This window comes from Clostridium pacaense (assembly GCF_020709765.2).
Taxonomy (GTDB): Bacteria; Bacillota; Clostridia; order Lachnospirales; family Lachnospiraceae; genus Enterocloster; species Enterocloster hominis.
In genome coordinates this window covers 115343-230685 of the sequence record NZ_JAJFEB020000006.1, presented here as the reverse complement: position 1 = coordinate 230685, position 115343 = coordinate 115343, and the positions used below count along the sequence as shown (strand labels likewise).

The 115343-nt window shown below is 51.5% G+C and carries 112 protein-coding genes (1 of these 112 cut by a window edge); 17 read left to right on the top strand and 95 right to left on the bottom strand.

Features of this window, described 5'->3' with window-relative positions; translation table 11 throughout:
* The 4 genes in view from LK536_RS42515 to LK536_RS42500 are tightly spaced (at most 25 nt apart) and all read right to left on the bottom strand, a layout consistent with a single transcriptional unit that may run on beyond the window.
* Positions 1-250, bottom strand: partial view of an ABC transporter ATP-binding protein gene (locus LK536_RS42515; protein ID WP_025484004.1) — the 5' portion only. The gene continues 566 nt to the left of window position 1, outside the view; only the first 250 of its 816 coding nucleotides appear in the window; it begins with the start codon at positions 248-250; its stop codon lies beyond the left edge, outside the window.
* Complete coding sequence (locus LK536_RS42510) at positions 243-1211, bottom strand: branched-chain amino acid ABC transporter permease (protein WP_008724663.1); 969 nt, start codon at positions 1209-1211, stop codon at positions 243-245. The genes LK536_RS42515 and LK536_RS42510 overlap by 8 nt, the downstream gene beginning before the upstream one ends.
* Before the next feature lie 11 nt (positions 1212-1222).
* Positions 1223-2089 (bottom strand): branched-chain amino acid ABC transporter permease, encoded by an 867-nt coding sequence (locus tag LK536_RS42505; protein WP_008724661.1) that lies wholly within the window; start codon positions 2087-2089, stop codon positions 1223-1225.
* Between the two features lie 25 nt (positions 2090-2114).
* Entirely contained in the window at positions 2115-3344 is a 1230-nt protein-coding gene (locus tag LK536_RS42500; protein WP_025484006.1) for an ABC transporter substrate-binding protein, read from the bottom strand.
* A 383-nt stretch (positions 3345-3727) separates the two neighbouring features.
* Here LK536_RS42500 and LK536_RS42495 point away from each other — a divergent pair, with 383 nt between their 5' ends.
* On the top strand, positions 3728-4411 hold the full coding sequence (locus LK536_RS42495) for a GntR family transcriptional regulator (protein ID WP_025484007.1): 684 nt from the start codon (positions 3728-3730) through the stop codon (positions 4409-4411).
* A gap of 225 nt (positions 4412-4636) precedes the next feature.
* Here LK536_RS42495 and LK536_RS42490 read toward each other — a convergent pair whose 3' ends face one another.
* The 8 genes from LK536_RS42490 to LK536_RS42455 all read right to left on the bottom strand — a co-directional run bounded on the left by LK536_RS42490 (position 4637) and on the right by LK536_RS42455 (position 14009).
* Positions 4637-5023 carry a DUF1667 domain-containing protein gene (locus LK536_RS42490; protein WP_227794429.1) on the bottom strand — a complete coding sequence of 129 codons (387 nt, stop codon included), beginning with the start codon at positions 5021-5023 and terminating at the stop codon, positions 4637-4639.
* Complete coding sequence (locus tag LK536_RS42485; protein WP_227794760.1) at positions 5020-6267, bottom strand: NAD(P)/FAD-dependent oxidoreductase; 1248 nt, start codon at positions 6265-6267, stop codon at positions 5020-5022. Before LK536_RS42485 ends, LK536_RS42490 begins: the two co-directional genes overlap by 4 nt.
* A 63-nt stretch (positions 6268-6330) precedes the next feature.
* Positions 6331-7791, bottom strand: coding sequence for an NAD(P)/FAD-dependent oxidoreductase (locus LK536_RS42480; RefSeq protein ID WP_227794430.1), 1461 nt, complete (start codon positions 7789-7791; stop codon positions 6331-6333).
* A gap of 292 nt (positions 7792-8083) precedes the next feature.
* Positions 8084-9490: an aminopeptidase P family N-terminal domain-containing protein gene (locus LK536_RS42475; protein WP_506092144.1), complete on the bottom strand. Its 1407-nt coding sequence runs from the start codon at positions 9488-9490 to the stop codon at positions 8084-8086.
* Positions 9491-9498: 8 nt separating this feature from the next.
* Entirely contained in the window at positions 9499-10836 is a 1338-nt protein-coding gene (locus LK536_RS42470) for an amidohydrolase family protein (protein ID WP_227794432.1), read from the bottom strand.
* A gap of 11 nt (positions 10837-10847) precedes the next feature.
* Positions 10848-11678: a carbohydrate ABC transporter permease gene (locus LK536_RS42465; RefSeq protein WP_040382175.1), complete on the bottom strand. Its 831-nt coding sequence runs from the start codon at positions 11676-11678 to the stop codon at positions 10848-10850.
* Between the two features lie 14 nt (positions 11679-11692).
* The gene (locus LK536_RS42460; RefSeq protein WP_227794433.1) at positions 11693-12574 is read right to left on the bottom strand and encodes a carbohydrate ABC transporter permease; all 882 of its coding nucleotides are present in this window, start codon (positions 12572-12574) and stop codon (positions 11693-11695) included.
* Between the two features lie 37 nt (positions 12575-12611).
* Positions 12612-14009 carry an ABC transporter substrate-binding protein gene (locus LK536_RS42455; protein ID WP_227794434.1) on the bottom strand — a complete coding sequence of 466 codons (1398 nt, stop codon included), beginning with the start codon at positions 14007-14009 and terminating at the stop codon, positions 12612-12614.
* A 314-nt stretch (positions 14010-14323) separates the two neighbouring features.
* On the opposite strand from LK536_RS42455, the gene LK536_RS42450 reads away from it, so the two are divergent.
* The 4 genes from LK536_RS42450 (at position 14324) to LK536_RS42435 (ending at position 19555) form a co-directional block, all read left to right on the top strand.
* A complete protein-coding gene (locus tag LK536_RS42450) occupies positions 14324-16027 on the top strand; it encodes a histidine kinase (RefSeq protein ID WP_506092143.1) in 1704 nt (567 codons plus the stop codon).
* The gene (locus LK536_RS42445; protein ID WP_227794435.1) at positions 16002-17621 is read left to right on the top strand and encodes a response regulator; all 1620 of its coding nucleotides are present in this window, start codon (positions 16002-16004) and stop codon (positions 17619-17621) included. Before LK536_RS42450 ends, LK536_RS42445 begins: the two co-directional genes overlap by 26 nt.
* A 46-nt stretch (positions 17622-17667) precedes the next feature.
* The gene (locus LK536_RS42440) at positions 17668-18621 is read left to right on the top strand and encodes a nucleoside hydrolase (protein WP_227794436.1); all 954 of its coding nucleotides are present in this window, start codon (positions 17668-17670) and stop codon (positions 18619-18621) included.
* Between the two features lie 88 nt (positions 18622-18709).
* Positions 18710-19555 carry an AraC family transcriptional regulator gene (locus LK536_RS42435; protein ID WP_227794437.1) on the top strand — a complete coding sequence of 282 codons (846 nt, stop codon included), beginning with the start codon at positions 18710-18712 and terminating at the stop codon, positions 19553-19555.
* A gap of 20 nt (positions 19556-19575) precedes the next feature.
* Here the strand turns inward: LK536_RS42435 and LK536_RS42430 are convergent, their stop codons facing one another.
* The 6 genes from LK536_RS42430 to LK536_RS42405 all read right to left on the bottom strand — a co-directional run bounded on the left by LK536_RS42430 (position 19576) and on the right by LK536_RS42405 (position 26510).
* Positions 19576-20028 (bottom strand): DUF3237 family protein, encoded by a 453-nt coding sequence (locus LK536_RS42430; RefSeq protein ID WP_008724631.1) that lies wholly within the window; start codon positions 20026-20028, stop codon positions 19576-19578.
* Positions 20025-21080 carry an alpha/beta hydrolase gene (locus LK536_RS42425; RefSeq protein WP_227794438.1) on the bottom strand — a complete coding sequence of 352 codons (1056 nt, stop codon included), beginning with the start codon at positions 21078-21080 and terminating at the stop codon, positions 20025-20027. The genes LK536_RS42430 and LK536_RS42425 overlap by 4 nt, the downstream gene beginning before the upstream one ends.
* A gap of 67 nt (positions 21081-21147) precedes the next feature.
* A complete protein-coding gene (locus LK536_RS42420) occupies positions 21148-22449 on the bottom strand; it encodes a TRAP transporter large permease (RefSeq protein WP_008724626.1) in 1302 nt (433 codons plus the stop codon).
* A gap of 2 nt (positions 22450-22451) precedes the next feature.
* On the bottom strand, positions 22452-22952 hold the full coding sequence (locus LK536_RS42415; protein WP_227794439.1) for a TRAP transporter small permease: 501 nt from the start codon (positions 22950-22952) through the stop codon (positions 22452-22454).
* A 10-nt stretch (positions 22953-22962) separates the two neighbouring features.
* Positions 22963-23985: a TRAP transporter substrate-binding protein gene (locus LK536_RS42410; RefSeq protein ID WP_227794440.1), complete on the bottom strand. Its 1023-nt coding sequence runs from the start codon at positions 23983-23985 to the stop codon at positions 22963-22965.
* Between the two features lie 23 nt (positions 23986-24008).
* The gene (locus tag LK536_RS42405) at positions 24009-26510 is read right to left on the bottom strand and encodes a glycoside hydrolase family 31 protein (RefSeq protein ID WP_227794441.1); all 2502 of its coding nucleotides are present in this window, start codon (positions 26508-26510) and stop codon (positions 24009-24011) included.
* Between the two features lie 325 nt (positions 26511-26835).
* On the opposite strand from LK536_RS42405, the gene LK536_RS42400 reads away from it, so the two are divergent.
* From LK536_RS42400 to LK536_RS42385, 4 genes are all read left to right on the top strand, one after another.
* A complete protein-coding gene (locus LK536_RS42400; protein ID WP_227794442.1) occupies positions 26836-27636 on the top strand; it encodes an alpha/beta hydrolase in 801 nt (266 codons plus the stop codon).
* 94 nt (positions 27637-27730) lie between these two features.
* Entirely contained in the window at positions 27731-28720 is a 990-nt protein-coding gene (locus tag LK536_RS42395; RefSeq protein ID WP_008724616.1) for a LacI family DNA-binding transcriptional regulator, read from the top strand.
* Between the two features lie 140 nt (positions 28721-28860).
* Entirely contained in the window at positions 28861-30270 is a 1410-nt protein-coding gene (locus tag LK536_RS42390; protein ID WP_227794443.1) for a PTS transporter subunit EIIC, read from the top strand.
* 29 nt (positions 30271-30299) lie between these two features.
* A complete protein-coding gene (locus tag LK536_RS42385; RefSeq protein ID WP_008724611.1) occupies positions 30300-31739 on the top strand; it encodes a glycoside hydrolase family 32 protein in 1440 nt (479 codons plus the stop codon).
* Between the two features lie 65 nt (positions 31740-31804).
* On the opposite strand, the gene LK536_RS42380 is transcribed toward LK536_RS42385, so the two are convergent.
* From LK536_RS42380 to LK536_RS42350, 7 genes are all read right to left on the bottom strand, one after another.
* Complete coding sequence (locus tag LK536_RS42380) at positions 31805-32479, bottom strand: FadR/GntR family transcriptional regulator (protein ID WP_008724610.1); 675 nt, start codon at positions 32477-32479, stop codon at positions 31805-31807.
* Positions 32480-32574: 95 nt separating this feature from the next.
* A complete protein-coding gene (locus LK536_RS42375) occupies positions 32575-33636 on the bottom strand; it encodes an L-threonylcarbamoyladenylate synthase (protein ID WP_227794444.1) in 1062 nt (353 codons plus the stop codon).
* Positions 33637-33761: 125 nt separating this feature from the next.
* Positions 33762-34376: a bifunctional 4-hydroxy-2-oxoglutarate aldolase/2-dehydro-3-deoxy-phosphogluconate aldolase gene (locus tag LK536_RS42370; protein ID WP_008724606.1), complete on the bottom strand. Its 615-nt coding sequence runs from the start codon at positions 34374-34376 to the stop codon at positions 33762-33764.
* A 29-nt stretch (positions 34377-34405) separates the two neighbouring features.
* Entirely contained in the window at positions 34406-35356 is a 951-nt protein-coding gene (locus tag LK536_RS42365; RefSeq protein ID WP_120056610.1) for a sugar kinase, read from the bottom strand.
* Between the two features lie 12 nt (positions 35357-35368).
* A complete protein-coding gene (locus tag LK536_RS42360; protein ID WP_008724602.1) occupies positions 35369-36979 on the bottom strand; it encodes an N-acyl-D-amino-acid deacylase family protein in 1611 nt (536 codons plus the stop codon).
* Positions 36979-37638: a helix-turn-helix transcriptional regulator gene (locus LK536_RS42355; protein WP_008724601.1), complete on the bottom strand. Its 660-nt coding sequence runs from the start codon at positions 37636-37638 to the stop codon at positions 36979-36981. Before LK536_RS42355 ends, LK536_RS42360 begins: the two co-directional genes overlap by 1 nt.
* 60 nt (positions 37639-37698) lie before the next feature.
* Positions 37699-39204: a sodium:solute symporter family protein gene (locus LK536_RS42350; protein ID WP_008724600.1), complete on the bottom strand. Its 1506-nt coding sequence runs from the start codon at positions 39202-39204 to the stop codon at positions 37699-37701.
* Positions 39205-39503: 299 nt separating this feature from the next.
* Here LK536_RS42350 and LK536_RS42345 point away from each other — a divergent pair, with 299 nt between their 5' ends.
* Together LK536_RS42345 and LK536_RS42340 are read left to right on the top strand one after the other, a co-directional pair.
* A complete protein-coding gene (locus LK536_RS42345) occupies positions 39504-40628 on the top strand; it encodes a D-TA family PLP-dependent enzyme (RefSeq protein ID WP_227794445.1) in 1125 nt (374 codons plus the stop codon).
* Between the two features lie 18 nt (positions 40629-40646).
* Positions 40647-41114, top strand: coding sequence for a RidA family protein (locus tag LK536_RS42340; protein ID WP_008724598.1), 468 nt, complete (start codon positions 40647-40649; stop codon positions 41112-41114).
* Between the two features lie 145 nt (positions 41115-41259).
* Here LK536_RS42340 and LK536_RS42335 read toward each other — a convergent pair whose 3' ends face one another.
* The 28 genes from LK536_RS42335 to LK536_RS42200 form a co-directional block, all read right to left on the bottom strand.
* Positions 41260-42081 carry a 4Fe-4S binding protein gene (locus tag LK536_RS42335; RefSeq protein ID WP_025484040.1) on the bottom strand — a complete coding sequence of 274 codons (822 nt, stop codon included), beginning with the start codon at positions 42079-42081 and terminating at the stop codon, positions 41260-41262.
* Between the two features lie 13 nt (positions 42082-42094).
* Complete coding sequence (locus tag LK536_RS42330; protein WP_008724594.1) at positions 42095-42244, bottom strand: CD1871A family CXXC motif-containing protein; 150 nt, start codon at positions 42242-42244, stop codon at positions 42095-42097.
* Positions 42245-42285: 41 nt separating this feature from the next.
* The gene (locus LK536_RS42325; RefSeq protein ID WP_227794446.1) at positions 42286-43173 is read right to left on the bottom strand and encodes a TlpA family protein disulfide reductase; all 888 of its coding nucleotides are present in this window, start codon (positions 43171-43173) and stop codon (positions 42286-42288) included.
* Positions 43174-43465: 292 nt separating this feature from the next.
* A complete protein-coding gene (locus LK536_RS42320; RefSeq protein ID WP_007861605.1) occupies positions 43466-44149 on the bottom strand; it encodes a V-type ATP synthase subunit D in 684 nt (227 codons plus the stop codon).
* Between the two features lie 29 nt (positions 44150-44178).
* Complete coding sequence (locus tag LK536_RS42315) at positions 44179-45552, bottom strand: V-type ATP synthase subunit B (RefSeq protein WP_227794447.1); 1374 nt, start codon at positions 45550-45552, stop codon at positions 44179-44181.
* Positions 45552-47327, bottom strand: coding sequence for a V-type ATP synthase subunit A (locus LK536_RS42310; protein WP_008724587.1), 1776 nt, complete (start codon positions 47325-47327; stop codon positions 45552-45554). The genes LK536_RS42315 and LK536_RS42310 overlap by 1 nt, the downstream gene beginning before the upstream one ends.
* 24 nt (positions 47328-47351) lie before the next feature.
* Positions 47352-47672, bottom strand: coding sequence for a V-type ATP synthase subunit F (locus tag LK536_RS42305; protein WP_008724585.1), 321 nt, complete (start codon positions 47670-47672; stop codon positions 47352-47354).
* Complete coding sequence (locus LK536_RS42300; protein WP_008724584.1) at positions 47665-48645, bottom strand: V-type ATPase subunit; 981 nt, start codon at positions 48643-48645, stop codon at positions 47665-47667. Before LK536_RS42300 ends, LK536_RS42305 begins: the two co-directional genes overlap by 8 nt.
* Before the next feature lie 17 nt (positions 48646-48662).
* The gene (locus LK536_RS42295; RefSeq protein ID WP_008724581.1) at positions 48663-49256 is read right to left on the bottom strand and encodes a V-type ATP synthase subunit E; all 594 of its coding nucleotides are present in this window, start codon (positions 49254-49256) and stop codon (positions 48663-48665) included.
* Between the two features lie 45 nt (positions 49257-49301).
* Complete coding sequence (locus LK536_RS42290; RefSeq protein ID WP_008724579.1) at positions 49302-49784, bottom strand: V-type ATP synthase subunit K; 483 nt, start codon at positions 49782-49784, stop codon at positions 49302-49304.
* Between the two features lie 2 nt (positions 49785-49786).
* Entirely contained in the window at positions 49787-51793 is a 2007-nt protein-coding gene (locus LK536_RS42285; protein WP_227794761.1) for a V-type ATP synthase subunit I, read from the bottom strand.
* 11 nt (positions 51794-51804) lie between these two features.
* Positions 51805-51969, bottom strand: coding sequence for a hypothetical protein (locus LK536_RS42280; protein ID WP_506092142.1), 165 nt, complete (start codon positions 51967-51969; stop codon positions 51805-51807).
* The gene (locus LK536_RS42275; RefSeq protein ID WP_025484045.1) at positions 51966-52274 is read right to left on the bottom strand and encodes a hypothetical protein; all 309 of its coding nucleotides are present in this window, start codon (positions 52272-52274) and stop codon (positions 51966-51968) included. The genes LK536_RS42280 and LK536_RS42275 overlap by 4 nt, the downstream gene beginning before the upstream one ends.
* Before the next feature lie 461 nt (positions 52275-52735).
* Positions 52736-55783, bottom strand: a complete 3048-nt coding sequence (locus LK536_RS42270) for an efflux RND transporter permease subunit (protein ID WP_227794448.1) — start codon at positions 55781-55783, stop codon at positions 52736-52738.
* A gap of 14 nt (positions 55784-55797) precedes the next feature.
* The gene (locus LK536_RS42265; protein ID WP_008724546.1) at positions 55798-56925 is read right to left on the bottom strand and encodes an efflux RND transporter periplasmic adaptor subunit; all 1128 of its coding nucleotides are present in this window, start codon (positions 56923-56925) and stop codon (positions 55798-55800) included.
* Between the two features lie 201 nt (positions 56926-57126).
* Positions 57127-58020: a LysR family transcriptional regulator gene (locus LK536_RS42260; protein WP_227794449.1), complete on the bottom strand. Its 894-nt coding sequence runs from the start codon at positions 58018-58020 to the stop codon at positions 57127-57129.
* Positions 58017-58958: an acetamidase/formamidase family protein gene (locus LK536_RS42255; RefSeq protein WP_227794450.1), complete on the bottom strand. Its 942-nt coding sequence runs from the start codon at positions 58956-58958 to the stop codon at positions 58017-58019. Before LK536_RS42255 ends, LK536_RS42260 begins: the two co-directional genes overlap by 4 nt.
* A complete protein-coding gene (locus LK536_RS42250; RefSeq protein WP_008724542.1) occupies positions 58955-59926 on the bottom strand; it encodes an ABC transporter permease in 972 nt (323 codons plus the stop codon). Before LK536_RS42250 ends, LK536_RS42255 begins: the two co-directional genes overlap by 4 nt.
* Positions 59927-59999: 73 nt before the next feature.
* Entirely contained in the window at positions 60000-60947 is a 948-nt protein-coding gene (locus LK536_RS42245; protein WP_008724540.1) for an ABC transporter permease, read from the bottom strand.
* Between the two features lies 1 nt (position 60948).
* A complete protein-coding gene (locus tag LK536_RS42240; protein WP_227794451.1) occupies positions 60949-61965 on the bottom strand; it encodes an ABC transporter ATP-binding protein in 1017 nt (338 codons plus the stop codon).
* Complete coding sequence (locus LK536_RS42235) at positions 61952-62938, bottom strand: ABC transporter ATP-binding protein (protein WP_008724537.1); 987 nt, start codon at positions 62936-62938, stop codon at positions 61952-61954. The genes LK536_RS42240 and LK536_RS42235 overlap by 14 nt, the downstream gene beginning before the upstream one ends.
* Positions 62939-63066: 128 nt before the next feature.
* On the bottom strand, positions 63067-64740 hold the full coding sequence (locus tag LK536_RS42230) for an ABC transporter substrate-binding protein (protein WP_120056602.1): 1674 nt from the start codon (positions 64738-64740) through the stop codon (positions 63067-63069).
* Positions 64741-65017: 277 nt separating this feature from the next.
* Positions 65018-65665, bottom strand: coding sequence for an HAD family hydrolase (locus LK536_RS42225; RefSeq protein WP_227794452.1), 648 nt, complete (start codon positions 65663-65665; stop codon positions 65018-65020).
* A complete protein-coding gene (locus tag LK536_RS42220) occupies positions 65662-66795 on the bottom strand; it encodes an SIS domain-containing protein (RefSeq protein WP_008724531.1) in 1134 nt (377 codons plus the stop codon). The genes LK536_RS42225 and LK536_RS42220 overlap by 4 nt, the downstream gene beginning before the upstream one ends.
* A gap of 11 nt (positions 66796-66806) precedes the next feature.
* Positions 66807-67640, bottom strand: a complete 834-nt coding sequence (locus LK536_RS42215) for a PTS system mannose/fructose/sorbose family transporter subunit IID (protein WP_034576905.1) — start codon at positions 67638-67640, stop codon at positions 66807-66809.
* A complete protein-coding gene (locus LK536_RS42210; RefSeq protein ID WP_025484055.1) occupies positions 67640-68428 on the bottom strand; it encodes a PTS mannose/fructose/sorbose/N-acetylgalactosamine transporter subunit IIC in 789 nt (262 codons plus the stop codon). The genes LK536_RS42215 and LK536_RS42210 overlap by 1 nt, the downstream gene beginning before the upstream one ends.
* An 18-nt stretch (positions 68429-68446) precedes the next feature.
* Complete coding sequence (locus LK536_RS42205; RefSeq protein WP_025484056.1) at positions 68447-68932, bottom strand: PTS sugar transporter subunit IIB; 486 nt, start codon at positions 68930-68932, stop codon at positions 68447-68449.
* Between the two features lie 53 nt (positions 68933-68985).
* Positions 68986-69435: a PTS sugar transporter subunit IIA gene (locus LK536_RS42200; RefSeq protein WP_008724525.1), complete on the bottom strand. Its 450-nt coding sequence runs from the start codon at positions 69433-69435 to the stop codon at positions 68986-68988.
* A 256-nt stretch (positions 69436-69691) separates the two neighbouring features.
* On the opposite strand from LK536_RS42200, the gene LK536_RS42195 reads away from it, so the two are divergent.
* Complete coding sequence (locus LK536_RS42195; RefSeq protein ID WP_008724523.1) at positions 69692-70402, top strand: GntR family transcriptional regulator; 711 nt, start codon at positions 69692-69694, stop codon at positions 70400-70402.
* Between the two features lie 93 nt (positions 70403-70495).
* Here the strand turns inward: LK536_RS42195 and LK536_RS42190 are convergent, their stop codons facing one another.
* Positions 70496-71509, bottom strand: a complete 1014-nt coding sequence (locus LK536_RS42190; RefSeq protein ID WP_008724522.1) for an SIS domain-containing protein — start codon at positions 71507-71509, stop codon at positions 70496-70498.
* Positions 71510-71728: 219 nt separating this feature from the next.
* Between LK536_RS42190 and LK536_RS42185 the strand changes: the two genes are divergently transcribed.
* The gene (locus LK536_RS42185; protein WP_008724520.1) at positions 71729-72454 is read left to right on the top strand and encodes a GntR family transcriptional regulator; all 726 of its coding nucleotides are present in this window, start codon (positions 71729-71731) and stop codon (positions 72452-72454) included.
* On the opposite strand, the gene LK536_RS42180 is transcribed toward LK536_RS42185, so the two are convergent.
* From LK536_RS42180 to LK536_RS42080, 21 genes are all read right to left on the bottom strand, one after another.
* Positions 72449-73285, bottom strand: coding sequence for a TIM barrel protein (locus tag LK536_RS42180; RefSeq protein WP_227794453.1), 837 nt, complete (start codon positions 73283-73285; stop codon positions 72449-72451). The genes LK536_RS42185 and LK536_RS42180 overlap by 6 nt on opposite strands.
* Positions 73286-73345: 60 nt before the next feature.
* Complete coding sequence (locus LK536_RS42175) at positions 73346-74368, bottom strand: sugar ABC transporter substrate-binding protein (protein WP_227794454.1); 1023 nt, start codon at positions 74366-74368, stop codon at positions 73346-73348.
* Between the two features lie 45 nt (positions 74369-74413).
* Positions 74414-75376, bottom strand: coding sequence for an ABC transporter permease (locus tag LK536_RS42170; RefSeq protein ID WP_008724514.1), 963 nt, complete (start codon positions 75374-75376; stop codon positions 74414-74416).
* Between the two features lie 2 nt (positions 75377-75378).
* Entirely contained in the window at positions 75379-76863 is a 1485-nt protein-coding gene (locus LK536_RS42165) for a sugar ABC transporter ATP-binding protein (RefSeq protein ID WP_040382164.1), read from the bottom strand.
* 56 nt (positions 76864-76919) lie between these two features.
* On the bottom strand, positions 76920-77822 hold the full coding sequence (locus LK536_RS42160) for a PfkB family carbohydrate kinase (protein ID WP_227794455.1): 903 nt from the start codon (positions 77820-77822) through the stop codon (positions 76920-76922).
* Positions 77823-78146: 324 nt separating this feature from the next.
* Positions 78147-78788 carry an HAD family hydrolase gene (locus LK536_RS42155; RefSeq protein ID WP_040382162.1) on the bottom strand — a complete coding sequence of 214 codons (642 nt, stop codon included), beginning with the start codon at positions 78786-78788 and terminating at the stop codon, positions 78147-78149.
* A 5-nt stretch (positions 78789-78793) separates the two neighbouring features.
* Positions 78794-79651: a PfkB family carbohydrate kinase gene (locus LK536_RS42150; protein ID WP_227794456.1), complete on the bottom strand. Its 858-nt coding sequence runs from the start codon at positions 79649-79651 to the stop codon at positions 78794-78796.
* A 27-nt stretch (positions 79652-79678) separates the two neighbouring features.
* Positions 79679-80677, bottom strand: coding sequence for an SIS domain-containing protein (locus LK536_RS42145; RefSeq protein WP_227794457.1), 999 nt, complete (start codon positions 80675-80677; stop codon positions 79679-79681).
* A gap of 43 nt (positions 80678-80720) precedes the next feature.
* A complete protein-coding gene (locus LK536_RS42140; protein WP_227794458.1) occupies positions 80721-81539 on the bottom strand; it encodes a PTS system mannose/fructose/sorbose family transporter subunit IID in 819 nt (272 codons plus the stop codon).
* A complete protein-coding gene (locus LK536_RS42135) occupies positions 81526-82296 on the bottom strand; it encodes a PTS mannose/fructose/sorbose/N-acetylgalactosamine transporter subunit IIC (protein WP_008724498.1) in 771 nt (256 codons plus the stop codon). Before LK536_RS42135 ends, LK536_RS42140 begins: the two co-directional genes overlap by 14 nt.
* 10 nt (positions 82297-82306) lie before the next feature.
* The gene (locus LK536_RS42130) at positions 82307-82780 is read right to left on the bottom strand and encodes a PTS sugar transporter subunit IIB (RefSeq protein ID WP_227794459.1); all 474 of its coding nucleotides are present in this window, start codon (positions 82778-82780) and stop codon (positions 82307-82309) included.
* Positions 82781-82791: 11 nt separating this feature from the next.
* A complete protein-coding gene (locus LK536_RS42125) occupies positions 82792-83211 on the bottom strand; it encodes a PTS sugar transporter subunit IIA (RefSeq protein ID WP_227794460.1) in 420 nt (139 codons plus the stop codon).
* Positions 83212-83396: 185 nt separating this feature from the next.
* Positions 83397-84116: a GntR family transcriptional regulator gene (locus LK536_RS42120; RefSeq protein WP_025484072.1), complete on the bottom strand. Its 720-nt coding sequence runs from the start codon at positions 84114-84116 to the stop codon at positions 83397-83399.
* Between the two features lie 100 nt (positions 84117-84216).
* Positions 84217-84981, bottom strand: coding sequence for a GntR family transcriptional regulator (locus LK536_RS42115; RefSeq protein ID WP_025484074.1), 765 nt, complete (start codon positions 84979-84981; stop codon positions 84217-84219).
* A gap of 197 nt (positions 84982-85178) precedes the next feature.
* The gene (locus tag LK536_RS42110; RefSeq protein WP_008724488.1) at positions 85179-85853 is read right to left on the bottom strand and encodes a GntR family transcriptional regulator; all 675 of its coding nucleotides are present in this window, start codon (positions 85851-85853) and stop codon (positions 85179-85181) included.
* Between the two features lie 60 nt (positions 85854-85913).
* Positions 85914-87332, bottom strand: a complete 1419-nt coding sequence (locus LK536_RS42105) for a Sapep family Mn(2+)-dependent dipeptidase (RefSeq protein WP_227794461.1) — start codon at positions 87330-87332, stop codon at positions 85914-85916.
* Entirely contained in the window at positions 87325-88317 is a 993-nt protein-coding gene (locus tag LK536_RS42100) for an ABC transporter ATP-binding protein (RefSeq protein WP_008724484.1), read from the bottom strand. Before LK536_RS42100 ends, LK536_RS42105 begins: the two co-directional genes overlap by 8 nt.
* On the bottom strand, positions 88307-89305 hold the full coding sequence (locus LK536_RS42095; protein WP_025484078.1) for an ABC transporter ATP-binding protein: 999 nt from the start codon (positions 89303-89305) through the stop codon (positions 88307-88309). Before LK536_RS42095 ends, LK536_RS42100 begins: the two co-directional genes overlap by 11 nt.
* Positions 89306-89345: 40 nt before the next feature.
* Positions 89346-91010: an ABC transporter substrate-binding protein gene (locus LK536_RS42090; protein WP_008724480.1), complete on the bottom strand. Its 1665-nt coding sequence runs from the start codon at positions 91008-91010 to the stop codon at positions 89346-89348.
* Positions 91011-91061: 51 nt separating this feature from the next.
* Positions 91062-91943: an ABC transporter permease gene (locus tag LK536_RS42085; protein ID WP_008724478.1), complete on the bottom strand. Its 882-nt coding sequence runs from the start codon at positions 91941-91943 to the stop codon at positions 91062-91064.
* 11 nt (positions 91944-91954) lie between these two features.
* Positions 91955-92908 (bottom strand): ABC transporter permease, encoded by a 954-nt coding sequence (locus LK536_RS42080; RefSeq protein ID WP_008724476.1) that lies wholly within the window; start codon positions 92906-92908, stop codon positions 91955-91957.
* A gap of 314 nt (positions 92909-93222) precedes the next feature.
* Here LK536_RS42080 and LK536_RS42075 point away from each other — a divergent pair, with 314 nt between their 5' ends.
* On the top strand, positions 93223-93720 hold the full coding sequence (locus LK536_RS42075; protein WP_227794462.1) for an L-2-amino-thiazoline-4-carboxylic acid hydrolase: 498 nt from the start codon (positions 93223-93225) through the stop codon (positions 93718-93720).
* Between the two features lie 181 nt (positions 93721-93901).
* Complete coding sequence (pepT, locus tag LK536_RS42070; protein ID WP_227794463.1) at positions 93902-95125, top strand: peptidase T; 1224 nt, start codon at positions 93902-93904, stop codon at positions 95123-95125.
* A 183-nt stretch (positions 95126-95308) separates the two neighbouring features.
* On the opposite strand, the gene LK536_RS42065 is transcribed toward pepT, so the two are convergent.
* From LK536_RS42065 to LK536_RS42015, 11 genes are all read right to left on the bottom strand, one after another.
* A complete protein-coding gene (locus tag LK536_RS42065; protein ID WP_025484084.1) occupies positions 95309-96274 on the bottom strand; it encodes a uroporphyrinogen decarboxylase family protein in 966 nt (321 codons plus the stop codon).
* Between the two features lie 309 nt (positions 96275-96583).
* Positions 96584-97393 carry a Cof-type HAD-IIB family hydrolase gene (locus LK536_RS42060; protein ID WP_227794464.1) on the bottom strand — a complete coding sequence of 270 codons (810 nt, stop codon included), beginning with the start codon at positions 97391-97393 and terminating at the stop codon, positions 96584-96586.
* A 106-nt stretch (positions 97394-97499) separates the two neighbouring features.
* Positions 97500-98513: an SIS domain-containing protein gene (locus LK536_RS42055; RefSeq protein ID WP_227794465.1), complete on the bottom strand. Its 1014-nt coding sequence runs from the start codon at positions 98511-98513 to the stop codon at positions 97500-97502.
* Positions 98514-98614: 101 nt separating this feature from the next.
* Positions 98615-98851 carry a hypothetical protein gene (locus LK536_RS42050; RefSeq protein WP_008724463.1) on the bottom strand — a complete coding sequence of 79 codons (237 nt, stop codon included), beginning with the start codon at positions 98849-98851 and terminating at the stop codon, positions 98615-98617.
* Between the two features lie 14 nt (positions 98852-98865).
* On the bottom strand, positions 98866-99696 hold the full coding sequence (locus tag LK536_RS42045; protein WP_227794466.1) for a sugar phosphate isomerase/epimerase family protein: 831 nt from the start codon (positions 99694-99696) through the stop codon (positions 98866-98868).
* Positions 99697-99711: 15 nt separating this feature from the next.
* The gene (locus tag LK536_RS42040; RefSeq protein ID WP_008724459.1) at positions 99712-100785 is read right to left on the bottom strand and encodes a substrate-binding domain-containing protein; all 1074 of its coding nucleotides are present in this window, start codon (positions 100783-100785) and stop codon (positions 99712-99714) included.
* 12 nt (positions 100786-100797) lie between these two features.
* Positions 100798-101964, bottom strand: coding sequence for a multiple monosaccharide ABC transporter permease (mmsB, locus tag LK536_RS42035; RefSeq protein WP_008724457.1), 1167 nt, complete (start codon positions 101962-101964; stop codon positions 100798-100800).
* A gap of 3 nt (positions 101965-101967) precedes the next feature.
* On the bottom strand, positions 101968-103506 hold the full coding sequence (locus LK536_RS42030; protein ID WP_025484090.1) for an ATP-binding cassette domain-containing protein: 1539 nt from the start codon (positions 103504-103506) through the stop codon (positions 101968-101970).
* A gap of 18 nt (positions 103507-103524) precedes the next feature.
* Positions 103525-103956: a secondary thiamine-phosphate synthase enzyme YjbQ gene (locus LK536_RS42025; RefSeq protein ID WP_025484091.1), complete on the bottom strand. Its 432-nt coding sequence runs from the start codon at positions 103954-103956 to the stop codon at positions 103525-103527.
* Positions 103944-104807: an amidohydrolase family protein gene (locus tag LK536_RS42020; RefSeq protein ID WP_008724451.1), complete on the bottom strand. Its 864-nt coding sequence runs from the start codon at positions 104805-104807 to the stop codon at positions 103944-103946. The genes LK536_RS42025 and LK536_RS42020 overlap by 13 nt, the downstream gene beginning before the upstream one ends.
* Positions 104808-104817: 10 nt before the next feature.
* A complete protein-coding gene (locus tag LK536_RS42015; RefSeq protein WP_227794467.1) occupies positions 104818-105762 on the bottom strand; it encodes a carbohydrate kinase family protein in 945 nt (314 codons plus the stop codon).
* 259 nt (positions 105763-106021) lie between these two features.
* On the opposite strand from LK536_RS42015, the gene LK536_RS42010 reads away from it, so the two are divergent.
* Positions 106022-106765: a UTRA domain-containing protein gene (locus LK536_RS42010; RefSeq protein ID WP_506092140.1), complete on the top strand. Its 744-nt coding sequence runs from the start codon at positions 106022-106024 to the stop codon at positions 106763-106765.
* A gap of 97 nt (positions 106766-106862) precedes the next feature.
* Here LK536_RS42010 and rpsR read toward each other — a convergent pair whose 3' ends face one another.
* The 8 genes from rpsR to LK536_RS41970 all read right to left on the bottom strand — a co-directional run bounded on the left by rpsR (position 106863) and on the right by LK536_RS41970 (position 112411).
* A complete protein-coding gene (gene rpsR, locus LK536_RS42005) occupies positions 106863-107132 on the bottom strand; it encodes a 30S ribosomal protein S18 (RefSeq protein WP_002568382.1) in 270 nt (89 codons plus the stop codon).
* Positions 107133-107170: 38 nt separating this feature from the next.
* Positions 107171-107632 (bottom strand): single-stranded DNA-binding protein, encoded by a 462-nt coding sequence (locus LK536_RS42000; protein WP_008724437.1) that lies wholly within the window; start codon positions 107630-107632, stop codon positions 107171-107173.
* 48 nt (positions 107633-107680) lie between these two features.
* The gene (gene rpsF, locus LK536_RS41995) at positions 107681-107968 is read right to left on the bottom strand and encodes a 30S ribosomal protein S6 (protein WP_008724436.1); all 288 of its coding nucleotides are present in this window, start codon (positions 107966-107968) and stop codon (positions 107681-107683) included.
* 197 nt (positions 107969-108165) lie between these two features.
* Entirely contained in the window at positions 108166-108360 is a 195-nt protein-coding gene (locus LK536_RS41990) for a DUF951 domain-containing protein (protein ID WP_120056588.1), read from the bottom strand.
* A gap of 28 nt (positions 108361-108388) precedes the next feature.
* Positions 108389-109393: an aldo/keto reductase gene (locus LK536_RS41985; RefSeq protein WP_008724432.1), complete on the bottom strand. Its 1005-nt coding sequence runs from the start codon at positions 109391-109393 to the stop codon at positions 108389-108391.
* An 86-nt stretch (positions 109394-109479) separates the two neighbouring features.
* Positions 109480-110211 (bottom strand): NAD-dependent protein deacylase, encoded by a 732-nt coding sequence (locus LK536_RS41980; RefSeq protein WP_120056587.1) that lies wholly within the window; start codon positions 110209-110211, stop codon positions 109480-109482.
* A 74-nt stretch (positions 110212-110285) separates the two neighbouring features.
* Positions 110286-111491 (bottom strand): GNAT family N-acetyltransferase, encoded by a 1206-nt coding sequence (locus LK536_RS41975; RefSeq protein WP_235712027.1) that lies wholly within the window; start codon positions 111489-111491, stop codon positions 110286-110288.
* A gap of 8 nt (positions 111492-111499) precedes the next feature.
* Complete coding sequence (locus LK536_RS41970; protein WP_008724426.1) at positions 111500-112411, bottom strand: DUF2156 domain-containing protein; 912 nt, start codon at positions 112409-112411, stop codon at positions 111500-111502.
* Positions 112412-112700: 289 nt separating this feature from the next.
* Between LK536_RS41970 and LK536_RS41965 the strand changes: the two genes are divergently transcribed.
* Positions 112701-113276: a flavin reductase family protein gene (locus tag LK536_RS41965; protein WP_227794469.1), complete on the top strand. Its 576-nt coding sequence runs from the start codon at positions 112701-112703 to the stop codon at positions 113274-113276.
* Positions 113277-113637: 361 nt separating this feature from the next.
* Here LK536_RS41965 and LK536_RS41960 read toward each other — a convergent pair whose 3' ends face one another.
* A complete protein-coding gene (locus LK536_RS41960; protein ID WP_025484109.1) occupies positions 113638-115248 on the bottom strand; it encodes a DUF3794 and LysM peptidoglycan-binding domain-containing protein in 1611 nt (536 codons plus the stop codon).
* Positions 115249-115343 lie beyond the last annotated feature (95 nt).

Sequence of the window (115343 nt, the reverse complement as noted above, 5' to 3'; positions counted from 1 at the left end):
GGGCAATCTGGTGTGCGCTCATGCCGCTGATTTTGGTGCCCTCATGGTAAATCTCACCTTCGGTCAATGGAAGGAGTCCTGTAATCATATTGATGGCCGTGGACTTGCCGGCGCCGTTAGGCCCGATCAGGGCGTGGATGGTACGCTCCTTCATGTCAAGGGACAGGTCATTGACCGCAACCAGTCCTGAGAAACGTTTTGTGACATTTTTTAGGGTCAGTACGGATTTTCCTTCTCTGTTATCAGACATTTGCCTGTCCTCCTTTCACTGCTTTATCCGCTGACTTCTTAATCCTGAACAGGGAGACAATCCCGTTTGGCAGGAAAATGACGAACAGCAGGGTAATGATGGAGAATACCAGCCAGTAATAATTCTCCATGAACCGTAAGAACTCGGGTACCAGGGTCACCAGGATTGCGCCCAGTACATTGCCGGGCACGGAACCGATGCCGCCGATAACCAGCATGACTACATAGTTAATTGAAAATTCCAGGTTGTAGGCGCTTGGGTTGATGAAGCCTACATAGTGTGAATACAGGCTGCCTGCGATGGTTGCATAGATGGCTGCCAGGGTAAATGCCATGATCTTGATGTTGGCAATGTTGACGCCGCCCGCCTCAACCGCATCCGGATTATCCTTGACAGCAAGGAAGGAACGCCCCCACTTGGAATTGACAATCCGGTACGCATTGAATATGAGCAGTACCGCAATGACCAGGTAAAGGTAATAAATCTCCTTGTTGCTCTGGAACTTGAAGCCGAAGATGGAGAAGGTGGGAATGCCTGTGACGCCCAGCGCCCCTCCTGTAAGTCCGGTCAGGTTGGTCATCAGGATCCTTACAATCTCGGAAAACCCGATGGTGGTCAGCGCCAGGTATACGCCGGATACGCGCAGGGAAGGATATCCAAGGCCCATGCCGATGAGGCATCCCATGCCCACAGCCGCAACCAGGCAGATCCAGGGATTCAGCCCCAGTTTGGTAGCCAGCAGAGAGGATGTGTAAGCGCCCATGGAGAAAATTCCCGCGGTTCCAAGGTTCATCTGGCCGGTAAGGCCTGTGATGAAATTCAGGCCCACCACGATGATGATGTTGATAAGCACCTGTATCATCAGGTTCAGATGGTAGTTATTAGTTATGAACATAGGGAGAACCGCTGCCAGAGCAATCGCCGCCAATGCAATTATCATTGCTGATTTATTCTTTTTCATCGCTCTCCTCCTTATCTCCTGTTTCCTAAGATTCCTGAAGGTTTAATCAGCAGGAAGATAATCAGCAGCACAAAGGACAGGCAGTCCTTATAGACAGAAGGGATGATCATGCTTCCGAAGATTTCCACAACCCCCAGGAGTATGCCTCCCACAATCGCGCCCGGAAGATATCCGAACCCGCCGATTACACCGGATGCAAAGCCTTTCAGGCCAATCATGGATGACATCTGCAGCTCTACGTTGAAAATCGGTATGACCAGGACACCGATGGTTGCGCAGATAAGGGCTGACAGGCCAACCGTAAACGCAATGTTCATGGGAACGTTGATGCCCATCAGGGATGCGGCTGTCTTGTTCTCAGACACACAGCGCATGGCCTTCCCCATCTTGGTGGTCTTAAAGAAGATCTGAAGGCCTGCCGTTATGATGGAACATACAACGATGATTACAATATGTGCCTTGGACACTACGATGGGGCCCAGATGAAAAGAGCCCCTAAGGAAGTTGTCCAGGGTAAATGGCAGCGGTCCCCAGATTAAACGTACGCATTCCGTGATGATCCTGCCAAGTATGACGGTTCCGATTACAGCAAATAAATTCGTTGATAGTTTGCTCAGGGGGTTGAATATGGCAAATGCGCTTACCATACCAAGCAGGAACATGGTAAGGACCGTGCACAGGATTGCCAGTACCGGCGGGAGCCCTAAGCTCAAAACATAGGAGCCTGCGAACATATAGGCGCCAAACAGAATAAATTTATCATGGCTGAAATTAAGGAGCCCGGTTGAATTCCATATAAGTGTGTACTCAATACCTACCAGGGCATAGATGAAGCCCATGGCAACACCGGTAATAAGCAGCTGTACAAATACCTGCATATGTAAACCTCCTTGTGATTACCCATTAATCAAGGGATATCTGCTGTGTTACGTTCATATTCTTATCGCCGTCAAATTCCAGGATGTACAGGTTGGTGTTCATCTCGCCCTGTGCATTGCAGTTCAGCTTACCGAATACGGCGTCAAAATCTTTTGTCTCAGACAATGCCTTCCTGATATCCTCAGGCTTGTCGGAACCAGCCCTGTCAATGGCGTCTGCTGCAAGATAGGCTGCCGTATAGTACATGGCTGCATACCTCTCCACATCCTCGCCCCAACGTGCATGGAAAGCATCCAGGAACTTCTTCATGGCTGCGTTGGATTCGTCTGCATAGAAGTCAGTGGATGCATAGGTGCCTTCCAGCTGCTTTGCATCACACAGGTCATAGGTCTGGGACTGTGCAAGTGCGTTTGGTCCAACGTGAGGGATATCGCCCATGCCAAGCTCGTCTAACTGGCGTACAATCAGGGCAGCCTCTGCGTCATGTGAGAAATCGAATACAACATCCGGTCCCCATCCCTTAATCTTGGAAAGCTGGGAGGTCAGGTCCTTGTCGCCGGAGGTAAAGCCTTCTGAATAATACTCAATGCCGTTGTCAGCACAGTACTGCTTGGTTGCCCCGTCAGCGGCCACGCCATAGTCGTCCGTATCATACAGGGCGCCAATCTTCTTTGCCCCGAACTTGTCCTTTGCAAACTCTACCATAGCCGGTCCGACTGCTCCGTCGGATACGGAAATACGGAAGAAGTATGGGTTCTCAGCTTCCAGAAGCTTAGGTGATGTGGCTGCTGTGATGAAAGGAACACCAGCCTTCCTGTAAAGCTCCTGGGTTGCGGATGCCATTGGGGAAGTGTGCGGTCCAATGGAAACAGATACGTTCTCGCCCAGGATCTTGTTAACCGCGTTAACGGCGCCGGTGGGGGTTCCTGTATCATCTACCAATACCATCTCAAGGGGTCTTCCGCCCAGCACCCCGCCATTTGCGTTAATCTCTTCAAACGCCATTGTAATGGCCTGTTTCATACGGATGCCGCCGGCTGCCATGGGGCCTGTTACCATGTTGGAGACGCCTACCTTAATCGGCTCTCCGGTTGCAGTGGACTGCGCTGCCTGTCCTGCCTCTGTCCCGGACTCCCCTGCGGCCGGAGCTGCCGTTGTCTGCTTGCCCGGGGAACCGCTGCATCCTGCCAGTGATGTTGCCACCATACATGCCGCCAGTGTCACGCCTAAGATTTTTTTCATGTTTTTCTTCATGTTTTAATCCTCCTCTTCTTATCTTTATACCTTCTTAATGCTATTATTAAGAATCTTAACGATATATTAACATGGGTGTAATATATCTTAATGCAGTTAATATACTACCAAGGAGTTACAATTGCAATAATAAATATTTTTTTAACGATACTTTTGTTACATTTAACATTTATTTTAAATAATTTTTGTGCATTTTAACCGTTAAGGTTTGTTAACACCCTATTGACATGCCGTATTATTGTATATCACAGTCTTCTGTCTCACTTGACAGATTGATGACAAAGACGATATACTAAGATAAGTAAAATTTAACAGATATATAACTTAATATATTACTCAAATCGTGGTATTAATATATATATACTGCCAAAGGAGACCTGAATATGGAAAATTTCACTCAGAAGCCCGGGGAAACTGCCCGGGAATACGCACAGAGGTACCTCTTGTACCAGATTATCAACCTTAATTTTGAACCGGGACAGAAGATTTCAGATGTGGAGATATCAAAAGAACTGAATATCAGCAGGACACCGGTCCGGGAGGCCATCCTCTCCCTTACCAACGGGCAGCTGATTGAAAGCTATCCCCAGCGCGGGATTTTTGTGTCCTTGATTAATTCGGAGATTGTGGAACAGGTATGTACCATGCGTAAGATGATTGAAGGCCCTTTGGCAGAGATGAGCTGCGCCCTTGTTACCCAGAGCAACCTGGACAACCTCTATGACACCATCACCCTCCAGAAAGACTATGCTTCCGGCGGACCCAGGGAAAACTTTGAGAAATTCCTCTCCCTGGACATTGCGTTCCACAAAGAATTTTACGATATATGCGGCATGTCCTTCATCTATGATACCATGCAGAATGTAATGCCCCACTTCGACCGCCAGAGAAAGCTCAGCTACCACATCGCCATCTCCGACCGTGTCATCAACGAACATCTGGCCATCTGCAGGGCGCTGGAGAATAAGGACCCGGCGGCAGCCGGCAGGGCCATGGTGGAACATATATCCACCGCCCTTGTTGACCAGGGGATTTTGAAAAAGAAGTTCCCGGATTATTTCCTGTAGATTAACAGATGTCTTAAATGCGAAGATGCAAAAAAGCTTCCCAGTATATGTGCCGGCGTGGTACCAAGGATGGTGCCACGCCGGCATATATGTTTTGGGAAGCTTTTATGTTGATGGCTTTGAGTATTGGCGGCTTTGGGTATTGTTTACTTTGAGTATTGATTGCTTTGGGTATTGTTTGCTTTGGGTATTGACTGATTAATATATTTATATCAATATAATATATTATATTTCAGTACTTTCCGGTATATCCTTTGTCACAATCACATCCGTATCGTAACCAAGAAGTTTATGGATGACCACGGTTCCTGATGCAACCGGGGCAGTCAGGGTGCATTTCCTGATTTCAGCCATGGCATCGAATATGCGCCCTTTAGGGATTGGCGCTGTCAGGCGCACACTGGCCAGGGGAAGGATTCCTCCTTTTACAAGGACGGAGGTGGCAATATTCCTCTGGGGGTCTTTTAACTCCTGTTCCACATAGGCGTTGCCTTTCTTGCAGGTTGCGCCTTCAATGGAACGTATTTCCACTGCGCCGCCCTCTTTTTCTTCTATTTCAGCCCTGATTTCGCACCCATTCGGGCAGATGATACATGTAAATTCCCTCATCATTCCACACACACCTCCAGATTTCCGGATGTTTTCAGCTGCTCCGGCTTGATTTCCATCTGTATCATCTCTGCCGGTATGGCCTTTTTCATCTTCTTTGCAGCAATCTCCACGCCGTCCTGGCGCACAACAATACGGCAGTCCTTCATGGGACGGTTTACACGCATGGACAGCTTGAATCCCCGTGTGCCGCTGATCCGCTGTGGAACGGTATGGTTTATGTTCCTGTCCGTCTTAATCTCAACCGGACAGTCGGGGAGGCCCCCGTCCTGGATGTATTCCGCCGCCGAATCAGCCAGGTTCTCAGCTTCCATGGATACAAAGTCCACTAAATCGTGGACATGAAGCACATTGCCCGCAGCAAAGATGCCCGGCACATTGGTCTGGAAATATTCATCCACCACAGCACCCTTTGTCCTGCCGTCCAGGGCAACGCCTGCATCCAGGGAAAGTTCATTTTCCGGTATCAGGCCCACTGAGAGGATTAACGTATCACAGCTGTATTCCTTTTCCGTGCCCGGAATGGGTTTAAAATGCTCATCCACCTGGGAAATGGTCACGCCCGTAAGGCGCTTGTCACCATGGATTGCAGTCACCGTATGGCTCAGATACAGCGGGATGCCATAGTCATTAAGGCACTGTTCAATGTTGCGCGGAAGGCCGCTGGGATATGGCTGGATTTCAAATACAGCCTGTACATGGGCGCCTTCCAGGGTCAGCCGCCTGGCCATGATCATCCCGATATCGCCGGATCCCAGGATTACCACTTCCCTGGCGGGCATGATGTTATAGAGATTAATGTATGCCTGGGCAACACCTGCCGTGAACACCCCGGTGGGACGCTCTCCCGGAATCCCCAGCGCCCCCCTTGTCCTCTCCCGGCAGCCCATGGTAAGGATCACCGATTTGGCCTGCCACTGCCTTAAGCCGTCACGGGTGGCGGCTGTTACCAGCTTTGTGTCCGTCACTTCCAGCACGGCAGCGTCCGTGATATATGGAATCTTAAGTTCCTCCACCTCATCGATAAACCGTTTGGCATACTCAGGCCCGCTGAGCGTGGTGCCGAAGCGGGTCAGCCCAAAGCCATCGTGGATACACTGGCGCAGGATTCCGCCCAGCTGTTTTTCGCGCTCCACAATCAGGATATTGCGGATTCCTTTATGATATAATTCCACTGCGGCCGCCAGCCCCGCCGGGCCGCCTCCTACAATAAGTACGTCAACGGCTTCTGTCCTGATTCCGTCCATCTGGCTGCCTGTCTCTGTATCTATCCGGGTGCCTTTCCTTTTGTCCATCTGCCCGTCCATTCCTTACACCTCCTGCCTGACTCTGCCGAAAAACATCTGGGAGCCTTTTCTTGCATATTGTACTTCAGTCTCTTTCCTGCCCAGCTCTTCCTCTATCATCTGGGCAATGCGCATCTGGCAGTACCCGCCCTGACAGCGCCCCATCATGGAACGGGTCCTGTACTTGACGCCCGCCATGGTGTCCACGCCCAGGGGATTGTGGATTGCGGCAAGGATTTCAGCCCTGGTCACCTTTTCACAGCGGCATATGACCTCGCCATAGTCCGGATTTTCCTGTATCAGCTGGTTCTGTTCTTCCTTTGTCAGCTCCTCAAACCTTGGGATTCCCCTGCGCACAGGATTAAAGCCAGGATTTGGCTCCAGCTTCTCCCGCTCTGACATGAGTCCGATTGCATACCGGGCAATGGGCACCGCGGCGGTCAGTCCGGGAGATTCTATCCCCACCAGGTTGATGGCCCTTGGGGCAATATCATCACGGATTTCAATCTTAAAATCCTGGATTGCGCCATTGTCATCCACCCACTTGGGAAGGATGCCGGAATAATTGCGGATATAATCCTGCTTGCGGATGCAGGGCCAGAGGCCGGAGGCGCTCTTAGCAAGGTAATCCATATTTTCCTGGGGCACGCCGTAATATGTAAAATCAGATACCATATCTGCATTAGGCCCGATGATTACATTGCCGTCCGTGGTATTGGTCACATGGATTCCCATGTAGGTATTGCTCGGCACCGGGTACACCGGCATGGGAAGGAGCGGCCCGGTCCTCTTGTCCAGTATGATATAGTCGCCCTTTGAGCCGATGATCTTATAGCCTTTGATTCCCAGCATATCGGAAATCCGTCCGCAGCCCAGCCCCGCGCTGTTAACCACCCAGCGGGTATGGAATACGCCGTGAGGGGTTGTAAGGGCGTAAATTCCGTCCCCATCCCGTTCAATGGCAGTCACTTCATGGTCAAAAAAGTAGTCCGCCCCATTGGCATGTGCGTTCTCAGCCAGCGCGATTGTGTAGTTAAATGGATCCACGATGCCGCTGTTATGTGAAAACATGGCAAACTCACCCACCACTGCAGGCACCAGTTCATGGAGGCGTCTGCTGTCAATCAGCTCCAGCCCGGAAGCGCCGTTGGCCTCCCCCTGCTTAATGGTACGTTTCAGGGTCTCCATATCTTCCTCCGTGTTGCCTACCAGCACCTTCCCGCATCGGATGAATTTAAAATCCAGCTCCTCTGCAAGTTGTCCCATGTTTTTATTACCCTCCACACAGAACTTAGCCTTAAGGGATCCCGTGTCATAGGCAAACCCTCCATGGACCACGCCGGAATTACGTCCGCTGGTCTCATAGCATACGTCCAGATTCTTCTCCAACACACCGATTTTAAGGGTGTATCTGGACATTTCCCTGGCAATGGCGCTGCCTACCACGCCGCCGCCGATAATGAGTACATCATATAGCTGTTTCATGCCGCTGTTTCCTCCTTGTTTTGGCACTTTGCGTCCATCTGACTGATGCGCATTCGATTCATCCCATGAATATATTTTATTTTTATCATATATAATGGATTTAGTCAATACAAAAAATATAATTACATGAAATTCATAGGATGACTTTTCCTTATACAGAGTATGCATCTCCACTGGCACATTTTCCATAGGGCACATTTTCCATAGGACACACCTTCCTATAGAAAAAGCCCTGATACCGCAATACAGCCAATGCCGTCGGTATCAAGGCTTCCGCCTTTCCTATATGATTTTACCTGACAACCGTAAACGCCCGTTCCCTGTCCAGCATGAATGGACGGTAATATCCGGTCAGGCAGGATAAGGGTAGCACTTCCTGATGCAGGATGATTCCCAATTCTTCCTTCATATATTTCCGCCTGTCCCCTACCCGTTTCCACATCTTTGGATAACACTCCTTCAGTTGGTTCCTCATATCCTCATCTGCCAGGGCAATCCCGCTCTCAGCCCCGGCGCCCCCATAGCCAGGCACGCTGGGAATGATATCTGCCTGCAGCAGCATCCCGCTTTTGAGCAGCTGGCCTGAATCCTTCCATATGGGAGATGAAAGCCATTCCTCATCCGCAGTCAGATGCCCGGGATTCAGGCTCCATCCATATTCTTCCTTAGGCAGGACGGTTTCCATCAACTGGTACAGTTCCCCTCCCTTCATACCAATCTTAACCTGCTCCAGCCATGCCGCCATAGCTGCATAATACGGGGCCGCCACACGTTCCAGATAATCCCTGGACGTCTCAGGAAGTTCCTCCTTACAACTTACCGCATACCCGGCCCGGCTGGTAAGACCGCCCTTAAAACCCGTTGTCAGGGATAGTTTGTCCCCTATCCTAACCCTTTTCCTTCCCGGGTAAAGGGATGCGTCCTGAAACCGCTCACCAGCTGCGCTGATTGTCACCACGCTGTTTGGCTGTCCCCAGATTTTCAGGCTGCTCCCAATCTCCATCTCACTTTTTCCCGGCCCTACCTGGTTCATGCCATTAAGGACACAGTTGCCGGAAAGGGCTGAACCAAATTCATAATGGGCTATCTCATTGCAGTTGTTCACCGTGCGGATTCCATGGCCGGGATGGATGAAGATGCCTGTCTTATTTATTATCCGTGTCCCCGCTCCGGCCAGATTTTTCAGCGCGGCAATGATATAATATGGAACATCAAAAAGCTCATCCTGACCAGTGCATCTTTCTTCAAGAAGCTTCCATCCCACAACCCCAATCCGCTTTGCCTCTGCTGCCCGTGCTTTTAAAAGCCCGTCCCTGATTGAAAGTCCCCTGTCCATCGGCTGATTCGGCAATGAAAATGCCGGTACATGGACTGCCCTGGCCGGTATCCTGGAATAGCTGGCCATTTTCAGGTTTTCATTTCCCAACAGCAAAAAGGCAGTATCCCCGCGGTGGATTACCAGCAGCGCCTCCTCAAATCTGGGAAGGAAGCCTGTAAGATATTCAAAATTAGACCCATGCTCCAAATCCCCATAAATAATAAGGCAGTCTATCTGTTCCTCTTCCATTGCACGAAGTAAGTTCTTCCTTCTCTCCTCCATGGTAAAATCCGATAGAGGGATCGGCTCCAGGATTTCTGCCTTTGGCTGCCTTACCCTCTTTAGCACCATGTTTCCCTTGTCATACTGCTCCAAAACCATATCCCCCTCTAAATCCCGGCCCTCTCATAGACCTGTTTCATCCTATGTCCTGCATCTGCCAATATGGCCTCCTCATCCAGGGTCAGTACCTGCCTTTCCTTCATAACCAGTTTTCCGTTGATAATGGAATCACTGACATCACTTCCATAAGCAGTTTCCGCCACGGTGTAGGCCAGGTTGCTGGTAGGCTCCAGATGGGGGGCATGGGTGCGGATGAGTATAAGGTCCGCCTTCGCCCCTGGCTTCACGGCCCCCTTTACCCCCTCCATCTGCATGGCGGCAGCGCCTCCCATGGCTGCCATCCTCAGGATATCCTTGTTGGGCAGCGCCGTGGAGTCAAAGACAGGAAGTCCCCATGCAGCAGACAACCCGGTCCGGATTGTTTTCATTTCCTCAAATATGCTGACATCATCCCTGGCAGCCCCATCACTTCCCAGCCCCACGGTTACCCCCCTGTCTAAAAACTGAGGCGTTTTCGGGAATCCCTGGCAGCAGAAATTAGCCCGCGGGCAGTGGACCACCTTCATACCGCTTGCTGCCATCACCGGTATCTCCCTGTCAGCTACCGCAACGCAATGGGCAGCAACCACATTTTCCCCAAGGACCCCAATCCCGTGGAGATATTCCACCGGCCTTAGATGGTAATGTTCCAGGCAATAAACCACCTCATCCTTATGTTCTGCCAGATGCAAATGGATTCCTGTCTTTAATTCCGCTGCCCGCGCCCCTGTCATACGGATCAGTTCATCCGAGCATGAAATAATCTGCCGCAGCCCAAACCAGATGGCCAGCCTTCCATCTCCTTTTCCATTATAATGCCTGTAAAGTTCTTCCGTTCTTTGGATGCACGCTTTGGCAGGCGCCTTCATGGAAGCAGGTATCATTTCCCCCTTATCCATGGTGGAACGGCTGAGGGAGGCCCTCATACCGGATTCCAGGACCACCTCTGCCACCTGTTCCATGTGCGTGCCTCCTGCATCTGCAAAAGAGGTGGTCCCTGATTTAATCATCTGCAGGCATGCAAGCCTGGCGCTGGCAGCCACATCCTCCTCTGTAAGGCTGCTCTCAAAGGGTACCAGGAATCTGGTCCAGATCATAGGAAACTCATCGGAAATCCGGCCCCGGAGAAGCTGCTGGCATACATGGGTATGTCCATCCGTAAGACCTGGCATGACAAGCTTCCCCCTGCCGTCCAACACCGTGATTCCCTGGTATCTTTCCTCCATCTCCTTTGTTTCCCCCACCTCCAGCACCATGGATTGGTCAACCGCCACCGCCATGTGCCGGGGCGTGGAATAATCTTCAGTCATTACCGTGCAATCCTTAATCAAAATATCACATTTCATGTCCGTTTCCCCTATCCTTTCACCATGCCGCTTGCAATGCTCTTTTCCACCTTTTCCTGCGCCAGAAGATAGATGGTTACCGTGGGCACCAACGATATCATGATGGCTGCAAATATTACGGAATACAGTACCCCAAAATCCCCCTTCAGGCTTAGAAGTGCCACGGATATGGTCCTTAAGCTTTTATCATTAATCAGGACATTGGCAATGGGCAGTTCGTTATATGTAAACAGGAAGGTGATGATGGCGCAGGTTGCCATGGCCGGTTTGGCCACCGGCATGATGACCAGCATGACGATTTTGGTCAAACTGCATCCATCAATCATTGCAGCCTCATCCAGATCCGAGGGTATTCCCTCAATATAATTTTTCATGATAAAAAACACAAGCGCCATATTTAATCCGGCATATATGATTGTTAATGTCCACAGGCGGTTCTTCAGTCCCAGACTGCTTACCATCTGTACGATGGGTACAATGGCGCTCTGTATGGGAATCATGAGGGCCGCGATTAACAGGCCGGAAACAACCGATGCAAACGGTACCCTTTTCCTTGCCGTCACATAGGCTGCCATTGTACAGAATAACAGCATGATTGCGATGGCGCTACCGGATACAAAAAGCGAATTGGCCGTGGCCTTTAAAATCCCGGCCATTTTCTGGGCCATTACATAATTTTCAAAGACCGGATGGAGCGAAGGTACCAGGAAGGCGCTGAATATCTGGCTGTTGTCCTTAAAGGACGATATGAATGTAAAATACAGTGGGAACGCAGCAGCCAAAAACCATATGACCGCTGCCGACCAGTACAGTATGGTCCCCGGGGTTATCCTTTTTTTCATGATTCCATCCTTTCTCAGTCCCTTTGACGAAATATAAGATTGACAATAAATGAAAATGCAAGGCAGATAAGGACTACCACCACCGCAATGGAATCCGCATATCCCAGACGGCTGTATGTAAAGGCATTGTTGTAAAGCAGCGTGTTGGGAACCTCAGTCGCCCCGCCCGGACCGCCAGAGGTCAGGCCCATCACCAAATCGAACATCTTAAATGCCCCGGTAAATACAAATACCAATACAATCTTAAATGTGGACTTCATCATGGGAACCGTAATATAGCGCAGCTTTTGAAAGCTGCTTACCCCGTCAATCTGGGCAGCCTCATAAATCTCATCGGGTATGGCTGCCAGACCTGATGAGAACACAATCATCTGGAAGCCCGCATCACACCACATATAAATCAGGCATACCGCCGGCATGGCCGTTGTATAATTCCCCAGAATATTAATGCCACGGATGCCAAATTCCCGTAAAAGCACAGTGACCGGCCCCATTTTGGGATAAAGGATGAATGTAAACATCAGGCTGATGGCAATCCGGTTAATGACCACTGGCATGAAATAGAAGGTCTTAAACAGGCGTAATCCCCTGAATTTCCGGTTGATGACGGTTGCCAGGAAAAATGCAATGGGGATTGTCAGGAACACGCCGGTGCCTGCCAGCATGAACACATTCTTAAATGCAGTGGCTGTCTGATAATCATGAAAAAAGGTCCTGTAGTTCTCAAGTCCCACAAACCGGTAGGCCTGCTGCTTAATCCCATTCCATTCAAAAAAAGAGGTATAGAATGTACTGCACACCGGAAACACAATGACTGCCCCATATAGAAGAAGGGCCGGAAGGAGGAGCAGTACCCCTTCCGGCGAATATTTCTTGCCATTTACACGAAACTTCATCTGGCAGCTCCTTTCCTCACACAGCGCCCTTTAAAGGCTACCGCCCTTCCTTGGAATACTGCTCTGCCAGGGTCTTACACACTTCCTCAGGACTTCTTCCCACAAACAGGGACTGGAATTCCGATCTGGTTGTATCCACCAGGCTGGCATTATTCAGGTACGCCGTAAACTCATCTGTGGACGCCGTTCTTTTTGAAAATTCTTCCATAAAGCTGCCCACCACATTCTTGGCCTTGGAAAAATCAAAGTCAAAATCCACAGGGAATGCACCGCCGCCGTTCCGTTCTGCATACCCCTTAAATGTGTCTGCCGAAAGCATGAAGGACAGCAGGCTGCAGGCCGCCTCGTATTCCGGGGTACCTGGCTTTGAAGAAATCATGAATCCTTCACTGGCACTGGCAATCCAGATGTCCTTGTTCTCAGGCCGGTCACCGAAGGAAGGAAAATTCACGCACACAATATCGTCTGAAAAGTCCATCTGCTGGAACCGGTCAAAATGATATGCTGCCGTGTACATCATGGCCACCTGCTTCTGTTCAAACAGTGAGATGGTATCCTGTACTTCAAAGGAAACAGCATCCGGGTCAAGCACGCCTTCGTCTATAAGGGTCTTAAACTGTTTTGCAAGAGCCATGCCTTCCCCGCCGTCCCATTTAATCGAAGCATCTGCCAGCTGGTCCCGGAACCGGGTGCCGTACATCATACAGGATAACGCACTGATGAACCTCCCCACCTCTGCCTTGCTCTTGGCAGCCACGCCAAAGGGGACAATCCCCGCCTCATTCAGTGCAGGCGCCATGGCCTCAATTTCCTCCCAGGTTCTTGGAACCTCTGTGATGCCATGCTCTTTTAGCAGGCCGGTATTAACAAATACCTGTCCTGTGTTCAATGCATTGGGGACGCCATAAATCCTGCCTCCAAAGGTAAATGCCTCAAGCATCTCATCTGAAGACGGGCCTGTCCAATCAGGGGCTTTTACCACCTCTGTCAGGTCTGCCACCAGCCCGTTTTCAACCCACTGGTCCAAAGGGAACCCATTATTAGCAATGAACAGGTCCGGCAGGTCCCCTGAAGCAACACCTGCATTGATTTTTGCCTTAAAGGCTTCCGAGTCGTCACCAATGGAGATATCCTCTATTTCTATATTGGGATTTTCCTCGCGGAACTGATTTAACTTTTCAATATAATAGCCGGCCCTTACCAGCTCCGGATTCACAAATCTGGATAAATATGTTATCTTTACTGTTTCGCCGCCTGCTCCTTCTGTCTTTAAATCCGCCGCTTTTGAGTCTTCCTCTTTTGAGTCTTCCTTTTTTGACTCTTCTTTCACAGACTCTGTTCCGGCATTTCCCCCCTGGGCCCCAGATGACCCGCAGCCTGACAGAAGACCAGCCGCCATGGCGGCTGCCATTACCAGTGATACCATCCGTTTCATATGCTTCTCCTCCTTATTTTTTCTATCTGAACTTATTTTATCACCTATATGGTTCATTACCATGGAGACATTTTTTCTTTTATTTGTACTTTTTTGCAGATATGCCTCTATTTATCATTCATTATTCTCCCCCTCCCAAATTATTCTCAATATATTTATACTTTCTTGTCTTTTTTGTATTTTTTTGTCCGCTTAACCCCGGAAAATTGACAATATTATTTTCATTATAGTATGATAAGACTGTATCAGGAAAGGAGATTTTAATGGCCTTGTTCAAAAAAACCTCATTGCGCTTCCGCCTTAACCTATTCTGCATGGCAATCAACCTCATCATCATCATCTGTATTGCAGCAGGCATAGGTTTTATCAGCAACCGGATGCTGAGACAAAAATCCATCGCATCCCTGGAACAGCAGGCCGCCCTGGCATCGGAACGGCTGGATGCCCTGCTGGACCGCGTTGAGAACGCATCCCTTCACTTTGTAGTGAATGAGGCTTATAAGGAGACCTATGAATCCCAGAAAAATTCAGGTTATTATGATTCCTACCTTTACTCCGCCACAATCACAAGCCATCTGCTGGAGTTCTTAAGCGTCCAGAAGGATATCTACTCCATGGCATTCTTTACATATGACGGAAAAAGCTTTTACCGGGCCTTTAATGAAGAAAGCAGCTTAAAAAGCTCTCCGGGCCAGGAAAAATTAATCGAGACCTTTCTTTCCGATGGTTATTCCCATCACTGGTATGTAATTCCCAGGGAAGGGAATCCTCAATGTGCAGAGTTTGTGTTTATCAGGAAAATGTATAACCTCAATGGACATCTGCGCGGCATCCTCTCCCTCACCTTGGATGAAAAAAGCGTCACCGCTTTATTTCCTTCCGAGCTGTCCGGAGATGCCGCTTATGTACTGCTGTTCCCGGAGGACCTTTATTCCCCTACTCCCCTATCAGGTACCCCGGTCATGCTGGATGACTCCCAGCTTATGGTTACCAGGCCCTATGACCGGCTCTCTGCCTCCACCGCCACCCTGGTCTCCAAAGCCTCCGTTTATCATGATTCCTATGTCCTTGTTACAGTCATCATACTCATCGGCATTGCTGCTTTGGTCCTGTCCTTCTTTGTATTCCATCAGGCAACACGGTATTTCCTGGCGCCCCTGGAACTGATTGTGGATAAAGTCAGGCTTCTTTCCCAGGGAGATTACTCCACCAGGATCCATGCCGCATTTCATGACGAACTTGGTTCCCTTGCCAATCAGATTGACCAGATGGCGGCAAATACAGAACACTTGATGGAACAGATCCGCACTTCGGAGGAGCGGAAAAAGGAATATGAGGTAGCCTATCTGCAAATGCAGATGCGTCCCCATTTTCTTTATAATACATTGGAAAATCTGTGCGGTATGGTTGCCATCGGAGAGAACTCCACCGCTGTTTCCATGATCCATGATATCTCCCAATTCTACCGGGCCGTATTAAATCAGGGCAATTCCATTATCTCCCTGAAGGCGGAACTGGAGATTTCAGAAAATTACATGAGTATCATGGACAAACGCTATCCTGCAATGTTTTCCTGGGATATCCGGGCAGATGAGGATGTGTTGGACTGCCGCATTCCAAAGCTTACCCTCCAGCCGCTTTTGGAAAATTCCATCATCCATGCCTTTGCCTCCTGCCCGGACTTTTCCTCTGGTAAAATCCCAGGGAAAATCCTTATCTCATGTGTGCGGGAATCGGATATGATCCGCCTGATTGTTTCTGACAATGGGGCCGGCATGACAAAAGAACAGCTGAACTGCCTCTCAGGGGAATCCGTTTCCCGGCCAGGCATCTCTTTTGGCATCCGCAGCATTGAAGAACGGCTTCGGCTGAACCTTGGGGACTCGGTGTCCATTTCCATTGACTCAGAACCAGGAAAGGGGACCGTTATCTGTCTGTTGTTTCCCGCTGAGCCAGCTGGCAATCACAGGGACGATGAAAGGAATATAAATCATGATGTATCGTTTTTTAATAGTTGATGATGAATATTACATACGCCAGCACATCCGCTGCTGTATTCCATGGGAGGATTATGATTTCCAGTATGCAGGCGAGGCCTCAAACGTACCTCAGGCCATGGAATTCCTGGAGCACAATGCGGTGGAACTGATCCTTCTGGATATTTCCATGCCCGGACAGAGCGGCATGGACCTGCTGAAGCTTCTGGATGAAAAAAAGCGCCCCCATGTAATCATCCTGACTGGTTTTGCCACCTTTGAATATGCCAGGGAGGCGCTGAAATACGGCGTCAGTGATTATCTCCTCAAACCCATCAAACCGGAAACCTTGACAGCGGCCATCACATCCCTGAAGGCAGAGCTGGACCGCGAGGGCAACCGCACAAAGGCTCTTTTACAGCTGGAATGGACCAGTACTGTCATAGAGCAGGAAACGCGGCGGAATTTTTTCCGAAGCCTCTATACCGGGCATATCCCGGACCGGGCGGAAGAACTGCTGGAAGCATACGGCATCCGCCCCTCTTCCCGTTACCTTATCCTGATTCTTGATACCACGTCCAGGAACAGCCGTGACCGGCATAACGGCCAGAAGCAGGCTGACCGGCTGGCTATGAATAACTGTGCGGAGCAGCTTTTAGCCTCCTCCTGCTTTTATCTGATCAATCCGGACGGATACGGGCGTTCCGTCATTCTTTTAGATAATTCCCTGGCCCCCCTGTCAGGCCAGGAGCTTACAACCAGGCTGCAGGCGTCAGTCAGTGAGCGGTTTCATCTGTCTTTGCTGTCAGGCTATTCCATATCCGCCTCCGGTAAAGCAGGGGACATCCTTGCTGCCTATCAGAACAGCCTTCAGTTTTTCTGGCTCCGCACCATTTACGGGGAAACCATTGATATCAGCCAGGTGTCAATGCCCTCCCTTCCGGTCTTAGACAGTCTGTCTGCCTTAAACAACAGGCTCAGGCTTGATCTGTCCGGCAAACAGGAAACCGCTGTGCTCCATGTTCTGGACAGGATTTTCCTATTGCTGAAAAAACATCTGTTTCCCATTCAGGCCCTTGAATCGGAAATTGTATCCCTGATGGGAACCGCCATCCATCATGCCGCCGAAAAACACCTGGATATCCTTTGCAGTGAAAAGGACTGGAATTCCCTGTCCTGCACCGAGTTAATCCAATCCGGACTAAGGCTGGAGGAAATTAAGGAAACATTTACCCGCCTCTTTTCAGCTTTACTGAGCGCACAGGAATCGGGGGACCGCCACTTCATAGAGGAAGTGGTCCTGCAGTCCCAGAAGATAATAGACCGGGATTTTGCCAAGGCCTGTCTCAGCCTTAATACCATTGCGTCGGAGCTGCTTGTCAGTCCTTCCTATCTGAGCCGCAGCTTTACGAAAATACAGGGGATATCCCTTACCGCCTACATCACCAGATGCAGAATGGAGCACGCCAGGGACCTGCTGAAAAACACGGATATGTCCATTGCCCAGATTTCAGAGCAGTCCGGCTACAGCGATTTATTCTATTTTTCCAAACGTTTTAAATCTTTTTGGGGAGTACCTCCCTCCAGATACCGTCTGTCCGGTCCACCGGACGGGACCGGGCAAGGGGAGGAATAAGTGATTACCCTGCATCGGAAGAAGCAGGGGCTGACAGGAGGAAAAAATGAACTATATGATTTTGAGCGTCGATACGGGAATTGATGACGCGCTGGCCATTGCCTATGCCTTGGGCCAGAAAGAATACAGGCTTCTGGGAATTACAGTATCCTATGGCATGGCCCCATTGGAAAAAACCTACCGCAATACCCGCCATCTTTTAAACCTCCTGGGGCATCCGGAGGTTCCTGTTTATCCGGGCAGCACCGCGCCGCTTCAGGGAATCCGCACCTACAACGGGGATTTTCACGGGATGGACGGAGCAGCCAATCTTCTGGGGGAACCGTCATGGGAAGAAAGACCGCCGGAGCATATTAAAAGCAGCGTTACATTCATAAAAGAATCCATTGAACAGTATGGCAGGGATTTAACACTTGTCACCACCGGGCCTCTCACGGACCTGGCCAGACTCCTTAGTATGCATCCACTCCAATGCCGGGCCATGGGCCAGATCATATCCATGGGAGGCGCCCTTACCTGCCCGGGCAATTCCTCCCCTGTGGCTGAGGCCAATATAAAGGCTGATGTAACGGCTTCGAAAGCAGTACTTGAAGCAGGGCTTCCTCTTACCCTTATCGGCCTGGATGTGACCAGAAAAACGCTGCTCACATTGGATGAAATCCAGACATGGAGGGATCTGTGTTCGGAAGCCGGATTCTTTTACTCTAATCTCCTTACTTTTTATCTGAATGAGTATCGGCGCTTCTATCCCTACCTGAAAGGATGCGCCCTTCATGACCCTTTGGCAGTGGCTGCTGCCTGCAATCCGCAGATTTTCACCATGCTGCCCTTCCATCTGACCGTGTGCACCGACGGCCCCCTAACCGGCAGGATAACGGAAAATCTTATGGCGGACCATGAAAGGACCAGGGAAACCATGGTGGCGCTGAAGGTGGATTCCCAGGCATTTAAATCCAGGTTCCTGGACATGATGCGCTGTGTTTTAGAGGGTTTTACATAAATCCCTTGACATCTCCCCCTGAACTTCATTATAGTAAAACCAGATACACCGCCACATAATCCAGCTTAAAACACAGGAGGAAATTCAGATGATCGATCAGGCCGGTCTGCGCATGGACAAGGGATATCAGATTGCCTGCGAACGGATACAGGGAGTAAACGATAACATGGCAAAGTCCCATTACCATGAGTATTTTGAACTGTATTATCTGGAATCCGGCAAACGGTACCATATAGCGGATGATACGCTGTACTGCCTTAACTCAGGGGAATTCATCCTGTTTCCCCCTTATGTGATGCACCATTCCTATGGGGACAGCGATGTCTCCTTTAAACGGCTGGTACTTTATTTTACCAAGGAAATGATAGCGGTCCCCGGCGTAACAGATGTGCTTGACCAACATGCCTGGGTATATAAGTCAGATGAGAAGAATGAGACTCACGCGCTTTTGCGCGCGCTGTTAAAAGAACAGGAATTCAATGACAATTATTCAGAAGAGGCACTGTATTTCATCCTGAACCAGATACTGATCCTGCTGCTGCGCAATTCCACCGAAACCGCAAAACCGGAGAAACAAAGCCGTATAACCAGCATCATCCACTATCTCCATGAGAATTATACATACCCAATCACCCTGAATGAGCTGGCCGAACAGTTTTATCTCAGCCCTTATTACCTGTGCCGGGAATTTAAAAAATACACCAACAGCACCATTGTCCAATACATTAACAGCCTGCGTGTGGGGCATGCCCAAAGACTGTTTATGGAAACGGATAAGAGCGTCACGGAAATCAGCAAGATTGTGGGATTTTCCAATGTGACACATTTTAACCGGGTGTACCGCTCCGTCACCGGGCTGTCCCCTTCCAAAAGCCGTAAGCAGGCAAAGGAGCGCAGCGCTGCAATGGAACGGCACGGTATTCCCGGTTGTTAACCGACAAACCGTCCATGTCCTTACAATAACCGGTACACCACAATCCGCACGCGGATGCCATCTTCCTCCCGGACCGCATGGAGTTCAGCCGCATACACGCCATAGTTCAGATATTCATAGGCCCCGGCAGGGGCAAAGAAGGATGGGGAGGTCCTGATCCGTGCTTCCCCGTCCTGTCCGCAGGGATACATGCCCCTGTTTTCAATGACAATATGGACCCCGTCCTGTGTTTCCAGGATATACTTGGCATAAACCTGTTCTGAGACATATCCCTGCCCATGATATCCGTATTTTATATTCCAGTCCGCACCGCATGGCACCACCCTGCCCCTGATGCCTTCTCCCTGAAAGTCCCCTCCTGTTATCTGGAATACCTTCTGGTATCCGGCCTCGTTGCCTCCCACCTCAATTATGTTCCGGCACTCTGCATTAATTTCCATCACCTCAAGGGCCTTTAATTCCACGGTCTTCATTTTCCTTTACCTGCCTTTTCCAGAATCATCTGCTGCCAGAATCCTGCCGCCTGTTCCGGCCAGCCGTCCACCTTTGTACCAATCCCCAGCCCGAAGCTATGGCCTCCATGCTCCGCTATATTGGCCACAAATGGAATCCCAAGTTCCCTGAGCCGCCCAATCAGACGGTAGCTGCATCCCACCGGAACAATGGGGTCATCTTTGCATGCGGTCACATAAACGGGAGGATAATTCCGGTCCATATGATGATCAACGCTGTATTCCCTCAGGGATTCCCTGGTGAATGACCCACCGCCCAGCCGCTTGAGATAAGACACGTCAGCCTCTTGTCCTTTCCGTCCGGCTTCCTCTGCCGCATCAAAGAACAGGTCCGTGGAAATGCTGGGATATCCCAGCAGCAAAGCAGCCGGCCCATTAAGCCCGTATCTGGCAAAGCCATGGTTAACCGTCCCCCACTCCGCGGCAAGGTGCGCCCCGGCGGAAAATCCGGCCACCGCATAATCTTCTTTCCTGACCCCAAAATCCTCTGCCCTGTGTTCAATCAGCCGGATTGCCGCAGCCAGGTCCTCAATCGGTTTCGGCATCAGCGGAGGGTCAAACGGCGGTTTCTGCGCCGTCCTGTAGTATAAGACAAACGCCGGATATCCCAGCCTGTTCATCCTGGCGCCTAAAGCCAGGCCTTCAATCATGCCCCACTGGCGCGCATAGGCGCCGCCGGGGCATATGAGCACGTAAGGCTTCCCGGAATTCCCAGAAGCATGGCTGGACGTCATGGACAGCACAGGGGACACGGGCGGCATAAAAACAAGCTTCACACTTTCCTTGTCATCCCCCTCCTGATACACCGGGTAAATCAAAGGCATCCCGCTGGCAACCAATGCCTTTATCCGTTCCAATGTTTCCGCAAACCCACATTTTTCAAACCCATAATACTTCAGGGGGCGGTTCCATACATCCTCCGTCATGTTTGTAAAAAAGTAATCCGACAGGGGTTTGAATTCCTCATGGCCGCAAAGCTCCCCTATGGTTGTTTCAGGCGTTACCTGGTTCATTTTCCTATTCCTCCTATCATGGATACAATAATGCCCCGGCAAGCCTGCCGGGGCAATGCGGGAATCATCAGACGAGTCCCATAAGCCTTGGAAGCGCCAGGGAAACCGCCGGCACATAGGTGACTAAAAGAAGCACGATAAGCAGCGCCCCCACATAGGGCAGAAGGGGTTTGAACACCCGTTCAATGGGCACCTTGCTGATACCGCAGGAAACAAACAGCACCGAGCCTACCGGAGGCGTCATGGTACCCATACACATATTGAATGTCAGCACCACGCCGAACTGGACCAGATCCATGCCCAGGCTCTGGACAATGGGAAGGAAAATAGGCGTGAAAATCAGGCAGGCCGGTGTGATATCCAGGAACATGCCCACCACCAGAAGCACCAGGTTCATCAGAAGCAGGATCACGTACTTGTTGGTGGAAATGGACATGATTGCATTGCTGATGGCCGCCGGGATACCTGTATAGGCCATCACCCATGACATTGCCGAGGATGCGGATATCAGGAACAGGATGATGCCGCTGGTTGCCGCGCTGTTGAGCAGGATTTTCATAAAGCTCTTCCTGGTCAGGGAACGGTAAAACAGCGAGAGGATCAGGCAGTACAGCACGCAGATGCCTGCGCCTTCCGTGGCCGTAAAGATACCGCCCACAATACCGCCGATGACAATCACGATCAGAAGCAGGCTGGGTATGGCGTCCAGGGTAATCCTGACTGCTTCTGAGGCCGTAACCTTCTGGCACACAGGATAGTTGTGCTTCTTCGCATAACAATATGCAATGGCCATGGTGCTGAGGCCCATTAATATGCCAGGTATATAGCCCGCCATGAACAGGGCTGAAACAGATACGCCGCCTGCAACCGTGGAGTATACGATAAACGCGCTGGTCGGCGGGATCAAAAGCCCGGTTGGCGCCGATGCAATATTCACGCAGGTGGAAAACGCAGGGTCATATCCTTCCTCCTCTTCCATGGGAGCCATGATGCCTCCGATAGCGGAAGCCGCCGCCACCGCTGAACCGGACAGGGCGCCGAAGAACATGTTGGCCAGCACATTGGTATGTGCCAGGGAGCCTGGAATGCGTCCGGACAGAAGCTGGGCAAACCGGATCAGCCTCCTGGCAATGCCGCCGTTGTTCATGATATTACCTGCCAGTATGAATAACGGGACCGCAAGAAGGGAAAAACTTTCCACGCCGCTGTTCATCTTCTGCATGACGATGAAGCTGGTCTGGTCCCAGGGCAGGTTCACCAGGGTGGTGGCAATGGAGGAAATTGCAATACTGATGGAAATAGGGCAGCCCAGAATCAGTAATACCGCAAAAACCCCGAACAATACAAGAGCAGTAATCGCTATATTCATACTTATCTATCCTCCTCCTTAATGGTAATCCCGGTCACATCTTCCCAGATATTGATAAGCTGTGCAACCATGATGAACACTCCCGAGATTGGGGCCATGCTGTATACCAGGCTTCTGGATATGCCCAGCAGGGCCGAGAACTCTTTTCTTGCGCTGGCTGCAAGCTTGGCGCCGCCCACTGTCAGGATTGCCAGGGCAAAGGCAAATATCAGCACATCGATAAATATCATCAGAAGCCGTCTCTTTTCAGGCGTCATCTTATTATGGAGCAGAAGCAGGGCCATGTGCTGTCTGGTGCAAAATCCATAGGCCGCGCCCATGAAACCGGTCCATATCAGCAGATACCGGACAATCTCCTCCGTAAAATCGCTGGGGCTGTTTAACACATAACGGGTAAATACCTGGTAAATAACAAGAAAACTCATGGCCACCAGAAGGATAGCCGCAATCCATGACAGCAGGAATATCATCCCCCGCTTTAATTTGGTAAAGAACTGTTCCATAATCCCCCTCCTATTCCACTGAATCGATGATATCAAGCACATCCCCTACTTTTGGATACTGCGCCTTATAGCTCTCAATCATATCCGCCGTGGCTGAGCGGAACGCATCCTTGTCCACATCCTCAATGAAGGTTACCCCCATGTCGTTGGTGGCTGTCTCCACTGCCTCTGCCACTGCCTGTTCCCATTTCTCGATATGGTTCCTGGTAGACTCCCCTGCCGCGTCAATCAGGATCTGCCTGTCCTCCTGTGACAGCTTCTCCCAGGTATCCGTGGCAATGACCAGGACATCGGGAATCATGGTATGCTGGTCCACTGAATAAAACTTGCAGATTTCGCCGTGCATACCGGTGGTCAGCGCTGTTTCATTATTCTCCGTCCCATCGATGATCCCGGTCTGAAGGGCGGTATACACATCGCCCATGGCCATTGCAACCGGAGTGCCGCCAAGGGCTTTCATCATATCTGTCTGGGATTTCATGTCCTGTACACGCACCTTTAATCCGTCCAGGTCCTTGGGTGTGCGGATGGGCCGGTCTATGGTGTAAAAGGAACGGGAGCCTGAAGTGTAATAGGTCAGCGTGACAAATCCGTCCGCCTCACTGGAGCGGAAAAATTCCCCCATCTGCCCTGACCCCATTACCTTATAGTAGTTCTCATTGTCATCAAATATGTAGGGAAGCCCAAATGCATGATACCCTTCATTATACGTCGCAAGTCCGGGGGCCGATACGCGGGTCATGTCCACCACACCCGCCATCAGCTGCTCCAGCACCTCTGTTTCGGAGCCAAGGGTCCCGTTGGGAAAGATTTTTATCTGGATACGCCCGCCGCTCTTTTCCTCCACACTATCTGCAAACTCCTGCAGGGCGATTGACGTAATATGGTTCTCCGCCAGGTTGTGGGCCAGATTCAGCACCAATGGATGCTCTGCCGTTGCATCAGCGCTGCCCGATGCCCCCGAACCGGCACATCCGGCCAGGGTCAGGGCGGTCAGGACGGCCGCTGTCAGTAAGCCTGCGAATTTTTTCATAATCATGGATCTCCTTCCTGTCCTCACATTCCAATCATATCAAACTGTTCGAATGAAATGATTAAATCATAGTCTTTTTTAGGGTTCGGATACTTTATCTGTACGGATTTCATCGTCTGGCTGTAATACCATCCAACCCGGGCCGCTTCGTATTTCTTCCGGTGAAGGAAATGGGGCAGCTGCTCCCCATCCACAGTCACTCCAAACGGCGCCTTTTCCCTATGGATCATATCTATCTGCATGTCCTCCACCGCCGTTTCATAATCCCCTTCCTGCCTGAAGGAAAGGATGGTGCGGATGCCTGCGGTCATTGTAATCCCTGTCTTCAGATAACCGCCCTTTTTGTAGTTCTCCGTAATCCCGTCATCCTCATAAAGGGTAAATGAACCGTCACGGTCCGGGGCGCATAAGAGGCAGATGCCTTCAGCCTTCTCCCCCGCCAGGTTATCCATCTGGTTCAGGGCCATGGGAATAATGGCTCCCCCGCGTACAAACAGGGGAATGCTGGATAATGTGACCGGTATCTCAATGGTCTGTCCGCCTTCATATGCCTTACGTGTATAGAAATCATAGAACCGCTCTTCCCGCGGCAGGTAAATCCTACGGGCCGCGGCGCCTTTTTCCACCACATTGGCAACTAAAAGGGAATCGCCCATCATAAAATCCACGCCCTCTTCATAACAGGCCGGATCCTGCTGGAATGCACTGCACATAGGTTCCATGATAGGAAGTCCTGTCTCATGGGCGCGCTCCATCAGGGAATAGAGATAGGGAATCATCCGGTACCTGAACTTGATGGCATCCCGGATATATCCGGTACAGTCCCCATACATCCATGGTTCGGTTACCGTATTGTCCGTGTTCACGGAGTGCACGGAAAACCTGGGCTGGAAAATGCCGTTCTGCACCCATCTTACCATCAGCTCCGCTTCCGGGGACGGTCCGTAAAAGCCTCCGATATCAGCACCCTGGTTGGCAACGCCGGACAGGCTCATGCCCAGGATGGTGGCTATGTTATACTTAAGCGCCTCCCAGCAGGTCAGGTTATCCCCTGCCCAGGTCTGGGCATACCGCTGGATTCCTGCGTGTCCGGAACGGCAGACGATGAATGGCCTGGTATTATCAAAGGTTTCCCTCACGGCCTCCGCCGTTACATGGCACATGATGTTAGCCATGGCAGCCTTCACCTGGCCTATGGTAGTCCCTTTTCCCTCAAAATCACAGCGGCAGTCTTTATCAACCAGGCTGTCATATTCGCAGTTATCGTTCCACACAGAGCTGGTCCCCATCTCCAGGACTGACTTTTTCAGCATGTCCTTCCAAACAGCCCTGGTAGCCGGTTTCGTAAAGTCCACGAATACGCCCTTTCCGCCCCACCAGGTGCCGATGCCCGGTCCGTCCCCCTCACTGTCCTTTACAAAAATATCACGTTCCTTCATCTTCTCAAGATCCGGATGGGCCAGAAGGATTCCGGGCTTTACATTGGGAGACACGGTAATTCCCCGCTTCCTCATTTCTGAAAAGAACTTCTTCGGATCCTTAAAACGCTTCTTATTCCAGGTGAACACGCAGCGTTTCAAGCCTTCCTCCGTTTCCTGGGAGGTGTATCCGGATGAGAGCTGGAACCCGTCCACGGGTATATCCTCTTCCTTCGTGGTATCGATGAATTCCAGGATTGCGTCATCACAGTCCGCTTCCAGTTCCGGGTAATACATGGATGAACCCAGGTACCCCAGCGCCGTGCGCGGAAGCATGGCGGATTTCCCCGTCAGGTCCGTATACCGCTCCACAACCTGGCGGACAGCCGGACCTGCAATAAAGAACAGGTCAATATCGCCCGCATCGGTCCGGTAACGGCTGTGCATGTTCCAATAATTACTTTTCTCACGTCCCATGTCAAAATCACACTCAGCCGTGTTGTGGTAGAAATACCCCACTGCTTTTCTGGTACTGCGGTTCAGTTTAATATAAAAAGGAATATGCTTGTACAAGGAATCCGTCTCCTTGGGGTTATAGCCCATGGCATCCTTTGGGCTCATGCACATGTATTTCTGGGCTTTATTCCACTCCCCGCTCTTTTCCCCAAACCCATAGAAACAATCTTCCGGCGAAATCTCGCTGGTATGGATCCTGCGGTGGTTGGAATCTTCCTGGTAGGCCAGGTCCACAATATCCCCATGGAGCATGGTTCCGTCCTGGTCATAGATGCGGATGGCAAACGGCTCCTTATCCACCACGACCTTCAGCTGTTTACCCTGGATCACTGCCTGTTCCTCTCCATCCGTCAGTCCGGACCATGCCGTCTGGATCCGTTTCCTGTAATCCTTCATCAGATCATCCATGGGATCCTCCCATGCAGTCATGACCAGGCTGTAGGACCCTTCTGCGAAATCCCCGTCAAACCCGGCCCGGATCCTTACGATGGAATCTGTCAGAAACCATATACGGATTTCCACACAATTGGTCTGAATGGAATAATAACCATCCCTGGAGCAGATTCCAATTGCCTTTTTACATACCTTCATACCGTTCCTCCTTGAATCATTCTGGTTCAATCATACGGAAAAGCAGGTTTAAAAGCTAGACGGATTTTGCAGTATTTACACTGAAACTTTGCATATTTTGCTCTTTTGAACGAAATGGGATTTTTCGTATTTTATTTAGGAAATCATAAGAATGCCCCCTATTTATCATGTATTTTCACTAAAATACGATTGCTTACAAAAAATCCCATCCGATTCAAAAGAACAATATACGTTCATTTTCAGGCCAGACAGGGCAATTTCCGTCTAGTATAAGATTTTCGTTTCCTGTATAATGAAAATAATTTTTGATTATGGAGGGATTTTTATGGCAAGTATGACATGTCACTATTATAGTTCTACACTGGGAAATAATATCGCAATCAATGTAATCATCCCAACCCCGCAGGGAAATGAACAGATTGTGGACCAGGACGTACAAAAGCAGTACCAATATGAAACAGGGCTGCCCGTGGTCTACCTTCTGCACGGCGCATATGGGGATTTCAGCTCCTGGATCCGTTACAGCAACATCGAGCGGTATGCCCAGGAACGGCGCTGCGCCGTGGTCATGGCCTCCGCAGGCAATTCCTTCTATCAGGACATGTACCGCGGAAGCGCCTACCGCACCTTTTTTACGGAAGAACTCCCCATGTTCATCACAAGCGTGTTCCCCGTTTCCAAAAAAAGGGAAGATACCTACATCGCCGGGTTCTCCATGGGAGGCTACGGAGCCTGGTACCTGGCCTTGTCAGCGCCTCATCTGTATGCCAAGGCTGCCAGCATGTCCGGGGCGCTGGACATCGCGGTTTTATATAAGCAGGCAACGGGTGGCGCCATAGATAACCCATTCCCATGGCATGATATCTTCCAGAACCCGGAAGCGCTTTCCGGCAGCGACAGGGATCTGTTCGCCCTGTATGGGCAGTGCAGGAATGATAATACGGCCCCCAGGCTGTATCAGGCCTGCGGTACCGGGGATTTCCTATATGAGATTAACCGTTCTGTGAAAAAGCGCATGGAAGACATGCAGGCAGACCTTGTCTACGAAGAAGGGCCAGGCGGGCATAACTGGGATTTCTGGGATGTTTATATCCGCAGGGTCCTGGACTGGATGCTGGAAAGATAAACCGCCCGGTCAAAGATGTACTAGCCATCCAAACGGTATTTTGGTACAATGGTAGACAACACTATGATTTCATAGCATCCAGGAGGTAATACCAATGGTAACCATAAATGATGTGGCCAAGTTGGCCGGAGTATCCAGAGGGACCGTATCCAATGTAATCAATCATGTGAAGGTCCGGCCGGAATATAAAGCAAAGGTAGAGCAGGCCATCAAAGAACTGGGATATGTGCCGAATGCTTATGCCAGAAGCCTGAAATCCAACCGCACCCATACAGTGGCGCTCATACTTCCTACCGTCTGGTTCCCTTTCTTTTCCAAATTGACCAACGATGTGGAGCAGGAACTGCGCCGCCGCGGTTATAAACTTTTGCTGTGCAACTCCCAAAATGATTACCACCTGGAACTGGAATATGTCACCATGGCAAAGGAAAACCAGGTAGACGGAATCCTCTCCATTACTTACAGTGACATTGCTCCCTATGTTGCAGATGCCAACATCCCGATGGTAGCCATTGAACGGTACTTTAATTCCAGGATTCCCTTTGTCAGCACAGATAACTTCCAGGGCGGCGTGATGGCTGCCAAAAAGCTCCGGGAACTGGGCTGCAGGAAACTGGCATTTGTAGGCCGCCTTTCTGATGAGAACGGAGTCACCAAACTGCGCCGGGATGGTTTTGTAAGTTACTGCTGCGAAAATGATATACCTTATGCCGAGCTTTACTCTTCCTCCGGTTCCCAGGAGTTCATCCGGGAAATCGACCATTTTGTAAAGCAGGAATTCCAGGACGGAACCCCATTGGACGGAGTCTTTGCCGCTGCTGACCGCTACGCAGAATATCTGATGGATTCCCTGCAGGCCTATAACTGTCCTGCCATAGCCGGTGATACCTTGCAGATTATTGGATTTGACGGTATAAAAAGCCATGCCAATGACAGAATCCGGATATCCTCCATGGCGCAGCCAGTAGAAGAGATTGCCGCTTATGCTGTGGACACCCTCTGCCGGCAGATTGCCGGTGAGGAGGTTGAACATTATAAGTTATTCCCAGTGACATTCATTCAGGGCAAGACCACCCGGTTATAAGGGTGGCCTTATTTTTTTTATTTTTTTCAAATACATATTGACAACGTGGAACGTTCCATGTATACTGAAGTCAAACATGGAACGTTCCACGTTCTGTCAGTATCATTCACTCTGCTACAAAATCAAGGAGGATTTAAGTTATGGATTACAGGAAAATGGCTTCCGAAGTGCTTCCGCTGATTGGCGGTAAGGAAAATGTATCTAAGGCCACCCATTGCGTCACGCGGCTTCGTCTGATTTTAAATGATAACGCCAAGTATGATAAAGAGGCGTTGGAGAACCTGGATGGCGTAAAGGGGGTTTTCTTTAACAGCGGACAGCTGCAGATTATTTACGGCACCAAGACCGTGGATGCTGTTTATGAGGAATTCATCCAATTGACCGGGCTGGGCGTATCAACAGTGGCTGAAGTCAAAAAGGAAGGAACCGAAGATTTGAAACCCCTTCAGCGGGCATTTAAGATTTTCAGTGATATTTTTGTGCCGATTATCCCCGCATTTGTAGGCGCAGCCATGATTGTAGGTATTAAGTCCCTCCTGACCACTGCCGGGTTATTCGGACTTGACGGCTCACTGGCGGATCAGAGCAAGGCCGTGGCCGACTTTGCCGCCTGCCTGAACATCATCGCAGCCACTTTCACATTTTTACCGGTACTCATTACCTATTCTGCTGTAAAGCGTTTTGGCGGAAATCCAATCCTTGGCATCGTACTTGGCTGCATCATGATCCATCCCGGACTGATGGACGCCAATGCAGCCGCAGCCGGAGCCTTACCTGAATATTGGAACCTGCTTGGCATCCAGACACCAATTGTAGGTTTCCAGGGCGGTGTATTCTCAGCCATCCTCGTTTCCTGGTTTCTTGCCAAGACTGAAAAGACATTGCAAAAACATGTCCCCCAGGTTGTATCTTTCATTGTAGTCCCGTCCCTAACCCTGCTGCTGTCCGGCCTGGCGCTTTTTCTGGTCTTCGGCCCCCTTGGCAATGTAATCGGACACGGCCTTGGTATTGTCACGGACTTCCTCTATAACCGCTGCGGAGTTGTGGGAGCATTTGCATTTGCCGCCCTGCTTCAGCCCCTTGTCATCACAGGTACGCACCATGCCATCCAAGGCATCGAAGCCAGCCTTGTTGCCAATACAGGCTTTAACTATATCCAGCCCTTGTGGTCCGTATCCATCATAGCCCAGGGCGGTGCCTGTATCGGAATGTATCTGTTAGCTAAAAAGCGTTCCAAAAACCGCGAGATTGCCATGTCATCCTTTTTCCCAACACTGTTTGGAGTATCTGAACCAGCTATTTTCGCAGTCAATATTAAAGATTCCATGGTTCCCTTTATCTGTGCCATCACAGGCGCCGGAATCGGCGGCGCTGTAATGAAGCTTTTAGATGTAAAGGCTATCGGTTTTGCATTAACAGGACTTCCCGGACTGACAATCGTATATCCTCCGGCGCTGTCTGGATATGTGATTGGCAACCTTGCGGCATTCATCTTACCCATTGTATTCATCCTGGTATGCGCTAAAACAGGAAGGCTACGCCAAAAGTAAATTGCAGCAAAGAGAAAGGCGGTACTACATTGAAATTCCGGAGTTTTGACAAATACACCTCCATAACAAAAGAAAACGTGCCTTATCTGCGGCAGCTGGCAGCAGATGTTTCCCAAAGCCCTTACCGGCCAAAAGCACACATCTGTCCTCCCTGCGGACTGCTCAATGATCCAAATGGACTGTGCTGGTATGAAGGCTATTACCACGTGTTTTATCAGTGGTATCCCTTTGGACCCAGCCACGGCATGAAGCATTGGGCCCATGTCAAGTCCAGGGATTTCGCTGACTGGGAATGGTGTGACCAGATTCTCATCCCATCAGAACCTTACGAAAAAAACGGATGCTATTCCGGCAATGCTTTCGTCAATCCAAAAGACGGAAACTGTTACCTCTATTACACTGCCAACTATAAGACAGGCACCGGACGTGTTCCCAAACAGGCGGCTGCCATCATGACGCCCCAGGGGTCCATCCGCAAATATGAGGGGAACCCGGTAATTGACGGCGCTCCCGAAGGTATAAGCGGCGATATCCGCGACCCCTTTGTATTTGAACAGGATGGCTGCTATTACATGCTTTTAGGCGGCTCCGGTCTGGACGGAAAAGGCAGACTGCTTCTTTACTCCAGCCAGGATCTGCTGGACTGGAGCTACAACGGATGCATCCGCATTATACTGGACGGAAAAGAAACCGGCCTTGGAACCATGGTGGAGTGCCCGGGATACATCCGTGTTGACGGACAGGATGTATTGTTTCTCTCCCTCATTGGGCTGGCCCCAAAGGGTGACCGCTATCACAATCAATTCACTTCCCTTGCTTTAATTGGTGAACTTGATATCCCCAACATGGAATTCAAGGCCTGCTGGGAAGATGAGGCTGACTGCGGCTTTGATTTCTATGCCCCGCAGCCATTTTATGGCAAGGATGGCTCTCCCATGGTATTGGGCTGGTTTGGCTGCGGGGAACAGCATCTGCCGGAGGATTCCTACCATTGGCGCCACGCCCTGACGCTGCCCCGGAAACTGCATATACGGGAAGAACGGCTGTATATGACACCTGCCCCGGAAGCCATCCGTGCGTTCGGGGCGCCGGCATCCCACTCAGAAACGCCGGTATCCCGCACTGAAGCGCCGATATCTTCCACGGAGCCTGTCCCTCCCGGGCCTTTTATACAGCCAGCCCCCCTTTCCTGTCTGCAATGGTCCTTTGAGAATGATAAACGTATCCACACATTGTCAATAGGGGGGCCTATGGATTACTGGACCCTTACCATAGACATGTCTGACCGTACCGTTACATGGGACAGGAGCAACATTAAACTGCTCCCTGTCCCGGCCTACGGCACGGTCCGCAGATGCAGTTTCACACAATGCAGCCATATGGATATAGATATTTTTATGGATAACAGCTTCGTGGAAATCTATATCCAAAATGGAGAGCGTGTCCTGAGCGGCAGGATTTACCTATAATCCATATCCATAAACAAAGGCAGAGGCGGCGAATCCTTCCCCCTCTGCCTTTCAAAGCCGTTTCCCTACTTCATCTCATCCCTATACCGGTTGTCATTAAACATCAGATGGAAATACATGGCCTGCTGGGCATCCACCGGCCTCCGGTCACGGATTGCCTCGTAAATCCTCCGATGGGATTCCCTGGTCTTGTCATACTCTGTCTCCCGGACAGAGCCGGCAAATACGCGGACCCCGTCTGTAATCACAGGCACAAGGTTGGTCATGACAAGATTGTGGCTGCATCCGGCTATGTGGGCATGGAACTGGGAATCCTTTTCCGCATAATCCTCATGCCGTTCCATGCAGGATTCCAGTTCCAGCAGGATATCCCCTAAAACCCGCACATCCTCCGCCGTGGCGTTCTGGGCGGCCAAGGCCGCTATGGGCGGTTCCAGCATCACACGGATCTGGATTAAATCCTCTGTCAGCTTGCGCCTGTCCTCTATCATGGAAAATCCCAGGGGATCGTCGGCCACCCCGTTCTTGTCCGATATGAAGGTGCCCGAGCCCTGGCGTATGGTCACGATATTCCTGGACATAAGGATGCGCAGGGCCTCGCGGACCGTGTTGCGTCCCACTCCCAGACGTTCCACCAGCTCTGCCTCCGTAGGCAGCTTATCCCCGGCCGTATACCCCTTGTCCTGTATCATTCCTAAAAGCTTCTGGGCAGCAATCTCCCCCAGGGTCTGTTTCTCCATATTGCACTCCTTGTCCGTTCCATCTCATTCTTACACCTGTAGAATCTTACTCCCGTATACCCTTACTCCCGTACAATCTTATACCCACACAATCCTTACACCCGCACAATCTTATACCCGGCCGCCTTTGAAAGCCGGTTCATGATTGCCTGTCCCAGGTGGTCCTCTGAAAAACTTTCCGAGAATATATATTCTACTTTCAGATCATCAAATTCCCTCAACACCGCATACAGGTTATGGGCTACCGATTCCTGGCTTTCCCTGGCGCCGATGCTGCGCACCGTGCCTTCGGCATAGCATGACCTGGATTCGTCCGTACAGATGATGCCCACCTGGCAGCCCTGGACGAGCTTTTCATGGGCCAGTTCCTTCACCTTCTCCACCATGCTCTCCACTGGCCCTGTAGTCTCCACCAGCGTAAGCTCTGCCTTCGGCGCATAATGCCTGTACTTCATCCCCGGCGCTTTCGGCTTCACATCTTCCTTCATGGGTCCCAGTATGGCCGGGTCAACAGCCACCTCGCCGAGCACCTCCCTGAGCATTTCCATGGTGATGGCGCCCGGGCGCAGGACCGACGGCACAGGGGATGACACGTCCACAATGGTGGACTCCACGCCGATTCCCACCGGACCCCCGTCGATGATCATGTCAATGCGCCCATTCATGTCCTGCCACACATGGTCCGCCGTGGTGGGGCTTGGACGCCCTGAGGTATTGGCGCTGGGCGCTGCGACGGGAACCCCGGCCAGTTCAATCAGGCGGCTGGCCACCGGGTCGTCGGGCATGCGGACAGCCACCGTGTCCAGCCCTCCGGTGGTGCCGTAGGGCACCTTACTGCTCTTGGGGAATATCATGGTCAGCGGGCCGGGCCAGAAGGCTTCCATCAGTTTCCTGCCGGCCTCGGGTATCTCCCTTACCAGGGGTGCCAGTTCTGCCGCGCATGATATATGGGCAATCAGGGGGTTGTCGGAGGGTCGACCCTTGGCGGCATAAATCTTCCTGGCCGCATCTTCATCCAGGGCATTGCCGCCCAGGCCGTATACGGTCTCCGTGGGGAAAGCCACAAGACCGCCGCTTTTCAGCACCGCGGCAGCCTCTGCCAGCTCCTCATCCTTTATATTCCTTCTATCTTCAATCATAATTCTCTTTGTTTCCATGTCATTACCTCTGTATCCAGGATGTTTTTTGCAAGATGTTTTTACAAGATGCTTTTTGCATACAAAAATGCCGGTGTCCAATTTATTTTAACACCGGCAGCTGGGAATGTAAAGTTCATCGCTTTTTATATGGATTCCACAATCCCTTTTACATATTCAGACGCTTTATCCCACTCGTCATTCTTCACGTATTCCTTTGGCATCAGGTTGCTTCCAATCCCCACACCGATAAATCCATTGTCCAGGAAGGTCTTGATATTGCCTGCGGTGACGCCGCCCACAGCCACGTACTCGGTGCCGTCAAAAGGCCCTTTCAGGCTTTTGACATAGGAAGGCGGCATGTCCCCGGCCGGGAACAGCTTCATGATATTATATCCGTACTCCAGGCAGACGGCCACATCCGTGGGGGTAAGCACGCCGGGAAGAAGAGGAATATCATATCTGCGGCAGAATTCCATGGTGCCCGTGGTCGCCGATGGGGTCAGGAAGAACTGGGCTCCCGCCTCCCTGGCCGCCTTACAGCGCTCTTCACTGATCACAGTACCTGCGCCCACATAGGCATTGTCCCCGAAATGCTTCCTCATAAGCTCAATCTGCTTTGCCGCATCCCCGGAGTTCATGGCCACTTCAAACATCCGCACGCCTCCGCGGTATACGGCGTCCGCATAATCCAGTGCCTTCCCTAACGGCACCCCGCGCATGATTGCACAAATCCTGTTATTCTCCAAAATATGTTTCATCGGTTCCCTCTCCTTTCTTTCCGGCTTCCTTACCGGTAGATGATGTCCTCACCTTTCATCGCTGTTTCCATCTGTTCCATGGAGGGATACCCTTCCGTATCCCCATAGGTTTCCGTTGCAAGGGCGCCTGCCACAGCGCCCATCCGTCCGCAGTCCGCCACATCCCTTCCTTCCAGGATGCCGCAGAGGAAGGCGGCGTTGAATGCATCGCCTGCGCCCACCGGGTCAATGCTGGCACAGGGAAACGGCGGGATTGCCGTCAATCCTCCCCTGTCTCCCACAACAGCGCCTTTGGCCCCGTCCTTTACAGCCACATACCTGGCCTGTCCCTTTTCAAACAGGAGGTCCATGATCCTTCCGGCTTCCGATACCCCCAGTAAGGCCTCTGCCTCATCCGCTCCCAAAAGTACGATGTGGGCCCTGAACATCATATCCCGGAGCATTGGCACAAAGTCCCTGTCCTTCCAAAGCTTCCTGCGGATATTGGGGTCAAAGCTGATAAGCTTTTTATGCTTTCCCGCCAGATCCATGGCAGCCAATACAGTCTCCCGGCAGCTGTCCCCCAGCACAGGCGTAATCCCGGTAAGATGGATGACATCGGCCTGGGCCAGATAATCCTCATCCAGAATCCGGGGATGCATATGGCTTGCGGCGGAATTTTCCCTATAATAAAATACCGAGGTCTCCGATGCGTTCCTCACCTGCTTGAACATGATGCCTGTCCTGTACTCAGGGTCAAACACGACCCTGCTGGTGTCCACGCCCTCGGCCCGTATGCTGTTTCGGACAAACTCCCCGAACTCATCCCTGCCAAGACAGCTAATCCATCCGGCGCTGTGTCCCAGCTTGGATACGCCGATTGCAAGGTTGCTTTCCGCGCCTGCAATCCGCATCTCATAGTTTTTCACATACCGCAAGAATCCCGTGGAACCAGGGGTAAATGCAGCCATTGTCTCTCCAACCGTAACAATCTGAGGCATGTCTTCCTCCTTTTACTTTCTCTTAATGCGCAGATTCCTTCCGTGATATCCGCCTAAGGGCTTTCCATCCCTTAAAGCGGCCTTGCCGTTGACCATACAGAGCCACAGGCCCTCGGCCATCCTGGCAGGGTCGGCGAAGGTGGCATTGTCCCTAAATTCTGCCGGGTCAAATATGTTCACATCCGCAAAGCACCCTTCGGCAAGCCTTCCCCGTCCCTCAAGCTTCATGCGGTCCGCGGGCAGGGAGGTCATTTTCATGATGGCCTGTTCCATGGTAAGGATGCCCCTCTCCCTTACATATTCCCGGATTATCTTTGGAAATGCACCGTACATCCTGGGGTGGGGCGTATTGGTGTCCGCATAGATGGAATCTGATATGACCACGGAATAAGGAAGCCTGGCAACCGTGTCAATGTCCTCCTGGCACATGCTCATGTTAATGATGGCTGTCCTTCCGTCCTCATCGTGCATCAGCCAGGCCGCACAGGCCGCCGCATCCTCAAACCCGAATGCCCTGGCAGCTTCCGTCACTGTCATCCCCAGGTACTTTTCATTATGCTTCCTTACAACGCCGGATATGAGTATCCTGTCCCAGCCAAGGGTGATTGCAAAGTTATCCCAGTCATCGTAGGCCACGCTGCAGGCTTCCCTGAATTCAGCAACGCCTTCCTGAGTCCCCATGCGCTTTAACGCACGGTTCATGTCCCCCCGCACATACACAGGCGGGATCATGGTGGTCAGGGCAGTGGAGCCTCCCTCATATGGATAGAAATCACAGGTCACATCCTGTCCCTTGGCCCTGGCCTCCTCAATCAGCCCGATGGCCCTGTGGATTTCCTTTCCCCAATTGGCCATGCCGCAGGACTTGAAGTGGCTGATTTCCACGGCACAGCCTGCCTTCCGTCCAATCTCAATCATTTCCTTCACGCTGTCCACCATGCTGTCGCCCTCGCCCCGTATATGGGCCGTCACAACCCCGCCGTAACGCCCCACCGGCTCCAGCAGCCTGGCAAACTCATCCGTGGTGCTGTAGCATTCAGGAAGGTACATGATGCCCACGGACACGCCCGCGGCTCCCTCCTTCATGGCATCCTCCACCAAGGCCCTGGCCTCAGCCATCTCCTCATCCGTGAACGGTGTGTCGGCAAATCCCTTGACCGTTATCTTCACCGCCCCGGTCCCTATCATGGACCCAAAGTTCACCGGAAGCCCGGTCTGATCCAGCGCTTCCATATAGTCATGGTAGGTGCGGATCCGGTTGTCCTTAATCGGCCCCAGCACCGGCTCATCGAATTCATACATCTCCTTTGCGCGCACCGGGTCCGCGCTGGCCGGCGTCATGGAGATGCCGCAGTTTCCCACCACGGTTGTGGTAATGCCCTGGGACAGCAGGACATCCCCAAAGTCCTTGCTGTTAAATGGTTTGGCATCACAGTGGCGGTGTATGTCGATGAATCCCGGCGTCACCGCCCTTCCTGCCGCATCCACCACCAGATCCGCCTCCTGGCAGATAGTTTCCCCAATCCGTTCAATCCTGTCATCCTTTATATATATATCAGCCTTCTGGGGTGCATTTCCCAGGCCGTCGTAAACCAATCCGTTTTTTATTAATGTTGAAGCCATTATCCGTCTTCCCCGCTTTCCTTTGTCCCATTTCCTTCGTTCAGATAATTGTACACGGTAAACCGGGAGATACCAAGGAAATCCGCCACCTTCTCAGCAGACTTCTTAATAAGGAACGCGCCCTTCTCATCCAGATAGCGGACCACTGCCACCTTGTCCTCTTTGGTCAGCATGGCCAGCTGTCTGCCGGTGCTCTGTACCGCATCCTGCATCAGGGTGTCCAAAAGCTCGTCCACATTCGCGGTGAATACTTCCTTGGTGTTTGTCTCAGCGCCCTGGCCGCTGATGGCCCTCATGGCCGCCTCGCCAATCATGAGGCCTGTAATATCAAGGTTGATGCAGAGGCTTCCCTCTACCCTGCCATCCTCGCCCATGAAATACTTGCTGGAGGTGCGCAGTGTCCTTCCATCCTTTGTATAGTTGATATAACCATACTGGTCTTCAGGCATGGCTGTCCCCCTCAGTATCTCCAGTCCCGCATTGGTGCCGCCTCCGCCCACCTCGCGGCCCGTCACATGGCCGTTATAGATGGACACGATCGTGCGGTCATACGGCAGCGTAAGGTCGTGGAGCACCACTTCACAGTTCGCCCCGAACTGGATGGCAATACACTTTGCCAGACTGTCAAGAACCTCGAAATTATCTTTTACAAACCCCATGATTTCATCTCCCTTCATGCCTTAAGGCATCGGGTCTTCATCCCGATGCCCGGCTGATGCTTATTTTACAGCTCCTCTTGATTCAACAACCAGAGCCAGTCTTTCTTCTTCAGACATTTCCTCTTTCTTTGTGCATAAGGAAACAATCACTTCCGCTGCAAGGGCTACCAGTGTTGCAGGAATGGCAGGTCCGGTGAAAATGCCGGCCACCGCGCTGGAGAATGCGGGCACTGCCAGATACAGCACGCCAAACAGGGTACCCACGCCTACCGAGGCAATACCTCCCTGCCAGGTAGCGCGCTTCCAGCATGCGCCTAACAGCATGGCGATGGACACGCCCGGGATGATGGAACCGATTACATTGCTGATGTAACTCATGACATCCTTTGCAAACAGGGTTGCAAAGAAGGCAAGAAGCAGGGTTGCCACGGTGGCTACCCGTGAGTATTTCCCAACCTTCTCATCATCCAGCTGCCGGCCGGTGATGATTGGATAGATATCCTGTATCAGTATGGTCACTCCTGCGATTGCATCGGAGTCACCGGAGGACATGGTCGCGGACAGGCCGGAAATCATGAACATAAGGCCCAGGACCGGTCCTAACACAACGGTTGCGATATAGGTAAATGCAAAATCCGGCTGTTCCAGTACTGCCTGCGCGCCTGTATTGGTTGCGATTGTAAATGCCGCCATACCAATAATAGCAGGAAGAAGGGAGAAAATCAACAACAGCCATCCAGAAAGGCTCAAAGCCCGGATTGCGGTCTTGTCATCCTTGGCCGTGTAGATACGCATACGGTATGTAGGCGTGCCCAGACAGGGGATGGCAATGGAGAACATCAGTGAGAACAGCGCCATGCCTCCCATGGACTTAACACCGTAAAAGCTTAAGTTGCCTGCCTTGCCCGCCGCAGTGATGGTCCCGGAGATATTGCCCCATCCGCCTGCCATGGGTATGGCAATGGCTGTAATGGCGATGAATCCGATTACCAGCACGGTCAGCTGGATCAGGTCTGTCCATACAACTGCCAGATATCCGCCGATGATGACATAGATTCCGAATGCAAGCACTGCCACCAGCTTGGAGGTGGTCAGGTCCATTCCGGTTACATAGCTTAAATAGGTGGCTCCTCCATTAATATGGTTTCCCAGCCATACAACCTCAATGATGTACATCATGAAACTCATGACCGCTTTTACCATCTTATTGCCGTTGTAATGGAACTGCGCTTCCTCGGCCATGGTCAGCAGGTTCTTGGCCCTCAGTTTGGACTTCTTGGCCACCAGTACCAGGGCCAGGATTCCAAGGGCAGCGCCCATACCATAGGCAGAGCCGCCAAAACCGTTCTTAAACCCGTTGGCCGTTGCGCCGATGGACGAGCCTGTGCCGATAAGGGTGGCGCCCATGGTGGCAAAAATGAGGTACATGGGCATCTTACCGCCGCCCGTAAGGTAATCTTTTCCTTTGGATTTGCCCTTGCTGCAGATAATGCCTACCACAATCATCAAACACACATAAAGCATGAATCCAATAATGAAGAATGTTGCATGGGTCTTTGTTAACATACTCTTCCTCCTTAGTATTAAAAATGGATAGTGTTCCACAGGATTGCTGAACCCGTTTCTGAATTCTGCCAAATTTTTGAACGGTTCAACAATTTGTTTAAATCCATTGTAATAAGCTTTAAACAAATTGTCAATATCTTTTTTAACTTTTTTGTGCACTTTTTTCTTTATCCTCTGTTAATCACTAACTTTTTTGCATGTTTTTCTATTTTTAGCCTTGTAAGCTTCAACAATTTGTGTTATAACCATAATGAACAGTGTTTCTGGTTCTGCCGAGTTTAGATGTGAAGGAGGTTGTTATGGATAATCATTACAAGTTTGAAGAATCCAAAGAAGTAATCACCCCGGCCCTGGTCTACTACCTGGACATCATTAAAGAAAACATTAAGAAGGCAGTGGACTTAGCCGGAGGCCCCGGATATCTGTGGCCTCATGTAAAGACCCACAAGATGGCCCAGATGGTCCGCCTTCAGATGGAAGCCGGCATAACCCGTTTCAAGTGTGCAACCATAGCGGAAGCAGAGATGGCCGCCGGCTGCGGCGCAGGCCATGTCCTGGTGGCATATCCTCTGGTAGGCCCTAATATAAGCCGTTTCATCCAACTGATGCAGGCATATCCCAAGGTCTGTTTCTGGGCAGTGGGTGACAATGAGGATCAGATACGCGCCCTTGGACAGCTGTGCTCAGAAGCCGGACTCAGGGCCAATGTACTGGTGGATGTGAATCTGGGCATGGACCGCACCGGCGTGCCTGTTAAGGATACAGAGGCATTCTTCATGGACTGCGCTTTGATGGACGGCGTCTCCATGATGGGCCTTCACTGCTATGACGGCCACCGTACCGAACACGACTTTACCCAGCGCAAGAAGGAAGCAGACACCAGCGCTGCCCAGATTAGGGACATCTGCAGGAACCTGTGTGAAAAGGGATATTCCTGCAAGACCCTGGTATTGGGCGGTTCCCCCTCCATGCCATGCTATGTGGATTTTCCCAGGACAGGGTATGAGGTGTATCTTTCCCCCGGCACCTATTTCGTCAACGACTATGGATATACAATGAAGTATCCGGACCTTGTATTCACTCCGGGTGCAGCCGTCATGACCAGGGTCATCAGCTGTCCGCTGAAGGGTCATTTCACACTGGACCTGGGATATAAGGGAATTGCCTCTGACCCGGAAGGGACCCGGGGCGTCATTGCCGGGATGGAACATGTCAGGGAACTGTTCCAGAGCGAGGAACATTGGGCCTTCTGTATGGAACCAGGATACGAAGACCAGTGCCCAAGGGTGGGGGATGAACTTTTCGTGGTGCCCACCCATATCTGCCCCACCAGCGCCCTGTATCCATCGGTACCGGTTGTGGAAAAGGGACATATCCTTGATACTTGGGAAGTAACAGCCAGAAACCGTAAAATAAACATTTGATTGAAAGGAAGTAATACTATGGCAAACGTATATGACAGATTAAACGAAAAAGGAATCACCCTTCCGGCGCCTCCGCCAAAGGGCGGTGTATATACACCTGTACAGGAATTCGGGACAAACCTTTTATACTGCTCCGGCTGCGGTCCGGACTTAGGGAACGGCAACACCGTGGTCGGCAAATTAGGAAAGGACCTTACGGTGGAGGAAGGACAGAAGGCTGCCTATAACTGCATGCTGAACCTTCTGGCAAACATTGAGGCCAAAACCGGCGACCTCAATAAGATTAAACGTTTTGTAAAGGTGCTGGGTTTTGTAAACAGCGCAGATGATTTCGTCCAGCAGCCCCAGGTGGTAAACGGCGCATCCAATCTGCTTGTCGACCTGTTCGGCGAGGAAGTGGGCTGCCCTGCCCGTTCCGCCATCGGTACCAATGCACTTCCAGGTGGGATTGCATGTGAAATCGAAGTCCTTCTGGAAGTGGAATAAGATTGAAAGCCAGGGACATGGGTTAAAAAGAAAAAGCTCCTGTATACGGGAAACACGGCTTTTTGCCGCCAATTTCCCCCACAGGAGCTTTTTAGTTTACATCCTAAGTTTTTTATTTTGAATTTTTTCTTTCAATGATTTCTTCTCATGACCGGAATGGCTTCTTCCAATGGATTGCATCCACACCGCATTCCTTCATACATTCCCCGCACTGGATACATTCCATATCCCCCACATTCTTAATATCCATCTTACAGGTCCGCACACACCTGCCGCAGCTGGTACAGGCGCCGTCATCTATCCTGACCCCCAGCATTGCCACCGGGGCAAACAGGGAATAAACCGCCCCAAGGGGACAGAGGAAACGGCAGAAGCTTCGGTAAATAAAACAGGCGCTGATAAGTATGGCGGCCATCACAAGCACTTTCCAGGAAAACAGCGCCCCCGCAAGGCTGCCCAGGGACTCATCCAGTAGCACCAGGGGGATACCTCCCTCCAGGGTTCCTGCGGGACATATGTATTTGCAGAACGCGGGCACCGGAAGCCTTGTGGCCATCTTAAACACAATGGGCAGCAGGATTACAAATACAATCAGGATCACATATTTCAGTTTCGATAAAATCCGGGTAACCCGGTTCTTCTTAAGCTTGGGGACGGGAATTTTATAGAGCAGCTCCTGCACAAGCCCAAAAGGACACAGGAAACCGCATATGGTCCTTCCCAGCGTGACCCCAAGTAGCAGCAGCACCCCCAGTATATAAAAGGGCATCTTCCGGTCCAATGCCGCCAGGGAATTCTGAAGCGTCCCCAACGGACATGAACCTACCGCCCCGGGGCATGAATAGCAGTTAAGGCCGGGCACGCATAGGCCCTTGGCCTTGCCCTGATAAATGGATACCTGGGCAAATCCCTTCAGGTTCAGGTTATATAGTAATGCAGAACAAAGCTGTATCAGCCGCCTTTTCATGGTCCTCATCCTTTCATCCGATTCCTATGCACTCCAGACACACCCGGATTGCCTTGTGCAGGGTGTCCTGATATCCGCCCTGGTACAATCCGGCGCACAGAAATACAACTCCCAGAAAAAGGAGCAGGACCGTTATTCGATTCTGTCTCGTCATATGCCTCATATGGGACAGTCCTCCCTTTCACGTGTCTTCCCTCTGTATCCTTATAGCCCCAGAGCCTCTTTATACCTGCCGTACATGGTATCTGCGTCGTATGCGCCGGTTGATACATGGGTAATCTTGCCATTGGCATCCAGGACCACGGTGTATGGGATGGAATTGGAGGGATAGAGCATGGTCACCTCATAGTCTTCATCCAGCACCACCGGGAAGGTATATCCGTATTCGTCCACAAAATCCTTCACCGTATCAGCATCATCCCCACAGTTCACCGCAATGATGCCTATCTCATCCCCAAAATCTTCTTTTAAGCGCTCAAAAGCAGGCATCTCCCTGACGCACGGCCCGCACCAGGTCGCCCAGAAATTAATGATGACCGGCTTTCCTTTCAGGTCTGAAAGCGAGATGCTGGAACCGTCAATCAGCTCCGCCGTGAAGTCAGGCGCCTTATTGCCTGCCTTTAAAGGCACACCCGGCTGGGCCTCGATTCCGCTGTCGCCCTCACCTTTGTCTGCCGCCTCACCAGCGTCTGCCTGGGCCTTGTCTGCCGCCGCCTCACCGGCGCCTTCCTGCTCCTTATCCGCCGCGCCCTGGCCTGTTCCCGCCTGCCCCTTATCTGCCGCGGCTTTACCGGCGCCCTGGGCATCATCTGCCTTGTCTTTGTCTGCCACAGCTTTACCAGTTCCCTGGGCATCATCTGCCTTGTCTTTATCTGCCGCAGCTTTACCAGTGCCCTGGACATCATCTGCCTTGTCTTTGTCTGCCGCAACATCCCCGGCCGCCCCGGCCGTCTGCGCAGCCGTTGTCTGTTCCGCGCCCTTGCCCGCAGGACTGCACCCCGCTGTCTGAAGGGCCATACATAAGGTCAGGGACAGCACTGCACCCATCCTGACCGCTGACTTCCTGTTCAATCTAAAATACGGTTTCCTCATCTACATTTCCTCCCATCATCCCAAACCGTTATCAGTTCCATCCGTCGATCCTGGTTCCGGTATCATGATCCGTGGTTTCCAGTGACAAAAAAAGCTCGGTCTTCCGGGCTTCCTTAGAAAATAATAAATCCCAGGCAATGGCTTTCATACCATTACCTGGAATTTACTCTATCATATTTATTATCTTCTGTCCACCCGGCATTGCGGGGGTTTTTATGAAAGTTTTATTAACCTTTCATGAAGCCGTCCCTCAGCCGTCCGGACTGATTCCCCGCTGCTCACTGTATACGGGTCACACCTCATCCACCACAGGGACAACTTCCCTCTCGCTGTAGTGATGGGCTTCTTCGAGCATCATATCCTTAACCTTCATAAGCCTTGTCTGGGAACTCCGCTCATTCTCATCCAGCTTCATGGTGATGTAGCGGATATTCTGCTGGGTCTCGGGAATCATCACATGCTCCAGGGCATTAACACGGCGGCGGGTCTTTTCAATCTCCGCTGCCATGAGCTGGCAGGACTTTTCACACTCGGCCAGGCGCAGCATATCCGGCAGAAGGTCTGCCAGGCTTTTCACCGCATCATCCAGATCGCTGGAGGTAAAGGCAAATCCATAGGAATAGATGTCATTGGGGTCTGAAGTCCTGGTCTTATACTTGAACACAGGAATCTCCACACTCATCACATTCCTTGTCTCGGATTCCAGATAAACCTCCTGCTTGGGAGCCATCAGGGCCACATTCAGGGCTTCGTCTGTCATGCCGGAGCGGGCCAGCACAAAATTCTGGTTGGCCGCCGCAATGCCTGCCTCTACCTTCTCACGAAGGGCTTTGTTCTCACGCACCAGGTCCAGGAACTGACGCATCAATTCATCCCGCTTATCCTTCAGGAGCTTGTGTCCCCTGATTGCTGTCGCCAGCTTTTTCTTGAGACGGGTAAGCTCCATACGGGTGGGATTCACATGTTTTGCACCCATGTTATGTCAACTTCCTTTCTGACTGCTGGTTATTTTGCATCGTAGTAAAGGTCAAGGAATTTGTCCTTGATACGTTTCAGCTCGCTCCTTGGAAGGATGCGCAGGAGCTTCCAGCCGATTTCCATGGTTTCCTCGATATCACGGTCAGCATAGTAGCCCTGGGATACGTATTCTTTTTCAAACTCATCAGCAAACTTGGCATACAGCTTATCCATGTCAGTCAGGGCTGCCTCGCCAAGGATTACCATCAGTTCCTTTGCATCCTTACCACGGGCATAGGCTGCAAACAGCTGGTTCATGACATCGGCATGGTCTGCCCTTGTCTTGCCTTCGCCGATACCTTTATCCTTCAGACGTGAAAGGGAAGGAAGTACGTCGATTGGCGGTGTTACGTTCTTGCGGTATAAGTCACGGCTCAGGATGATCTGTCCCTCTGTAATGTATCCCGTAAGGTCAGGAATCGGATGGGTCTTGTCATCCTCAGGCATGGTAAGGATCGGGATCATGGTGATGGAACCGCTCCTGCCCTTCTGGCGTCCGGCTCTCTCATACAGGGAAGCCAGGTCGGTGTACATGTATCCCGGATAACCGCGGCGGCCGGGAACTTCCTTACGCGCAGCGGAAATCTCACGCAGGGAATCTGCATAGTTCGTGATATCGGTCAGGATGACCAGCACGTGCATATTCTTCTCAAATGCCAGGTACTCTGCCGCGGTCAGCGCCATACGCGGTGTTGCGATACGCTCAACCGCAGGGTCATTGGCCAGGTTGATGAACATGACGCTTCTGTCGATGGCGCCTGTTTCACGGAAGCTCTCCATAAAGAAGTTGGCCTCCTCAAAGGTGATACCCATGGCCGCGAATACAACGGCGAAAGGCTCACTGGTACCGCGCACCTTTGCCTGACGCGCAATCTGTGCTGCCAGGTTGGCATGGGGCAGTCCGGATGCGGAGAAGATAGGAAGCTTCTGTCCGCGGACCAATGTATTCAGTCCGTCTATGGCAGAGACGCCGGTCTGGATGAATTCCTCAGGATAGCTTCTGGCTGCCGGATTCATGGGAAGGCCGTTGATATCCATACGCTTTTCAGGCAGGATGTCGGGGCCGCCGTCAATGGGCTTGCCCATGCCGTCAAACATACGGCTGAGCATATCCTCGGACACGCCCAGTTCCATGGTACGGCCTAAGAAACGCACCTTGCTGGAATCCAGGTTGATGCCGGTAGCCGCCTCATACAGCTGCACCATGGCGTTGCCGCCGTCTATCTCCAGGACCTTGCAGCGGCGTTTCTCGCCGTTTGCCAGCTCAATCTCACCCATCTCGTCATAGGTTACACCCTGTACGCCGCGGACCAGCATGATAGGACCTGCTACCTCTTCAATTGTTCTATATTCCTTGGGCATTAGAAGTCCTCCTTTCTGCTCAGCTCATCGCTCAGTTCTGCTTCCAGTGTCTTGATCACATCTGCATAAACGCTGTCAAGATCGGCTTCCTCGGTGTATTTGAAACGTCCGATAGCCTCACGCACCGGAAGGTTGACCAGACGCTCGATGTTCACACCCTGGCTTAATGCCTGGCCTGCTTTATCAAAATATGCCATCATAAGCATCATCATCATGTGCTGCTTCTTCAGGGATGTAAAGGTATCAATCTCATGGAACGCGTTCTGGTGCAGGAAGTCCTCACGGATGGAACGGGCTGCCTCCAGTTTCAGGCGGTCAGGTGCGGACAGGGCGTCCATACCAACCAGCTGTACGATTTCATTTAACTCAGACTCTTCCTGGAGCAGGCGCATGAGACGGGCGCGAAGCTCGGTCCAGTCGCTTTCCACCTCTGCGTTGAACCATTTTTCCATGGTGTCCACGTACAGGGAATAACTGGTCAGCCAGTTGATGGCCGGGAAATGTCTCTTGTATGCCAGGTCGGCATCCAGGCTCCAGAATACCTTGACGATACGCAGGGTTGCCTGTGTGACAGGCTCGGAAATATCGCCGCCCGCAGGGGATACCGCCCCGATTACGGAAAGCGCGCCCTCGCGGTTATCACTGCCCAAGGAAATCACGCGTCCCGCACGCTCATAGAACTGTGCCAGACGGGAACCCAGGTATGCGGGGTAACCTTCCTCACCGGGCATTTCCTCCAGACGGCCCGACATCTCACGGAGTGCCTCGGCCCAACGGGATGTGGAGTCTGCCATCAGGGCCACGGAATAACCCATGTCACGGAAATACTCTGCAATGGTGATACCTGTATAGATGGACGCCTCACGTGCCGCAACAGGCATATCCGAGGTATTGGCAATCAGGACCGTACGCTCCATCAGGGACTTGCCCGTCTTTGGATCCTTCAGTTCCGGGAACTCATTCAGAACGTCCGTCATCTCGTTGCCGCGCTCGCCGCAGCCGATGTAAACCACGATATCCGCATCAGCCCACTTTGCAAGCTGGTGCTGTACAACCGTCTTACCTGAACCGAATGGTCCGGGAACAGCCGCAACACCGCCCTTTGCGATTGGGAACAGACAGTCGATGACCCTCTGTCCTGTTACAAGGGGCATGTCAGGGGACAGCTTCCTCTGGTAAGGACGGCCCTTACGTACCGGCCATTTCTGCATCAGGCTGACAGGATGCTCCTGTCCCTTCTCATCGGTCACCACAGCAACCGTATCCGTAACCGTGTACTCGCCGCCGCTGATATAGGTCAGGGTGCCTTCGATGCCGACAGGGATCATGATCTTCTGCTGTACCACATCCGTCTCCTGTACCGTACCGATGATATCGCCGCTGCCCACCTTGTCGCCCACATTCACTGAAGGCACAAAGGTCCACTTCTTCTCACGCTTCAGGGAGGGAACCTCCACCCCGCGGTTCAACAGGTTGCCGCCTGTCTTCTCCATAATGGCATCCAGCGGACGCTGGATACCGTCATATATACTTCCAATCAGGCCAGGCCCCAGCTCAACGCTCATGGGCACGCCTGTGGATTCCACCGGCTCCCCTGGTCCCAGTCCGGAGGTTTCCTCGTAAACCTGGACCGAAGCCTTGTCGCCATGAATCTCTATGATTTCACCAATCAAACGCTGGTCGCTGACGCGGACAACGTCGAACATGTTGGCGTCGCGCATGCCCTCTGCGATAACCAGCGGACCTGCTACTTTTTTAATTACGCCTTTGCTCATCTTTTACCTCCTTGTCATGAGCGCTTACTGCCCATTAAATATTATATCAGAGCCAACTGCCTGCTCTACTGACTTCTTCACTGCCATGATTCCCTTGCCCGTATTGCCGGACACACCTGGGATCAGTATGATGGCCGGAAGGTCAGCTTCACGGAAGCGGTCAATCTCCGGTTCAACCTGGGCCGCAAGGGCTTCCGTGATATAAATCACGGCATATCCGCTTTCTCCCAGTTCCCTTAATTTCTTTCCTGCCACTACCGGGTCTGTCAGGGGAAATGGTTCCAGACCCAGGGCTGCGAAACCGTAGATACTGTCCCGGTCGCCCATCACTGCAATCTTATACATACATCTCCCTTACCCTTTCCCGGATGGACTCTTCGGGAAGATGGTTGAGTTTCCCGGAAAGTACGATCCGAACTGACTTAATCTCGTTCTCACGCGCCAGAATATAAGCTGCCAGCGGTCCAAGTCCGAATGGGCTGTACTGCTGGGGCTTGATCTTGCGGATCATCAGATTGTCGCACCACCGTTCAAAGGCTGAAGGTGAGCGGCGCAGTTCCTCTACCGCATCTGCATAGGTGGTGGATTCCAGGTAAATACCGATGGCATCCACTCCTTCTATGGCCGCCTGGGCCAGGCGTGTTATATCCAAGGTATCACAAGGCGCCAGCGCCTGTTCCAAAAATGCCCTGTCCTTACCGGTACGGGATGCCCGCACCGCTGTCTTTATATCTGCTGCTGCCACTGTCAGCTCCGCATAAAGCTTCAGGAACTCATTGCCGGATGATTTACCGGCATGATGAATCGCATCCAGGGCCGCTTTGTCGATGATGATATCGCAAAGCTGTCCGTCCTGGGTGTGGAGAAGTGCCTTATAGGCCTCTTCCGCCGGTGCCCTCATGGGTTCCGGAAGATTCTGGAATTCCCGGTTCTGTATGGAGTCGCGTATCAGCTTCACATCCACGGAGCCCTGGTCAATGTAGATTCCGGGATAGTCATGGCCTGTGCGTTCTGCCTTGACCGCCTCCTTGATGGCTGCCTTCAGGTTGTGGTAGTCGTTGCCGTACAGGAACACGTCAAATACGGACACGTCCTCCACCAGTTCTGAAATCAGTCCCCAGGTCTTTTCCCGCTCCAGGGCCAGAAGTTCCTCAGCACTTGCCGTGCTGTCGTCGCCCCAACCCTTTTCCATGAGAAGCTGGATACATTCATCGTAGTCTTTTGCAGCTGTCAGCTGATCTAAAAATGCGCCGGATAGCAGGGACAATTCTTTGGAACGGATACGGGCTACTGCATAAACATATTGTTTGTCTGCCATTTAAAAAGTTCCTCCGTTCATGAAAAAAGAATTTCCTGCACCTTATCCTGCAATAATTCGTGGGCTGAATCAAAGATTGCGTTGATGGAGCAGTTCTCCTCAATCCCGCCGTAGGTCAGCACAAATCCGGCATCAATATCCCTGGTGTCCTTGGAAATGTGCAGGGCCGCGTCCTTATCCTTTAACGCAGCATTAAGTCTGTCCTCAAACCCTTCAGGGACCCGGGCAAGGTCTTTTTCTGAAAACAGAAGCTCGCCCTTACCTTCCTGTGCGGATTTGACAGCCAGTTTAAGAATCATGTCGAAATAGGCATCCGTGTCCATTCCCTTGAGTTCCGCCTTCGCCTTCTCAATGGTGTCGCCGATCAGCTTCTGCTTCTCGGCCAGGATACTTCCGCGTTTCCTAAGGTCGGCAGCGGACTGCCCCCTCTCCAGGATGTTGGCAACGGACTGCCTGGAGCGCCTCTCAATGTCGGCGCACTCGCTTTCCGCTTCCTTACGGGCAGCTGCCAGGACCTTCTCCGCCTCATCCCTGGCCGCCGCTAAGGTGCGTGCCGCCGTTTCCTGGGATTCTTCTTTTATCTGGCTGATGATTTTATCTAATCCCGCCATGCGATGTTCTCCTTTCCTGAATCTCTCCTGATATCCGTACAATGCTTACGCATTAACGCCTGCAATACCAAAGATAGCAAGGATGGAGATCAGCAGTGCCAGGATGGCGTAGGTCTCAACCATGGCCGGGAAGATCATTGCCTTACCAAACTGGTCCGGCTTTTTAGCAACTAAACCGATACTTGCAACAGCGGCCTTGCCCTGCTTGATGGCGGAATATAAACCAACGAATGCCATTGGAAGGCAGGCTGCCAGGTATAAGAATCCCTTAGCTACGGAAATGTCGGAGCTTCCGCCCATGATACCGATCTGTGTCAGGGTGATGAAACCGATCAGCAGGCCATAGATACCCTGTGTACCAGGAAGCAGCTGTAATACCAGTACCTTACTGAACTTGTTGGGATCTTCTGTCACAACCCCTGCAGCAGCCTCACCTGCGATGCCAACTCCGATAGCAGATCCGATTCCTGCAAAAAGTGCCGCCAGAACAGCTCCTAATAACGCTAAAACAACTCCCATATTCTCCATAACTAAATGTCCTCCTTGACTTTATAATATTTAGTGTGAATGGCGAAGGGTTCAAATTTCCTTCCGCCTCCCTCATAAAACTTTCCGAAAAATTCCACAAACTGCAGACGGTTTGTATGGACATACGCGCCCAGTGCATTGATTGCCAGGTTCAGGCTGTGTCCGATCAGGAATACCAGGATGAATACGATTGCTCCCGGAATGTTCCCTCCCACCATGCTTCCCATCTTGTTGAATACGGTGGAGATGACGCTGGTGGCAAGACCCAGGGCCAGCAGACGGGAATAGGAAAGGATATCACTCAGATATGAGGTTACCCCATACGCCCCGTAAAGGCCTTTCAGGATACGCTTGAACCAGCTTCTTGATTCCCGCCCGCTGGTAAGTACAATGCCGATAAGGCCGATTACCGCCAGCACGGCTGCCACGGTTCCCGCTGCCGCCGGAAGGGTGAAGCTCAGGCCCAGCATGTCGGTAAACATGGACATGGTCAGCAGGTATACAATACCGCCGCCCACCAGCATATACCAGAACACGGCATCATATATACCGTCCATCAGGCTTCCGTTCTTAACGCAGGTATAGAATTTAATCCCAAGTCCTGTGAAAAGATGGATGATACCGATCAGGAATGCGAACACCAGCATCTTCATGGGCAGGCTTACCGGCTCAAACCAGATGGGCGCCAGCCTTATGTCCGGCCTGTTGAAGAATGTGGTTGCAATCACATTGACCGCATCCCCGAAAAAGCTTCCGAACATAAAGCCCCAGAACGCGGTGGAAATACCGCAGTACATGAACATTTTCATGAACTTCCTCATTCCGTCTTCCATGTTCTTAAACTTAGTCAGGCAGTACGCTGTTCCTGCAATCATGATAAGCCCGTAGGCCGCATCGGACAGCATCAGGCCAAAAAGCACATAATAGAAGCAGGCCACCACCATGGACGGGTCTATCTCGCCCTGGCCCGGAAGGCTGTAGCTCTCAATGACCCCCTCCACAGGCTCGGCGAACTTGTTGTTGCGCAGCACCACGGGCACGTCATCCTTTTCTTCCGGCTCGGAAAATTCAATTACCACCTCATACTTATCCTGAAGCAGCTTTTCAAGCTTGGGGGCTGCTTCCACTGAGACATATCCGGTGATGAGGAATACCCTCCTGGACTGTACCAGACCGTTTAACACCCCGTACTTCTCGGAACGCATGGTGTAGTAGTCCATAACAAACTTGATGGAGTCCCGGTCAGGCGCCATTTCGGCGATTGCCTTCTCCGCTCCTGCAATCTCAGCCTTTACCTTGGAAAGCTCCTCCTCCAGCTGCTGCTGCCGTTTGGCAGGCACCAGGGAGCTGAGGGGCGGTTTCACAAAATTAAGCTTCTTTAACGCGTCTTCCACTGCTTCCGCGTCCCCTTTGGCACACACAATGAAAAGACAGGTCTGTTCCTTGGATGAACTGACAATGTTAAGGTCAATTGTCTCAGCCCCCGGCGCAAGCACGCCCAGCTGTTCCCTCAGCTGTTCCAGGGAAATCTCTTCCTGGATGGAACCGATGAATGCCACGGATTTCTTCGTCCCTTTAAAATCAAGGGGCAGATCAAAGGACTTCCATGGCGCCAGTGCTTCCATCTGCTGCTCCAGCTTCGGGATGACGGCACTGTTCTCGCCAATCTGTTTTGCCAGTTCCTGTAAGCGGTAGGCTTTCTTCATGGTCTCGTCGTGCTGGCCTGCATTGGCCTCATATTGCTCCACGGTCAGGATTTCCCTGCCTGCGAACGAGTCCAGCATGCCCTTGTCTTCCGGCGCATATTTATCCAGAATACCGACGGCCTGTTCCGCTATGATGGCATTGCGTTCAAATACGGTTTTGGAAGACGTTACATCCATCTTCTGGAACATATCATCTTCCTGCAGCACATTGCTGATTTCAAGTACCCCTTGGCGCTGCAGAAGCTCAAGGGTGCCCTTGCGGTCCTTTTTCAGTCCGCAGATCAGCACTTTTTTCATGGGCACTACTGCCAACCCTAAGCGCCTCCTTCCTTGCCTTCCCACGATTCTTCATCATCGTGGGCTTTCCTTACCTTTCCACGATTCTTCCCATCGTGGGCTTTCCTTGCCTTTCCACGATTCTTCCCATCGTGGGCTTTCCTTACCTTTCCACGATTCTTCCCATCGTGGACTTTCATCACAGCAGTTCCGATAAGATGATCTTGACTGCCTGTTCCTGTTTCGCGGCCACGGCACTGCGCAGATGTTCCAGTTCCTTTACTTCCTCTGCTCCCGCAGCCTGCATCATCTGCTCACCCTGAGCCTTTGCGTCTTCTTCGGCCCGCGCCGCAGCTTCCCTGGCAGCACTTGTCATGTCTGCCTTTAACTGCACGCCCTGGGCCTTCGCCTCCGCCACAATTGCTTCCGCCTGTTTTACCGCGTCCTTTTCAGCTGCTTCGGCAGCTGCCTCTGCCTGCCGGATCGCATCAATTGTCTCCTGGGCCAATCCAAATCCCCCTTTCCTTCCCGGAATTCCTCCATGCTTATCTCCGGTATATGTAAATAGTCTGTGCAGATAAGCCTGTAGGAATACTATGGCAAATACGTTTCAACTATAAAATGACAAGTTAATAGTATTTGTCCACGCCTTTCCTATTATTTTTGTACAATATGAATAGATTATAACCCATGACTAAAAAATTATCAATCCACTTTCTTACTTTTTCATGAAAAATTTTTAGGATTTATAAAAATTTTTGTATATCGTACAAAAAACGTCAAAAGGCTTCCATATTCCTACCCATTCTGCACCTTTGGAATTGTTATAAAAATAACAATTCCTTATATCAAAATAGGCTGCAGGTCCAAGGGGCGATTGACCTCTCTGCTGCAGCCGCATTTGTTTTTATGATACCACCATTTTGCAGTTTTGCAAATAGTAAATTTTTAACATCTTATTAACACCATTTAATCCGATATGATCATGCGCTTCTTCCCGCCGCCGTTCATCAGGCTGTAATATGCAGGAAGCATCAGCAGTGACAATATGGTGGACGCGGTCAGGCCGCCGACGTTAACAAGCGCAAGTCCCTGGGTCGTGGAACCGCTGTCCCCCAGAGCCAGGGCCATGGGCACCATGGCCACCACCGTGGTCAGGGTAGTCATAAGAATAGGCCTCAGACGTGTGGCTCCTGCTTCCACAAGGGCCGTATTAAGGTCCATCTCCCTCCGGTACTGGTTCACCGTATCCACATACAGGATACCGTTATTAACAACTGTACCTACCAGCATCAAAAAGCCTAACAGCGACGTCATACTGATGGCGCTGTCCGCCAGCCACAGGAGACCGAAGGCGCCTATGAGGCAGAACGGTATGGTGGTCATTACCATGATGGAGAACTTAGGTGACTCAAACTGTGCCGCCATGACTACGAATACAAGGAAGATTGCCAGTCCAATGGCCTGGAACAGTGCGCTGAACTCAGTTGCCATGGATTCCTCCTGGGCATTCTGGGCAATGGACACCGTGCCGCCTACATTGGGCTTTATCACCTCATCCATCAGCTGGGTCTTTGTATTCTTATTGGAATTCTCCGTGTAGATGCCGCTTACCGTCACACGGTACTGCTTATCCTGTCGTGTGATGGATGCCGGGCTGTCCGCGAAACGGATCTGGGCCACATCGGTCAGGGCCACGGACTTGCCGCTTGGGGTCTGGAGTGTAACGCTCTCCACCTGGTCCAGGGAACGGTAACGGTCCCTGGGATACTCCACCTTAACGTCAATATCATCGCCATTGATGTTCAGGGTGGTGGGGGTCACGCCGCTTAACATGTTGTTCAGGGTGCCGCCGATCTGTGCCGGTGACAGGCCTGCTGCCCTGGCCTTGATGGGATTCACCGTAACCTTTACAACCGAGGCCGCATTCTCCAGGGAGGAGTGCACCTTGGTCAGTTCAGGCCGCTGGCTCAGCCTCTGGGCAATGTCATCGCTGACCGCTTTCAGGTCATCGTAGTTGGTGCTCTGGAGTTCAATGGTATAATCATTCTCAGAGCCCATCATGGCGCTGACCTGGGAGTAGGCTTCCACCGTTATGTTGGTATCGGAGATTCCTGCCAGCTGCTGTTTCCACAGCTTGACAACCTCATCCGTTTCCATCTTCCTGTCCTTTTTCAGATACACGGTCACGCTGGGGTCGGAACTCATGCTCAGGCCTGAGCTTCCCGCCATGGTGAAGTAGGATTCCACATCAGGCTGCTGGGAAATGATTTCCTCCACCTGCTTCATGATCCCATCCACCTTGTCAATCTTCATACCCGGCTTAACTTCCGCTGTAACGGTAATCTGGCCCTGGTCATCCTCAGCCATAAGCTCCATCCTTAAGAACCTGGCAAGGAAGAAGGAGAATAACAGCAGCAGTATGGACGCCAGCATGACAAGTCCGCGCTTTTTAAGAAGGCTTCTCATGATGGTCCTGTAAGCCGCCTGCATCTTCTCAACCGGTCTTGAGAACGGCGCTGTCTTCTTCTCAATCGGTTTGTATATCATGTAACATAAAGGCACAACCGTAATGGCGGATATCAGGGAGGCCGTCATACAGAATACGATGGTAAAGCCCAGAGGCCGGAACATCATACCTGTCATCCCGCCCAGCATGGCCAGGGGCAGGAACACCACGCAGGTGGTCAGTGTGGAACCGATGACCGACTGGTACACAACCCCTGTTCCGTTTAAGGCTGCCTTTGAAAATTCCCTGAAGCCCGTATCGTCCGTGGCCCTGAAACAGCTCTCCAGCACAACCGTGGAGTTATCCACCATCATACCGACGCCCAATACCAGGGCGCTCAGGGTGATTACGTTCAGGCTGAAGCCCATGAGCTGCATCAATATCAGCGAGGCCAGGATGGACACGGGAATGGAGCTTCCTACAATCAGCGAGGCCTTCAAATCCCCGAAGAACAGCCAGATAATGACCATGGAAATGATGATGGCCAGGACCATGGTCTCAATAACAGAGCTTAATGAGGACATGATGGAGTCCTTATCATCATTGACCACTGTAATCTGAAGGGTGGGGTCCAGCTTTGTCAGGTGGTCCACCACCTTGCTGACATCCTTTGATACGGTCAGGGTCGCCGCATCCTGCTGCTTGCTGACGGTCAGGGCCACGATATCCTCCGGTACCCCGTTCTCAGCCTTGTAACGCGCAATACTCTCAATATCGTCCGCGCCCATGTATATGTTAGCCACATCGCTTAAATAAACGGTCTGGCTTCCGCTTACCGTAAGGGGGATGTCATTGAGGCTTTCCATTGTCTCAAAGGGCTGCTCCGTGGACACGGCCAGCTTCTGGTCGCCCACCTCTGTGTTGCCTGCGGGGTATGTAAGGTCCGCGCCGGTGATATCGCCTGCAATGGAGTTCATGCTGACCCCGTACTGCTTCAGCTTCTCAGGCAGCAGCTCCACCTTAATGTACTTCTGCACGCCGCCTGCAAGGGATACTTCGGCCACAGAGGACAGTTTCTCAAACTCAGGCACGATATTGTTATTTACATAGTTATAAAGGTCATCGTCCTCACCATGGCTGACAGCCATGATTACGTTCGGTTTTAAGCTGGTGTTCAGTTCCAGCATGATCGGATCCTCCGCATCATCCGGAAGTTCCGTCTTTGCAAGGTCCATCTGCTTTTTAAGGTCATCGTAGGCAACGTTCATATCCGTGCCGTAATCGTATTTTAACATTACGATGGACGTATTCTCCCTTGATTGTGAGGAGATGGTATCCAGACCGCTCAGGGTACTGGCCCTGTCCTCAATGGGTTTTGTAACCAGCTCATTCACATCATCCGGGCTGGCCCCGGGATAGACAGTCATGACAATCATCATGGACATGTTCATATCCGGCATTAATTCCAACGGTGATTTCATCACAGAGGATAAACCGAACACAATCAGGCACAGGATTGCAAGAACCGTACTGACCGGTCTTTTTAAGACGAGTTTCGTTAAGCCCATTTTCCTGCCTCCTTCTACTGTGCTTCACTTGGGTCTGCGGCTGGACTTTCAGATTCACCTGTCTGGCTGTCCCCATTGGCTGCGCCTGTATCCAGGGTCACCTTCGTCCCTTCCTTAAGTTCGGAGGTCCATGTGGTGAGTACCATGTCATCCAGGGTAAGACCTGAGGTCACAACAATATTGTCCTTATCAAATATGCCTATTTCCACAGGGACCTCATGGATGATGGCCTGGGCCTGGTCGTATGTATAGACATATGCGTCCCCTGCCTTGTAGTATACGCAGTGGGTGGGAACCAGCATCACATTCCTGGCCGTTGCCGAGGGAACCTTAATCTCCACACTGGTTCCCGGCGCCATGGTTTCATTATCCTCCACGGAAGCCTTTACCTTAAACAGACCGATGGAAGCTTCTGCCATATTGTTAACCTCAATCACGCTGCCGCTGTACTGGGTTCCTTCTTTGGTCATTGTCACAGGTGTTCCTGTGCTCAGGTTGTTCTTCACCTTCTCAGTCACATAGAAGGTCACGTTATTGCCGCCATCCCCTGCGATTACGCACAGCTGACCTGAAGTTCCCACACTGTCATGGACTTCCACGTTCAGCTGTTCCACGCGCCCGCTGATGGGGGATGTGACATGGCTGAATTCCATCTGGTTGTCATAGCCGATCTTGGCAGCCTCATACTGGAGGCGCTTTGCCTCAGCCGCGGTCTGATATCCCTCGAATTCCTTGTCAGATACAAAACCTGATGCATGAAGGGGCGCCATGCGGTTTAACGTGGAAACAGCGTCATCCCATGCAACCTTGGCGGTATCCATGGCGTTCTTGGCTGATGCCACCTGCTTTGTATCAATCTCCACAAGTACCTGGCCGGCTGCGATTGTATCTCCTGCCTTAACGTTCACTGCTGTCACGTCACCGCCAGCCTTTGGATATATGTATACAATATCCGCGGGTTCAATGGTGCCTACCAGGTCCGTTGTCAGTTCAATATCTCCCATGAACGGGGTCTGAGCCGTGACTACCGGATCCGGGGTGGGGGCAACAGGCTCTTCCTTCTTCACAATGCGGGCAATCAGGATCACTGCTATGATCACAATAATGATTCCCCAGATAATGCGCGTCTTTGCCTTTTTCATCTTCTCCTCTTTCCTTTCATATCCTTTATTATTTTGAGATGCATGATAACGTTAGAAAAAAACAAGGGAAATGGGCGTCTGCCGCCAGCGCCCTTCCCCATATAAGCCCTCTTTATATATAGACCAACCATCTAGTATTTTAGACAGTCACACCCATTTTTGTCTAACACCAAAATACGGATAATTAACAACCTATGGTTGTTAATTATAAAATTTTTTCAGATATTTTATAAAATTTTCAAATCTCTTCTCATTCTCTTTACGCCATATCACAATTATATTGGCGCTGACCTGGTTTTCCTCATTGGGAAGGGGGAACAGTTTCAGGCGGTCCCCGTAATTATGGTAGAACTCCTTAAAGCCGATATGAATCCCTTCATTCGCTATCAATGCCAGTTCAAGGCTGTTGACATTTTCGAAAAACCGGGCTTTCTGAAGGATATGTTCCTGCCTTGACAGCAGTTCGAACAGCTGCATCTCCGCGCCTGCAAAAAAATTCTTATACAGGCAGAGCATGGTTTCCCCCTTAAAATCTTCTATGGTTATTTTTTCCTTTTCTGCCAGAGGATTCTTCCTGGACAGCACATAGTACAACGGGAGTTTTCCAATACACAGCACACCGAACCGCTCCTTCAGCTGTTCATGGGTGGGAAGGAAACTGACCGTCAGCATCAGGTCCGGATTGCCGTTTGTCATATCCTTGATGCTGGTAAATTCATTTATCTCAAATTCCGTGTCGGGATCGATGGCCATATAATCGGCCAGAAGGTTCCCCGCCTTCTCAATGATACCGTTCATCCCCACCACTGCCAGGTTGATCCTGCTTTTTGCCCGCTCCCCTTCTTCCCTGGCCATATCCACGGAATCCTTGATTTCCGCCGGGATGTCCTTCCACCTCCACAGCAGCAGCTCGCCGCTTCTTGTAAGGCGCACATCCCTTGTGGTCCTGTCAAACAGGCGCAGCTCCAGCTCCTTTTCCAGGGAGGCGATTTGCCTGCTTAAGCCCTGCTGTGAGATATAGAGCCGGCTGGCTGCCTCGGTAAAGTTAAGGGTCTTGGCTGCTTCCAGGAAACACTCTATCTGATGGATGGTCATAAGCCGTCCTCCTGCGCATTCCTGCCGGCCCCATATAATCCGAACCCATAAAATCCCTTCCGCTCCAACGGCCACTTTGGCATCTCCAGGCGCACGGTCTTATATGGATTGACAATCTGGCAGACCACAAGATTGCCGAACATATCAATATACATCCCTGCGTCCAGCCCGGACAATCCCGCCCGTTCCGTGAGGAACGCAAACATCTGCTCCACGGCCCGGCCGCAGGCCTCATCCACGGTCTCCCTGGAGGAAATCACGATCCACCGGTCCGCCAGTTCCACCAGCGGCCATGTAAGGTCCAGCGATTTCAACACATCCACCCGCACCGTGACCCTTCCTCCAATCTCCACACCGCAGTTGCCGCATTCCCCATCTCCCATGATGGCATGCAGGTCCCCCATGGCCAGAAGCGCGCCCGGCACATTCACAGGCAGGTAGAGGACCGCGCCAGGGGCAATGCTGGTACAGTCCATGTTGCCGCCGTGGTCCTTGGCGGTCAGGGTGCTTTCCTCCCCATGGCCCGGCGCGGTTCCGATGACCCCAATCATGGGACGGACCGGGATTTCCAGTTCCCCATAGGATATCTTCCCACCCTTTACAGGCAGGCGCCGGATCACATACTCTGGGAAATGTTCCTTAAGCGCGCCTCCTGTGGGTCCTTTGTCCAGGATTCCCACCTGGTCCAGCTCCATGTCCTGTATCTCCACCAGGAGCATGTCGCCGGGACATGCATCTTCTATATATATGGGTCCTGTGGCCGGATTGGCCAGTCCATGGTCCACATGGGCAAAATCCGAACCTTCCGGGAGGAGCTGGCCCATATGGCAGTCATATGTCTCAAATACAACGGTATCCCCGGCCTTAACCCGGCACACAGGCCGGTGGTCCGGGGAGAATGTATGGATTGCATGTGTTTTTTCTATATAATGGTTCATATTGCACCTTCTTCTTTTTCTGCACGGCTGCCTTCCCCATCTTCCTTCGCAGTCCCGGGAACAGCGGTCCCGGCCTTTCGGATGGTCATGACAGCGGACGGGTCAAGGGCATCCCTGAGCGCGTCCCCCACAAAGTTAATGGCAACCACCAGGATGACAATCAAAAGACCCGGAGGCAGCCACAGCCACGGCTGTTTTGTCAGCACGGTCATTGACTGGGCGCTGTTCAACATGTTGCCCAGGCTGGCTGCCGGGGGCTGTACCCCCATGCCGAGGAAACTCAGGGACGCCTCGTCCAGCATGGACAGCGCCATGACCGAGGTGGCGTATACCAGGATGGGGGCCACTGTGTTGGGCAGGATATCGGAAAAAAGGATATGCCGCACCGGCATGCCTGCCACAATACTGCTCTTCACGAAATTGGTTTCCCGCAGGCTTAATACATTGCCCCTGACCAGACGGGCTATGCCCGGCCAGTCCACAAACCCAAGTATCAGTATGATGCTCCACAGACCCGGTTCAAAGATGGCCGCCGCCACCAGCACCAGAAGGATATAGGGAAATGACATCACCATATCCGTAAACCGCATGATGGCTATGTCCAGCCACCCGCCAAAGTAACCGCCTAACAGCCCCAGGATCACACCGATGGCAGTGGAGATAGCGGTTGCCAGGACGCCCACCAGAAGGGAGATACGGGTAGCGTAGAGCAGGCGGCTTAACATATCCCGCCCAATCTGGTCCGTGCCCAGGATAAACTTAAGGCTGGGCGCCGCCCCAAAGGGACCTGCTATCTCTTCCGGGTCATAGGGCGCTATGACGGGGGCCAGTATGGCCGCCGTACAGATCACAGCCAGCACTGCCAGGCTCACACAGGCCAGGCGGTGGTGGCGGAACCTGCGCCACACGGTCTGCCAGTAATTTTCTCTTCCTATATCTTCATATGTCGTAACTCTGTCTTTGTCCATTTTATCTCTATCCTACTCCTGTCATAACGGTACATCCAACGGAAAGCAATTCCCAACACGCCCTCTGCACCTGTCATTCATACTGGATGGCCGGGTTCACCACTGCATACACGATATCCGTCACCAGGTTGGCAAGGAGCACCACCACTGCGGACAGAAGGCAGACTCCCATGATGACCGGGTAATCCCTGTTAAGGATTGCGCTCATGGTCATCAGTCCAAGACCGGGCCATGAGAAAAGCTGTTCCACAATCACGGCCCCGCCGAACAGCACGGGAATCTGCATCCCTATGACCGTGACAATGGGGACCAGGGCGTTGCGCAGCGCATGTTTGTAGATGACCAGCCGTCTTCCGATACCCTTGGCCCTGGCCGTGCGCAGGTAATCCTGCTGGAGGATTTCCAGGACCGCGCTGCGGATATAGCGGATGTTGGTGCCTGCCATGGATACGGACAGCACCAGCACGGGCATTACCATGTGGGCCGCCACGTCCCCGGCCCCGCCTGCGGTCCCCAAGGTGACCATGCCGCCTGAGGGCAGGATTCCCAGGGTCACATTGAAAATGTAGACCAGCAGGAGGGACAGGAAAAATCCGGGTATACTGCTGCCGAAAAAGGAGGCCGTGACCACGGCATAATCCCCCTTGGAATACTGGTGGATTGCACTGTAGATACCCGCGGGCACCGACATGATCAGGCTCACGATCAGGGACACCCCCATCAGCAGGAGGGTGGGGCCAAGATGGCTTCCGATCATGCTGCCCACCGCCTCGTAGGATTTAATGGAAAAGCCCATGTTGCCCTGGAGCAGCTGGCCCAGCCACATGAAGTACTGGATATAGAAGGGCTTATCCAGCCCCAGCGCGGCCTCCTTGGCAGCCACCGCTGCCTGGGAGATACGCGCCCCCTGCATCATTTCCAGGGGACTTCCTGCAAAACACATGATGGCATAGTCAATGATGGTAATCCCGATCAGGGTTGGGAGGGCAATCAAAAGCCGCTTTATAATATACTTTGTCATATCAGTCAACTCCTTCCTGCCCGGCATGGATACATGATACAAGATGGCTGCCGCTGCCTGAGGCAGGCCTCAGGTCCATCCCTGCCGCGGCACACTCCCGGCTGCGTCTGGGGCATCTGGGATAAAAAGGACATCCCTCCCCAGGCCCGGACAGGATTTCCGCCTCCCCCTCAATCACTCCCCGGCCCAGCCGCTTCCTGGTCCTTGGATCGGCCAGGGGCACTGCGTCGAACAATGCCTTGGAATAGGGATGAAGGGGATGGTCAAACAGTTCCCTGCTGTCGGCCAGTTCGACAATCTGTCCCAGATACATCACCGCAATCCGGTCGCTGACATAATTGACAGCGCCCAGTCCGTGGCCGATGAATATACAGGTCAGGTCAAGCTCCTTCTGCAGGTTCTTGAGCAGGTTCAGTATCTGGGCCTGGATGGACACATCCAGGGCGCTGACCGGCTCGTCACAGACAAGCAGGCTGGGATTCAGGGAAAGCGCCTTGGCAATGCCGATGCGCTGGCGCTGTCCGCCCGAAAACTCATGGGGGTAACGGCCAAGGGCATTCCTGGCAAGGCCCACCAGATCCAGAAGATGCTCCACCTTCTGATGTATGTTGCTCCTGTCAGCCAGCCCATGATAAAGCATGGGTTCTGCCAGGATTTCGAAAATATGCTTTCTCGGGTTCAGGGAGGAGTAGGAGTCCTGGAACACCATCTGTAACTGGGTACGGATGGCCTTCAGCTCCGGCTTCCTCATACGGGACAGGTCCCTGCCCTTATACAGGATGCGTCCGCCCGTAGGACACTCCAGCCCCACAATCTGGCGGCCCAGGGTGGATTTGCCGCAGCCTGACTCACCTACCAGCCCCAGGGTCTCACCTTTATGGATTGAGAATGATACCCCGTCCACGGCACGTATCTCGCCTGTGCTCCGGGAGAAAATCCCGCTTTTGGCCGCATAATATTTCTTAAGTCCTTCAACCTGAAGAAGGGGAGCCGTGTCCATACCGTCATTTTGAAGCATCGTTCCCCACCTCCCCTGCGCGGCAGCATCTTACCAGATGGCTGTCCATTATCATCGTGTCTGTCTGGGGCCGGCTGCAGATATCCCTTCTGTAAGGACAGCGGTCCGCAAAACGGCAGCCCGTAATCATGTCGTACTGTTCCGGCACCATGCCTTCTATGGACTCCAGCACCCGGTCCCTCCGGTCCATTATCCCTGGCACGGAGCGCAGGAGGGCCTTGGTGTAGGGATGGGCCGGGTGGTCAAACAGCTCCAGCACAGGGGCCTGCTCTATCATCTGGCCCGCGTACATGACCAGCACCCGGTCGGCCATCTGGGCCACAAGGCCCATGTCGTGGGTTATCAGAAGCACCGACATCCCCAGTTCTTCCTTCAGTTCCAGGATAAGCTCCATGATCTGGGCCTGGATTGTCACGTCCAGCGCAGTGGTCGGCTCATCTGCAATCAGCAGGGAGGGACTGCAGGACAGGGCCATGGCAATCATCACCCGCTGGCGCATGCCGCCGGATAGCAGATGGGGATACCGCCGCATCACGGCGGCAGCGTCGGGCAGCCCCACCTTCTTAAGAAGCATCAGGGCACGGGCCGCTGCCTCCTCTTTTCCCAGGCCCATGTGGACCCGGATGCTTTCCGTCATTTGGTTCCCAATGGTGAACACCGGGTTTAAGGATGTAAGGGGGTCCTGGAAAATCATGGTAAGCCTGTCCCCCCTGATCTGGTCCAGTTCCTTTTCCGTCATGGCCAGCAGGTCCTTACCCTCAAACAGCACGCTGCCGGAGGTCACGGAACCTCCCCTGCCCAAAAGGCCCATGACGGACAGGGACGTGACACTTTTCCCGCAGCCGGATTCCCCCACGATACAGACCACCTCGCCGGGGTCCACATAAAAGCTTATGTGGTCCACACTTATATTCTTTCCTCCGTCACCGGAAAAGGACACCTCCAGATCCGAGACTTCCAGGATATGTGACATATTATTCCTCATTTCTATGAACTGATTTATCAGACCTGCTGCGGCAGCCAGGCCGAAACAGGTCTGAATCAAGAACACCCAGAGAGCAAACGCCCCCCGGGATTCTGTATATTAGCGATTCAATTGGCTTACTGGGCAATATCCCACTGTTCCACATGGTTCAGGAAACCATAGACACTTGGCCTGGCACCCACAAGACGCTTGTTCACGCCAGCCATGGTCTTGATGATATAGGCGGAGAACATGGGCACGTCCTCCTGTACCTGCCTGTCAACAATGGAGTACAGTTCCTTTAACTGGCCCACATCATCGGTAAGGGATACCTTGGACAGGGCCTCGTTAATCTTATCATTGCCATACCCGGTCCAGCTGCCCTCGCCTCCAAGGAGCCAGGCCACGTCGGCGTAAGGATCCACCGGCGGATAGGTGTACTGGATTGCCATCACGTCAAAATCACCTTTTGCTGCATTGGCCATCAGGGTATTGATGTCCATGGTCTGGATCTCCGCCTTGATGCCCACCGAAGCCCACTGTGCGGCAATGACGGAAGCAGCATTGACAAAGGTGCTGTCATCCGAGTTAATGCTGAACTTAATGGTCCGGTTCCTGTCCCATCCGCTTTCCTCCAGAAGGGACTTCGCCTTCTCAGGGTCATATGGAAGTGGGGTGATGGTATCGTCAAAGTAGGGGCTTGCCGAGGACAGGAAACCTTCTGAAACCTCCCCGTAGCCCTTTAACAGCTGCTCCAGGATCTGGCCGCGGTCAATGGCATAGACCATGGCCTGTCGCACCCTGGCATCCGTTATGCTGGTGGTGTTGATGAATACGGACTGGTTGGTTATGGGTTCACCGAAGGAGGTGGTCACATTCTCCAGCGCCTGGATGCTCTCATAATCCTCCAGCGGGATGGCGCTCAGGGTGTTCTGGGTCACGTCAATCTCACCTGACTTAAGGCCCGCATACAGCTGGCTGCCCTCCACGATCTTGATGTTCAGCCGGTCAATCTTGGGGGCGCCTTTCCAGTAGTCCTTATTAGCCTCATAGGATACATAGTGGTCCCTGTCAAATTCCGTCACCTTATATGGCCCGCTCACCACATCCGGGCGATTGAACCACGGGTCGGACATAAGCTCCTGTTCGCTCATGTTCTCAATCACATGCTTTGGAAGCGTCATGAGATACCGTGCATAGGAGCTGTTAAATGTAATCAGGGACATGGGCGCCTTGGTGGTAAAGCGGACGGTCTTGTCATCCACCTTGGTGATGCCTTCCACATGGTCTGCGCCTTCCGCCACGAATCCGTCATCCCCAACGCCTTCGAATACATAATACATCATGGCCATATTGCCGATGGTGGGGCTGCATATGCGCAGGGCCGTATATACCACATCATCCGCGGTTACAGGCTGTCCGTCGGACCAGACCGCCTTGTCATCTATATGCACAAGGAAATTCCGGTCATCCTCAGCCGTCACCGAATCCGCCAGCATCCCTTCAAAATTCATATCCCCGTCCAGTTCCATGAGAGGAAGGAACATCAGGCCGGTGGCGTATTTGTTCATCTCCATCCCGTCCATCAGAAGGGGATTCAGGGTGTTCAGGGTATTGGTCACACCGATGTTCACGATCTTTTCCCCGGCAGCGCTGCCCCCGGCCTGTCCGGCCTGGGTCTGGCCCGTTGTCCCGCTTCCTGGCTGGGGCGCGTCGTTCCCCCCTGCCTTACATCCTGCCAGCGACAGGGCCATGACTGTGGCCAGGGCAAGTGAAACGCACCTCTTAGCCATTGTATTTTTATTCTTCATCCTGTTTCCTCCTGAGAATATTCCTCATTCAAAGCACACTATTCATAGTAATTTAGTATGGTTTTATTTATATCATCACAGCTGGGAAAAGTCAATAGCTGTGATTTATCTGTACCTATTTTAGCATATGTGATTTTAAATGAAAAGCTGAATCTTGTGCATAAAATTCCAGTAATACACCAGGCAGAGGCCCTGGCCTTCCCATGACCGCGGCCGGGGCGCCCCAACAGTTCCTGGAGCGCCCCGGCCGTTTCCTTTTATTGTATTCAAATATCCCCTATCCCAGATACGCAATCACATCCATCAGGCTGTCCATCCTGCGGGTTATCAGTTTCTTCTCCCGCTCCCCGGGTTCCACCTCATCCGGTATCATGATTACATGACATCCGGCCGCGGCGCCCGCCCTGACCCCCAGGATTGAATCCTCCAGGACAATACATTCATCCGGCCTTCTGCCCAGTGTCTCTGCCGCCTTAAGGTAGATATCAGGGGCCGGTTTACCTTTCTTTACCATATCCCCGAATATCATACAGTCAAAATATCCACTGACCCCCGCCATCCCGAGGTACTCCCTGGCAGTGGGTTCATCCGTGGAGGTGGCCAGTCCGATACCGTAGCCAGAGTGTTTCAGATAACCTAAAAGTTCCATTAATCCTGGCTTCAGAGGCATCCCATTCTTTTCCAGATACCCGTCCACATACTCCTGCCTGTACCTGCGCACAGCGTAAAAATCAAATGTATCCCCTAACGCTTCCCTGAACGCACTGATACAGGATCCGCGGTCCGCTCCCCTGGTACGGTTTAACAGCTCCTTCGTAATGGGGAAACCGGTTACCCTTCCGGCATACAACCAGGCATCCCCATAAAGACGCTCCGTATCAAACATCAGGCCGTCCATGTCAAATATCGCCGCACGGATCATCATTTCTCCAGGACCGCTGTGTTCAAAGATGCATCCTCCTGGGCCACATAGTGGTCGCGCACCCCGTCCAGCTTCTTGCTGCCAATCCGCTTGTGGAATTCAGGATCCTTAGGTATGTCCGGGTTAATCCCCAAATCCTGGGGCGCCATGCAGGCCACCACCTGAAGGGGAATGATGTATTCCCAGCAGGAGAACATGGGGTCTTCCACGAATTCCACAATCAGGTTTTTGTCAGACTGCACATCCACGCCATCCGGCGATGCAATCAGGTAATTATGCGGCGTCCACTCACTGAGTATCCCAACCAGCTTCATGGTCCTTGGCTTATAGTCTCCCCTGGAAGCCAGGTAGAAGATGTGGGCGCTGTCCGTGATGGAGTTATAGATACCGTGGAAAAATTCTTCGATATCATACCCGCTCACGCCCTGACGGACTGTCTCCAGGATCTTAAGGGCGCCTTCCAGCACATCACAGTACATGCCGTCATATCCCACAACAATCACCCGCTTTGCCGGAAGGAACTCGTCTTTAATCCTCTTATACCACTCCACGGCGGCGTCCGTGACCTTCCCCAGGTTGCCAATGACCCGGAACATGCGCTCCCTGTATCCAGCCGCCTTTTCCTCCGTGGCCATGCCCTTTGCAATGGCCAGTTCCGTGAGCATCATCATGAGGGTAGCAGTGGTTCCTGCGTAGCCCTTGGTCTTTGCCCCGCATTTTTCATTCCCCACTTCAATCTTAGTGGATGTGTCGGCGTGTTCAAAGATAAGTGCCGACGGGTTTTCGGACACGGCCGCCGTGTGCAGTCCGCGTTCCCTTGCGGAATCCAGGCCTTCCACCGTGGACAGGCTCTGGCCGCCCTGGGACATGCCGATTACCAGGGTTTTCTGATTAAATACCTTTTCCTCCCTTGCAAACTGGGTCGGATACATGTTAAATACCTTGATTCCCAGCAGCTCCTCCAGATACAGCTTGGCTGCCAGGCCGGCGTGATAGCTGGTGCCGGAGCCGATTACATAGATCTGCTCAATCTCCACATCCTTAAAATGGCTTACAAAGCCCTTTGTTATCTCTTCTCTTCTGTTAATGATATCGGTCAGCACGGCCGGTGTCTCACATATGTATTCAAACATCTTAGATTCCATCATAAAATACCGAAGAACGCACCCACAATGCCGATGGCAATCATGCCGAACATGATCGTGGTGGTCTTAAATCCTTTCTTTAATAATGCAAATGTCCCAAAAGTCAGTCCCAGAGGAAGCACGGAAGGCAGCAGCTGGTCAAACACACCCTGTATCTCAACAGTTGCCTCTCCCATGGTAAGCACCAGGGGCGTTGAGAAGGAGACCATGGAGGCTATCATGGCCCCGACCACGCAGAGTCCCATGACCTTGGCGCAATTTGTAAGTATTTCAATCATACCCGATGCCTGGGCAGCTTCCACGAACCCGACACCGCTCTTATACCCCAGCTTCAGCCCGTACCATCTGGCTACATAGTGGGGGATGTTGAATATCAGGAGGAACAGGATTGCCCCCAGGATGCTGCCCTGGGCCGCCAGCCCGCAGCCGATGCCTGCCGCGATGATGCGGAAGGTACCCCAGAAAAAGGAGTCGCCGATTCCCGCAATGGGTCCCATCAGGGCTGCCTTCAAAGCAGCAATGGATTCAATGTCAAACTGGTCGCCGGACTTTTTATTTTCCTCCTCCATGGCAATGCATGCGCCTGTGATGAAGGTCACCAGCTGAGGCGTTGTGTTGAAAAAGGACAGATGACGTTTCAATGCCTCGGACGCCTCCTTCTTCTCCGGGTACAGGCGTTTTAACACCGGAAGGAGGGAATAGCAGAATCCCACGTTCTGCATACGTTCGTAGTTAAAGGATGCCTGTAATGGGAAGGAGCGCCAGAATACACTGCGCATATCATTTTTTGTGACGATCCCGCCCTCTTTAAAAGTTTCATTGGTGCCTGCCATTATAATTCACCTCCCAAATCATCTGACATGGTGTTAACTGCCATGGATGCCATGTCGCGTTTTCTCTGCATGGCCTGCTGATAAACCACATAGGCAATGGTAGCGCCCACAATCGCCACGCCTACCGTGCTCATGCCCAGCAGCGCCGTCAGTACAAAGCCCACAAAGAGATATGCCGCATTGGTCTTATCGAATATAAGCTGCATAAGGATTGCGATTCCCAGTGCGGGAAGCATCCCACTTGCCACCTTCAGTCCGCCCAGGATGAACGGAGGCAGGGCAGCCACAAAACCGGCTATGGTATTGGATCCAAGCAGCACGCCCAGGAATACAACCAGGAAGGAGCTGAACCAGAACAGCCATGCCCCTGCCCACAGGGCTTTTGAGATTCCCTTGTAATCCCCTTCCTCAGCCGCCCTGTCGGCCCAGTGCAGGAAGGTGGTATTAATGGTCCTGTCCAGGATGCCCACGGACTGGGCCAGGGTTGCGATTGGAAGTGACAGCGCCACGGCCGCGTCCATATCAAGGCCGGACATGATGGCAAATGCCGTTGCCAGGATTCCTCCTGAGACCACATCCGGCGGCGTTGCCGCGCCGATTCCCACAATCCCCATCATGACCAGCTCCAGGGAAGCCCCCATCACGATGCCTGTATGTACATCCCCAAGAATCAGTCCTACGATAGGTCCGGTCACGATTGGCCGGTCAAACATATGCTGTCCGCATACACGGCCGTCCCAGATGGCGAATCCTGCAAGGATTCCCAAAATTAATGCTTTAAATAACATCACACATTCCCCCTTCTTTTACTTGTTATACTCTTTTACAATGTCCTCATAGGACAGTTTCTTCTCAGTGGGCACTGCCTGAAGGTACACATCCTTTCCCATGGCATGGATTTCTTCCAGTCCCTTCATATCCTTCCCATCCAGGTACACCTGGCGTTCCACCATCTTCTTTCCCGGCGCCTGACGGACGCCTCCCACACACAGGTTGGGGATGGACGGGCATTTCTCCATCAGGTACCGTGCATCCTCCACGCTTGCCGTCACCACGAAAATGGTCCTGGCCGCATGCTTTGGATTATTAATGACGGCCACGGCGCCATCCAGGGACTTGATGGACAGCACTGCCTGCGGAGGTTTCGCCATGTTAAATGCCATCTGCATCAACTTATCCGTAATCGCCTTATCGTTGGCAACCACAATGGTGTCAGCCCCCAGATAGGAAGTCCAGCTGACAGCCACCTGTCCATGGATTAAACGGTCATCTACCCTCAATAACTTAATCATTCCTATTCCTCCTATGGTTTCCTAAAAACATTGCTGCAGTTTCCTTTATTTCCTTACAGTTCCCCTAAATCCCCGGATGCATCTGTATCCGGGCCGGATTCCATCATGTCGTTTACCAGATACATGGACGACCTGGAATTCTCAATGGCTGTGCGCAGCATCCCCTTGTCAGCCTCTTCCCCTTCCCCCAGCGGAAGCAGCGCTATCTCCAAAAGCAGCCCCAGGTTCAGTCCTGTTACCAGATACACCTTCCGTCCATCCCCCAGCAGCTTCATGGCTGCCTGGGTGGTGCTTCCGCCTGCGATATCCGTAAGCACCACCGTGGGGCCATTGCTGCCAAAGCCTGTGATTTTTTCCTCAATCATGGAAGCTATCTCAGGTATGGTTTCCTTTGCCGTGATGCTCACGTAATCCACGTGCTCCACCTGTCCCAGCACCAGGTTCAGGGAGGTCAGGATTCCCTTTGCAAAATCCGCATGGGTAACCAGCACCATATTTTTCATTGTCCATCCTCCTTTCCATCTATTTGTATTTCCATTTCCTTCCTTAAATCAGTCCAATTGCATATATCTTTTATCGTTCTTTGTATATACATTTGTCCGCGTGGTTATATATTACCATAAGCGCATATACTTTTCAAGAGGTTTTTAGTAATTTTCATAAAGTTTTTTCTGGTTTACGGCGCTTTATGTATAGACATTTATTAATTTTCATTATATAATAGACTAGAATAATTGTGAGATAAAAGGAGATATTTCCATGTCAGGCAAACCTAAGTATATACAAATAGAAGATTCCATACTCAATCAGATAAAAGGCGGGATCCTGCGGCCCGGTGACCAGATTCCCACCGAGGCGGAGCTGTGTGACACGTTCCAGGTCAGCAGGATGACCGTGAACAAGGCAATCCAATCCCTTGCATCCAAGGGTTATATCAACCGGGTGGCAGGCAAGGGCAGCTTCGTGACCAATGTACATATACAGAAACCCATTGTCAGGATACCTCAAAGCTTTTCAGAAGACATGCGCTCCATTGGCCTGACGCCCGGTTCCCGGCTGGTGGACTACAGGATATACCGGGGAAGCGAACTGCCTGAAGCCGCTGCCCAGGCCCTGAACGTGGCCGGGGACGATATGGTCCATTATTTCTCCCGCATCCGGACCGGCAATGACATGATTATCTGCATCAGCTATACCTATGTCCCCTGCAGGGTCCTTCCGGCCATTGATGTGACCCGGCTGGAGCACTCTTTCTTTGAATATGTGAAGGAACTCGGATTGAACGTACAGTCCATGGACCTGTCGCTGACAGCCACCCTGCCCACTGAGGAGCAAAAGAAGCTGCTGGGGATAGAGAATGAGGCGCTGCTGAAATCATTTCACAATACGTATCTGGACAACGGGGATATACTGGAATATATTGAGACCTATTATATAGGAAGCATGTATACTTACCGGATTACCCTCTGATACAGGACATGGGCCTGGCAGCCACACAGCCGCCAGGCCCACGCCTTTTTCTATTTTCTTCTATCTCCTCAATCTCCCTGGACCAAACCTGAATTAATATTCCATCTGACGGTAATATCTCCTGGTTGTCAGAGGATGGTTCCTCTCCTTCTCCAGATGGCAGCTGAGACGCTCCGTCATTGCATACATCACCATCGGGGAAACAATCTTCCTGTACTCTGCTTCGGTGAAAGGCAGTTCAATCTCCTTGGTGTCAAACACATTGATTACCTTTGTGACCTTCTTGGAGAAATCCATCACACGGTCCATCAGCGGCCTTGTCTCATCCTCGCCGTAGAACAGGATGAGGCTTGTATCCTCCTCCACCAGTTCAAGGGTCCCATGGAAGTATTCGGCTGCGTGGATGGACTTTGTCTTAATCCACTGCATCTCCTCCAGGATGCACATCGCATAGTCGTAGGCCTCTCCCCACATCATACCTGCGCCGATTACCATGTGATAATCCGTATCCTTGTGCTCCTGTGCCATTTTCGCACATCTGTCCTCGTACTGCTCCTTTGCCTTAATCAGATATGGCACAATCCCTGCGTACTGATCCATGAATTCCTCGTACTTGTCAAATTCCCCTGCGTTTTTCTTAAACCTTGCCAGAAGGGCAATCATATAGGTATAAATGGCTTCACACAGACAGTCATCCTCTGCAAAGCTGAACAGCTTGTAGTCGGCAAATTCGCAGACAGGGGTATTGTCATTGGACACATATACAACGGTGCGGGCGCCGGCTTCCTTACAGTACTTTGCAGCCGCCACGATTTCTTTTGTGTTGCCGCTTCTGGTGGAGAATACACATACGGAATCCTTGGTGAACTTCCTGTGGCCCGCTGCCATGAACTCAGCCGCAATCACACTGTATGTATCAATCTGTGATGTTGTATCCAGCCAGTACTTCATGGGAAGGGAATGGGCGTATGTGCCGCCGCAGCCGATAAAGAAAATATTGGTGTAACCCTGGCTGCATATCTCGTCTACCGCTTTCTCAATCTGCGGCCTTAAGGCAATTGCCTCGCTGACTACCTTTTCGTAACGTGGAATGTCAAAATTAAACATATCTGGTTCCTCCTTGGATTTAAATTTATTATGTCGTCCTATGATGTTATATTACATCACGTAATGTATTTTGTAAAGTACTTTTTTTCTTTTTCCCAATTTCTTTATGGGAACTTGCAAAAACACGGATTATGTCATATTATATTGTATTAAGAAAGGATTCCTGCCTGGGACGTGTTCGGACATAACGCCCCATAGGGCAGAATGACGGTGATATTTATGATTCATTTCGATGCAGGCAGTATAGACCCCTCCAGCATTACCCCCATGTACAAGCAGGTGGCCAGCATTATCTCCGAAGGCATCCGCAAAGGGGAACTGAAGGTAGGAGAAAAGCTTCCTTCTGAGTTTGAACTGATGAAGGACTTTAACGTAAGCCGTGTGACAATCCGGGGCGCGATCTCAGAGCTGGTGACAGACGGGCTTCTGGTGCGCAGCCAGGGAAAGGGCACCTTTGTGGCTCCGCAGAAAAAGCTTCAGTCCGCCAATGATACCACTGGCCTGACTGATTCCTGCCGCCAGGCAGGCAAGGTGCTTAAATCCCAGGTGCTGTCCGTAGAATACGCTTATCCCACCCATGCCGACAGTGAATTCCTGGCGGTGGATGAAAGCCAGCAGGTCATTGAAATCAAACGGCTCCGCTACATAGACGGACATCCGTCCATTCTGGAAACCCTCTACTTTCCAAGAAAGTATGATTTTCTTCTCCATGAAAACCTGGAGGGATCCGTGTTCTCAATCCTGCACGCCCACGGTATCACGGTGCACAACAGCAGGAGGACCCTTGAAATCAGCAACGCGTCCTCCAATGAGGCCGGACTGCTGGAAATCAAGCGCAACTCCCCTCTGCTGCTGTTTCGGGATTACCAGTCAGACAGCCAGGGCAATCCCCTGTTCGTCTGCAAACAGCTCTACAACACCCAGAACATGATATTTTATTTATAAATCCAGTTCTTCCCGGATACGCCGGATGGTCCTCACCGCCTGGGAGAGGTACAGCTCCGGATCCCTGAAGTAGGGATTTAACAGTTCCAGGGAACACCATCCGTCATAGCCGTACCGCTTCAGGATACGGAAAAAGTCAGTCACGGGAATCACCCCGTCCCGGTCATCCAGCTGCATATGGAATTCCGTGGCCCCGTCCCCGTTGCATATATGGACGTATTTCATGGATGCCCCAAGGCGCTCAAGATAGTCGGAATATGGCTCATTGGCAATAAAGGGCGGAACCATGTCAATCATGGCGCACAGGGCGGGACTATTAACCCGCTCCTGCAGCTGCAGGATGTCATCCACACAGGTGATGGTGTTCCCCTCCGAGGGTGACAGGGATTCCAGGATGATGTCCACCCCCAGTTCCCCGGCCCTCCTGCAAAGGATGGATGTTCCCTCTTCCAGGTATCCCCATACGGTTTCCCGTTTCACCCCATATCCCGGGTGTTTGGCGGTTATCTGCATCTTATCGGTCCCCAGCCTTGCGGCTGTCTCCACACTTTTCAGCAGGTATTCAATGGTTTCCCTGCGTTCCTTTTCCATGGACGAGGTAAGGCTGTATGGATATGCCAGTATCTCAGGTGTGAACATGGATATCTCCACCCCATACTGTTTTTTCCATCCCAGAATGGCATGTATCTCCTCTTTGCCCATGTCATGGGCATAAGCATGGGGTCTTCCTCCCCAGACTTCCACCCCTTCAAACCCATATTCCTGCGCCATCTTAAATGAATGCTCCAGGCCAAAGCGGCAGAACTGGTATGTTAAGAACGAAAATTTCATCTGTTTCCTCCTTGAACGTTCCCGGGCGTATGGCGGGACCCGCTTCCGCCCGGATATGCCCTACTCTGCCTCAAAGGAATCAGCATCCTTTGCAGTGAGGAGTCCCAATTCAGTCCAGACAACATCGCTGATTTCCTCACCCTCCAGAATGTTGTAGGCGGTTTCCAGGGCAACGTAACCGATTTTCTTGGGATACAGGGCAACGGAGCAGATCAGGTTGCAGTCAGGTCCGTCATTTTTCATGATGTCCAGCTGTTCCGGTGTCGCGTCATATCCGGCAATCAGCACGTCCTGCCTGTTGTTGGTCTTGCAGGCAGTATAAGCGCCCAGGGAATTGTCGCCCATGAAGCAGAAGATTCCGGTGATGTCAGGATGTGCCTGAAGCATGTTCTCGGTCGTGGCCCTGTGGGTGTCCCTCGTACCATTGGAAAGCTGCTCGACCATCTCCACATTGGGGGCAATCTCAGCCATGCGGTCCTTGAATCCGGCGATACGTTCCTCTGCGGTTGTGACCCCGGGAACCTCGGTAAGGATCAGCACCTTGCCCTCTGTCCCCATCTCCTGTACCAGATAATCCGCTGCCATGGCCCCGCCTGCCGCGTTATCGGAAAGCACCTTGGCATCACACTGTGCTTCCGTGTCAATATCATAGTCCACCAGCACGATTCCGGCTTCCCTTACCTTATCTATATAGGGAACAATGGCATTGGCATCCACCGGAGCCACGCAGATGGCGTCCACGCCCTGCTGTATCAGGTCCTCCAGGATTGCAATCTCCTTCTGCATGTCACCGGCCGGGTCGGGCTTCACAACCGTTACATTGCCCAGCTCCGCCGCCTTTTTTTCAGCTCCGGATATAATGTCCACGCCGAACTCCTCTGCCTGGGACCATGCAAGAACCGCAATGGTGTAACCGTCCTTCCCCTCGCCCTGGGCCGCTGCAGCGGTATCCTGGGATGTGCCTGTGGCTGTTCCTCCCGCAGTGCCGCCCGGCGCATTGCTTTCCTTACCCGTACCGCATCCTGCCAGTATGGATGCCGTCATTGCCGCACAAAGGATCATGGTTGCCATTCTCTTTTTCATTTTGTTTTCCTCCTGAAATTTATTTGGTTTTTTATAGTTTCCTTTTTATTTCTTCCTGCTGTTAAAGATGGAGTAGATAACTGCCGCTATGATGATGATTCCCTTAACCACCAGCTGCCAGTAGGAGCTGATATAGAGGAGGTTCATTCCGTTGTTGATGATGCCCATGAGGAGCGCGCCGAAGAATATGCCGACCACCGCGCCTTTTCCTCCGCTGAACGACACGCCGCCCATTGCACAGGCAGCAATGGCCTCTGTCTCAAATGCATTGCCTGCCGTGGGCTGTGCGGAAGCATTCCTGGCTGACAGTATGACGCCTGCCAGGGCAGCGCAGATACCGCTGATCATGTAGGCATACATGATGACCCTTTGGGCATTGATGCCCGAGTGATGGGCTGCCTGGTAGTTGCCGCCCACCGCGTAGACGGAACGGCCGAAGGAAGTCCTTGAAAGGATGATCCCAACCACCACGAATGTCCCAAGCATGAAGAAAATGGGGATGGGGATCCCGCCCAGGGAGCCGATGCCCAGCTGAAGCATGCTGTCCGGTATATTGCCGATGGGCTTTCCCTCACAGATCAGGTAACATGCCCCTCTCAGGGTAATCTGCATGCCCAGGGTCATGATAAATGGAGGGATTCCTGTCTTGGCGATAAAGATGCCTGAGAGCAGTCCTAAAAGGGCGCCCACTAAAAGCCCTATGAGGATGGCGGGCACCAGGGGCATGTTCCCTTCCACCACAAACTTGGTTACCAATGCGCCGCATACGCCGGCAGTGGATCCTACCGTCAGGTCGATTCCCCCTGTCATCATGGCGAACGCCATGCCGCAGGCAAGGATCCCATAGACGGATATCTGCCTTAATACATTCAGGATATTGGTAGGTGTCATGAAGTTCTCGCTTCGGATGCTCATGAACACGCTCACCACGATGATGACCAGGATCAGGCCGGAATAAGATTTAAAATTGGAATTGTTCAATACTTTCTGGATGGATTTATTTTTCATGATTAAACTGCCTCCTTAGTTGCCAGCTTCATTACTGTTTCTTCCGTTGCTTCTCCCATGTTCTGCTCGCCGGTTATCTTCCCTTCCCTCATGATGATGATCCGGTCGCTCATATTAAGCAGTTCCGGAAGTTCAGAGGAAATCATGATGATGGATACCCCCTGCAATACCAGCTGATTCATAATCTCATAAATCTCTGCCTTGGAACCCACATCAATGCCCCGGGTGGGTTCGTCTAAAATCAGGATATCCGGCCTGGTGGCAAGGCATTTTGCGATTACTACCTTCTGCTGGTTCCCGCCGCTTAAATCCCCGGCCGCCTGGTTGACATCCGCTGCCTTTACCTGCAGGCGTTTCATATATTCAGCCGCGCACTCCCTTTCCTTCTGGGAGTTCATGAAGCCGCCTGAGGACAGCTCCGGAAGGGAACTCATCTCGATGTTCTTGAGGATGGACAACAACAGTACCAGCCCCTGGTCCTTCCTGTCCTCAGGAACCAGGGCAAATTTATTGCGGATGGCCTCCGTGGGGTTGTGGTTCACAATCACCTTCCCATTCTTATAGATGGTCCCCGATGCCTTATCAAGTCCCATGACAGCCCTCATGAGCTCGGTCCGTCCCGCGCCCACCAATCCGCCGAAACCAAGGATTTCCCCTTTATGCAGTACAAAGGACGCATCCTTGACATACTCATTGTTTATGTGCTCTACCCTGAGGATTTCCTCCCCGATATCCACATGGACCTTGGGAAACTGGTTTTCCACATTCCTTCCAACCATCAGGGATATGACCTGGTCCGTATTCAGTTCACTTACCATTCCCCCGCCTGAGTTCCTGCCGTCCCGAAGGACCGTGATCCTGTCCCCGATTGCAAAGATGTCCTCCAGCCTGTGGGATATGTATACCATGGAAATGCCCCTGCTCTTAAGGTCCGCAATGATGCGGAACAGCACCGTGGTTTCTTCGGTTGTCAGGGAAGACGTGGGTTCATCAAAGATAATGATCTTAGAGTCAAAGGACACGGCCTTCATGATTTCCACCATCTGTCTCTGTGCCACGCTTAAGTCCCTGATATAGGAAAAGGGATTGAAATGGATATCCAGGCTGTCCATCAGCTCCAGGGTCTTCTCCTTCAGTGTCTTAAAATCCACCAGGCCGCCCTTTTTTGGATACCTTCCCATATAGATGTTCTCCATGATGGTCATGTCCGCAAACTGTACCAGTTCCTGATGGACCGTGCTGATTCCCAGGTGGTGGGCTATGTTTGGGTTCTTAATGTTTATCTTCTTATCTTCCAGGAAAATCTCACCTTCCGAAGGCTCAATCACGCCGGAGAGTATCTTCATCAGCGTTGACTTGCCTGCCCCGTTTTCCCCCAAGAGGCACAGGATTTCTCCCCGGTACAGTTCAAAGTCCACTTTCTCCAGGGCTTTGATACCGCCGTAAAATTTAGATATTCCCTGCATTTTCAATATCGTATCACTCATATGCTTTCCCTGCGGTCCCAGACTGCAGGTCCTGCCTCCTTTCCCAAATCAAACGGTTAAAATGCCGCCCCGTATCCGAAGGACCCTTCCACCAGGCAGTTATGCCTGGCCAGAAGATTGCCGGCGCACATGCTGAATTCAATCAGCTGGTCCTCGTAATCCTCCCTGTCCGCCTGCCTCGTGAAGTCAGGCAGCTGTTCCTCATGCAGCCTGGACATACGCCTGTCATTCTCTATGTAGGAGGCAATGAAGGCCGTTATCCAGGAATCCCCCGCCCCTGTGGTGTCCACCACCGGCGCTTCAAAATTATAAGGCATCTTCCTGTAGTATTTCCTTCCGTTATACACGATGGCTCCCCTGCTCCCAATGGTGGTCACCGCCAGCCTGCACCCGTACCCATGCACGCACCGGTACAGCAGCTCCTTTAGCTTCCCTTCCCCTAATTCCTTGCCGGAAAAGAATGCAATGGTTATATCCGGACACACCGCAGCCAGGTCATCCTCCTCCCACACATCTGAGAAGTCATACAGAAGCGTGACCCCTGTCTCCCTGATTTTTATGAGCTGGTCCTCAATGTGGCTGAAACAGCTGGAATGGACCACATCAAAGGTCTTGATGTATTCCAGCAGTCCTTCTGTAATCTGAAGCGGATGGGACTTCACCACGCCAGCGTCATTCTCATCCGTAATGGTGCGGTCCCCGTCCTTCAGCCGGATACCGCAGATTCCGGTCTCTCCCTGCACCCTGACGCAGCGGGAGATATCCACCCCTTTATCCTTCAGCGCATGGACCACCATGTCTGCCTGGATGTCCGTGCCCAAAACCCCCGCATACGCGGTTTCATGCCCAAGCTGGCGGCCGTAGACTGAAAAATTCAGGCTGTTTCCTCCCGGGTACATGATGCCTGTGGTGTAGTTGCAGTCTACCACGTTGTCTCCTACCCCTATGAGTCTAAGCATACTTCACCTCTCCTTTAGTTGTTTCATTCATCATTATATCGATACATAATGTATTATGACGTTATAGTATCACACCGCCTGTCTTTTGTAAATACCTTTTTATGTATTTTGTTGATAAAAATTGTGATTGCCCACAGGAAACTGGCACAAATGCCGGGAATTGCCGGGGATGCGGTATGGTTTCCGGCATATCCTGGCATATCCTGGCACTTCCCGGCAATTTCCGGCATTTGGCGGTTTTCCCCGGCACATGGCGTCATTTCCCTGCGCATCGCGGCCATCAAAAAAGGACATCCCCGTCCGGGATATCCTTTTCATCTGTCCCTATTCTTTTTTCCCTAGCAGGGCGTCCGCCAGCCTGCCAACCTCTGCCGGGGATTGGGCAAAGCAGCTGGCCTCCTTGAGTTCTTCCCTTGTCCCGCAGCCGTAAAGGCATGCAATGGAGGGAATCCGGTTGGCCTTTGCCGCTGCCACGTCGTAGATACGGTCCCCTGCCATGACCGCGGCCTCAGGCTTTATCTCATCCAGAAGGGCTGCCAGGGAACACGCCTTATCCTTTCCGGGTATCACGGGCCGGATTTTATCTATCTTATCCCGTATCCCCAGCCTGCCTAACATCATTTCAATATAATCCCGGTCCGCGTTGGAACAGACCGCTGTCCGGTATCCCCTGTGATGCAGGCTGTCAAGCATCTCCTGGACACCGTCGTACACGGTTTCCATATTCTTGTATACATTTTCCTGATAATGCTCAACTAATTTCCAGAACCCATCTGCCCGGGCGCACCTTTCCTGGCCGAACAGCTTCAGGTTTGTCTCCTCGGCCCGTTCCCCTATGGTCATGCGGATTTCCTCTTCCGTCCACTCCCTCAGCCCCGCTTCCTCCATGGCCGCCCGGATGGATGGCACGATGAAAATGTCCGTCCTGCTCAAAGTCCCGTCCAAATCAAATATAACCCACTTCATCCCTGTCACCCCTCAATCCGGTTCCTGAATCCAAAACCGCCCTCGCAAAGGCAGTTTTCCGCTGAATAAGACGCACCGTCCTGAAGCGCCTGACGGATTGCGTCCCCTGTCAATGTAATCCCTTTCTTCCATCCCTGTTTCAGAAGGGATACAATCACGGCCGCAATAAAGGAATCTCCCGCCCCCATGGTGTCCAGGGCCTTGACATACCGGGCTTTTCCTTCCACAAATTCCTTTCCGTTGTAGAACAGCTGTCCCCGCTCCCCCATGGTGGCTACCACGTTCCTGCAGCCATGTCCATATACCTTCCTCATCAGTTCCCGGATTGCCTCTGTCTCCATATGTTCACAGGAAAACTGTCCCAGTTCCAGGTAGGGACAGGTCAGTTCCAGGAATTCATGGGTGCGGTACTTATCCTTTACGGAAAAATCGAATGTGACCATGGCCTGCAGGTCCTGAAGTTTATGGACATCCTCATGAAGCTTGGCATTGCAGCTGGTGTGCACCACATCAAAATCCCTCAGATAATCCACGTCACAATCCCTTATCCGTGTGGTGTGGGCCCAGTTCTTCCCTTCGTCCGCCCCTATGTAGTCCCGCTCCCCGTCATACACGTTCACATCGCACTTCTTAGTGGTGCTGTCCTCATGGAATATGCACTGGGACAGGTCCACATTAAGGGCCGTAAGGGCATCCCGTATGATACGGCCTTCCCGGTCAGCCCCGATGCTTCCCACATAGGCCGCCACGGCCCCCAGCCTGCTTGCGTGGGCAGCCACGTTCACCGCGTTCCCGCCCGGAAACATGACGCCCATGTTCATATACCGGTCTATTACATTGTCACCTATACCAGCTATCTTCATGTCTGTCATCCCGCTCCTGTCCAATCTTTAATACTCAAGCTTCCTGTAATATCGCCGGATATCCAGGGAGTGGTTCCTGATTTCCTCAAAATTCTTACTTACCCTGGACAGGACAGCGTTGATTACCACCGGTGAGAGGAGCCATCTGAACTTCCGGCTGATTCCGGGAAGCTGGTAATCCGCCGTGTCAAACACGGTAAAGTCATCGGTATGCTCCTGGACAAAGTTCTTAACGCGCTCATCCAGCACCCTGGTCTGGCCCTCTGTCATGTTAAGGGCAACGCACACACCTTTTTCCACAAGTTCGATGGTCCCATGGAAAAATTCAGGGGAGGTGACAGACTTTGTGCGGAGCCACTGGGATTCCTCCAGCACGCACATGGCAAAGGAATAGGTGGGCCCCCACAGGTTGCCGGATCCGATCCATATCTGATACGAGTCATCCTTGTATTTCATGGCATACTCCCTGGCCTTTCCATCACTTTCCTTTCCCACGGACACAAGGGCTGCCGGCAGATTCTTAAGTTCATCTGCAAACTGGACATAATCGTCAAAATAGCCCATGTTGTACAATATCCTGCCAACCAGCATATATAACACGTATTCCTGCGGACGGCCATCCTTATAGATGACCGTGTGGTCAGAAAGACCTCCCAGAGGGGAGCCTTCCACTCCAAGGACGGATATGACTGTGGCACCTTTTTCCTTCACATACCTGGCTGCCTCCACGGTTTCCCTGGTGTCACCTGACTTGGATGCCATGAACACAATGGTCCTGTCCGTCAGATGGCTGTTGCCGGTTGTAAGCAGCTCCGCCGACACCTGGGACTGTACATTCAGCCTGGAGGTGGCGGAAATCATATAATCAAACGGCTGCATCATCGCAAGGGAACCGCCGGATGCGGTGAACAGGATATTGTCAAATCCCTTACCGCACACAGTATCCGCAATTGCCTCAATCTCCTGCCTCATGGCATAGATGTAAGCTCCATTTTCCAGTATTGCCTGTTCGTCAAACTTTACCATTTTTCATTCTCCTCCTATATCTTAAATCATTCCCAGTCTTGATTTACACCACAAATATGCCAAATAACGCACCGATGATACCAAGGGATGTAAGGATTACAAGCACCCATGAAACCTTGACCTTTTTCTGCAGAAGCCCGTACACACCCAGTGTCATCAGGAGCGGAAGCAGGCTTGGCATGATGCCGTCCAGGATGGCCTGTACGGCCGTTGCAGATTCCCCTGTCCCCAGGCTTCCCGCTATCTGTATGTTAATCATGTTAGGAATCATTGCGCCGATGACCATAAGGCCGATGACGGCAGCCCCGTAGGTCAGCTTGGGCATCAGGCCGGATTCTTCAATCCGGTTCAGGAAGCTGGTCCCAAAGCCGTATCCGAACTTCAGGCACCAGTAGCGCACCAGGTACGCCGGTATGTTATAAATCAGCCAGAACAGGATGGGTCCAAGTATGTTCCCGTTCAGCGCCAGGGAAGTACCGATCCCGGTTGCGATTACCCTGAGGGTTCCCCAGAACATGGAATCCCCGATTCCTGCAAGAGGCCCCATCAGCGCAACCTTTACGCTGTTGATGGAAGAGGTGTCAAAGTCAGCATTATCCGCATTGCTCTCCTCCATGGCAGTGGATATCCCCATGATGGCGGTGGACACATAGGGGGTTGTATTGAAAAATTCCATATGACGTCTGGCCGCCTCGATCTGGGCTTCCTTTTTCTCATATATCCGCCTGATTGCAGGGAGCATGGCGAAGCAGTACCCCATATGCTGCTGGCGTTCATAGTTCCAGGAATACTCAAGGGAAAGCGAACGTATGTAGATGGACATCAGGTCCTTTTTCGTAATCTGGTTATTAGAAGTCCTCATCTTCCATTACCTCCTGTTTTACAACGGTCTGGCTGCTCTGCAGCTCTACCAGTATCACTGCAAGCACACTTGCAAGCAGGGCAATCCCAAGCATGGGGATCCGTAAATATGCGCTGACCGTAAAGCCCAGCACAAAGAACACAACGGTTTTCTTCGTAAGTATCATACGTGTCAGCAGGGCAATACCAAGGGCGGGAATGAATCCGGCTGCCGCCACAAGGCCGTTCTGTACAAATTCAGGGATGGACTCCAAAACCCGGTTCATCACCGGCGTGCCAAGGTAAAACGCAGCGGCGCATATGATTCCCCGGGGAAGGCTCTTGACCACAAAGCCGCCCAGGATATGCATCATTTCCATCTTCCTGAATTCACCTCTTTCCACATACTTGTCAGCCTTATGGACAAACACGGGAAGCAGCACAAGGGTAAGCAGGTTATCCACCACAAGATACAGGGTCGCGATGGGAAATGCCAGGGCCAGGGCCACGTCCGCGCCTTTGCCGGTTGAGATGGCGAATGCAGCTCCCAGGATTCCTCCTGTGATGACGTCCGGCGGGACAGCGGCCCCAAGGGTGATGGAACCGATAAAGACCATCTCAAGGGTTGCGCCAAGGATGATCCCTGTCTTCAGATCCCCCATCACAAGGCCTACCAGCACGCCGGTTATAATGGGACGTGACCCCAGGTTGGTACCCAGCATCCATTCGAATGTTACAAACATTGCTATGAATCCGATTAAAATTGCCTGCGCTAACATAATTCTCCTCCTAAATGATTTCCTTTACTTCAATCCTTGCATCACTTGGAACCTGCTGTATCCCAACCCTGATTCCTGCCTCCATAAGCTCCTTTAAAAGCGCCTCATCCCCGGCCGATACCGGTATGGTCTTATAAAGCTTCTTAACCGCTTCCTCCCTGGGCTTGCAGCCGCCCAGGTTGATTTCCCTTATATCTTTACAGGATGTGGCAAGGCGGTGGGCATCTTCGATGCTTTCCACTATGATAAAAAGCTTATATCTGTCCGTAACCCCGCTGTTCAGTGCCGTGATGGAGTCCTCGATGTTCTTCATCACAAGCTTTACCCCATTTGGTTTTGCCAGCTTCAGCGTGGTTTTCCGGATATCGTCTTTCATGATTGCATCATTGGCAATCAGCATGCAATCCACATCCAGGGACTGTGTCCATGCCATTGCCACCTGTCCGTGAAGCAGCCTGTGATCCACCCTGACTAATTTAATCATACTCTTCCTCCTTAAAAATCTTCATCTTCCAAATCCTGGTTTTCCACCATATCGTTGCAGTAAACAATGGATGACCTGACCTGGGCGAGCACGGCCCGGATGGTGTCCGGATCAACTGCGTCCGGATGGTTAAGCAGTGCAATGACCAGAGGCAGGCTCATACCTGCAACCAGGTTAAACCTCCGGTCCCCGGTGTACTTCATGAATTCGTTGTTCACACTGCCTCCGAAGATATCTGTAATGACAGTCCAGTGTTCTTCCGGTTTCCTGCCCGTCACCCACTCCCCCACCATCTTCTCCAGGTTCATGGACGCTTCATCCACATAGGCGCAGAGACAATGGACATTTTCATTTGCCCCTAAAAGAAATTCCGCTGTCTCCTTCATGGCCCGCGCAAGGGAACCATGACTGGCCAACAGGAACTGCTCCATATTTCCACTCCTCTCTTCTGTTTATAATACATTATATAACATTATGTTACCACAAGTATACATCATGTCATATTCCCTGTCAATATAAAAAATAGCATTTTAAACTGAAATTCAGTTCAAAATGCTATCTCTTACTTGATACACTTACCCGATACCCTTCCTTGATATCCAACCATACGACGGGCTTAAACATAAAACTTAAGGCGCTCCGTGCAGTACATCTGCCGGGATATGTAAAGGGGGCTGCCCCCGGAATCTTCATGCTTATCCGTAAACAGCAGCAATGCCGCCCCGGGCTTCACTCCCAGGATTCCTGCGTCAGAGGAATTGGCGTAACACACCTCGAGGATACGTATATGCCCTCCCAGCCTGATTTTATGTTTCTGGAGGATTTCAAACAGCGACTGGCTTAAATCCTCCCGTTCCAGGAATCCGAACATACGGTTGTAGTGGTTTACCTCAATCATGGTAGGCACATCATCCACATAGCGCAGGCGCCTGGTGCACAGGATCGTCTCATCTTCATCAATACCGAAAAATTCCACGTCCGCCCTGGTGGGATAAATCCAGGACACGCTTAATACCTCTGTCCTCGGCACCTTGCCCTCCTGAAAACAGGAATGGGTAAAACCGATCTGGTCGTCCACGGAATACAGGGCCTTCCTGGAAGCCACAAAGGTTCCCTTCCCTCTGGAGCGGACCACCATCCCGTCCTCCTCCAGCTCGTTGATGGCCGAGCGCACCGTGATGCGGCTCACATGGTAGGCCTGCATCAGCTCTGCCTCAGATGGGATCCTGTCCCCGGGCCTTAATTCCCCCTCCTCAATCTTCCGGCCCAGTATGTCAATAATCTGCTTGTACATGGGTGTCATACTGTCCGGATTTACATTTTTACTTGTCCCCATCACACTCTCCATTTCTATTGTTAGTAGTAAATATATTATAATACATCATAATACATTTTACAACATATTTCAGCAGAAATCAGAGAAGTATTGATACAGCCTAAACCTCATTCCAGTTCATGGACAGCTGGTTTACCTTATTGGAAAGGAAAAACTTGAAATGCCTGCCTGAAAGTATCTGCTTGGTATAGTGGACCGGTATGCCTGTATGGGTAATGACTGTCTCCATCAGCACAAAAACAGACTGGGGCGAATCAAATTTAAGCAGCTGGCTTTCTTCTTCCGTTGCAATACTGGTCTCCAGGGTAATGGATGTGTAACAGTTATCCTCCAGCCGCATGCCTGTACGGCGCTCAATCACCTCATAGAGGGACTGGTTCTCCATATCCACATCCAGGAGGAATTCAAACTGGCTGCACGGAAGGCTTACATGCTCAATCATGACCGGCTTATCATTCACATGGCGCAGGCGCTTCAGGTATACCACGTCATCCTCAGGCGTAAGCTCCAGCTTTTTCATGATGGCCGTATTGGGCTTCTGCCGCTTCATGCCCAGCATATGGGTGTACGCGTTGATGTTGTTCTCATGACAGAACACGGTGAACCCTTTAAATGTATTCAGGCTTGAGGAAATCTTAGGTGTCTGCACGAATGTCCCCTTGCCGTGGTGTGTGATGAGAAGGTCCTGCTCCACCAGGTCGGCAATTGCATTGCGGATGGTAATCCTGCTTACATTGTACTGCTCACAAAGCCTGGACTCACTGGGCAGGGCCTGTCCCGGGCTGTACTCCCCGCTGGTTATCCTGTTCTTAATGTCTTCCGCCACCTGTTGGTATAAGGGCACCGCACTATTTGCATTCAGCATATTCCACCTCTTTCAAAGACATCTTATCAATCCCATAAGGAAATGCAATGATGTTTTATGTGTTAATATAATATTATATTACATTATATCATATGCTAGTAAAATTGGAATACACGTTTTATACAAATAATTACATAAAACAGGCGGCACCTGTTTTCAACAATCCAGATACCGCCTGTTACATCCATATTCAATTATCACACATACATCCTATTCCCATAATTAGGATACAGGATATCAAGAAAAGATATAATATCCCCTCGCAGCTCCTTCACCGCGCGGTCCACATCCTGCTCCATCAGGTAATCAATCACCTTCAGATGGTTCTCACACCCCATGCGTATGGAAATGGTGCCCCACCGTTCCCAGTGTCTCTGGGCATAAGCCCTTGTCATGATGCCGATGCTTTTCTGCAGCATGCTGTAGCAGTAATCGTTGCCGCTGTAGGAAAGCAGCCTGAGATGGAACCTGCTGTTGTTATCCCAGTGTTCCAGGATGGTGGTGTCCTCATCGCTGTTGCTGCACTCCGTAAGGGTGAATTCCCTTAATTCCCGGATATCCGTTTTAGTCATGATGGTGGCCGCGTCCCTTAAGCAGCCGGTCTCAATCATGATACGGAAGTTAACAATATCCCGTATCTCCTTTTCATTAATCCTGACCACCTCGTACCCGTATCTCGGGTGGCTGATGAGTACGCCTTCGCTGCAAAGTTCAATCAGTGCGTCCCTGATCGGGGATTTACTGACCCCATACTTTTCAATCAGCTGCTTTTCATTGATAATTTCATTCTGCTTGTAATTTCCCTCTATAATGTCCTTCAGAATAGAATCATATATCTCAGTCTTTAGTGACGAAGGCTTACCGCTTCCCATTTATTTCCCCCTCCATGTCCTGTTCAGCCAAACTTATTCTGTTTTATGTTCCCCTTAGCATTATAGCATACAATCTAACTCTAATAGGGATATTATATATGTTTTCAGGCCTTTTAGCAACATGTCAAAAGGCACACATTCATCTGGCTGATGTCCCTGGCCGTGGCCATTCTCAAAGGGATTGGGGGCATCGGGCACGCCCGGTCCGAAACCGATGGCGCATGGCAGGTGCCTGGAGTAAGTCCCGCCGCCCATTGTATATGGTTCATAGTGCTTACCCTGGACGCAGTCGCAGATTTCACTGAGTACCGGGATATAGGGATTATCAAGGGGCACATAGGCCGGGGCCGACAGTTCCCCCACGGATACCGCAAACCCCAGGGATTCTGCCCTTTTCTTAAATCCATCCACCACCTCATCCCCATCCACGGTCACCGGATATCTGGTATCAAAGGATACCTTCATCACACCGTCCTGGGCATGGATCACGCTGCCCACACAGGTAAGCCTGCCGGACTCCTTGTCCTCAAACGGTATGCCGCAGCTTTCACCGTAATAGTCAGAAGTCATTGCTGCCACGGCCTTCACCCCATGGGCCGCGCTGCCGGTGAGAAGCCCGCTGCCTGCAAGGGCTTTGGACAGCTCCTGGATGGCATTGACGGACCCTTCCGGAAATGCGGCATGGCGGGAAATCCCAAGGGCCGTCACCTTCACAGACTCCCCGTCCCGGTCCACACTGATTCCCTCAATATCCCCAAGCTTCTCCCTGGCGGCTTCAAGGCTTACACCGCTTATGACGGCCTCTGCCTTTGGAGGTATCACATTCACCACGCTTCCGCCATGGAAGGATACCAGGTTTCCCTCAATCTTCCGCTCAATGTCAGCGCGCATCAGCCCCTTTTCCCCGTAACACACAGGGAAGTTGGTGTCCGCCACCAGGTTGAAATCCGGGACCTGCTGTGTCCTGCAGAAATATTCTATATCCTGCATTCCCGTTTCCTCAGACAGCCCGTAATAAACCAACACGTCATTTTTAAGTTCAATGCCGTGTTCCTTCAGATACCGCAGGGCGTACAGGGCGCAGATGCCCGGGCCTTTGTTATCCCCCACCCCGCGTCCGATGAGGAAGCCGTCCTTTTGCGTACACTTAAGAGGAGGATTATGCCATCCTTCCCCCAGGGGCACCACATCCAGATGGGCATAGATGCCGATCCTGCGCGGGCTGTCCCCGGTTCCCTTAACCAACAGGCTGCCGCAGTGGTATTCATGGTTCTTAACATGGAACCCGTACCCCGCGGCCAGGGCTGTCATCTCATCCAGCACACGGCCGCATTCCTTCCCATAAGGATAGGTATCATCCCCATGTACCGAGATGCTGGGAACAGCCACCAGACGGTCTAAGTCCTTTACGAATGCTTCTTTGTTCTTCTCTATCCACTGATCAATTTCCTGCATTAAGCTGCTGTCAGGTTTAAACATGGTCCTGTTCCTCCTCACACAAATGGCAGGACACCATGTGTCCGCCTCCCACATCATGAAGCTGCGGACATTCTGCCGAACACCGCTCAGATGCGTATCTGCACCTGGTATGGAAATAGCATCCGGCCGGAGGATTCAAGGGGCTCGGTACATCGCCTGTGAGGATTTCCCTCTTCATCTTATTATCCACATCCGGAATGGGGATTGCGGACAGCAGGGCCTTTGTGTAGGGGTGCTGCGGATGATTGTAAAGCTCATCCTTGGACGCAATCTCCACAATCCTTCCCAGGTACATGACCGCGATGCGGTCAGACACATACTTGACCACGCTCAGGTCATGGGAAATGAAAAGGTAGGTCAGCTTCTTGGTCTTCTGCAGGTCCTGTATCAGGTTCAGCACCTGTGCGCGGACCGACACATCCAGCGCGGATACAGGCTCGTCACATACCACGAACTCAGGGTCCAGCACAAGGGCCCTGGCAATGACGATACGCTGTCTCTGGCCGCCTGAGAACTCGTGGGGATAACGGTTCATCATGTTTTCCGGCATTCCTACCAGCTCCATGATTTCCTTTACCTTCTGGATCCGCTCCTCGTTGGTTCCTGTGCCGAATGCGTCTAACGGGGCCTTGATCAGCTCCAGGACCGTCATACGCGGGTTCAGGGATGCATACGGGTCCTGGAATATGAGCTGCATCTTCCGGCGCATCTGGCGCATCTGCTCTTTGTTGTATTTTGTAATGTCATCCCCTCTGTAGAGGACCTGGCCTGCCGTGGGATTGATGAGCCTTAATATGGACCGCCCCAGAGTGGACTTTCCGCATCCTGACTCACCTACCACGCCAATGGTCTCGCCTTCATAGATGGAAAGGTTCACCTTGTCCACGGCATGTACGATTTTCAGGGGTTTCCCCGTGAAGGTCTTGGCCGTGACAAATTCCTTCTTCACATCTTTCAGTTCCACCAGTACATTGCTATTCCCCATCATGTCCAAAACCTCCCTCCGGCGCGTATTTCCAGCAGCGCACCTTCTGTTCCCCTATCTCATAGAGTCCCGGCTCCTGCTCGAAGCATTTGCTGCACGCCTGCGTACATCTGGTACAGAACCTGCACCCCTTTGGCATTTCACTTAAGTCCGGCACGGAACCCGGGATGTTGAACAGGCGCTCAGAGGAATCCTGGTCCAGGCGCGGTATGGACTTTAAGAGTCCCTGGGTATAAGGGTGGAGCGGATGCTTGAAAATGCTCTTGACATCCCCGTATTCCATCTCCTTGCCCGCATACATGACCATGACGTCGTCCGCCATCTCCGCAACCACGCCCATGTCATGGGTAATCAGCATGATGGACTTATTCTCCTTGTCCTTTAACTCCCTCATAAGCTCCAGTATCTGTGCCTGGATGGTAACGTCCAGGGCAGTGGTCGGCTCATCGGCAATAAACAGCGCGGCATTGCAGGAAAGGGCCATGGCAATCATGACACGCTGCCTCATGCCGCCTGAAAGCTGGTGGGGATATTCCTTAAGGCGCTGGGCCGGGGAGGGGATGCCTACCTTCATAAGCATCTCCTCGGCCCTTGCCCAGGCTTGTTTTTTATCCATCTTACTATGCGCGGTTATTGTTTCTACAAGCTGCTTTCCGATGGTCATCACCGGATTCAGGCCTGTCATGGAGTCCTGAAAGATCATTGCAATCTCGTTTCCACGTATCTGGCGTATCTCCTTGTCGGAAAGCTTGGTCAGGTCCTTGCCCTCAAACAGGATCTCGCCGGATGCAATCTTACCGGACTGGGGAGGAATCAGCCTCAAAATTGACATGCTCGTCACTGATTTGCCGCAGCCGGACTCACCTACAATCCCAAGGGTTTCCCCTTTCTTTATATTGAAGGATACGCCGTCCACAGCAGTAACCGTTCCATTCTTACCGGAGAACTGGGTTACGAGTTTTTTTACTTCAATCAAATTCTCAGACATTTAAATACCTCGCTTTTCGTATGGAACGTCCTGAACCAGATTATTTATTAACCTTCCAAGCCCATACATTCTTATTTACATTGTAATCAATGGCGCCTACGCGGACATTCTCCAGCTTGTCGCTGTATCCGAAAAGGTCATTGGTAAAGTACAGGAATGCCATGGGCATCTGCTGGAACAGGATATCCTGGTACTTGTCATAGACTGCCTTACGGGCCTCAAAGGTGATTTCCTTGGCGCCGGACTCGCCCACCTCGCCCAGGGTCGGGTCGGTCAGCTGTGTAAAGTTATTCATGTAGCCTGCGGTTACGTTTGGTACGGACTCGGATGGGTCAACGGAACCAGCGGAACCGATGAAGCACAGGTCGTAGTCCCCGTTACGTGCATTGGTCAGAAGGGTTGGGAAGTCAAGGGTCTGGATTTTGGTCTTGATGCCGATCTTCTGAAGATCCTGCTGGATTAAGATAGCGGATTTCTCACGTACCTCGTTACCGGTGGAAACCAGTACTTCCAGTTCGCGGTTGGCATCCCAGCCAGCTGCCTCTACCATGCTCTTGGCCTTCTCAGGATCATACTCAACCTTAAGGTTGGTGTTATAGTACTTGTGGTCTTCCGGAAGGGGTCCGATTGCAACGCGGCCCTGTCCCTGAAGGAGCTGTTCCACAATTACCTGACGGTTGATTGCAAGGCTGATTGCATGGCGGATTTCCTCAGGCAGGTATTCCCTGGTCGTGTTCATGGCCATGTACTGGTATGCAAAGGTCGGGACAGACATTGCCTTCACGCCCGGGGTGTTGTTGGCCGCATCCCAGTCAGCTAACGGAATCTGTGTATTGCCGGAAAGCGCGTCAATCTCGCCGCTCATAAGTCCGGAAAGGATGTTGGAGGACTGTACCTTCTTGAATACCAGCCTGTCAAAGTCAGGTGTTCCAAGGTAGTAATCCTTGTTGGCCAGGAACTCGATGGATACGCCGGATTCCATGCTGTCAAAGATACATGGGCCGGAACCTACCGGTTTCTGCCAGAATGGATCGTTCACCAGGTCAGCGTCAGCGATTCCTGACAGCAGGTGCTTCGGAATGATGAAGAAGTCACGGTTCACCAGTGCGTAAACAATGGAGGGATCCATGGGTGTCTTTAAGGTAAACTCCACGGTGTGGTCATCCACAGCCTTAACCTCAACGCTGTCCGTGGATGTCTCGCATCCGGTCTCATCCGTGCCGGCAAAATACTGCATACGGATGCGGCGCAGATAGTTATATTCAGCAGAAGAAGCAACCTGTGCGGAGTAAACAACGTCCTCGGCAGTCACAGGCTCGCCGTCATGCCACTTGGCATCCTCATACAGATGATATGTAATCTTGTCCTGGGCCTCGTTGGTCTCCCATGATTTAGCCAGGCGGGGTTCGAATGTACCGTCGGTGTTGATGGTCATCAGACGGTCAAACATCAATTCATTTACATTGTCAGCGCCTGCGTTGGTGGTGTTCATGACCATGAAGGTATCCCAGTCCCCGGACTGTGCAATGGTGACAATCTTCTCACCGGTGCTGCTGCCGCCCTCTGTCTTTGGCGCCTCCGCCTGTGCCCCGCCGCCTGCGTTGGCCGTTGTGCCGTCCGTCCCTGTGGATGAACCGCCGCATGCACAAAGCACCATGGCGGATGCAAGGGAAGCTGCGATTACTCTTACAAAATTGCGTCTCATAATGTTCCTCCTATTATCATTTATGGTTTATCTTTGATGATTTATCTTTCATTATTTCTTCTTAATCTTCGTCTTAGAATCCAGCGCGTCCCTGATTCCATCACCCACAAAGTTGATGCTGGAAACCGTCAGCACCAGAAGGATGCCCGGCGGTACCCAGAGCCATGGCCTGGATGAAAGCACGGTGATGGACTGTGCGGCGTACAGGATGTTACCCCAGGAAGCCTGCGGCGGCTGGACGCCCATGCCCAGGAAACTAAGCGCGGATTCCTGGATGATGGCCTGCGCCGTACGGAATGTAAAGTTAATCAGTATAGGTGCAAATGCGTTGGGCACCACATACTTTAACAAAAGGGGCAGGTCCTTGGTGCCGACGGCCTTGGCCGATTCCACATATTCCTTTTCCCTGACCGACAATACATTGCCGTATATGAGCTTTGCAAAATCCGTCCAGCCCAGCACACCGATTACCAGTGTTACGGTCCATACGGAGGGTCCGATCACAGCCACCAGTACCAGCACCAGTATCATGGATGGGAAGGACATGAAGATGTCCGCCGCCCTCATGACGATGGTTTCCCAGATACCCTTGTAATATCCTGCAATCAGCCCCAGGGGAACCCCGATCAAAAGGCTTATGATGGCTGAAAGAAGTCCTACCAGCAGGGATACCCGTCCGCCGAATACCAGTCTTGCAAACACATCCCTTCCCGTGTCATCGGTCCCAAGGAAATGCCCCGGGCCGGGTTTGGCGCTAAAAGCCAGTATATCGGACGTATATGGGTCCAGCTTCAGTATCATTGGCAGGAATATTACCAGCAGCACTTCTAATGCAATGATGGCCACGCCAATCATGGCCAGCTTGTGGGCCGTGAATTTTTTGAGCACGTCTCGATAATACGAGTCCTTTTTCATAACTGTTGTCCCTGACATCCTCTTACCTCCTAACGGCTCTCTCTTATCTTCGGGTCAAGCAGGCTGTAGGCGATGTCGGTAAGGACATTTCCTATCAGCACGGCTGCTGCTATCACTACGGTAATTCCCATGATCATGGGATAATCCCTGGCATTGATGGACTGCACCATCAGGCTTCCAAGCCCCGGCCAGCTGAATACCTGCTCTGCCACGACCGCACCGCCGAACATGAACGGTATCATGGTGCTGAGCACGGTAACCACAGGAATCAGTGCGTTCCTGAGACCGTGGATGATGACCACCCTTGGCTCTGTAAGGCCTTTGGCCCTTGCCGTCCTGATATAGTCCTCGCTGAATACCTCCATCATGCTGCCCCGCGTCTGCCTCAGTATACTGCCTATATTAAATATGGTCAGGACCAGACAGGGCAGGATCAGATGTTGGGCTGCCGAACCTACTGTATGTACTCCGGCATCATACATTCCTCCCATGGGCAGTACCCGAAGCTTAACTGCAAACACGTAAATCATCACAAGGCCCGTGAAGAAGGTAGGAGTGGATGCTCCCACAAAGGCAAAGCCGGATGAAGCGTAATCCCATGCAGAATAAGGCTTATACGCTGACATGATTCCAAGGGGTACTGCAATCAGAACTGATAAAACAGTGGATGAAAGGGTAAGTATCAGTGTGGGTCCCAATTTTTCCAGTACCTGTCCCAATACAGGAAGGCTGTTCCGGTATGAGATTCCCAGATTACCCTGCAGCATAGCTACAAGCCAACGGAAATACTGTATAATCGCCGGGTCATTCAACCCCATCTGCGTCTTTAAGGCTTCCATGCTCTCCTTGGTTGCCATGGGGTCAGCCATGAGCATCTCCAAAGGGCTGCCGGGAGCCATTGCAGAAATCAGATAGACAAGTACAGTTATTCCGAAAAAGGTGGGAATCGCTACCAACAGACGTTTGACTGTGTACTTAAACATGTTGTTTATCGACCTCCGTATTTCCGTGATACTTCTTAATAGTAGCTGCGTGCCTGAACTTTAAGAATATCATTGTTATATCACTGATAATATCACAAGACGACAAAATGTCAATGGTTTCGAGTATTTCTTAATAATATTTAGTCATAATGCTCATATTTTTGATGTTTTATTGTAAAAAGCGACAAAAAATTAAATAAAGCGTTAAAACTATTGACTAAATTATTTTTACATGCTTAAATAAGTACCAGTTATTCCTGCGTGCCTGGATAAAATCAGAATATCCATTGATTTTATTTAAGGAGGATTTTACAATGTCTATCAAACACAACGAACCTAAATTTACCGACCCAGCAACCATGGCCTGCCGCGGTGCCGTAGAGCACAGGGCAACCTGGATGGCCCTTCTTTATGACCAGGCCAAAAAGCAGGGCGCTGACGCCGAGAAGATGTGCCGTGAAGCAATCCGCAAGTGCGGCCACATCCACGGTGACAATATGTACAAGCCACAGTGCGAAGACCCTGAAAGCGCAGCCGATTTCGGCAAGGCGTTCTTCAGCGGACAGGGCGCAAGGAACATGGAGATTGATGTCCTGGAAGCAACCCATGACGACCTGGTTGCAGAGTTCCGTCAATGTCCCCTTGTACAGGCCTGGGAGAAGCTGGGCTACGAGGGCAAGGAACTGGAGCTGCTCTGTGACATGGCCATGGATGGTGACCGCGGCATTGCCGACCAGATGGGACTGACCCTGGATATCACCAAGACCATTGCTGCAGGCGACGGATGCTGCCATCTGCATTTCCACAAATAAAACCGATCCAACAAGCCATGCTGCCATTTTCATATGGCAGCATCTTTTATTATCCGCATGATAGTGGTATCATATGGGTATCCTACCGGTAGTGTCCATACAGGATGACAGGAGGGACCGTGCCGGCAGAATGGATTTTACCGGCTGCATTCCATGCAGTACGGAAAACAGGAGGAATAACATGAACCAGAACGTGAAAGACAGATTTCTAACGTACGTAAGCTTCGACACCCAGTCCGACAGCGCCAGCACAGCGGTGCCGTCCACTGAAAAGCAGCTGAAGCTGGCTGCATACCTGGCGGACGAGTTAAAAGGACTTGGCCTTCATGATGTGGAGATGGACCAGTACGCCTGTGTCTACGCACACATCCCGGCCTCTGCCGGGTGCACCAGGCCGGGACTTGCCCTGATTGCACATATGGATACGGCCATGGACATGTCGGGAGCCAATATAAAGCCCCGTATTGTGGCCGGCTATGATGGAGGGGATATCGTCCTCAACCAGGAAAAGAATATTGTCACCAGGGTTTCCGATTATCCCAGCCTGGCACAGTTTAAGGGCCAGGACCTGATTGTCACGGACGGCACCACCCTGCTGGGCGCGGACGACAAGGCAGGGGTTGCGGAAATCATGACCCTGGCACAGTTTCTGATGGAACACCCGGAACATCCCCATCCGGGAATCAGCATCCTTTTCACCCCGGATGAGGAGATTGGCCGGGGCGCGGACCATGTGGATGTGAAGAAACTGGACGCTGCCTACGGATATACGGTGGACGGCGGGATCCTTGGGGAATTTTCCTACGAAAACTTCAATGCCGCCGGAGCAGTCGTGACGGTCCACGGCGTGACCGCGCACACCGGCTATTCCAAGGGCGTGCTTAAGAATGCCATCCTCATGGCCATGGAATACCAGAACCTGCTTCCGGTTTATGAAACCCCTGCATGCACCGAGGGACGGGAGGGTTTCTTCCACCTGGACCGCATGGAGGGATGCACGGAGACAGCCACCATGAAGTACATCATCAGGGACCACGATTACGGGCATTACATGGAACGCCAGAAATTGATGAAGGACGCTGCCCAATACCTGAACAGGAAATACGGTGAGGGAACCGTGGAAATCCAGATAACGGAAAGCTACCTGAACATGTATGAGAAGATAAAAGACCATCAGGAAATGATTGACCATGTATTCACCGCCATGGAAAAGGCCGGTGTCACGCCCATTGTGGACCCGATCCGTGGAGGCACGGACGGATCCCGCCTATCCTACATGGGGCTGCCCTGCCCCAACCTCTGTACCGGAGGACAGAACGGACATGGACGTCATGAATTTGTATCCGTACAGTCCATGGAAAAGGTGGTTGAAATCCTTAAATATCTGGTTGAGCTGTATGCTTAAGAAGTCAAAGGGAGAAAGCGGTCCGCCGCTTTCTCCCTTTATTGTACATATCTTATGTGCTGCCCTGCACCGTCCCTGCGCAGTTCTTATCAGCATATCAGCAGCCCTGCGCTGTCCCTGCAACAACCCTTATCAGCAGATTAGCAGCCCTGCGCTGTCCCTGCAACAACCCTTATCAGCATATCAGCAGCTCCGTGCCGTCCTTGCAGCCAGCCTCACCTTATTAAGGTCCTGCTCAGTAGCCAGCGTACAGTCGGCGCCCAGGATCAGGCCCTTCCTGCCAAAGTCAGAGATGACCTTCCTCACTTCTGCCTCTATCCCGGCATCGCTTCCGTCCACCAGTACGCCGTGGCGGTTGGGAAGTCCTCCCATAAGGGTCTTGCCGCCAAAAAGCTCCCTGCCTTTTTCCAGGTCATAGGGCACCTCGAATACACCCCAGTTCACAACATCCGCGTAAGGGGCATAATCCCTGTATCTCTCCATGTTCAGGCCATCCTTGCAGATGTGCAGGAAGCAGTATCCGCCCGCATCCTTAATCGCCTTCATGACCTGGATTTCAAAAGGCTTGATCCATCTTGCAAATTCCTCATCGGTAAAGAAGCACTCCTCGCCGCCCAAGGAGGCGTAATAGACAGAATCCAGGCCCGCCTCTATGTAACTCCTCGCCAGGTCGCAGAGCACATCCGTGATGCGCTGCATGGCGGACAGCATCTTCTCCTCGTCCCACCGCAGGAAATCCACCTGCATCTGCCTTGCAGCAAAGTAGTTGACCCCGGCCTGCTCAATGGGATGGATGCCGGACGCGCAGATACCGTGAAGGGTTCCCATGGTAAACACATCCTTGTCACAGCCGGCCAGGATTTCTTTTGTCAGCGCCATCTGGTCCTTCATGAACCCATCTTCCATGGTCATCCGGGGAATCAGCCTGTTGTAGTCATCCGGGGTATGGATTGTCCCAAACACAGGAATCAGGTTCTCATTCATGATCTTGCATATATCCGTATCCGTGTCCCGGAAGAAATCAAGGTGGGCCTTCACACTAGCCTCCCCCCTCTTTTTATCCTCCGGGAAATGAAGGGAAAAGCCGGACGGAATCCCGTCTATGTCCTTCTGCTGGATTGCTGCGATTACTCGTTCTCTCTTGGTCATGGTTCAATCTCCTTTTCTTCTTGTTTGTCTTTGGGATGCCAGCAAACACTCTGGTATATCTGCATGCCCAGCCTATAATGATGTTTCCTTTAATATATCACTGATATTATCAGCTATCAAGGGTTTTTATTTATTTCTGCATATTCAACACATGTACGGTCTGTTTTTTATGCACTATATACAAATACAGTGAACAGGCCGCGCCTATTCACTGTACTTCTTATCCCTGCCGGCCATATTCACTTCCAGCTCGTATTTCTCACCTACAATACTCAGACGGTCCGCGCACACCGGGCGTCCGGACACATCCTAACTCAGGATGAACCTGTCAATGGCATAGGCCACGCCTTCCTCTTCATTGGACTTTGTCACAAAGTCACACACCTTCTTCACTGCCTCCTGGGCATTGGCCATGGCAATCCCCAGTCCTGCGTACTGTATCATGGAAATGTCATTGAGGCCGTCCCCGCATGCTGCAATCCCTTCCCTTTCAAGCCCCAGCAGCAGGCGCAGACGTTCCAGGGAAGAAGCCTTGTCAATATCCTTTGGCATGATTTCAAGAAAGTATGGTTCTGAGCGGTAGATGCTTAACTGGCTGCCAAAATATCCCTTCAGCTTCTCCTCAACCGTGGCAAGATACCCGCCGTCAGCTGCCACCAGGCATTTAACAACCGGGAACGTGACATATTCCAGGAAGTTCCCAACCCCCTTTACCTTCATTTTATTAATAAATGATTCTTTGTCCACGTACGCGTCACGGGGATTCTCAGTAATGATTGTATCCCCCTCATATGTCATCAGCGCCACGTCCAGGCCGCGGACCTGGCTGTAAATCCCACTGATGGCCTTGTAGGGAATTGTCTTTTCATATATGGTTTTTCCTGTGGAACAGTCCACAATCCTTCCTCCGTTATAGGACAGGATAAATCCTCCATACCGTTCCAGTTCCAGTTCCTTTGCCGTAGGCACCACCCCATAGGTAGGCCGTCCCGATGCCAGGACCACTTTTACTCCGGCTTTCTGCATGCGCAGGATTGTATGTTTTGTGTGTCCTGTTATCTCCTTCTTTTCATTGGTCAGTGTCCCGTCTATATCCAGGACCAATAGCTTGTATTTCATATCTGTTCCTTTCCCCAAAGGAGTCGCCCCGCACATGATGCGGGGCGACTCCTGCTGTCCATTCAGATCCGGCGGCATTTCCCCAGATTCCTATTGATTCATAAGATTAATATTCCATCTGGCGGTAATATCTCCTGGTTGTAAGAGGATGGTTCCGCTCCTTCTCCAGATGGCAGCTTAAGCGCTCCGTGATTGCATACATTACCATGGGTGACACAATCTTCCTGTACACTGCCTGGGTAAACGGAAGCTCTATCTCCTTGGTGTCAAATACATTGATGACCTTTGTGACCTTCTGGGAGAAGTTCAGGACACGGTCCATAAGGGACCTTGTCTCATCTTCCCCGTAGAACAGGATCAGGCTTGTATCTTCCTCCACCAGTTCCAGGGTTCCATGGAAATACTCTGCTGCGTGGATGGATTTTGTCTTAATCCACTGCATTTCCTCCAGGATACACATTGCATAATCGTAGGCTTCCCCCCAGAGCATCCCTGCTCCGATTACCATGTGGTAATCCGTATCCTTATGCTGCGCTGCCATTGCTGCGCATCTGTCCTCGTACTGCTCCTTGGCCTTAACCAGATATGGGACAACCGCCTCATACTGGCCCAGGAACTCATCATAGTCATCAAATTCCCCTGCGTTTTTCTTAAAACGGCTCAGGAGGATGATCATATAGGTATAGATGGCTTCACACAGACAGTCATCCTCTGCAAAGCTTGCAAACTTATAATCCGCATACTCACAAACCGGCGTATTGTCATTGGAAACATACACCATGGTCCTTGCCCCGGCTTCCTTACAATACTTTGCCGCTGCCACGATTTCCTTTGTATTCCCGCTTCTGGTGGAGAACACACAGACAGAATCCTTGGTGAACTTCTTATGCCCTGCTGCCATGAACTCGGCTGCAATCACGCTGTATGTATCAATATCCGACGTAGTATCCAGCCAGTACTTCATGGGCAGCGAATGTGCATAGGTTCCGCCGCATCCTATGAAGAAAATATTGGTGTAGCCCTGTGCGCAGATTTCATCCACTGCTTTCTCAATCTGTGGCCTTAAGGCGATTGCATCCCCTACCACCTTTTCATAACGTGGAACATTGAAGTTAAACATGTTTTTCTACCTCCTGTAATATGAAATAGTTCGTTATATATTGTCCTATGTCGTTATAATATAACATATAATATATTTTGTAAAGTACTTTTTTAAGCTTTTTAGATTCCAACGCCTAAAAACCGTAAAATGCGCTCCATATCTTCCGGGCTGGATACCACCAGTTCCAGCTCATCGATATAGTCCGTGTTGAGAATGGACGCCATCGCCATATACTGGGTCAGCCTTGACTTCAGGTTGATCCGGTCACCTTCCGAAGATATAAGTTCCACCCTTCCCGTACACTGGTCAATGACATGAAAGAAACCTTCCACATCTTTTATATTCTTAAGCTTCATCCGACCGCCTCATTTCATAAAAACTGTTTTACATAGTTGAATCCTGATTCCGTGGCCTCATGGGGATTGGTACAGCAGGACGTGTCCCCGATTTCCAGGGTAATGTACCTGTCATATCCCAGCCGTTCCAGTTCGGCAATGTAAGCGCCTATGGGATGCTCCCCTGTGCCGCAGGGTACATGGCCCGCAGGGGTTCCGTCCGTCATGTGGAAATGGCATATCCGCCCCGGAAACGCCTGGAAGAACTCTGATATGCTGCTGCCGCAGGTGCGCATGGGAACCGTATCCAGGCATAACTTAAAACATGGATCCTGGATTTCCTCCATCATGCGCCTGGTGGACGCAAAGTCATTGACCAGGTTACTCTCAAATCTGCCCAATATCTCAAAGGCCAGCGTGATTCCTGCCTTTTTTGCACGCTCCACCATGGACCACAGGCTTTCCACGGAACGTTTCCACGCATCCTCCCTGTCCTGGTCATAATCTCCCCATCCGGCGCAGCACAGCATTTTATCCGCACCCAGTTCCGCTGTCTGACCGATGTATTTATAAAAATACTCCAGGCTGAACTGTCTCAGTTCCTTATCAGACGATGCGATATTGTGAGGATACAGCACCTGCTCCGGGGTCAGGCAGACAATCTTAAGGCCCCTGGCTTCCACCTCTTTCCTGAGTTTACCCGCATCGCTGAGGCTTTGGATGAAATTACAGAAATGGGGGGCGCCGGCCCAAAGCTCAAACTGTTTTACCCCCATCCGCTCCAGCGAATCCAGGAAGTATGTAAATGAATATCTGTTATATACCATGTTCATGGCTGCCAGTTGGTTCAGTCCTAATTTTCCCATATTTCCTCCAGATATTTATTTCAGCATATCCTTTGAATAGTAGCCGCTGTCAAAAAGCAGTTCATCGCAGTTATCTTTATCAAGGGCCTTCGGTATGACCAGGGTTGCCTTCACATCCTTTACCCCATTGTTGAATGTGGTGTAATTCTCAAGCTTTGGTTCTTCCCCTTTTACAAGGCTGTCAATCACGTCAGCCGCATTTTTTGCCAGCACGCTGATGTCCTTAAACACGGTCATGGTCTGCTCTCCGGCCAGAATGGACTTGATGGAGGCAATGTCACAGTCCTGTCCGGTGGTAATAGGAAGGGGCATGTCGGAGGAACCATAGCCAACGGATTTAAGGGAAGAGATTGCACCCAGGGCAATTCCGTCATTCTGGGTCAGGACAGCATCCACACGTTTGTCCGTATAATAGGTGCTCAGAATGGAATCCATCCTGGACTGGGCCTTGGAGCCGTCCCATTCCGGCGTGCCGCAGACTGCAAATTCAATCTGGCCGCTGGGAACCACCAGGCTGCCGTCCTCCAGATATGGCGAAAGCACATCCATGGCCCCTTTATAAAAGTAGGTAGCGTTATTGTCAGCAGGGTCGCCTGCGACAATCTCAATATTAAAAGGCCCCTTGCCTTCTGCAACGCCCAGATGGTCAACGATATACTGGGCCTGGCAGGCCCCGATTCCCTCCAGATCATCTGCGCTGTAGTAATCGATATATTCCGTGTTCAGGCACAGGGAATCATACGAAATGACCGGGATATTATTTTCATGGGCAAGCTCTATGACCTTTGTCATGGAAGAGCTGTCAAAGGGTGATATGATCAGGCCTGCCACCCCGCTGGTAATCATGTTTTCAATGGAAGAGGCCTGGATGTTGGCATCGCCTTTGCCAAACTGGACATTTACCTCATAGCCCATCTCTGTCAGGTATTTTGTCAGATATTCCTGGTCCTTCTGTGTCCTGGCCAGGTCCTGGGTTGGGAGGGATACCCCGATGACCTTCTTTTTTGAGCTGCTGCAGCCGCCCAGGGCCATTGCCGCCATGCCCAGTACCATACATGTCACCATCAGTCTTCTTACCGTCTTCTTCATCTTTTTTCCTCCTTAATTTTTACCTTTTGCTTTGGCTCTGATATCAAATGTTACTGCCAGTAAAAGAATGAAACCTTTTATTACCTGCTGCATATCCGTTCCAATCCCCAATATGGACATACCGTTGTTAAGGACCGCCATGACCGCGGCACCTGTAATCACGCCGATGATGCTGCCGGCGCCTCCTGAGGCCGCACATCCGCCTATGTAACAGGCCGCGATGGCATCCAGCTCGTATGAGGTCCCGGCCTTGGAGGTGGCCACATTCAGGCGGCTGGTAACCACAATGCCCGCAATGGTAGCCATGAAGGAACAGTTTACATATACAAGGAACATGATGAGCTTAGTCTTTACCCCCGACAGCCTGGCTGCATCCGAGTTCCCCCCGACCGCGTACACATGACGGCCAACCGGCGTCTTATCCGCTATATATGTATAAATCAATGCAACAATAATCAATATGATCAGAATAAAGGGAATCCCACGGTACATGCCCAGTCCCATAAGGATGGCGCCCACTGCCAGCAGCACGGCTGCCAGCTTTGCCGCCATGATCCCGGTGGAAGATACCTCGAACCCGTATTTAATCCTTGCTTTCCTCCTGTTCTTCTCCGCGAGGATAATGGCTGCCGCTGCCACTGCAAACAGCAGGACGCACAGGAGATTGACACCGCCGGCTTTCATATCCGTCCCTACAAAGCCAGAAGAGAAATACTGGAAGCTTTTGCTGAAGGGCGACAGGGACTGTCCCTGCAGGATTACCATGGTCAGGCCCCGGAAGATAAGCATGCCGGCCAGCGTTACAATAAACGGCGGTATATTTAAGAACGCGATGAAACAGCCGTGGAACACGCCGATCAATAAACCGAATAACAATGTGACAACCACTGCCACAGGGGTCGGTACACTGTGTTCCACAATCATGAACCCCAGCAGTGCCCCGGAAACACCCACTACCGAACCTACCGATAAATCCACATTACCTGTCAGGACACAGAAAAACATGCCGATTGACAAAAAGATAATGTAACTGTTCTGCATGAATATATTGCTGATGTTCATGGGCTTAAAGAGCACCCCGCCTGTTACGATCCCGAAAAACAATGTGATAAGCACCAGCGCTATTATCATTCCATACTGCCTCAAATTGATGGCAGGAATCTTTTTATTATTTTTCATGACTTAACCCACCTTACTATTCTGCATGATTGCATTCATTATATTGACCTGAGCAATCTCATTTCCTTCCAGTTCACCGACCACACACCCTTCATTCATGATGTATGTGCGGTCACACATCCCAAGTATCTCCGGCATGTCGGATGAGATCAGTATGACTGACTTGCCTTGGCCGACCATCTCATTCATCACCTGGTATATCTCGTATTTCGCCCCCACGTCTATGCCACGGGTAGGTTCATCCAGGATCAGCACGTCCGAACCTGCCAGTACCCATTTGCTGAATATGACCTTCTGCTGGTTCCCGCCTGAAAGCTTGGATACATCCTGTTCCACGTTATAGCACTTGATACTCAGTTTTTCCCTGTATTCATTTGCAACCACCACCTCCTTATTGCTGTCAATGGTGCCCCTGTCCACAAAGTTCCCCAGGCTGGGCAGGGTGATGTTATTGGTAATGGACTGTCCCTGTATCATCCCATATACATGGCGGTCTTCTGATACATAGGCAATCCCGTTCCTGATGGCCTCCGGCACATTGCGGACCTGTATGGGTTTCCCATTCATCCGCAGTTCCCCCGATATATCCGTTCCGTAGCTTCTGCCGAAAACACTCATGGCCAGTTCTGTCCTGCCTGCCCCCATCAGCCCTGCAATCCCAAGCACCTCCCCCTTCCTCACATACATGTTGATGTTGTGAAGTATCTGTTTTCCTGCGATTACAGGGTCATATACATTCCAGTTCCTGATTTCCAGGCTTACATCGCCAATGGCGCTGTCCCTGGCCGGGAACCGGTTGGTCAGCTCCCTGCCCACCATCCCCTTGATGATGCGGGCTTCGCTTATCTCATCCACCCCTTTGTATAGTGTCTCTATGGTTTCCCCGTCGCGGATGATGGTAATTGCATCACAGACCTTTGTGACCTCCCTCAGCTTGTGGGAAATCAGGATGGACGTAATGCCCTGTTCCTTGAATTCCTGTATCAGGTTCAGCAGGGTGTCGCTTTCCTCATCATTCAGGGCAGCCGTAGGCTCATCCAGGATAAGCAGCTTCACATTCTTTGATATGGCCTTGCAGATCTCAACCAGCTGCTGTTTCCCCACACCGATGTTCTGTATCAGGGTATCCGGGCTTTCATGGAGTCCGACGATGTGCATGAAGCGTGCTGCCTCCTGCCTGGTCCGGTTCCAGTCAATGGACACGCCCTTTTTTATCTCATTTCCAAGATAGATGTTCTCCGCAATGGAAAGGGCCGGTATAAGGGCAAGGTGCTGGTGGATGATTACGATTCCTTCTTTTTCACTGTCACCAATGGAGCGGAACCTGCATTCCCTGTCATTGTAATAAAAGTTCCCCTCATACGTCCCATGCGGATATACCCCGCTGATGATGTTCATGAGGGTGGACTTGCCTGCTCCATTTTCACCGCACAGTACGTGAATCTCCCCGCGTCTTACATTCAGCGAGACATTCTTAAGCGCCGTCACATTGCCGAACCGCTTTACGACCTTGTCAATCCTGAGTATGTAATCTTCTGGCATCCAGGTGCCTCCTTTCAATCATGCTTCACCCATTATCTCTACGTAGACCGTCCTGCTCTGGGCCCCGTCAAATTCACAGAAAAAGATTTCCTGGGCATCCCCCCGGACGATTTTCCCCTCAGATACCGGGAAAACCACGTGATTGCCCGTGAGCATGGCCCTCAGATGACCGGTTGGGTTTCCGGCCGTTGTGCCGTAGGAATGGAGCATCCTGCTGTGGGCATAGTGCCCATATTCCGGAACCAGCCTCCACATCATATCCTTCATATCGCTCTGCAGGCATTCCAGGGCCTCATTGGCAGTGATGCCTGTTGTTGTGTGGGCCGTCATCACAAGGGCCATCCCGTCCTTAATCCCAGACTGCCCCACCAGGTCCACCACCCGGTCCGTTATATTGATGAAATCATTATATTTTGTTGTATGGATCACAAACTTCTCTAACCTAACCATGCCTGTTCCCTCTCTCCCAGGAAGACCAACGCGTTGTCCTCTGTTATGAGTTCCACGGTTTCCTCCCGTAAACCAAGTCTTTTTAAAGCCGCCAGCATCCTCATCTCCTCAAACCTGGGCATATTGGAACCAAACATCACCTTGTGGCGCAGGCTGCGGTCCAGCCACCCATATCCCAGTTCCTGTTTAAACAGATACTCGTAAAATTCATAGGCGCTGTCAAAATACAGGGCCGACGTATCCGCATATACATTGGGATACTTGAGGATCATCATGGCTGTCTCCTTCACCCATGGGAATCCCATATGCGCCAGGCAGAACCGGAGCTCAGGGAAATCCAGCGCAACCTCCTCGAAGTTCAGGGGATGGGAGTACTTTGCCAATGTTCCCGGCTGCCATGTGAAGCCTGCATGGAACAGGATGGGCCTGTTATATTTCACGCAGATATCGTAAAGCCCGTACATTTTTTTATCATTGGGATAAAAGCCCTGTTTGGAAGGGTGGAGCTTCAGTCCAGACAGGTTCAGTTCCCTGAACGCATGTTCCAGCTTTTCCCCCGCATCCTCCTGTTCCGGGTCCACGGAGGCAAATCCATAGAACATCCCCTCCCCCAGCTCCACCAGATCCTTCATTTCCTCGTTGGAAATCCTGTCGCCGGACACGGTGGAGTAATCATGCGGAAGAAGGAAACACCGGTCCACCCCGGATGACTTCATCCGTTCCTTAATCCGCTCCACCTCTGCAACCCCGGTCTTATAATATGCCATATCGTTCCTGCGCCTCTCGGCCAATTCCTCATCCCCGCAGACCTCTTTTATGAACGCGGGATGATAATGTACATCGATTACCATATTGTCCTCCTTATTCCACCCCTTTATGATCCCGTATGAACCCATCTACTTCTTCCCTGTGCAACGCACCTTCCATAGGTCCTACATGCATGGCCTGGAGCGCGCCTGCCGCATTGGCCAGCGTACCCGCATCCCGGATGCATTGTCCCTCCAAAAGACCTGTAATGAACCCGGCGCAGAATGAATCCCCGCATCCCGTTGGATCCTTCTCCTCTATGTGGAATGCCGGGATATGGCATACGCCTTCCTCTGTATAGACATCACAGCCCCCGCTGCCTCTTTTCAGCACCACGGTCTTCCCCTTGGCTGCCAGGCCTTTACATGCCTCCTCGTCCGTATCCGTGCCCATCATCTGCATGGCTTCCCCTTCACTGGGCAGGATAAGGTCGGCCCTGGCTATGAACGGCTCCATGATATCCATGATGCCCGGCTGGTCATCCACGAAATTAGGGTCAAGACATACCCTGCTTTCGGCCGGTATTGCCTCCAGCAGCCTGAGCATTGCCTTTCGCCTGACCCCGTCGGATGCTATGCTGAGCACTTCCCCGCTGAAGTGTACCCACCTTGCCTCCTTCACGGCCTCAAGACAGATGTCGCTTTCATTAAAATCAGAAAATGCAGTGTGCTCCATTACATTCAGGTACTCCCGTTTCCCATCCTTCCCGTATCTTACAAAAACAATTGCCGTGGATGCTCCTTCCACCCTCCTTACATATGAAAGGTCAATCCCATCCTGCCTCAGGCGGTTTAACACCACGTCTGAAAATGCATCCGTGCCCGCGGTTCCCAAAAAGCAGCACTTCAAACCCAGCCTGGACGCAACATCTAAAACAATACATGTATCTCCGCTTGGATAAGGGCCGGTAAAATCAGCTGGCTCTTCAAAGGTTACCCCTCTCTCCTTCCGCATGATTTCTACAATGGGAAATTCGGCTGTTAACAAATCATACTTCATTGTTCCACCTCCAACATTGTTTATTGTCCTCATATGTCATAATACATTCTAATACACTATTTGTCAATATATAATATAAAATTAAAATATCTTTTTATTTTATAGTACTTTTTACTATGTTGTTTTATATTGTATTAATACATATCTTAATACAATACAGGAGGGGGTGCCTTGTTTACGCCGTATCATCTTGCCAAAAGCTGATTTATGTTGTATTATAATGTATTAAGAAAGGATTTTTGCCAAAGACTATTTTGGTATGATTAAGGTGAAGCATATGTTTAATTTCGATTCAAACAGCATTGACCCCACCAGCATGATTCCTCTGTACAAGCAGGTCGCCAATGTGATAACCGAAGAGATTAACATGGGAAACATAGCCGCTGGAGAAAAACTCCCCTCCGAACTCCTGCTCATGAAGGTCTTCAATGTCAGCAGGGTAACCGTCCGGGGGGCTATCCTGGAATTGGTGTCGGACGGGCTTTTAGTCCGCAGTCAGGGGAAGGGAACCTTCGTGGCTCCAAAGAAAAAGCTTCAGTCGGCCAATGATACCACAGGACTTACCGAGTCCTGCAGGCGCCTGGGCAAGGAACTGCACTCCCAGGTACTCTCTGCCGGTTACTCCTATGCGACAAAAGCTGAATGTGATTTCCTGAAAATTGATGAAAGTGAACAGATTATAGAAGTGGTACGCTTAAGATTTATTGACAGACGCCCCACGGTAATTGAGACATCCCACTTTTTAAAGAAATATGATTTCCTCCTGCATGAGAATCTGGAAGGTTCCATCTTTGAATGTTTTAACAACCATGGAATATCCGTACATACCAGCCAAAGGACGCTGGAGATATCCACCTCCACCGCCTATGAGGCAGAACTGCTGGAAACCAGACGCGGCTCCTCCCTGCTGCTGTTCAGGGATTTCCAGTCAGGCGGGTTTGATACCCCTCTGTTTGTGGCAAAACAGCTGTATAATACGCAGGATATGGTTTTTTATTTATAGGGTGTTGTGCCGGTTCCCTATGAAGATAAACAGAAGGTCAAAAAAAGGACTTCATACATCCCTGCATGAAGTCCTCTGAATCTGCTGTTAATATAAATTAATCACAGGTATATGGCATAAGAGCAATATGACGTGCACGCTTAATAGCTACAGTCAGTGCCCTCTGATGCTTTGCACAGTTGCCGGTGATACGACGGGGAAGGATTTTACCTCTCTCGGATACGTATCTCTTTAACTTGTTAACATCCTTGTAATCAATTGTGCCGTTCTTATCGCCACAGAATACACAAACTTTTTTTCTTCTGCGCATTCCGCCTGGTCTTCTCATCTTAGCGCCATCTGGTCTATCTGTTTTATTAAATGCCATTGGTGTTGTCCTCCTTTATTATTCAACCATGGAACATCCTAGTTAAATGGAAGCCCTTCGTCCTCCACTCCATCCGGAATGTTCATAAACCCATCACCAATCGCACTGGTAGGAGCCGGTCTCTGAGATGGTGCTGACTGCCCATAGCCGCCGCCCATGTCAGATGCTGCGCCCTTACTGTCTGCGAATTCCTGGTCATCAAGGATGACCTCGGTGGTGTATACTTTCTGACCTTCTTTATTCACATAGCTTCCTGTCTGAAGTCTGCCGGATACAAGCACACGCATGCCCTGACGGAAATACTTCTCTGCAAATTCCCCTGCACGGTCAAATGCCACGCAGTTGATGAAATCCGCTGTCTGCTCCCCGCCATCCTGGCCTCTGCGTCCTCTTCTGTCTACAGCAAGGGTATACCTGGCAATAGCCATGGAACGCTCTCCCTGTGAATATCTGACTTCCGGGTCTCTTGTTAATCTTCCCATTAGGATCACTCTGTTCATACGGTCACTCTTCCTTTTTCTTCCCCGCAAAAGCGGGTTGGGTATATCTTATGCGTCTACCCTAACGCATAAGTATCTAATCACTGGTTCCATAATACGAATGTGTGCTTCAACTTCATTCGGGCATACAGAATCGGACTCAAACTGGATGAAGTAGTAGAAAGCTTCATGCATCTTCTGGATCTCATATGCAAGTCTCTTCTTACCCCATTCATCTACGTTGGTCACGGTGCCACCGAAACGTGTGATGTAACCTTTCACCTTTTCCAGTGCTGCTGCACGCTGATCGTCTTCAAGCTTCACATTCAGAACAACGGTTAATTCATACTTGTTCATCTTGCTTTACCTCCTTGTGGTCTCTGGCCCCTGCTTTCAGTAACAGGAGCAAGGATATGATATGTCACGGAGTATTATTTTACCAAACTCTTGGGACAAATGCAAGGAGTTTTTTGTTTTTCTTCAACTTTTTCTTCAATCCTCGTTTGTAAAATATCCGATTCGTATCCGATTGGACATCCGGTTTTGCCATACATTCATATGGTTTTCTTAGTCAGTCCCCTGGTGTTCTTCTCCACCAGCCTGCGGGCAACCATGATCTGGTGTCCGCAGCCCATGCATTTCAGACGGAAATCCGCGCCCACGCGGAGGATTTCCCATTCACTGCTGCCGCACGGATGGGGCTTTTTTAACTTTACAACATCTCCCACTTCGTAATTCAGCTTTTCCATTGTCTCACTTCTCCGGCTTCCATATTTATTATTTTATCTGTATACCGGCTAAAATCTGCTCAATACGTGCCAGTTCCTCCTGCCCAAATACCGTATTCTTTAAGGCTGCCACATTATCCTCTAACTGGCGGCAGCTGCTTGCCCCCACCAGTACGCTTGTGACCTCAGGACGCCGAAGGATCCAGGCCAGCGCCATCTGGGCCAGGGTCTGGTTCCTTTCCTTTGCGATGCAGTCCAGTTCCCGGATTCCCGCCAGCTTCTCCTCTGTCAGGTAATTCCCGCTTATGCTGGTGCCTTCCCTGGAGGCCCTGGAACCCTGTGGAATACCGTGCAGGTACTTATTGGTCAGCGCGCCCTGGGCCAGGGGGCTGAAGCAGATGCATCCTACCCCTTCCCGGTCCAAAAGCCCAAGAAGCCCGTCTTCCACCCACCGGTCCAGCATGTTGTAACGTGGCTGGTGCAGCAGGCATGGGGTGTGGTTGTCACGCAGGATCTTGATTGCCTTCTCCGCTTCCTCCTTTTTATAATTGGAAATGCCTACATACAAAGCCTTTCCCTGCCTGACCGCATCAGACAGCGCGCCCATGGTTTCCTCCAGAGGCGTCTCCGGATCTGGGCGGTGATGGTAAAATACATCCACATAATCAAGCCCCATCCGCTTTAAACTGGAATCCAGACTTGCCATCAGATATTTCCTGGAACCCCAATCCCCATAAGGTCCTGGCAGGAAATCATAACCTGCCTTGGTGGAAATGAACATCTCATCCCTGTACCGGCCCAGGTCCGACTTCAGGATAGCGCCGAAATTCTCCTCCGCCATCCCATTGGCCGGATGACCGTAATTATTCGCCAGGTCAAAATGCGTGATGCCCATATCAAATGCCCTGAACAGAATCTCCTTCTGTTCATCCAATGGTTTTTCCAGCCCAAAATTCTGCCACAGCCCCAGGGATATCCTGGGGAGAAGTACCCCGCTTCTTCCGCTACGCTTATATTCCATGGCCTCATATCTGTTTTCTGCTGCCTTATACATATGTATACTTCCTTTCTCTTTTTTCTTTTCCCGATTTATTCCCTATATAAAACCAAAAAAGATTGTCACGCTGCCCCCAATCCTTTTTAACCGTCCACCCCTGTCACGGTTCCCAGCACTTCCCCAATCCGGTCACTGATGACCAGATCCGCCTGGGAGTCACGGGAAGTAGCACCTTTGTTAATCAGTACCAGTTTATTTCCGCGGTAATAATCAATCAGCCCGGCCGCCGGATACACAACCAGTGATGTGCCGCCGATAATAAGCACATCGGCATTCCGGATGTATGTTACAGCCTTCTGTAAGGTCCGGTTGTCCAGTCCTTCCTCATACAGCACCACATCCGGCTTAATGACACCTCCGCAGCTGCAGTGAGGCACGCCGTCACACTTCACCACATAATCCAAATCATAAAACTCCCCGCATCTTGTGCAGTAATTCCTATGTACGGAGCCGTGAAGCTCCAGGACCTCCCGGCTTCCCGCCATCTGGTGAAGTCCGTCAATATTCTGCGTAATCACAGCCTTAAGCTTCCCCTGCCCCTCCAGATGCGCCAGGGCCTTATGGGCCGCATTGGGCCTGGCATCCGTAAACAGCATCCTGTCTTTATAGAAACGGAAAAATTCCTCGGGATACCTGACATAGAAGCTGTGGCTGATGATAGTCTCAGGCGGATACTTATACTGCTGGTTATAAAGCCCGTCCACGCTTCTGAAGTCAGGGATACCGCTTTCCGTTGACACCCCTGCGCCACCGAAAAATACGATATTGCTGCTGCCATCAATCCAATCCTTAAGCTGCTGCCATTTTTCATCCATAACTTACTTCCCCCTCCTTATGCTATGATAAAAGCTTATGCCATCATACAAGCTTATGCTATATAGAAGCCCTGCTATACAACCTCATCCAGGAAAACGCCTTTCAGCGGCTGTACATACCGCCACCAGTAAGGAATCTCCCCGCTATCCGCCTCCATGATTTCATCCAGCGGACGGTATCCCAACAGCCAGGCCGTCATTTGCTCAACCGTAAGTTCCAGAACCTCTGTGGATACCAGTGCATCACTGCCGCCTTCCGCAATCCCAAAGCCTTCCACGGTCCCGATTCCCTCTATCCGCCCAAGCCTGGAACCATCCGTCCCCAGCCTCCACCGCCAAAGTCCGTGATTGCCATCCACCAGGCGGTCCCTGATTCTTATCATAACCTCCATCCTTGGGCAGGGACAATCTTCATTCACGGAAATGACTTCCGCCATAGCCGCCACATCCGTGATACGTGCCATGATTGCAGGTTTAGCAGCCGGAAGGTCCTCCGGCGCCTGAATCCACTCATCCCTGTCACAATAAAGGAACCTCTGTTCCTGCTTTTCTTTACCCCAGACCGCCTTCAGGGCAGCCAGTTCCCCCTGCCCATCCAGGTATCCATACACCTGTCCGTCTTCACTGTCAAGCTCTGCCTGAAGCATCTGAAGATATGCGCTGTCACGCTCTGCATATACCTGGAAACGCCCCCCAAGCCAGCGGTTCATCCAGTCAGACAGATTCATCCTGCCTGGTGCCTTTAGCTGCATCTCCACCATAGCTACACCCGAGGCCTCTGCCTGCACCTCCGCCGCAGCCACATATGCCTCCTCTTCCCCGGCCTCATCCGCCGCCGCATCCAGGCGCAGCCCAATGGCCCGCACCCCTGCCGCCGCATCCTCCCGCAGCGTCCACATCGGCTGGTCAAAGACATATACAAACCCAAAGGGCCTGTAGATATCCGGGGAAGCCGGCATCAGGTAGCAGAAGGGCGTATGCGCCTCATGCATGTCCTGAAGCATTGTCACCAGAACATCCCTCATATGGCCCTGATGGCGGCTGTCTGAAGCGGTTGCCACACCCACGATATAGGGCAGGACATACATCCTGTCCCTGACCCTTACCTTATAAGGGTTCAGGTGCGCCATGGTCAGCATTTTCCCGCCTTCATCCTCCTTGACAATCACCTGGCTGTCCAAAATCTTCTTCCCAAAATAGTAATCCAAAAATGCCTCTGAGTCCTCAGGAAAAGCTTCCTTCCACAGCGGGATGCATTTTCCATACTCATCTCTGTTCAAATAACGGATCATCGTTTCCTCACCATATATTTTCTTGCAAATCCAATGGGATTGTAACTCATCTTAGCCTTCCTGAGCCCTTCCATCCCCACATCATCCTCACGGTTCACCAGGGCCACATCCGGGAACTCATTGACCAGGAACTGCTGGTTAATGAACTGGTACAGGCCCTTGATATCCGGATTTGCCTTCTCAATATGAATGACCGCCATATTCTCCCGTTCATTCAGGCTTCCAATGGTAAATGCCTCCATCTGTCCGTCCACATACACAGCCGCCATGCGCACGCACAGGCTGGAGCAGTTCTTCAGTATCTCATGGATACCCGCCACCTCATATTCCAGGGAATCCTCCAGGGCATCGGCATCCGCTTTCTTCTGCCTCCAGCGCTCCATGAATTCCCAGACCTCATGCCTGTCCGAACAGCAGAGCCTTCTATACTCATACCGCCCCTCATACTCCCTCATAAAGGCATTCAGATGGTTCTTTTTCTTATGGAGTTTCTTCCCTGACAGGGTGCGCATGGCCTCCCCGTCATACAGGTAATCCTTTAAATCCACCTGCTCCTCCACCTCATACTCCTTCGGGTCCAGCCCCAGATATTGCACCGCCTCCTCATCAGCCAGTGCAATAAAAAACGGCTTATGGAGCACTTCTGCGAAATACTCCTCCAGCTGGTGGAAAAAATAGGGCAGGTCTTCCTCCCTGCACATGGGCATGGCAGTGGAAACCTGTCCATCCCTCTCCATCAGCCACAAAGCCGCCCTGTCCTCACTGACCGTACATTCCACATGATAATAGTCCTTCCATAAAAAACAATCCAAAAACACACTGTCACATGCTTTATTGGGCCTCAGGCCATAAAAAGGCTTCAGCCTTTCTATATCCCCAGCCACCACGGGCTTAAAATCAAGCTTCATAAAATTACCTCTCTTTATTCGTACGACTGTTGTTAGTATACCATAATTTCCAATACTAAAACAGTTTTTTTAAGATTGGCATGATCCAGCTATCAAACTTAAGCAGCCACAAAAAGTCCCCATCGCCTTCTTAATTTCAAACCATCCGCTCCTGCGCTCCCCTATAAGTAAGTATCTATCTTTAATGTGTGTACTTGTTAACCGTTTCTGCGTCAACTATAATATCCAGTAAAGGAAACGTTCATAAAAACACCCAAATCAATACCAAAACAATACGGAGGTACAATTCATGAAAAAAGAACTTGCGGTAAATCCCTATTTATTCCCGATGCCGGTACTTATGATAGCCACCTATGGTGACGACGGCAAGGTAGACGTGATGAACATGGCCTGGGGAGGTATCTGCGCTGAAGATATGGTCTCACTCAATATCAGCGAGGACCATAAAACATCCGCGAACATCAAGAAAACAAACGCTTTTACACTGAGCATTGCAGACGTGGACCATCTGGAAGCAGCCGATTTCTTCGGCATTGCCACCGGCAACAAAATGGAGGACAAATTTGAGCGCAGCGGCCTCACTGCGGTGAAAAGCCAAAAAGTCAACGCGCCCATCATCGACGAATTTCCCCTAACCCTTGAATGTGAAGTAGTCGAATATAAAAATGAAGCCTACGGCTTCCACGTCATAGGCAGGATTGTCGGCGTACTGGCGGAAGCGCATGTACTCAATGAAAAAGGCAAGGTTGACCCCAAAAAGCTGAACGCATTCGTATTTGACCAATTTCAAAATGGCTACTATGCCATCGGCGAAAAAGTCGGCCAGGCCTGGAACAGCGGCGCCAGCCTCATGAAAAAATACTGAACGCATGACCCCACCTCCCCCAACCATCTTCCCCTTTTACACATGCAGCGGTTGGAATACGCAGTCCGTGAAGAGGGTCAGGGCGGGCGGCGGCAGACCACGCGCATAGGGGCGGAGGCCGCAGGTTCCTGGGTCCGGGCAGCAGAAAAGATGGGGGTGGATTCTTGCATCAAAGCAAGAATCCAAGGAGCTCTGAACGGAGAAAGCTCATCAGAGTTTCTCCGTGAATAGCACCGGTCCCCCATCTTTTCTGTTGTCCGGGCCCTGGAAGCTGCGGCCTCCGGCCCTCAGCGCGTGGTCTGCCGCCGCCCGCCCTGACCCTCTTCACGGACGTAGCCTTCCCACCCCTTCATCCGCCCCTTCAATCCTGCGCAATCTCCTTCACCAACAGCAGCCTCTGCCCCTGCTTCACCTGCTCATCCGCCAGTTCATTGGTAGATATGATGGTGCCGATGGTGGTATGGAACTTTTTCGCAATGGACCAAAGCGTATCGTCCGGCTGGACAATATATCCCACGATTCCAGGCAGTTCCTGAAGCTTCTGCAGATCCATGGGATTGACGGCCGCACCGGTAATCACCGGCTCGCATACCGGCTGCAGGACCAGGAAATCCAGGGCAACCACTGCCTTTACCTCCACCATGTCGCCGCCCATCATGACCGCGCTCAGCTGCTCCAACCCTGCATCCAGCTGGTATACGCTGTCCTCACGGATTCCCCTGGCTTCTGCGGTGCAGTGGAACGGCACCTGCTCCACGGATGACTGTACAGGCGAGGTGTCATCGCTGGTAAGATATAACAGGGTCACCTCCAGGACGCCGTCTATCTGCAGACAGTCCTCCCCCACCTCCACGTCATCCAGCTTGATGGTCCCTTCGTTGTGGCAGATCTGGAGGATACGCTCGGCCTGGGGCAGTTTCAGCTTTTCCGCCACCTTGGACTTGCACACATTCCTGGTCAGTATCTGGTCAAAACAGGCCTCTGTCCGGGTCAGTTCAATCTCACGGTTGTTGGAATACATGTCGCTTAACAGTTCTACCTGCTCTTCCTCGTACAGCTTGATATCCAGCTCCAGGACAGCATCCACGTCCATTTCCCGCATTTCCCCGTCATAGTCGGGCTTGGCTTCCATATCCTTGTGGGCCAGGCGCACGGTTACCATGGGAATCTGCTCCTCCTTCACATCGCCCATCTCCATGTCGCCTGAGAATGGCAGGGTCTCCTCCATCCACTGCATGGGCATGTTTTCATCCTCCGCGCTGTAGATGACAAACACACTCAGTTCGCCGTCCAGATGCAGACGTCCGTCCAGCGGTTTTACGGTTATGTCCCGAAGCTTCATTTCACGCCACAGAAGCTGGCCGATATTAGGCTTTCCGCCTGTAAGGCTCAGTTCTTCCTTGATGCGGTATGTATCCTTGCGCCTTACGGCAATGGCTGCCGCGGTGGCTGTCCGTTTCAGTGTTTCCACCTGTACCTGTCCCGATGCATCTGTGTCCGACAGACCGGCCCCTGCGCTGCGGCTTCCGCTTTCCATGTCCACATCCACTGCGGCTTCCACATCCCTCAAAGTCTCCACCCGCACCTGAAGCGTGATGATGGCCTGGACCCCCAGCTTCCTGGAGTTAATCATATCCGTATTCAGGTCCTCCAGCATCCAGTTAAGGCCCACGTAGTCCTTTTCCTCCAGTCCGGGGACATTGACCACTTCCTCAAACGGGATGTTGCCGCCCAGGGTCTGGAGTCCGCCCGCTTCCCTGCGGTACAGCACCTGGAACTCCAGCTTGCCCTTTACCGCCACCTTATCTCCCTGGTTCTTCACTGTCTCAATCTGGATCTCACCGGTGTCTAACATCACCTGTTCCATATCGTCCATGGTGTCCGGCACAATAAAGTCATCATCCAGTGTAATCTGTGTGGTAACATTTCCCTTCCATTGGTTCATATGTATCTGTTTCTTTATTAATTCCATAAAAACACCTGCCATCTCTCCAGAACGTATCTGAACATTGTTTTCTGCCAGCCGGGCGTGAATGGTGTTCAGATACGCTCCGGTCTTTTAGAAAA

Coding starts and splice junctions, on each gene's coding strand:
- LK536_RS42510 (WP_008724663.1), bottom strand. CDS start 1,211: ATGAAAAAGAATAAATCAGCAATGATAATTGCATTGGCGGCGATTGCT.
- LK536_RS42505 (WP_008724661.1), bottom strand. CDS start 2,089: ATGCAGGTATTTGTACAGCTGCTTATTACCGGTGTTGCCATGGGCTTC.
- LK536_RS42500 (WP_025484006.1), bottom strand. CDS start 3,344: ATGAAGAAAAACATGAAAAAAATCTTAGGCGTGACACTGGCGGCATGT.
- LK536_RS42495 (WP_025484007.1), top strand. CDS start 3,728: ATGGAAAATTTCACTCAGAAGCCCGGGGAAACTGCCCGGGAATACGCA.
- LK536_RS42490 (WP_227794429.1), bottom strand. CDS start 5,023: ATGATGAGGGAATTTACATGTATCATCTGCCCGAATGGGTGCGAAATC.
- LK536_RS42485 (WP_227794760.1), bottom strand. CDS start 6,267: ATGGACGGAATCAGGACAGAAGCCGTTGACGTACTTATTGTAGGAGGC.
- LK536_RS42480 (WP_227794430.1), bottom strand. CDS start 7,791: ATGAAACAGCTATATGATGTACTCATTATCGGCGGCGGCGTGGTAGGC.
- LK536_RS42475 (WP_506092144.1), bottom strand. CDS start 9,490: ATGGTTTTGGAGCAGTATGACAAGGGAAACATGGTGCTAAAGAGGGTA.
- LK536_RS42470 (WP_227794432.1), bottom strand. CDS start 10,836: ATGAAATGTGATATTTTGATTAAGGATTGCACGGTAATGACTGAAGAT.
- LK536_RS42465 (WP_040382175.1), bottom strand. CDS start 11,678: ATGAAAAAAAGGATAACCCCGGGGACCATACTGTACTGGTCGGCAGCG.
- LK536_RS42460 (WP_227794433.1), bottom strand. CDS start 12,574: ATGAAGTTTCGTGTAAATGGCAAGAAATATTCGCCGGAAGGGGTACTG.
- LK536_RS42455 (WP_227794434.1), bottom strand. CDS start 14,009: ATGAAACGGATGGTATCACTGGTAATGGCAGCCGCCATGGCGGCTGGT.
- LK536_RS42450 (WP_506092143.1), top strand. CDS start 14,324: ATGGCAATCAACCTCATCATCATCATCTGTATTGCAGCAGGCATAGGT.
- LK536_RS42445 (WP_227794435.1), top strand. CDS start 16,002: ATGATGTATCGTTTTTTAATAGTTGATGATGAATATTACATACGCCAG.
- LK536_RS42440 (WP_227794436.1), top strand. CDS start 17,668: ATGAACTATATGATTTTGAGCGTCGATACGGGAATTGATGACGCGCTG.
- LK536_RS42435 (WP_227794437.1), top strand. CDS start 18,710: ATGATCGATCAGGCCGGTCTGCGCATGGACAAGGGATATCAGATTGCC.
- LK536_RS42430 (WP_008724631.1), bottom strand. CDS start 20,028: ATGAAGACCGTGGAATTAAAGGCCCTTGAGGTGATGGAAATTAATGCA.
- LK536_RS42425 (WP_227794438.1), bottom strand. CDS start 21,080: ATGAACCAGGTAACGCCTGAAACAACCATAGGGGAGCTTTGCGGCCAT.
- LK536_RS42420 (WP_008724626.1), bottom strand. CDS start 22,449: ATGAATATAGCGATTACTGCTCTTGTATTGTTCGGGGTTTTTGCGGTA.
- LK536_RS42415 (WP_227794439.1), bottom strand. CDS start 22,952: ATGGAACAGTTCTTTACCAAATTAAAGCGGGGGATGATATTCCTGCTG.
- LK536_RS42410 (WP_227794440.1), bottom strand. CDS start 23,985: ATGAAAAAATTCGCAGGCTTACTGACAGCGGCCGTCCTGACCGCCCTG.
- LK536_RS42405 (WP_227794441.1), bottom strand. CDS start 26,510: ATGAAGGTATGTAAAAAGGCAATTGGAATCTGCTCCAGGGATGGTTAT.
- LK536_RS42400 (WP_227794442.1), top strand. CDS start 26,836: ATGGCAAGTATGACATGTCACTATTATAGTTCTACACTGGGAAATAAT.
- LK536_RS42395 (WP_008724616.1), top strand. CDS start 27,731: ATGGTAACCATAAATGATGTGGCCAAGTTGGCCGGAGTATCCAGAGGG.
- LK536_RS42390 (WP_227794443.1), top strand. CDS start 28,861: ATGGATTACAGGAAAATGGCTTCCGAAGTGCTTCCGCTGATTGGCGGT.
- LK536_RS42380 (WP_008724610.1), bottom strand. CDS start 32,479: ATGGAGAAACAGACCCTGGGGGAGATTGCTGCCCAGAAGCTTTTAGGA.
- LK536_RS42375 (WP_227794444.1), bottom strand. CDS start 33,636: ATGGAAACAAAGAGAATTATGATTGAAGATAGAAGGAATATAAAGGAT.
- LK536_RS42370 (WP_008724606.1), bottom strand. CDS start 34,376: ATGAAACATATTTTGGAGAATAACAGGATTTGTGCAATCATGCGCGGG.
- LK536_RS42365 (WP_120056610.1), bottom strand. CDS start 35,356: ATGCCTCAGATTGTTACGGTTGGAGAGACAATGGCTGCATTTACCCCT.
- LK536_RS42360 (WP_008724602.1), bottom strand. CDS start 36,979: ATGGCTTCAACATTAATAAAAAACGGATTGGTTTACGACGGCCTGGGA.
- LK536_RS42355 (WP_008724601.1), bottom strand. CDS start 37,638: ATGGGGTTTGTAAAAGATAATTTCGAGGTTCTTGACAGTCTGGCAAAG.
- LK536_RS42350 (WP_008724600.1), bottom strand. CDS start 39,204: ATGTTAACAAAGACCCATGCAACATTCTTCATTATTGGATTCATGCTT.
- LK536_RS42345 (WP_227794445.1), top strand. CDS start 39,504: ATGGATAATCATTACAAGTTTGAAGAATCCAAAGAAGTAATCACCCCG.
- LK536_RS42340 (WP_008724598.1), top strand. CDS start 40,647: ATGGCAAACGTATATGACAGATTAAACGAAAAAGGAATCACCCTTCCG.
- LK536_RS42335 (WP_025484040.1), bottom strand. CDS start 42,081: ATGAAAAGGCGGCTGATACAGCTTTGTTCTGCATTACTATATAACCTG.
- LK536_RS42330 (WP_008724594.1), bottom strand. CDS start 42,244: ATGAGGCATATGACGAGACAGAATCGAATAACGGTCCTGCTCCTTTTT.
- LK536_RS42325 (WP_227794446.1), bottom strand. CDS start 43,173: ATGAGGAAACCGTATTTTAGATTGAACAGGAAGTCAGCGGTCAGGATG.
- LK536_RS42320 (WP_007861605.1), bottom strand. CDS start 44,149: ATGGGTGCAAAACATGTGAATCCCACCCGTATGGAGCTTACCCGTCTC.
- LK536_RS42315 (WP_227794447.1), bottom strand. CDS start 45,552: ATGCCCAAGGAATATAGAACAATTGAAGAGGTAGCAGGTCCTATCATG.
- LK536_RS42310 (WP_008724587.1), bottom strand. CDS start 47,327: ATGAGCAAAGGCGTAATTAAAAAAGTAGCAGGTCCGCTGGTTATCGCA.
- LK536_RS42305 (WP_008724585.1), bottom strand. CDS start 47,672: ATGTATAAGATTGCAGTGATGGGCGACCGGGACAGTATCTACGGTTTC.
- LK536_RS42300 (WP_008724584.1), bottom strand. CDS start 48,645: ATGGCAGACAAACAATATGTTTATGCAGTAGCCCGTATCCGTTCCAAA.
- LK536_RS42295 (WP_008724581.1), bottom strand. CDS start 49,256: ATGGCGGGATTAGATAAAATCATCAGCCAGATAAAAGAAGAATCCCAG.
- LK536_RS42290 (WP_008724579.1), bottom strand. CDS start 49,784: ATGGAGAATATGGGAGTTGTTTTAGCGTTATTAGGAGCTGTTCTGGCG.
- LK536_RS42270 (WP_227794448.1), bottom strand. CDS start 55,783: ATGGGCTTAACGAAACTCGTCTTAAAAAGACCGGTCAGTACGGTTCTT.
- LK536_RS42265 (WP_008724546.1), bottom strand. CDS start 56,925: ATGAAAAAGGCAAAGACGCGCATTATCTGGGGAATCATTATTGTGATC.
- LK536_RS42260 (WP_227794449.1), bottom strand. CDS start 58,020: ATGACCATCCATCAGATAGAGTGTTTCCTGGAAGCAGCCAAGACCCTT.
- LK536_RS42255 (WP_227794450.1), bottom strand. CDS start 58,958: ATGAACCATTATATAGAAAAAACACATGCAATCCATACATTCTCCCCG.
- LK536_RS42250 (WP_008724542.1), bottom strand. CDS start 59,926: ATGGACAAAGACAGAGTTACGACATATGAAGATATAGGAAGAGAAAAT.
- LK536_RS42245 (WP_008724540.1), bottom strand. CDS start 60,947: ATGACAAAGTATATTATAAAGCGGCTTTTGATTGCCCTCCCAACCCTG.
- LK536_RS42240 (WP_227794451.1), bottom strand. CDS start 61,965: ATGCTTCAAAATGACGGTATGGACACGGCTCCCCTTCTTCAGGTTGAA.
- LK536_RS42235 (WP_008724537.1), bottom strand. CDS start 62,938: ATGTCACATATCCTGGAAGTCTCGGATCTGGAGGTGTCCTTTTCCGGT.
- LK536_RS42230 (WP_120056602.1), bottom strand. CDS start 64,740: ATGAAGAATAAAAATACAATGGCTAAGAGGTGCGTTTCACTTGCCCTG.
- LK536_RS42225 (WP_227794452.1), bottom strand. CDS start 65,665: ATGATGATCCGTGCGGCGATATTTGACATGGACGGCCTGATGTTTGAT.
- LK536_RS42220 (WP_008724531.1), bottom strand. CDS start 66,795: ATGTTTGAATACATATGTGAGACACCGGCCGTGCTGACCGATATCATT.
- LK536_RS42215 (WP_034576905.1), bottom strand. CDS start 67,640: ATGGCAGGCACCAATGAAACTTTTAAAGAGGGCGGGATCGTCACAAAA.
- LK536_RS42210 (WP_025484055.1), bottom strand. CDS start 68,428: ATGTTATTTAAAGCATTAATTTTGGGAATCCTTGCAGGATTCGCCATC.
- LK536_RS42205 (WP_025484056.1), bottom strand. CDS start 68,932: ATGATTAAGTTATTGAGGGTAGATGACCGTTTAATCCATGGACAGGTG.
- LK536_RS42200 (WP_008724525.1), bottom strand. CDS start 69,435: ATGAAAAATATGGTGCTGGTTACCCATGCGGATTTTGCAAAGGGAATC.
- LK536_RS42195 (WP_008724523.1), top strand. CDS start 69,692: ATGTCAGGCAAACCTAAGTATATACAAATAGAAGATTCCATACTCAAT.
- LK536_RS42190 (WP_008724522.1), bottom strand. CDS start 71,509: ATGTTTAATTTTGACATTCCACGTTACGAAAAGGTAGTCAGCGAGGCA.
- LK536_RS42185 (WP_008724520.1), top strand. CDS start 71,729: ATGATTCATTTCGATGCAGGCAGTATAGACCCCTCCAGCATTACCCCC.
- LK536_RS42180 (WP_227794453.1), bottom strand. CDS start 73,285: ATGAAATTTTCGTTCTTAACATACCAGTTCTGCCGCTTTGGCCTGGAG.
- LK536_RS42175 (WP_227794454.1), bottom strand. CDS start 74,368: ATGAAAAAGAGAATGGCAACCATGATCCTTTGTGCGGCAATGACGGCA.
- LK536_RS42170 (WP_008724514.1), bottom strand. CDS start 75,376: ATGAAAAATAAATCCATCCAGAAAGTATTGAACAATTCCAATTTTAAA.
- LK536_RS42165 (WP_040382164.1), bottom strand. CDS start 76,863: ATGAGTGATACGATATTGAAAATGCAGGGAATATCTAAATTTTACGGC.
- LK536_RS42160 (WP_227794455.1), bottom strand. CDS start 77,822: ATGCTTAGACTCATAGGGGTAGGAGACAACGTGGTAGACTGCAACTAC.
- LK536_RS42155 (WP_040382162.1), bottom strand. CDS start 78,788: ATGAAGTGGGTTATATTTGATTTGGACGGGACTTTGAGCAGGACGGAC.
- LK536_RS42150 (WP_227794456.1), bottom strand. CDS start 79,651: ATGAAGATAGCTGGTATAGGTGACAATGTAATAGACCGGTATATGAAC.
- LK536_RS42145 (WP_227794457.1), bottom strand. CDS start 80,677: ATGGTAAAGTTTGACGAACAGGCAATACTGGAAAATGGAGCTTACATC.
- LK536_RS42140 (WP_227794458.1), bottom strand. CDS start 81,539: ATGAGGACTTCTAATAACCAGATTACGAAAAAGGACCTGATGTCCATC.
- LK536_RS42135 (WP_008724498.1), bottom strand. CDS start 82,296: ATGTTAGCGCAGGCAATTTTAATCGGATTCATAGCAATGTTTGTAACA.
- LK536_RS42130 (WP_227794459.1), bottom strand. CDS start 82,780: ATGATTAAATTAGTCAGGGTGGATCACAGGCTGCTTCACGGACAGGTG.
- LK536_RS42125 (WP_227794460.1), bottom strand. CDS start 83,211: ATGGAGCAGTTCCTGTTGGCCAGTCATGGTTCCCTTGCGCGGGCCATG.
- LK536_RS42120 (WP_025484072.1), bottom strand. CDS start 84,116: ATGGGGACAAGTAAAAATGTAAATCCGGACAGTATGACACCCATGTAC.
- LK536_RS42115 (WP_025484074.1), bottom strand. CDS start 84,981: ATGCTGAATGCAAATAGTGCGGTGCCCTTATACCAACAGGTGGCGGAA.
- LK536_RS42110 (WP_008724488.1), bottom strand. CDS start 85,853: ATGGGAAGCGGTAAGCCTTCGTCACTAAAGACTGAGATATATGATTCT.
- LK536_RS42105 (WP_227794461.1), bottom strand. CDS start 87,332: ATGTTTAAACCTGACAGCAGCTTAATGCAGGAAATTGATCAGTGGATA.
- LK536_RS42100 (WP_008724484.1), bottom strand. CDS start 88,317: ATGGGGAATAGCAATGTACTGGTGGAACTGAAAGATGTGAAGAAGGAA.
- LK536_RS42095 (WP_025484078.1), bottom strand. CDS start 89,305: ATGTCTGAGAATTTGATTGAAGTAAAAAAACTCGTAACCCAGTTCTCC.
- LK536_RS42090 (WP_008724480.1), bottom strand. CDS start 91,010: ATGAGACGCAATTTTGTAAGAGTAATCGCAGCTTCCCTTGCATCCGCC.
- LK536_RS42085 (WP_008724478.1), bottom strand. CDS start 91,943: ATGTCAGGGACAACAGTTATGAAAAAGGACTCGTATTATCGAGACGTG.
- LK536_RS42080 (WP_008724476.1), bottom strand. CDS start 92,908: ATGTTTAAGTACACAGTCAAACGTCTGTTGGTAGCGATTCCCACCTTT.
- LK536_RS42075 (WP_227794462.1), top strand. CDS start 93,223: ATGTCTATCAAACACAACGAACCTAAATTTACCGACCCAGCAACCATG.
- pepT (WP_227794463.1), top strand. CDS start 93,902: ATGAACCAGAACGTGAAAGACAGATTTCTAACGTACGTAAGCTTCGAC.
- LK536_RS42065 (WP_025484084.1), bottom strand. CDS start 96,274: ATGACCAAGAGAGAACGAGTAATCGCAGCAATCCAGCAGAAGGACATA.
- LK536_RS42060 (WP_227794464.1), bottom strand. CDS start 97,393: ATGAAATACAAGCTATTGGTCCTGGATATAGACGGGACACTGACCAAT.
- LK536_RS42055 (WP_227794465.1), bottom strand. CDS start 98,513: ATGTTTAACTTCAATGTTCCACGTTATGAAAAGGTGGTAGGGGATGCA.
- LK536_RS42050 (WP_008724463.1), bottom strand. CDS start 98,851: ATGAAGCTTAAGAATATAAAAGATGTGGAAGGTTTCTTTCATGTCATT.
- LK536_RS42045 (WP_227794466.1), bottom strand. CDS start 99,696: ATGGGAAAATTAGGACTGAACCAACTGGCAGCCATGAACATGGTATAT.
- LK536_RS42040 (WP_008724459.1), bottom strand. CDS start 100,785: ATGAAGAAGACGGTAAGAAGACTGATGGTGACATGTATGGTACTGGGC.
- mmsB (WP_008724457.1), bottom strand. CDS start 101,964: ATGAAAAATAATAAAAAGATTCCTGCCATCAATTTGAGGCAGTATGGA.
- LK536_RS42030 (WP_025484090.1), bottom strand. CDS start 103,506: ATGCCAGAAGATTACATACTCAGGATTGACAAGGTCGTAAAGCGGTTC.
- LK536_RS42025 (WP_025484091.1), bottom strand. CDS start 103,956: ATGGTTAGGTTAGAGAAGTTTGTGATCCATACAACAAAATATAATGAT.
- LK536_RS42020 (WP_008724451.1), bottom strand. CDS start 104,807: ATGGTAATCGATGTACATTATCATCCCGCGTTCATAAAAGAGGTCTGC.
- LK536_RS42015 (WP_227794467.1), bottom strand. CDS start 105,762: ATGAAGTATGATTTGTTAACAGCCGAATTTCCCATTGTAGAAATCATG.
- LK536_RS42010 (WP_506092140.1), top strand. CDS start 106,022: ATGATTAAGGTGAAGCATATGTTTAATTTCGATTCAAACAGCATTGAC.
- rpsR (WP_002568382.1), bottom strand. CDS start 107,132: ATGGCATTTAATAAAACAGATAGACCAGATGGCGCTAAGATGAGAAGA.
- LK536_RS42000 (WP_008724437.1), bottom strand. CDS start 107,632: ATGAACAGAGTGATCCTAATGGGAAGATTAACAAGAGACCCGGAAGTC.
- rpsF (WP_008724436.1), bottom strand. CDS start 107,968: ATGAACAAGTATGAATTAACCGTTGTTCTGAATGTGAAGCTTGAAGAC.
- LK536_RS41990 (WP_120056588.1), bottom strand. CDS start 108,360: ATGGAAAAGCTGAATTACGAAGTGGGAGATGTTGTAAAGTTAAAAAAG.
- LK536_RS41985 (WP_008724432.1), bottom strand. CDS start 109,393: ATGTATAAGGCAGCAGAAAACAGATATGAGGCCATGGAATATAAGCGT.
- LK536_RS41980 (WP_120056587.1), bottom strand. CDS start 110,211: ATGGATGAAAAATGGCAGCAGCTTAAGGATTGGATTGATGGCAGCAGC.
- LK536_RS41970 (WP_008724426.1), bottom strand. CDS start 112,411: ATGAAGCTTGATTTTAAGCCCGTGGTGGCTGGGGATATAGAAAGGCTG.
- LK536_RS41965 (WP_227794469.1), top strand. CDS start 112,701: ATGAAAAAAGAACTTGCGGTAAATCCCTATTTATTCCCGATGCCGGTA.
- LK536_RS41960 (WP_025484109.1), bottom strand. CDS start 115,248: ATGGAATTAATAAAGAAACAGATACATATGAACCAATGGAAGGGAAAT.